The 115343-nt window shown below is 54.6% G+C and carries 97 protein-coding genes and 3 pseudogenes (1 of these 100 cut by a window edge); 23 read left to right on the forward strand and 77 right to left on the reverse strand.

The annotated features are described in order from the left end of the window. Nucleotides 1-145 precede the first annotated feature (145 nt). A complete protein-coding gene (locus ACFSW5_RS13080) occupies nt 146-1246 on the forward strand; it encodes a coiled-coil domain-containing protein (RefSeq protein ID WP_379273631.1) in 1101 nt (366 codons plus the stop codon). Nucleotides 1247-1372: 126 nt separating this feature from the next. Here ACFSW5_RS13080 and ACFSW5_RS13085 read toward each other — a convergent pair whose 3' ends face one another. Next, on the reverse strand, nt 1373-2716 hold the full coding sequence (locus tag ACFSW5_RS13085) for a PhoH family protein (protein ID WP_379273633.1): 1344 nt from the start codon (nt 2714-2716) through the stop codon (nt 1373-1375). A 106-nt stretch (nt 2717-2822) separates the two neighbouring features. On the opposite strand from ACFSW5_RS13085, the gene ACFSW5_RS13090 reads away from it, so the two are divergent. Next, on the forward strand, nt 2823-3386 hold the full coding sequence (locus tag ACFSW5_RS13090; protein ID WP_379273635.1) for a YhcN/YlaJ family sporulation lipoprotein: 564 nt from the start codon (nt 2823-2825) through the stop codon (nt 3384-3386). A 281-nt stretch (nt 3387-3667) separates the two neighbouring features. Here ACFSW5_RS13090 and ACFSW5_RS13095 read toward each other — a convergent pair whose 3' ends face one another. From ACFSW5_RS13095 to ACFSW5_RS13115, 5 genes are all read right to left on the reverse strand, one after another. Then, nucleotides 3668-4732, reverse strand: a complete 1065-nt coding sequence (locus ACFSW5_RS13095; protein WP_379273637.1) for an LCP family protein — start codon at nt 4730-4732, stop codon at nt 3668-3670. An 88-nt stretch (nt 4733-4820) separates the two neighbouring features. Then, a complete protein-coding gene (locus ACFSW5_RS13100) occupies nt 4821-5132 on the reverse strand; it encodes a YlaH-like family protein (protein ID WP_379273639.1) in 312 nt (103 codons plus the stop codon). A gap of 46 nt (nt 5133-5178) precedes the next feature. Beyond that, nucleotides 5179-7017 (reverse strand): translational GTPase TypA, encoded by a 1839-nt coding sequence (typA, locus tag ACFSW5_RS13105; RefSeq protein ID WP_379273641.1) that lies wholly within the window; start codon nt 7015-7017, stop codon nt 5179-5181. Between the two features lie 102 nt (nt 7018-7119). Further along, nucleotides 7120-7602, reverse strand: a complete 483-nt coding sequence (locus ACFSW5_RS13110) for a hypothetical protein (protein ID WP_379273643.1) — start codon at nt 7600-7602, stop codon at nt 7120-7122. Nucleotides 7603-7780: 178 nt separating this feature from the next. Next, nucleotides 7781-8458 (reverse strand): TerC family protein, encoded by a 678-nt coding sequence (locus tag ACFSW5_RS13115; protein WP_379273645.1) that lies wholly within the window; start codon nt 8456-8458, stop codon nt 7781-7783. A gap of 149 nt (nt 8459-8607) precedes the next feature. On the opposite strand from ACFSW5_RS13115, the gene ACFSW5_RS13120 reads away from it, so the two are divergent. Next, nucleotides 8608-9312, forward strand: coding sequence for a TerC family protein (locus ACFSW5_RS13120; RefSeq protein WP_379273647.1), 705 nt, complete (start codon nt 8608-8610; stop codon nt 9310-9312). A 188-nt stretch (nt 9313-9500) separates the two neighbouring features. On the opposite strand, the gene thiI is transcribed toward ACFSW5_RS13120, so the two are convergent. The 5 genes from thiI to ACFSW5_RS13145 all read right to left on the reverse strand — a co-directional run bounded on the left by thiI (nt 9501) and on the right by ACFSW5_RS13145 (nt 14404). Next, nucleotides 9501-10721, reverse strand: a complete 1221-nt coding sequence (gene thiI / locus ACFSW5_RS13125) for a tRNA uracil 4-sulfurtransferase ThiI (RefSeq protein WP_379273650.1) — start codon at nt 10719-10721, stop codon at nt 9501-9503. A 7-nt stretch (nt 10722-10728) separates the two neighbouring features. Further along, nucleotides 10729-11892 (reverse strand): cysteine desulfurase family protein, encoded by a 1164-nt coding sequence (locus tag ACFSW5_RS13130; protein WP_379273652.1) that lies wholly within the window; start codon nt 11890-11892, stop codon nt 10729-10731. 132 nt (nt 11893-12024) lie between these two features. Continuing rightward, nucleotides 12025-12735, reverse strand: coding sequence for a lytic transglycosylase domain-containing protein (locus ACFSW5_RS13135; protein ID WP_379273654.1), 711 nt, complete (start codon nt 12733-12735; stop codon nt 12025-12027). Nucleotides 12736-12968: 233 nt separating this feature from the next. Continuing rightward, nucleotides 12969-13565 carry a nitroreductase family protein gene (locus ACFSW5_RS13140; protein WP_379273656.1) on the reverse strand — a complete coding sequence of 199 codons (597 nt, stop codon included), beginning with the start codon at nt 13563-13565 and terminating at the stop codon, nt 12969-12971. Nucleotides 13566-13666: 101 nt separating this feature from the next. After that, a complete protein-coding gene (locus tag ACFSW5_RS13145) occupies nt 13667-14404 on the reverse strand; it encodes a YwaF family protein (RefSeq protein WP_379273658.1) in 738 nt (245 codons plus the stop codon). 567 nt (nt 14405-14971) lie between these two features. Here ACFSW5_RS13145 and ACFSW5_RS13150 point away from each other — a divergent pair. Continuing rightward, nucleotides 14972-15958 (forward strand): stalk domain-containing protein, encoded by a 987-nt coding sequence (locus ACFSW5_RS13150; protein ID WP_379273661.1) that lies wholly within the window; start codon nt 14972-14974, stop codon nt 15956-15958. 151 nt (nt 15959-16109) lie between these two features. Then, the gene (locus ACFSW5_RS13155; protein WP_379273663.1) at nt 16110-16841 is read left to right on the forward strand and encodes a polysaccharide deacetylase family protein; all 732 of its coding nucleotides are present in this window, start codon (nt 16110-16112) and stop codon (nt 16839-16841) included. Here the strand turns inward: ACFSW5_RS13155 and ACFSW5_RS13160 are convergent. After that, nucleotides 16838-17581, reverse strand: coding sequence for a GT-D fold domain-containing glycosyltransferase (locus ACFSW5_RS13160; protein WP_379273665.1), 744 nt, complete (start codon nt 17579-17581; stop codon nt 16838-16840). The two genes, ACFSW5_RS13155 and ACFSW5_RS13160, sit on opposite strands and share 4 nt — an antisense overlap. A gap of 167 nt (nt 17582-17748) precedes the next feature. Here ACFSW5_RS13160 and ACFSW5_RS13165 point away from each other — a divergent pair, with 167 nt between their 5' ends. After that, complete coding sequence (locus ACFSW5_RS13165) at nt 17749-19068, forward strand: nucleotide sugar dehydrogenase (RefSeq protein ID WP_379273667.1); 1320 nt, start codon at nt 17749-17751, stop codon at nt 19066-19068. A 101-nt stretch (nt 19069-19169) separates the two neighbouring features. Here the strand turns inward: ACFSW5_RS13165 and ACFSW5_RS13170 are convergent, their stop codons facing one another. The 4 genes from ACFSW5_RS13170 to ACFSW5_RS13185 form a co-directional block, all read right to left on the reverse strand. After that, complete coding sequence (locus ACFSW5_RS13170) at nt 19170-20219, reverse strand: Gfo/Idh/MocA family protein (RefSeq protein ID WP_379273670.1); 1050 nt, start codon at nt 20217-20219, stop codon at nt 19170-19172. A gap of 62 nt (nt 20220-20281) precedes the next feature. Beyond that, nucleotides 20282-21901, reverse strand: coding sequence for an extracellular solute-binding protein (locus ACFSW5_RS13175; RefSeq protein ID WP_379273672.1), 1620 nt, complete (start codon nt 21899-21901; stop codon nt 20282-20284). A gap of 56 nt (nt 21902-21957) precedes the next feature. Next, entirely contained in the window at nt 21958-22872 is a 915-nt protein-coding gene (locus tag ACFSW5_RS13180) for a carbohydrate ABC transporter permease (protein WP_379273675.1), read from the reverse strand. 22 nt (nt 22873-22894) lie between these two features. Then, on the reverse strand, nt 22895-23827 hold the full coding sequence (locus ACFSW5_RS13185; RefSeq protein WP_379273678.1) for an ABC transporter permease: 933 nt from the start codon (nt 23825-23827) through the stop codon (nt 22895-22897). A gap of 320 nt (nt 23828-24147) precedes the next feature. On the opposite strand from ACFSW5_RS13185, the gene ACFSW5_RS13190 reads away from it, so the two are divergent. Further along, nucleotides 24148-25896 (forward strand): sensor histidine kinase, encoded by a 1749-nt coding sequence (locus tag ACFSW5_RS13190; protein ID WP_379273680.1) that lies wholly within the window; start codon nt 24148-24150, stop codon nt 25894-25896. Then, nucleotides 25893-27503, forward strand: coding sequence for a response regulator transcription factor (locus ACFSW5_RS13195; protein ID WP_379273682.1), 1611 nt, complete (start codon nt 25893-25895; stop codon nt 27501-27503). Before ACFSW5_RS13190 ends, ACFSW5_RS13195 begins: the two co-directional genes overlap by 4 nt. Before the next feature lie 91 nt (nt 27504-27594). Here ACFSW5_RS13195 and ACFSW5_RS13200 read toward each other — a convergent pair whose 3' ends face one another. The 3 genes from ACFSW5_RS13200 to ACFSW5_RS13210 all read right to left on the reverse strand — a co-directional run bounded on the left by ACFSW5_RS13200 (nt 27595) and on the right by ACFSW5_RS13210 (nt 30012). After that, complete coding sequence (locus ACFSW5_RS13200; RefSeq protein ID WP_379273684.1) at nt 27595-27909, reverse strand: DUF3817 domain-containing protein; 315 nt, start codon at nt 27907-27909, stop codon at nt 27595-27597. A 55-nt stretch (nt 27910-27964) separates the two neighbouring features. Next, on the reverse strand, nt 27965-28834 hold the full coding sequence (locus ACFSW5_RS13205) for a UbiA-like polyprenyltransferase (RefSeq protein WP_379273686.1): 870 nt from the start codon (nt 28832-28834) through the stop codon (nt 27965-27967). A gap of 197 nt (nt 28835-29031) precedes the next feature. Then, complete coding sequence (locus ACFSW5_RS13210; protein ID WP_379273688.1) at nt 29032-30012, reverse strand: helix-turn-helix domain-containing protein; 981 nt, start codon at nt 30010-30012, stop codon at nt 29032-29034. Nucleotides 30013-30234: 222 nt separating this feature from the next. Here ACFSW5_RS13210 and ACFSW5_RS13215 point away from each other — a divergent pair, with 222 nt between their 5' ends. Both ACFSW5_RS13215 and ACFSW5_RS13220 read left to right on the forward strand, forming a co-directional pair. Beyond that, on the forward strand, nt 30235-31350 hold the full coding sequence (locus ACFSW5_RS13215) for a Gfo/Idh/MocA family protein (protein ID WP_379273690.1): 1116 nt from the start codon (nt 30235-30237) through the stop codon (nt 31348-31350). A gap of 14 nt (nt 31351-31364) precedes the next feature. Beyond that, nucleotides 31365-32147, forward strand: a complete 783-nt coding sequence (locus ACFSW5_RS13220) for a sugar phosphate isomerase/epimerase family protein (RefSeq protein ID WP_379273692.1) — start codon at nt 31365-31367, stop codon at nt 32145-32147. A gap of 289 nt (nt 32148-32436) precedes the next feature. On the opposite strand, the gene ACFSW5_RS13225 is transcribed toward ACFSW5_RS13220, so the two are convergent. Continuing rightward, complete coding sequence (locus ACFSW5_RS13225; protein WP_379273694.1) at nt 32437-32994, reverse strand: GbsR/MarR family transcriptional regulator; 558 nt, start codon at nt 32992-32994, stop codon at nt 32437-32439. Nucleotides 32995-33246: 252 nt separating this feature from the next. Between ACFSW5_RS13225 and ACFSW5_RS13230 the strand changes: the two genes are divergently transcribed. The 3 genes from ACFSW5_RS13230 to ACFSW5_RS13240 are packed head-to-tail and all read left to right on the forward strand — an operon-like array spanning nt 33247 to nt 36174. Continuing rightward, on the forward strand, nt 33247-34446 hold the full coding sequence (locus ACFSW5_RS13230) for a quaternary amine ABC transporter ATP-binding protein (RefSeq protein ID WP_379273696.1): 1200 nt from the start codon (nt 33247-33249) through the stop codon (nt 34444-34446). Then, nucleotides 34443-35273, forward strand: coding sequence for an ABC transporter permease (locus ACFSW5_RS13235; RefSeq protein ID WP_379273698.1), 831 nt, complete (start codon nt 34443-34445; stop codon nt 35271-35273). Before ACFSW5_RS13230 ends, ACFSW5_RS13235 begins: the two co-directional genes overlap by 4 nt. A gap of 19 nt (nt 35274-35292) precedes the next feature. Then, nucleotides 35293-36174, forward strand: a complete 882-nt coding sequence (locus tag ACFSW5_RS13240) for a glycine betaine ABC transporter substrate-binding protein (protein ID WP_379273700.1) — start codon at nt 35293-35295, stop codon at nt 36172-36174. A gap of 65 nt (nt 36175-36239) precedes the next feature. Here ACFSW5_RS13240 and ACFSW5_RS13245 read toward each other — a convergent pair whose 3' ends face one another. The 7 genes from ACFSW5_RS13245 to ACFSW5_RS13275 form a co-directional block, all read right to left on the reverse strand. Beyond that, nucleotides 36240-37322, reverse strand: coding sequence for a putative 2-aminoethylphosphonate ABC transporter substrate-binding protein (locus ACFSW5_RS13245; protein ID WP_379273702.1), 1083 nt, complete (start codon nt 37320-37322; stop codon nt 36240-36242). Nucleotides 37323-37518: 196 nt separating this feature from the next. After that, nucleotides 37519-38304 carry a DeoR/GlpR family DNA-binding transcription regulator gene (locus tag ACFSW5_RS13250; protein WP_379273704.1) on the reverse strand — a complete coding sequence of 262 codons (786 nt, stop codon included), beginning with the start codon at nt 38302-38304 and terminating at the stop codon, nt 37519-37521. Between the two features lie 61 nt (nt 38305-38365). After that, the gene (locus tag ACFSW5_RS13255) at nt 38366-39553 is read right to left on the reverse strand and encodes a saccharopine dehydrogenase family protein (protein ID WP_379273706.1); all 1188 of its coding nucleotides are present in this window, start codon (nt 39551-39553) and stop codon (nt 38366-38368) included. Nucleotides 39554-39576: 23 nt separating this feature from the next. Continuing rightward, nucleotides 39577-40698 (reverse strand): 2-aminoethylphosphonate--pyruvate transaminase, encoded by a 1122-nt coding sequence (gene phnW / locus ACFSW5_RS13260; protein ID WP_379273709.1) that lies wholly within the window; start codon nt 40696-40698, stop codon nt 39577-39579. Next, nucleotides 40698-41495: a phosphonoacetaldehyde hydrolase gene (gene phnX / locus ACFSW5_RS13265; RefSeq protein ID WP_379273711.1), complete on the reverse strand. Its 798-nt coding sequence runs from the start codon at nt 41493-41495 to the stop codon at nt 40698-40700. The genes phnW and phnX overlap by 1 nt, the downstream gene beginning before the upstream one ends. Nucleotides 41496-41521: 26 nt before the next feature. Then, entirely contained in the window at nt 41522-43276 is a 1755-nt protein-coding gene (locus tag ACFSW5_RS13270) for a putative 2-aminoethylphosphonate ABC transporter permease subunit (RefSeq protein ID WP_379273713.1), read from the reverse strand. A gap of 22 nt (nt 43277-43298) precedes the next feature. After that, the gene (locus tag ACFSW5_RS13275; protein WP_379273716.1) at nt 43299-44342 is read right to left on the reverse strand and encodes an ATP-binding cassette domain-containing protein; all 1044 of its coding nucleotides are present in this window, start codon (nt 44340-44342) and stop codon (nt 43299-43301) included. Nucleotides 44343-44678: 336 nt separating this feature from the next. Between ACFSW5_RS13275 and ACFSW5_RS13280 the strand changes: the two genes are divergently transcribed. The 3 genes from ACFSW5_RS13280 (at nt 44679) to cstA (ending at nt 49149) form a co-directional block, all read left to right on the forward strand. Continuing rightward, a complete protein-coding gene (locus tag ACFSW5_RS13280) occupies nt 44679-46445 on the forward strand; it encodes a LytS/YhcK type 5TM receptor domain-containing protein (protein ID WP_379273718.1) in 1767 nt (588 codons plus the stop codon). Then, nucleotides 46439-47176, forward strand: a complete 738-nt coding sequence (locus ACFSW5_RS13285; RefSeq protein ID WP_379273721.1) for a LytR/AlgR family response regulator transcription factor — start codon at nt 46439-46441, stop codon at nt 47174-47176. Before ACFSW5_RS13280 ends, ACFSW5_RS13285 begins: the two co-directional genes overlap by 7 nt. 179 nt (nt 47177-47355) lie before the next feature. Further along, entirely contained in the window at nt 47356-49149 is a 1794-nt protein-coding gene (gene cstA / locus ACFSW5_RS13290) for a carbon starvation protein CstA (RefSeq protein ID WP_379273723.1), read from the forward strand. 104 nt (nt 49150-49253) lie between these two features. On the opposite strand, the gene ACFSW5_RS13295 is transcribed toward cstA, so the two are convergent. The 3 genes from ACFSW5_RS13295 to ACFSW5_RS13305 are packed head-to-tail and all read right to left on the reverse strand — an operon-like array spanning nt 49254 to nt 50553. Continuing rightward, a complete protein-coding gene (locus ACFSW5_RS13295) occupies nt 49254-49685 on the reverse strand; it encodes an SRPBCC family protein (protein ID WP_379273725.1) in 432 nt (143 codons plus the stop codon). 17 nt (nt 49686-49702) lie between these two features. Then, on the reverse strand, nt 49703-50227 hold the full coding sequence (locus ACFSW5_RS13300) for an SRPBCC family protein (RefSeq protein ID WP_379273727.1): 525 nt from the start codon (nt 50225-50227) through the stop codon (nt 49703-49705). Beyond that, the gene (locus ACFSW5_RS13305; protein WP_379273729.1) at nt 50224-50553 is read right to left on the reverse strand and encodes an ArsR/SmtB family transcription factor; all 330 of its coding nucleotides are present in this window, start codon (nt 50551-50553) and stop codon (nt 50224-50226) included. Before ACFSW5_RS13305 ends, ACFSW5_RS13300 begins: the two co-directional genes overlap by 4 nt. A 167-nt stretch (nt 50554-50720) precedes the next feature. On the opposite strand from ACFSW5_RS13305, the gene ACFSW5_RS13310 reads away from it, so the two are divergent. Continuing rightward, a complete protein-coding gene (locus tag ACFSW5_RS13310) occupies nt 50721-51593 on the forward strand; it encodes an alpha/beta fold hydrolase (RefSeq protein ID WP_379273731.1) in 873 nt (290 codons plus the stop codon). A gap of 88 nt (nt 51594-51681) precedes the next feature. Here ACFSW5_RS13310 and ACFSW5_RS13315 read toward each other — a convergent pair whose 3' ends face one another. From ACFSW5_RS13315 to ACFSW5_RS13415, 21 genes and pseudogenes are all read right to left on the reverse strand, one after another. Beyond that, nucleotides 51682-52302, reverse strand: a complete 621-nt coding sequence (locus tag ACFSW5_RS13315; protein ID WP_379273902.1) for a C39 family peptidase — start codon at nt 52300-52302, stop codon at nt 51682-51684. A 48-nt stretch (nt 52303-52350) separates the two neighbouring features. Continuing rightward, nucleotides 52351-52476: pseudogene (locus tag ACFSW5_RS13320) on the reverse strand (peptidoglycan-binding domain-containing protein); the annotation flags it as partial. 106 nt (nt 52477-52582) lie between these two features. Further along, entirely contained in the window at nt 52583-54001 is a 1419-nt protein-coding gene (locus ACFSW5_RS13325) for a hypothetical protein (RefSeq protein ID WP_379273733.1), read from the reverse strand. 33 nt (nt 54002-54034) lie between these two features. After that, a complete protein-coding gene (locus ACFSW5_RS13330; RefSeq protein WP_379273735.1) occupies nt 54035-55840 on the reverse strand; it encodes a hypothetical protein in 1806 nt (601 codons plus the stop codon). Between the two features lie 50 nt (nt 55841-55890). Then, nucleotides 55891-57945, reverse strand: coding sequence for a phage tail protein (locus ACFSW5_RS13335; protein WP_379273737.1), 2055 nt, complete (start codon nt 57943-57945; stop codon nt 55891-55893). A gap of 1 nt (nt 57946) precedes the next feature. Next, entirely contained in the window at nt 57947-59902 is a 1956-nt protein-coding gene (locus tag ACFSW5_RS13340; RefSeq protein WP_379273739.1) for a putative baseplate assembly protein, read from the reverse strand. Between the two features lie 41 nt (nt 59903-59943). Then, a complete protein-coding gene (locus ACFSW5_RS13345) occupies nt 59944-63066 on the reverse strand; it encodes a putative baseplate assembly protein (protein ID WP_379273741.1) in 3123 nt (1040 codons plus the stop codon). Nucleotides 63067-63100: 34 nt separating this feature from the next. Beyond that, complete coding sequence (locus tag ACFSW5_RS13350) at nt 63101-63478, reverse strand: GPW/gp25 family protein (protein ID WP_379273743.1); 378 nt, start codon at nt 63476-63478, stop codon at nt 63101-63103. A gap of 15 nt (nt 63479-63493) precedes the next feature. Next, nucleotides 63494-63784 (reverse strand): PAAR domain-containing protein, encoded by a 291-nt coding sequence (locus ACFSW5_RS13355; RefSeq protein WP_379273745.1) that lies wholly within the window; start codon nt 63782-63784, stop codon nt 63494-63496. Nucleotides 63785-63822: 38 nt separating this feature from the next. Next, complete coding sequence (locus ACFSW5_RS13360) at nt 63823-64464, reverse strand: phage baseplate assembly protein V (RefSeq protein ID WP_379273748.1); 642 nt, start codon at nt 64462-64464, stop codon at nt 63823-63825. Continuing rightward, the gene (locus ACFSW5_RS13365; RefSeq protein ID WP_379273750.1) at nt 64461-65546 is read right to left on the reverse strand and encodes a phage late control D family protein; all 1086 of its coding nucleotides are present in this window, start codon (nt 65544-65546) and stop codon (nt 64461-64463) included. The genes ACFSW5_RS13360 and ACFSW5_RS13365 overlap by 4 nt, the downstream gene beginning before the upstream one ends. A 1-nt stretch (nt 65547) precedes the next feature. Next, nucleotides 65548-66186, reverse strand: coding sequence for a CIS tube protein (locus ACFSW5_RS13370; protein ID WP_379273752.1), 639 nt, complete (start codon nt 66184-66186; stop codon nt 65548-65550). Between the two features lie 89 nt (nt 66187-66275). Next, entirely contained in the window at nt 66276-67397 is a 1122-nt protein-coding gene (locus ACFSW5_RS13375; protein WP_379273754.1) for a hypothetical protein, read from the reverse strand. A 29-nt stretch (nt 67398-67426) separates the two neighbouring features. After that, a complete protein-coding gene (locus ACFSW5_RS13380) occupies nt 67427-67861 on the reverse strand; it encodes a phage tail protein (protein ID WP_379273756.1) in 435 nt (144 codons plus the stop codon). Between the two features lie 21 nt (nt 67862-67882). Next, nucleotides 67883-68047 carry a DUF6760 family protein gene (locus ACFSW5_RS13385; RefSeq protein ID WP_379273904.1) on the reverse strand — a complete coding sequence of 55 codons (165 nt, stop codon included), beginning with the start codon at nt 68045-68047 and terminating at the stop codon, nt 67883-67885. Between the two features lie 11 nt (nt 68048-68058). Continuing rightward, on the reverse strand, nt 68059-68427 hold the full coding sequence (locus ACFSW5_RS13390) for a phage tail assembly protein (protein ID WP_379273758.1): 369 nt from the start codon (nt 68425-68427) through the stop codon (nt 68059-68061). Nucleotides 68428-68483: 56 nt separating this feature from the next. Further along, entirely contained in the window at nt 68484-68921 is a 438-nt protein-coding gene (locus ACFSW5_RS13395; protein ID WP_379273760.1) for a phage tail protein, read from the reverse strand. Between the two features lie 37 nt (nt 68922-68958). Then, nucleotides 68959-70704 carry a phage tail sheath family protein gene (locus ACFSW5_RS13400; protein WP_379273762.1) on the reverse strand — a complete coding sequence of 582 codons (1746 nt, stop codon included), beginning with the start codon at nt 70702-70704 and terminating at the stop codon, nt 68959-68961. A gap of 32 nt (nt 70705-70736) precedes the next feature. Continuing rightward, on the reverse strand, nt 70737-71324 hold the full coding sequence (locus tag ACFSW5_RS13405; RefSeq protein WP_379273764.1) for a DUF4255 domain-containing protein: 588 nt from the start codon (nt 71322-71324) through the stop codon (nt 70737-70739). A 13-nt stretch (nt 71325-71337) separates the two neighbouring features. Next, nucleotides 71338-73587, reverse strand: coding sequence for an AAA family ATPase (locus ACFSW5_RS13410; protein WP_379273766.1), 2250 nt, complete (start codon nt 73585-73587; stop codon nt 71338-71340). A 186-nt stretch (nt 73588-73773) separates the two neighbouring features. After that, nucleotides 73774-74703 carry a GNAT family N-acetyltransferase gene (locus ACFSW5_RS13415; RefSeq protein ID WP_379273768.1) on the reverse strand — a complete coding sequence of 310 codons (930 nt, stop codon included), beginning with the start codon at nt 74701-74703 and terminating at the stop codon, nt 73774-73776. Nucleotides 74704-74833: 130 nt separating this feature from the next. Here ACFSW5_RS13415 and pdxR point away from each other — a divergent pair, with 130 nt between their 5' ends. Beyond that, a complete protein-coding gene (pdxR, locus tag ACFSW5_RS13420) occupies nt 74834-76282 on the forward strand; it encodes a MocR-like pyridoxine biosynthesis transcription factor PdxR (protein WP_379273770.1) in 1449 nt (482 codons plus the stop codon). Between the two features lie 115 nt (nt 76283-76397). On the opposite strand, the gene ACFSW5_RS13425 is transcribed toward pdxR, so the two are convergent. The 4 genes from ACFSW5_RS13425 to ACFSW5_RS13440 all read right to left on the reverse strand — a co-directional run bounded on the left by ACFSW5_RS13425 (nt 76398) and on the right by ACFSW5_RS13440 (nt 80408). Beyond that, the gene (locus ACFSW5_RS13425) at nt 76398-77030 is read right to left on the reverse strand and encodes a nitrite reductase (protein ID WP_379273772.1); all 633 of its coding nucleotides are present in this window, start codon (nt 77028-77030) and stop codon (nt 76398-76400) included. A gap of 21 nt (nt 77031-77051) precedes the next feature. After that, entirely contained in the window at nt 77052-79490 is a 2439-nt protein-coding gene (locus ACFSW5_RS13430; protein ID WP_379273774.1) for a heavy metal translocating P-type ATPase, read from the reverse strand. 56 nt (nt 79491-79546) lie between these two features. Continuing rightward, complete coding sequence (locus ACFSW5_RS13435; protein WP_379273776.1) at nt 79547-79747, reverse strand: cation transporter; 201 nt, start codon at nt 79745-79747, stop codon at nt 79547-79549. 193 nt (nt 79748-79940) lie between these two features. After that, nucleotides 79941-80408, reverse strand: a complete 468-nt coding sequence (locus ACFSW5_RS13440) for a PCYCGC motif-containing (lipo)protein (protein ID WP_379273778.1) — start codon at nt 80406-80408, stop codon at nt 79941-79943. 262 nt (nt 80409-80670) lie between these two features. Here ACFSW5_RS13440 and ACFSW5_RS13445 point away from each other — a divergent pair, with 262 nt between their 5' ends. From ACFSW5_RS13445 to ACFSW5_RS13455, 3 genes are read left to right on the forward strand one after another with little or no spacing between them, the layout of a single operon-like run. Continuing rightward, nucleotides 80671-83703, forward strand: coding sequence for a DNA polymerase III subunit alpha (locus tag ACFSW5_RS13445; RefSeq protein WP_379273780.1), 3033 nt, complete (start codon nt 80671-80673; stop codon nt 83701-83703). A 3-nt stretch (nt 83704-83706) separates the two neighbouring features. Then, on the forward strand, nt 83707-84492 hold the full coding sequence (locus tag ACFSW5_RS13450) for a DUF72 domain-containing protein (protein ID WP_379273782.1): 786 nt from the start codon (nt 83707-83709) through the stop codon (nt 84490-84492). Then, nucleotides 84489-85082 carry a uracil-DNA glycosylase gene (locus ACFSW5_RS13455; RefSeq protein WP_379273784.1) on the forward strand — a complete coding sequence of 198 codons (594 nt, stop codon included), beginning with the start codon at nt 84489-84491 and terminating at the stop codon, nt 85080-85082. Before ACFSW5_RS13450 ends, ACFSW5_RS13455 begins: the two co-directional genes overlap by 4 nt. 24 nt (nt 85083-85106) lie before the next feature. Here the strand turns inward: ACFSW5_RS13455 and ACFSW5_RS13460 are convergent, their stop codons facing one another. The 9 genes and pseudogenes from ACFSW5_RS13460 to ACFSW5_RS13500 all read right to left on the reverse strand — a co-directional run bounded on the left by ACFSW5_RS13460 (nt 85107) and on the right by ACFSW5_RS13500 (nt 94047). Continuing rightward, entirely contained in the window at nt 85107-86978 is a 1872-nt protein-coding gene (locus tag ACFSW5_RS13460) for an ABC transporter ATP-binding protein (RefSeq protein ID WP_379273787.1), read from the reverse strand. After that, nucleotides 86962-88715: pseudogene (locus ACFSW5_RS13465) on the reverse strand (ABC transporter ATP-binding protein). The gene ACFSW5_RS13460 and the pseudogene ACFSW5_RS13465 overlap by 17 nt, the downstream one beginning before the upstream one ends. Nucleotides 88716-88760: 45 nt before the next feature. Further along, nucleotides 88761-89132 carry a hypothetical protein gene (locus ACFSW5_RS13470; protein ID WP_379273790.1) on the reverse strand — a complete coding sequence of 124 codons (372 nt, stop codon included), beginning with the start codon at nt 89130-89132 and terminating at the stop codon, nt 88761-88763. A gap of 159 nt (nt 89133-89291) precedes the next feature. Then, complete coding sequence (locus ACFSW5_RS13475; protein ID WP_379273792.1) at nt 89292-89945, reverse strand: PspA/IM30 family protein; 654 nt, start codon at nt 89943-89945, stop codon at nt 89292-89294. Between the two features lie 319 nt (nt 89946-90264). Next, nucleotides 90265-90651, reverse strand: coding sequence for a hypothetical protein (locus ACFSW5_RS13480; RefSeq protein WP_379273794.1), 387 nt, complete (start codon nt 90649-90651; stop codon nt 90265-90267). A gap of 196 nt (nt 90652-90847) precedes the next feature. Beyond that, nucleotides 90848-91570, reverse strand: a complete 723-nt coding sequence (locus ACFSW5_RS13485) for an MOSC domain-containing protein (RefSeq protein ID WP_379273796.1) — start codon at nt 91568-91570, stop codon at nt 90848-90850. Between the two features lies 1 nt (nt 91571). Beyond that, a pseudogene (locus ACFSW5_RS13490) lies at nt 91572-92255 on the reverse strand (AAA family ATPase); the annotation flags it as partial. Between the two features lie 35 nt (nt 92256-92290). Then, nucleotides 92291-93358 carry a sensor histidine kinase gene (locus ACFSW5_RS13495; protein ID WP_379273798.1) on the reverse strand — a complete coding sequence of 356 codons (1068 nt, stop codon included), beginning with the start codon at nt 93356-93358 and terminating at the stop codon, nt 92291-92293. A gap of 2 nt (nt 93359-93360) precedes the next feature. Beyond that, nucleotides 93361-94047, reverse strand: coding sequence for a response regulator transcription factor (locus ACFSW5_RS13500; protein ID WP_379273800.1), 687 nt, complete (start codon nt 94045-94047; stop codon nt 93361-93363). Between the two features lie 171 nt (nt 94048-94218). On the opposite strand from ACFSW5_RS13500, the gene ACFSW5_RS13505 reads away from it, so the two are divergent. Together ACFSW5_RS13505 and ACFSW5_RS13510 are read left to right on the forward strand one after the other, a co-directional pair. Further along, complete coding sequence (locus ACFSW5_RS13505) at nt 94219-95253, forward strand: DJ-1/PfpI family protein (protein WP_379273803.1); 1035 nt, start codon at nt 94219-94221, stop codon at nt 95251-95253. Between the two features lie 20 nt (nt 95254-95273). Further along, entirely contained in the window at nt 95274-95909 is a 636-nt protein-coding gene (locus ACFSW5_RS13510) for a DUF2306 domain-containing protein (protein WP_379273805.1), read from the forward strand. A gap of 68 nt (nt 95910-95977) precedes the next feature. On the opposite strand, the gene ACFSW5_RS13515 is transcribed toward ACFSW5_RS13510, so the two are convergent. From ACFSW5_RS13515 to ACFSW5_RS13575, 13 genes are all read right to left on the reverse strand, one after another. Then, nucleotides 95978-97018, reverse strand: coding sequence for a glycoside hydrolase family 88/105 protein (locus tag ACFSW5_RS13515; RefSeq protein WP_379273807.1), 1041 nt, complete (start codon nt 97016-97018; stop codon nt 95978-95980). Nucleotides 97019-97085: 67 nt separating this feature from the next. Beyond that, nucleotides 97086-98738, reverse strand: coding sequence for an extracellular solute-binding protein (locus tag ACFSW5_RS13520; RefSeq protein WP_379273809.1), 1653 nt, complete (start codon nt 98736-98738; stop codon nt 97086-97088). 64 nt (nt 98739-98802) lie between these two features. Then, on the reverse strand, nt 98803-99702 hold the full coding sequence (locus tag ACFSW5_RS13525; protein WP_379273811.1) for a carbohydrate ABC transporter permease: 900 nt from the start codon (nt 99700-99702) through the stop codon (nt 98803-98805). A 110-nt stretch (nt 99703-99812) separates the two neighbouring features. Then, on the reverse strand, nt 99813-100772 hold the full coding sequence (locus tag ACFSW5_RS13530; RefSeq protein WP_379273813.1) for an ABC transporter permease: 960 nt from the start codon (nt 100770-100772) through the stop codon (nt 99813-99815). A 318-nt stretch (nt 100773-101090) separates the two neighbouring features. Then, on the reverse strand, nt 101091-103262 hold the full coding sequence (locus tag ACFSW5_RS13535; protein ID WP_379273815.1) for a helix-turn-helix domain-containing protein: 2172 nt from the start codon (nt 103260-103262) through the stop codon (nt 101091-101093). A gap of 466 nt (nt 103263-103728) precedes the next feature. Next, a complete protein-coding gene (locus tag ACFSW5_RS13540) occupies nt 103729-104664 on the reverse strand; it encodes a carbohydrate ABC transporter permease (protein ID WP_379273817.1) in 936 nt (311 codons plus the stop codon). A 55-nt stretch (nt 104665-104719) separates the two neighbouring features. Beyond that, on the reverse strand, nt 104720-105694 hold the full coding sequence (locus tag ACFSW5_RS13545) for an ABC transporter permease (RefSeq protein WP_379273819.1): 975 nt from the start codon (nt 105692-105694) through the stop codon (nt 104720-104722). A 146-nt stretch (nt 105695-105840) separates the two neighbouring features. Then, entirely contained in the window at nt 105841-107550 is a 1710-nt protein-coding gene (locus ACFSW5_RS13550; protein ID WP_379273821.1) for an ABC transporter substrate-binding protein, read from the reverse strand. 148 nt (nt 107551-107698) lie between these two features. Further along, entirely contained in the window at nt 107699-109456 is a 1758-nt protein-coding gene (locus tag ACFSW5_RS13555; RefSeq protein ID WP_379273823.1) for a cache domain-containing sensor histidine kinase, read from the reverse strand. A gap of 16 nt (nt 109457-109472) precedes the next feature. Continuing rightward, complete coding sequence (locus ACFSW5_RS13560; RefSeq protein ID WP_379273825.1) at nt 109473-111044, reverse strand: response regulator; 1572 nt, start codon at nt 111042-111044, stop codon at nt 109473-109475. 335 nt (nt 111045-111379) lie between these two features. Continuing rightward, nucleotides 111380-111769, reverse strand: a complete 390-nt coding sequence (gene blaI / locus ACFSW5_RS13565) for a penicillinase repressor BlaI (protein ID WP_379273827.1) — start codon at nt 111767-111769, stop codon at nt 111380-111382. A 17-nt stretch (nt 111770-111786) separates the two neighbouring features. Continuing rightward, nucleotides 111787-113559, reverse strand: a complete 1773-nt coding sequence (locus ACFSW5_RS13570) for a BlaR1 family beta-lactam sensor/signal transducer (RefSeq protein ID WP_379273829.1) — start codon at nt 113557-113559, stop codon at nt 111787-111789. 84 nt (nt 113560-113643) lie between these two features. Continuing rightward, a protein-coding gene (locus ACFSW5_RS13575; RefSeq protein WP_379273831.1) for a penicillin-binding transpeptidase domain-containing protein crosses the window boundary here: on the reverse strand, nt 113644-115343 show its 3' portion. It continues 322 nt past the right edge of the window; the window shows 1700 of its 2022 coding nt (coding positions 323-2022); its start codon lies beyond the right edge, outside the window — the gene reads right to left on this strand; its stop codon occupies nt 113644-113646.

Below are 115343 nucleotides of genomic sequence, written 5' to 3' on the forward strand. Positions count from 1 at the left end.
GCTGTTTACAGCGCCCGTATGCTTGCCGCCCGCATGTCCCGCAGGCGAGAAATAATAGGTTCCGCTTCCGCATACAATGATTGCGGAGACGGTGTACGGCTTATCCCCCGCAGCGGGAATAAGCCTCGCGGAAAGGAGGCATGACGTGACGTTACAAGCCGTCCGCAGCAAGGCGATTCCGTTCTTTATGGCGCTTGTTTTGCTCATGCAGTCGGCTGCAACGGCAACTGCCGTGCCCGAGCCCGAGTCCGCGCCCGGGGACGATATCCATCGTATGCTGGAGCAAAGCCTGTCCATTAAGGAAATCGATAAAGAAATCGAACGGATTCGCGAAGAAAAGAAGCAGCTCGCCTCCGAAATGGATGAGCAGGCCGCGCAATTGGACGTGCTGGAGGGGCAAATACGGGACAAGCGGGAAGACGTCGGGGAAGTGCTCCGCGCCTACTATATGGGCGAAAGAGAGGTACTGCTCGAAGCGCTGTTCTCCGCAAAATCGATCTCCGCACTGCTCGGCTTGCTCGATTATATCGGCATCATATTTGGGCAGGACAAACGGACGTTAAACGATTACAAAAAACAATATGCCGAGCTGCAGGAAGGCTATTTGATTCTGGAAGATCAACAAACCCGGCTCGACGGGATCGAATCGAGCCTCGCCCGGCAGCGGGAGCGCGTGCTGGCGATGGAAGCCGAGCTGAACGAACAGCTCGAAAGCCGTCCGGACGCGGATCGCATCCGGATGATGATCGAGGAGCTGAACTCCTTCTGGGAAACGGCGGGGTTGTATGAGGTGGAACAATACTTTAATGCGTTGTCCGACGCCATGGGCAAGCTGCCCGATTGGATTCAGGAGCACAAAGAGTTTTTGGCTGCCGAAGGTTTGACCTATACGCTCCGGATACCGGAGGATGATTTAAATGCCTTTCTAAGGGAGCAGAACGAGCTGTTCGACCGTTTTTCGTTCCGGTTCCATGACGGCAAAGTAACCGCGGAAGGCAGCCGGAACGGCATCGACGTACACCTAACCGGAAGCTATACGGTGGTCGAGCAACCGCAGAACGGATTGCGGTTTCACGTCGAGGAGCTGCGGTTTAACGGATACGCGCTCCCGGATACGACGCGCGAGGAGCTGGAGGAGCGGTTCGACCTCGCTTTTTACCCCGGACTGATCTTATCATTCGTCAAAGCGACAAGCGTAGAGGCCGAAGACGGCGAGCTTATCGTCGAGCTTGGCCTGAACTGGTGAGCATGTCGGCACACCCTTCTAAACCAACGACAAACAAGCAGCCCTTTCGTTCTGCAAGTACGCAGAAGACTAAAGGGCTGCTTGTTTGTTAGGCCGCAAACGGCCGATTTCGCTCCGGACGCGCCATCAAAGCAGATCGGCTGCGAGCTGCGCCAGCTTGGACCGCTCGCCTTTCTCGAGCGTCATATGCCCGCTGATCGATTCAAGCTTGAATCGCTCGATCGCGTGCGTTAACCCGTTGCTGACCGAATCGAGATAAGGATGGTCGATTTGCTCGGGATCGCCCATCAGGACGATTTTGCTCCCTTCCCCGACGCGGGAAATGATCGTCTTGACCTCGTGCCTCGTCAAGTTTTGGGCTTCGTCGATAATGATAAACTGCCCCGGTATGGAGCGGCCGCGAATATAGGTGAGCGCTTCGACCTGAATGCTTCCGAGTCCCATTAAAATTTTGTCGATGTCGCCGGCTTTTTTCGTATCGAACAAATATTCCAGATTATCGTAAATCGGCTGCATCCACGGACGAAGCTTTTCTTCCTTCTCGCCGGGCAAATACCCGATATCCTTGCCCATCGGGACGACGGGCCTCGCGATCAGCAGCTTCTTATATTTATGCTCGTCTTCGACCTTCATCAGCCCGGCGGCGAGCGCAAGCAGCGTCTTGCCCGTGCCGGCCTTGCCGTTCAAAGTGACGAGCGGTATGTCGTCGTTCAGCAGCAGCTCCAGCGCCATCCGCTGCTGCGCGTTTCTTGCCGTTATGCCCCACACGGGATCGTTGCTTAAGTAAAGCGGCTCAAGCCGCAACCCGTCCTGACTGACCCGGAGCAAGGCCGACTTGGAGGTGCCCATTTCGTCGCGCAGAATGACGAATTCATTCGGATTAAGCGCCGCCTTCGTCTGAAGCGTTTTGACGAGAAGGAAGCGGTAGGAATAAAACTCGTCGATAACGGCCGGATGGACATAAAGGGTGACGTAGCCGCTGTAGAGGTCGGAGGAGACGACCACTCTGTCGGACAAATAATCTTGCGCTTCGACGCCAAGCACGTCGGCTTTGATTCGGACCAATACGTCCTTGCTGACCAGAACGACATGCGAGCCCTCCCGGCCGCTTTGGATGAGCTCCTGCTGCTCCAAATGGTAATTAAGCGCGACAGCTAGCATGCGATTGTCGTTGGAAGCTTCGCCGAACATGTCCTGCAGCCGCAAAAAGCTTTTATGATTAAGCTCTACTTTGAGAATGCCGCCTCCCGGAAGCGGTATTCCTTCATGCAGATGTCCTTCCCCTCTCATTTTGTCCAGAAGCCTCGATATTGTCCTGGCATTGCGTCCAAGCTCGTCGGCCAGCCTTTTCTTCGAATCGATTTCTTCCAACACCACCGCAGGGATAATCACTTCGTTGTCATCGAAGGCGTATATCGCTTGCGGATCATGAAGCAACACATTCGTATCGAGCACGAATATTTTTTTCATAATAACCCTCCCGGCGTCGGAATTTCATAGAAAGGCATACATACCCGGTTTGGACTGCGGGTACACTATTGTCGGACAGACGAACATATTGGCGAGGTGATCTAACATGTTGAAACGGACAGCAGCAATTGTTGCAGCCTTGCTGATCCTGTCAGGATGCGGCACGGTGGCGCGCAACGAAACATCGCCCTCCCCTCGGCAAAACAATAATATCCGAACGCAGCAAACCGAACCAAGAGCGACCCATATCGCCGATCCGCGGGAAGTAGCCGCGCATTTGGAACAGCTTGCCGCATCCGTGCCCGGCGTCAATAGCGCCAACGCCGTCGTGCTGGGCAACACGGCCGTCGTCGGCATTAACGTGGATCCGAAGCTCGACCGCTCGCGCGTCGGAACGATTAAATATTCCGTCGCGGAAGCGTTCCACAAGGATCCGTACGGCATCGACGCTCTCGTCACGGCCGATATGGACTTGGCCGAGCGCATTCGCGAGCTGAGCGCCGACGTTCAGCAAGGAAGGCCGGCCACGGGCTTGGCTGAGGAGCTTGCGGACATCGTCGGACGGATTATTCCTCAAGCCCCAAGAGACGTCATGCCGAGAGACGAAGAGCAGAACGCGCAGCAGCAAATGCAGCAGCAGGCGCCAAACGACGCGCGTCAAAGCCGGTGAGCGCCATCGGCTTCAACAAGCACGAAAAGCCTGACGACCGCGAGGTCGCCAGGCTTTCCTATTTTCTTGCGCACACTTGTCCAAGAAGCGCAGGGAGCATAATTCATGATGTTGAAACATAACGTTCAAACGCCCGTCATGCACGCAGAGACGCGCCATCCTTGCTGCAGTCCATTGTCCGAATAATGGAGTCATAATCATTCGCATGTTCTCCTTCTAGAGAAAATGGGATGAAGCGTTCTTGCTTCCATTATAAACGGATTGAGACCGGCAGTCTACGGTCATTCAGCCATTTTTGCCTGAAGGGCCGCTCTTGCTTCCTCCAGCTTCGATTCGTCCAAATAGACGTACGGGCTGCGCCACGTGCCTTCCAGTTGGATTAACGAAACGTCGGAGCTTGAAATGCCGAAGTAAGTCGTCATCATGTTCTGCATCTCTTTGGTCGGCATGTCAATCGTGAAATTGTTGCCGACCGCTTCGATTACGTCACCCAGCTTCGTGACGCCGCTGAGCGACTTCATCTTGTCGGTGATAAGCGCAAGGACTTGGCTTTCCCGCTGATTGCGCTCAAAGTCGCTGGACATATTCGTGCCGTCGTTCGACTTGCGGTAACGGACGAAGTCAAGCGTCTGCTGGCCGTTTAACGTTTGCAGCCCTTTCTTCAGGTCGATGTTCGTTCCGTCGGCCGTATCCGTATATTTCATGTCCATGTCCACGTTTACTTTAAGTCCGCCAAGCGCATCTACGACATCGACAAAACCTTGGAAATTAATAATGGCCGTATACTTGATGTCGATGCCGAAATAGCGGGTCATCATGCGGCTCATAGCGTCCCGCGCCTCTTCTCTCGCCGCTTCCTTCGCCTCGTCGAGCTTCTTCGTCTCCAGCTGCTCCTGTAAAGCTTGCGTATAAAACGCCGCGTAATAGGCGTTCGCTTTGCGCTCCTTATAGCCGTCGAGCTGAATGAGGCTGTCGCGCGGAATCGAAACGACCGTCGTCGATTTCGTGTTCGGGTTAAACGCCGCCACCATCATCACGTCGGTATTCATCGTGCCGCCCTTCGGACGGGTGTCCATGCCGAGAAGAAGAATGCCGACCGGCTTGGACTTAACCGATTCGGTAACCGGCACGACTTCGGTATTGTTCGCCGTGCTGGAGTTATCCAGCAGATTGTTCGTTTTGTTTACGAGGTCGGCCAGAAATACCGCGACGACGACAAGAACGGCAACGATGAGAAAAAGAAAAACGCGGAGCACAGGACGTTTCTTCTTAGGACCTTTGCCGGCGCCTGCCGGCTTGCGGGACGAACGCCCCGCCGATCTTGGAGGCAATGCATTCTGTGTCATCGATATTCACCTACATGTCTTTAAATATGCGAAGAACTCCTGTCGGAGTTCTTCGAAGATTGCGGCCGCCCGGTTAACGGAGCCCGGCCTATTGGCCCGGCTCCGCTTCGTTTACGGCGCCGCGTTCCGCCTTTTTGCCTTTCCACTTGTCGTACAGCTGACGAGTGCGCAGCATCAGCATCATGACGACCGCGATACCCATACATTGAATGATCGGCAGCTTATCGACCTGCAAAATCATAAGCACGAAAGAGCCTATGGCCATCAGGACGTAAACGAGCACTTCTTTCAATAACGGCAGCTTCTGCTGCGCACGGAATACCGAATTGAAAATATAAATCGTAAATCCCAATATAATCAAATAGGAAACGACATGGTGCTCGCTAAACCATTGCTGCATTTGACGGCAGCCTCCCTCAATTTAAGGTTAACGGAGTTGAAAGGTTTTACGCGTTCGCTTGAGCCATTTTGCGGTGTTTCTCCGCACGCTCGCGCTCGCCTTTGTTCAATATTTTTTTGCGGAGACGTACCGATTTCGGCGTAATCTCGCAATATTCGTCGTCGTTCAAGTATTCAAGCGCCTGCTCCAGCGAGAAGATCCGCGGCGTCTTCAGCTTGACCGTATCGTCCTTCGTCGCGGAGCGCACGTTCGTCAACTGCTTCTCTTTGCAAATGTTAACGATGATGTCGTTATCGCGGGTATGCTCGCCGACGATCATGCCTTCGTAAATTTCGGTGCCCGGCTCCACGAACAGAATGCCGCGGTCTTCGACGCCCAGCATGCCGTAGAACGTGGAAGTGCCGGTCTCGCTGGACACGAGCACGCCTTGATGTCGGCCGCCGACGCCTGCCGCAAGCGGGCCGTAGCTGTCGAACGCATGGTTCATAATGCCGTAGCCGCGCGTCAGCGTCAAGAACTGCGTCCGGTAGCCGATCAAGCCGCGGGCCGGGATAATGAATTCAAGCCTTACCTGCCCGTTGCCGTTATTGATCATGTTGACCATCTCGGCTTTGCGCGTTCCGAGGCTTTCCATCACGGCGCCCATGCTTTCCTCCGGCACGTCGATGAGCAGCCGCTCGTACGGCTCGACTTTTTTGCCGTCGATCTCTTTCACGATTACTTCCGGCTTCGATACTTGCAGCTCGTACCCTTCGCGCCGCATGTTCTCGATCAGTATCCCCAGATGAAGCTCGCCGCGTCCCGACACGACAAACGCGTCCGGGCTGTCCGTCTCGTCCACGCGCAGCGCGACGTCGGTTTCAAGCTCCTTGAACAGGCGGTCGCGCAGCTTCCGGCTGGTGACCCACTTGCCCTCGCGCCCCGCGAACGGGCTGTTGTTGACGAGGAACGTCATTTGCAGCGTCGGCTCGTCGATCTTCAGCACCGGCAGCGCCTCCGGCTTATTCGGATCGGCAATCGTTTCGCCGATATTGATTTCGCGAATGCCGGCAACCGCGATAATATCGCCGGCGCCCGCTTCCTCGATCTCTACGCGCTTCAAGCCCTGGAAGCCGAACAGCTTCTCGATGCGGGCCTGCTTAACCGCGCCCTCGCGCGTCATAACCGCAACCGGCTGACCTTGGCGGATGATGCCGCGGTTTACCCGGCCGACGGCGATACGGCCCAAATATTCGTTATAATCAAGCAACGTGACGAGAAATTGAAGCGGCTCGTCGACCGTTTCCGTCGGATGCGGAATATGGCGCACGATCGTTTCGTACAACGCCTCCATATTATCGTCCTGCTTCTCCGGATCGAGGCTGCTCGTCCCCATAAGAGCCGAGGCGTAGACGACCGGAAAGTCCAGCTGCTCGTCGTTCGCGCCAAGCTCGATGAACAGATCCAGCACTTCGTCGATCACTTCGGCAGGGCGGGCCGCCGGACGGTCGATTTTGTTGACGACGACGATCGGCGTCAATTGATGCTCAAGCGCTTTGCGCAATACGAATTTCGTCTGCGGCATGCAGCCTTCGTATGCGTCGACGACAAGCAGAACGCCGTCGACCATCTTCATGATCCGCTCCACCTCGCCGCCGAAGTCGGCGTGTCCAGGCGTATCCACGATATTGATTAACGTATCTTTGTACGTGATTGCCGTATTTTTAGCCAAAATCGTAATACCGCGTTCCCGCTCCAACGCGTTGGAGTCCATTGCGCGCTCTTGCACCGCTTCATGCTCGCGGAACGTTCCCGATTGTTGAAGCAGTTTGTCGACCAATGTCGTCTTCCCGTGGTCGACGTGCGCGATAATCGCGATATTGCGAATGTTTTCTCTAGCTTGCATGACTTCTAATCCACTCCACATTTATATTTTTGCCTTAAAGGCGCACTGCATTTGTTCCTACATGCATCGTCCGTCCGTTTGCCTCTTGAGCGAGCGACCGTTTTACCAATAGGAACGCTTGGCGAACGTCATCCATCCTCCCGCGACGATCAGCAGGACCGCAATAACGTACAGGCCCCAGCTCCATACGAGCGATACCGCGAGCAGAACGACGGCGGCTCCGCCAAGCCATAACGATGCGGCGAGCGTTGTGCGGCTCCGGGAATTGCCGAACATATAATATTCGTAGAGACCTACGGCAATGCCGAGCAAAAAAACCGGCCACGCCTCTCTAATGATGTTCCAGCCGTAAATGTTGCACAAAATAAATAAAACGGTGTAAACAATGAGCATGCCGCCCGGCACAAGCACGACCGCCGGCAGCATCCTGCCGAAAAAAAGCACATGAAGAAGAACGCCGGGAATGAGTACGAGCAGCGGCCAGAACATGGCCCCCAAATAGGTGATAACTCCCCATTTGCCCAGCAATAACACGATACCAGCCAAAAGCAAAATCATTCCAGCGGAATATTTTTTGTTCGGCATCTTTCTTCCGCTCCTTACAACGTCTTAGCTCAACATGACGAAAGACGACAAATTTTATCTATACTAGTTTATAGGAACTCCGCTCAAAATACCAGTGCAAAGGTGTCCTCCAATGCAAAAAAATGCCGGGAACCGCATTCGGCTCCCGGCAACCGGTTACATCGGGGCGATTTGTTTGTTACAATTCCCGCTGCGATCGCCTGCGCAGCAAGATCCCGGCGATAATGACGAGCGGTACGCAAAACAGCGGTATCGCTTCCGCCGCCGTCGGCACATTCCGAAGCCAAATGTCCTGCATCCCGTTATCGTGTACGAACATCTCTCCAGCCGTATAACCGAGCAGGCCCGCCCCAACGTAAACCAGCACCGGAAACCGGTGAAGCATCGTGCCGATCAATTGGCTTCCCCAAATAATCATCGGTATGCTGAGCGCGATTCCGAGCAAAATAAGGACGGGTTCGCCTTCGGCTACCGCTGCGATCGCAAGCACGTTATCGAGGCTCATTATAAAATCGGCCGCGACGATCGTCCGGATGGCTTGGCCAAGCGATTTTGATTTCGGGCCCGCGCGATGCTTGTCCCCCGGGCTGCCTTCCGAATCCGTCAGGAGCTTAACGGCAATGTAGAGCAGAAGAACGGAGCCGGCCGCTTGCAAATAAGGCGTGTTCAGCAGCGACAACGCGGCGAATGTCAGAAGACAGCGCAAGCCGACCGCTGCCAGCGCCCCCCACCAGACCGCCCGCTTTCGCTGCACGGGAGGCAGATGCTGGCTGGCCATCGCGATCACGACCGCATTGTCGCCGCTTAACAGCACGTTGATAAGCACAATTTCCATAAACGTAATCAAGCTTTCCATCTGTCCCGTCGCCTCCTCTCTTTCGACTGTATGACCTGTCCAAAAGGATTATGTCCCAAAAAAAGTTGAATCCATCTTTCGTTTCTTGCGTAATTCATGTAGACTTCTAAAGGGTGAACTAGCTTCTCGGGAAAGGAGGGGACACGCGAATGGATATTTTCTCGGTTGATTTTTGGTCTTCTCTGATCGTTATCATTTTTATCGATTTGATGCTGGCCGGCGATAACGCCATCGTTATCGGCATGGCGGCGCGCAACTTGCCTAAAGACCAGCAGAAAAAAGCGGTCATTTACGGAACGGGCGGCGCCGTCGTCATTCGGATTATCGCCACTCTGGTCGTCGTCAAGCTGCTCGACATCCCGTGGCTGCATCTGGTCGGCGGCTTGCTTCTTGTGTGGATCGCCTATAAGCTGCTCGTTCAAGAGGAGCATCACGATGATAACATAAAAGCAGGCAATACGCTCGGACAGTCGATCCGGACCATCATTCTCGCCGATGCGGCGATGGGCATCGACAACGTCCTGGCCGTCGCTGGCGCGGCGCACGGAAGCCCGCTCCTCGTTATTTTAGGTTTATTGATCAGCATTCCGGTCGTCGTATGGGGCAGCACGATCTTCATCAAGCTCATTGACAGGTTCAGCTGGATCGCTTACATAGGCTCCGGCGTTCTGGCCTATACCGCTGCGAAGATGATTACCCACGAAAAAGCGTTCGGCGATTTCTTCACCGCAAACAACTTGACGTATTGGTCTTTTGTCGTCGTAGTCATTTTGCTCGTCATCGCCGCCGGACTTTTCACCAATTCGCGCAACAAAGCAAAGGCGCTTCAACAAAAAAGCAGAGAATCCCATTAAGGGATCTCTGCTTTTTTTGTTTTTTATGTCGTACAAGGTTAGAACAAAAGCTTTGGCCGCTAGGCCAAGCGGGGCGAGCGCGCCTGATTGTCGAAGACGGCCGCGCAGCAGGCACGCCCCTTGGGGTGTCCAGACGGTGCTAACCCTTGGGTCCCCCTCCTTTGGAGGGGGTGGGGGAGGCAAAAACATTAAAACCAGCTTTCTTCCCCGGTTTGCGGAATCGTCACCGGCTTATCCGGCGTCAGAACGATCGTTTCCGTCCCTTTAACGGCTGCCCGCAGCAGCTCGCCGTAGTCCTCCATGCCGGCCTCTACCTTCTCCACCACGGAGAGATTCGGGTTGGTGCTCGGAGATTTCGGCAAAAACAACGTGCAGCAGTCCTCGTAAGGCAAAATCGACGTCTCGTACGTCCCGATCTTCTCCGAAAAACGGATAATTTCGTTTTTATCCATCATAATAAGCGGCTTGATCAGCGGAAGCGACGTCGCTCTGCCGATTACGTTCATGCTGCCGAGCGTCTGGCTGGCGACCTGGCCGAGACTTTCCCCCGTAACGATGCCCCCGGCCTTGTATCTTTCCGCAAGGCGCTCCGTTATGCGCAGCATCGCCCGGCGCATCAACGTAATCATCAGATTATCCTGGTTCAATTGGGTCAATCTCGTCTGAAACTCGGTGAAAGGCACCATGTGCAGCTTAAACGGGGCTCCCGCATAATAAGAGAGTCGCTGCGCAAGCGCAATGACTTTGTCTTTCGCCTGCTGGCTGGTGAACGGATAGCTGTGGAAATGGACGGCTTCCAATTCCAACCCTTTGCGCATCCCCATCCAACCGGCAACCGGGCTGTCGATCCCTCCGGACAGCAGCAGAAGCGCTTTGCCGTTCGTTCCGAACGGAAAGCCTCCCGCTCCTTCCACCACTTCATTATATAAATAAGCGGCATCCTCTTGAATTTCAACCTTGAGCTGAATGTCCGGCTTCCGTACGTCCACCTTCAGGTGGGGAATCGCTTGTAGAACGGGCGATCCGACCAAATGGTTCATCTCCATCGAATCATGCGGAAACCCTTTCCACGAACGCCTTACGGAGACTTTAAAGGTGTACGGCCGGTCGGCGAGCTTGAGCATCAAACCGACCGCTTTCTCCTGAATGTCGGCAAGCTCCGGCCGGGCGGTTACGACCGGGCTGAACGATCCGATGCCGAACACGTCCTTAAGCCTGTCCGCCACCCGCTCGTACGGTTCGTGATGCAAATGGACATAAAGCCGCCCGTAAATTTTGGAAAAGGTCAAGCCTTCAAACGGCGCAAGCGCGCGTTTAATTTGATTTTCCATTTGCCGCTCGAAACGTCCGCGGTTTCTTCCTTTTACGGTCAAATCTCCGTACCGGACGATTATTTTATCGTAATTCACCTGTCTGTTAACTCCTTTCAAGCGGCTTAAGCCGCTTCACGACGGTGCGCAGGCCGTCAGCCAGCCTGTCGATGTCCCGCTCCGTATGCTCGTCGCCGAAGCTGATGCGGATGCCTCCGGAAGCATGCTTACGGTCCGCGCCCATGGCCAGCAGCACGCGGCTCGGCCGATCTTCCTTAGAGGAGCAGGCGGACTTCGTGGATACGACGATCCCTTCCTCCTCCAGCATATGAACGATCACTTCCGGCTTCATGCCGGGGTAAGACACATGCACGATATGGGGCGCCATCGGATACGACCCGGCTTCCTCCGGCAGCGAGCCGTTCAGCTTCAGCTCCGGTATGGAGCGAATATGCTCAAGCAAACGGCTTCTTAGCGAAGCCATTGCGGCATAACGCTTGCCGGCCGTTTCCATTGCCATACGGAACGCTTTGGCCGAAGCGACGATGCCGGGGACGTTCTGCGTCCCCGCACGCATCCCGTGCTCCTGCGAGCCGCCCGACTGGAGCGGTTGAATCCGCACATCCTCCCGGACATACAGAAAGCCGGTACCTTTAGGGCCGCGAAGCTTGTGAGCGGAGCCGGACAGCAGATCGATCCCCCACTCCCGGATTCGGATCGGCAGCTTGCCGATGCTTTGCACCGCGTCAACGTGGAACAACGTTTTCGGCCGATCCTTCAGCACATTGCCGATCGCTTCGATCGGCTGGACGGAACCGACCTCGTTGTTGACATGCATGACGCTGACGAGAATCGTATCGTCGGAGAGCGCCCGCCGAAGCTCTTCCGGTTCGACATGCCCGGTGGCATTGACCGGCAAATATGTGACGCGGAAACCTTCCTCCTCCAGCTGCCGGCATGCGTCGTAAACGGACGCATGCTCCACGCTTGTCGTTATAATATGATTGCCCCGGCTGCGGTTCGCCCTTGCCGCTCCTTTAAGCGCCAGATTATTGCTTTCGGTCCCGCCGGATGTAAACAGCCATTCCTCGGGCTTCGTGCCGAAGGCGCCTGCGAGCAGTTGTCTGGAGCGTTCGACGAGCTTGTCCGCGTCGGTTCCCGCACGGTGAATCGAGGAAGGATTCGCATAATGCGCCTTCATTACCTCCGCCAACGTCCGGATCACCTCGTCATGGGGCGGAGTCGACGCGCAATGATCAAAATATAGCATGCGTAAAAAACCTCCTTTCCAATGAACCTTGTCGGCCATGCATAAACGATCTTCTCGGTTCAAGTCTTAAAAACGAAAAAACTCCTCATTCGGAGCTTTCTCGTTCGCAAAACTTATAAGATTGCAGCGCGCTTATAACCCGCCAAGCACCTTGGCCACGTACTTGCGCGTCTCCTGCGGCAACAGCTCCTGCTTCTGACGAAGCTCTTCGTTCGTGCGGATGCCTAATCGGTCAATCGTTCCCGGTCCCGCATTGTAGGCGGCGACCGCGACTTGCTCGTTGCCGTCGTATTTGCGCATCAAATAGGAAAGATACCGGGTTCCCGCATCGATATTTTGCTCAGGATCAAACGAATCGGTAACGCCAAGGCTGCGCGCGGTGGCGTCCATCAGCTGCATTAGCCCTTTCGCGCCGGCGGAAGATTGAGCATCGGGCCGAAAGCCCGATTCGGCGCGTACGACGGACTCGATAAGAGCCGGATCCAGACCGTATTTGCGGGCAGCCGCTTCAATCAGACCGCTGTAATCGTTCGTTCCGTCGTAAGTCAAGCCGGAAACCCTGCTCGAAGAGACGGATACGGCAGACTGCTCGTCCAAGGATGCAGCCGTGTCCGAAAGCGGAAGCGGTAGAGCGGCGATCGCCGCGGAAGCGGACAGCGTGCGCGCCGAACCGGCGGCAGCCGAACTGCCGCTTTCCGACATATATTGCTGAAGCAGCATATCGAACAGCGAGCCGCCGTCCGTTCCGGTTACGCCCGCCCCGAAACCCGGCGAAGCGAAATCAAGGCTCGGCGCGAGCTGCAGCTTAATCAAGGCGCTTAGCGTGCGCGTATCGATACTCATGTTATTTCCTCCAGGATGTCCTTTTCATTCCCAGGCCTCAACTTTTCCCTAATATGAAATAGTTGCCGCCGAAATCTTGCAACAGGTCTATCCTTAGTATCGGTTTCTATTGTACATGTTTTTAGCCTTTTGAGCTAGTCCGCTCCCCGAGACGGCACGAGGCATTCCGCGGAACGCGACTTTGCGTCGTCCGCGGAATGCCTCGCATGGAATACTTTCGATCGGTTTTTTGTTTAACCGAATACCTTTACGCGCTCGTCAACCGGCTGGAATTGCTTCTCGCCAGGCTGAGCGACCGGCTTGCCGAACGGCATTTGAGCGATAAGCTTCCATGTGGAAGGAATGTTCCAAGCCGCTTTCACCTGATCGTCGATCAGCGGGTTATAGTGCTGCAGCGAAGCTCCGAGCCCTTCGCTTTCGAGAGCGGTCCATACGACAAGCTGAAGCATGCCGTTCGACTGATTCGACCAGATCGGGAAATTGTCCGCGTAAGACGGGAATTGCTTCTGCAGCCCTTCGACCACGGCGTTGTCCTCGAAGAACAGCACGGTGCCGTAACCGGCTTTAAAGCTGTTCATTTTATCGAGCGTCGCTTGAAATTGATCCGCAGGCACGATTTGGCGGAGCGTTTCCGTCGTAATATCCCACAGCTTATCGTGATTCGCGCCGAATAGCACGACAGCGCGGGCGCTTTGCGAGTTAAAAGAAGAAGGCGTATATAAAACCGCTTCTTTTACAAGACTTTCGATTTTTTCGTCCGGAATAGTCGATTCTTTGCTGATTCCGTAATAGCTGCGGCGTTCTTTGAGAGCTTCCATAAATGCTGGCATGTGTGTTCCTCCTGAGTGCAATTTTTACTTACTTTATGTAAGCTACATTATATTTGGATGATTGTCAAGTATTTTAAGCTTCGAGAATATAGTATTGGCCGTTACAGCCGATTTGATTCGGCAGCCGCGCTTTGCCGCCCGGACTTCCGCCGCCGGAATCGGCCTGCCCCAGTTTCGACCCCTCTAGCCAAGCCGTATAGCATCAGAATAAGGATTGCCGCAACCGCTTCAAGCTCCGGAATGTACCGCGGCCATGGGGACAAAGCGTCCAGAAGCGATGCCGTCGAAGGCTTGCGGGCGAGAAACATAAAGTTCGTCCCAAACGCACCGTTCGCCGCAGCGGCAATGAGCGCAACCCCCTGCAGCCAGCAGAAGGCGGACACGGCCGACCGTAAACGGGGACGGTATCGCCGTACGGCGAACAGGTAAACCGCTGTCGCCAAAATGCCGATATGAGCCAAGAAGAAATGAAAATACCGAAAATGCGGAAAGCCGAAATCGAGATTTGGAGTAATGAGCGCCTGCATCGCTCCCAAAGTGCCTAGAAAAAAGACGATGTCCTGCAAAACTCTAGAGCCCGGCATCAGAAGAGCGGCTGCCGAAGCAAGCAGCGTCATGCTGCACAGCTGAAGCGGAAGCGAATCCGCTCCCCACACGCCTCTAGCTATATACCAACCCTGCAGAGCAAGTTCGCTGCCGATGAGCATGCATGCCCCGATCAAACCAATCTTTCGGTCGGCGCTCCGAATTTTGCCGCGCTGCAAACAAACGGCCGCAAGGACGACCAAGCCGGCGAACAGCGCAGCCGCATGCTCCAAAGAGAACATTGTAAATTCCATTTTTTTTTGCACCCCCCTTTTTCATCTCATGCAACCTCGTTCCCTTCCTCGTTCCGCAAAAAAAGCCGCGCTCTCTTCGGCCGAAAGCCATAGAGTCGGGAGACGCGGGTTTGCCAAGCCGGCGGCATGCTCCGGACAATCGCTATCCTATCGGGCAGCGGGCAAAAGTTCACTAACCTTTCAAACCTTTAGCCGCAATCCCCCTTCAAACGGGCTTCTCCGTCTAGTATGATAGTATTCAAAGATTCCTTTAAGACGTTTGCAAGAAGCGGCATCAAGGCTAAGGAGGTATTACAGTGGAAATTGCTTCGATTGTGATTTTGTCGGCGTGCTTCATCGGGGGAATGGTCGCGCTTGTCGCCATGGGAACAAAAGGCATGAAATTCGACGACGAGCAGCAGCACTAACAGCAGCAGCGCTAATTGTAACAAAGCCATTCGGATTAATAAACCGTATGGCTTTTTATCTTTTATAAGACGTCTCTAAAATTTTTTTCGAAATCATGAAACTTTTTTCCAGCTTGTCTCGTCTTTATAAGAAATACATATGAAAAGGAGTCATTATGCTATGAAGTTATGGAAAAAACCCGTTACGATCGTCGCGGCGACCGCCGTCGTTGCATCAAGCGTTTTGTTGGCGAACACCTCGTTTGCCGCGGATGCAACCAAAAAGCTTTCTGCTGTTTACAGCAACATCGTCATCAAATATAACGGTTCACAGGTTTCGACCGATGCTTCCACCGAGCCGTTTATGGTAAACGGAACGACTTTTGTCCCTGTCCGTCTTATCGGCGAAGCTACCGGAAACCAGGTCCTCTGGGATCAGACAAACAAAACGATTAATATTACCGGAACGAGTAAAACGGCAGTCGACAACATGACCAAGCAGCTGGCCGAAGCGAATGCCCAAATCGCCATAAAAGACGCGGAAATCGCCAAATTAAAATCCCAGTTGAATGCGGCGATTGAAGATAAAGCCACCGATGACATCGACGATGTGGAATCGGATATTCAGGATGAATACGAAGACTACGAGGATACGGATGCGTCCATTACCGTTACGGGCGACGAGGACGACGTTTCCGTCACGATCAAAGTCGACGCGGATGGTTGGGACGATCTTAGCGACTCGAAGAAAAAATCCTACCTTCAAGATATCGTCGACGATATTTTGGACGCCTTTGAAGACGCCGACGTATCGGGAACGGTGAAGGACAAAGACAATTCTTCCAAGCTGGCTTCGTTCGAAACCGACAGCAACGGCAACGTTGATCTGGAGAATACAGCCTCCGATCTGAGCGACCTGGAAGATAACCTCAACGACGATTACGGCGATTACGAAGACATGAATTTTGAAATCGAGTTGTCGGGCGATGAAGACGACATTACGATCGAGGTCTATGTCTCGGAAGCCGAGTGGAACAACTTGAGCGCAAGCAAAAGGGAAGACCTGGAAGATGACCTGGTGTCCGACGTCGAAGACGAATTCCCGGATGCCGACATCAAAGGATACTTCTACAGCACGGACGACGACAGCCGTTTGGGAACGTTCTAAGCTTGCAAAAGCAAAAAAAGGCAGCTCTTTTACGAGCGGCCTTTTTTTGTTTATAGATTAGCGCAATTCAATCCGCTTCGATCCCCCTCTTCCCCATTCCATCCTCCCCTGCATAAAATATGGCGATCAGCAGAAAAGAGGAGCACGCGTTATGGCGAACCATTACGATAACAAAGTCATTGTATTGACTTACCATCATGTTGGAGCGGCCGGACCTTATTCGCTCCGCTCGGATTTGTTCAGAAGCCATTTGAACGCGATTAAGGAACAAGGCTACAACGTGATCGGCATCGACGCGTTTCTGCGTTTCTGCCGCCAAGGGAAGGTCGTGTCCGATGCGGTTCTGCTTACGTTCGACGACGGCTGGAGCGATTTTTACACGCATGCATATCCCGAACTGTCCGCTTCCCGCTGCCCGGCCGTAGGATTTGTCATCGTAAGCCGCATTATGAAGAGCAATCGGCTTACGTGGGACCAGATGCGCGAGATGGAGCGTAACGGCGGCATCGCTTTCTTCAGCCACAGCTACGACCAGCACCGGAAAATAAACGGGAAACCTGTTCTGCTAGGGCCGATCGAACGGAAGAAAGAAGCGCGAAAGGAAACGATGGCGGAATACCGGCAGCGGATGAAGCGCGACTTCCGTCTCGCGGGACAGTTGCTGTCGGAACAATTGGGCCGAAGACCTAACTTGTTATGCTTTCCTTACGGCGCTTACAACGGAACGGTGCTGAAAGCGGCCAAGGATGCCGGCGTCGAGCTTTGTTTTACGACAAAAAAAGGGATCAACGCGCGCGGCCAATACGAAATATACCGCTTGAATGCCGGGGTTCCGGACATGACGCCCCGAAAGCTTCTCAATCTATTGAAGGAATACGATTAAATTCCGTTTCCTCCCGCTTCTTGGGACAACGGCAATCGGGTCAGGCCCTTCCCGAAATCGATTCCGACCTTTCCTGCCGCTTCGGCGACTTGCTGCGCCAAGACAACCGCGTTGACGCCGCACGAGATGAGGGCGATATCGAATTTGTTGCGATTGGCCTTCAGCTCCTCGACGGTCTCCTCCAGCTCGTCGCAATGGCCGAAGGAGATCGTCCCGGCGATATGCTGGTTGTAAGGCCCGCCGCTCAGCAGTTTCGCTATCCCCTCCGGATTCCTTGTAACAATAAGGATTCGATAGCCGCGTATCAGCTCCCAGAACAACGGATCGTTTGCCGCATACCGGTTAAATAACGCGTTGCATGTATAGCGCGGCTTTAAGCCGTAATGGGCAAATATTTTATCGGTTAAAGGGCGCTTGTATTCCGGCCGGGCTTTTATAATGCTGTCGCCGTAATTCAATATGCCGACCACGGTTGCTTTGCGGATCGATTCCACCATCCTGTCCCGCATATCGAGATTGGGCAGCTTCAACCCTTTGCTGCTCCTGCTTTTGTTCGCAAGCCGGGCCCATTTCGTAGCAAGCACCCGATCGATCGTCCATACCGAATTTTGCGCCATAACGATATTTTCTCCGTCACCTACTCGTACTAACGAAAACGGTCTCCCCGTTCGAAGCGAATATTGGATCCGTTCCAACACTTCTGAAGACGGCAATCTCCTGCCACCGGAATAAGACGGCAAAATCCGGGCACTCTCCTCTCCTATACATTATGCTTCAGTATATGAACGCCAGACGGCATCTCCACTTCGGTAGAGCCCGATTTTTACGATTCGAAAAATCGTCCATACGATCCGACCGGAAATCTCATAATCTATTAAATCAATCGGCAAGAAAGGAGCATTACCAGATGGCGAGCAATAAAGCCCCGCTCGGCGCTGGCCGCCGGATAACGGCGGCCGTCGTCGGCCTCGGTTACGTCGGCCTTCCGCTATCCCTCCTTTTTTGCAGGAAAGGCTACAGCGTCATCGGCATCGATACCGATCCGGTCAAAATCGCAACGCTGAACCACGGAAAAAGCTATTTGCCCGACGTACAAAACACCGATGTGCAGTCCGCTTTGGCAAGCGGGAACTTCCGGGCGACCGGTCAATATGACGACATTCGGCAGGCGGACGCCATTCTGATTTGCGTACCGACCCCGCTCGACGGCTCCCGGGCCCCGGACCTTTCGCGCATCGAAGCGGCCGGGCGGGAGATCGGAAGACGCATCGTCAAAGGCCAGCTTGTCTCGCTGGAAAGCTCGACGTACCCGGGAACGACGTCCCGTATGCTGCGTCCGTTGCTGGAGGCGTCCGGACTGAAGGTCGGGACGGATATTTTTCTCGGACATTCGCCGGAGCGGTTGGATCCGTCGAATTACAGCTATCCGCTTGAACAAATCCCTAAAGTGATAAGCGGGATCACCGATGCATGCTTGCGTAGGATGAGTTCATTATACGGCAGCGCATTCGAACGGATCGTCCCCGTCTCCTCGACGGAAGCGGCCGAAATGGCCAAGCTGCTGGAAAATACGTACCGGCTGGTCAACGTTTCGTTTGCCAACGAGATCGCAATGCTATGCGATGCGCTGCAGGTGGACGTATGGGAAATTATCGACGCGGCTTCAACCAAGCCGTTCGGGTTTCATCCCTTCTATCCGGGGCCTTCTGCAGGGGGACACTGCATTCCTGTCGATCCGCTGTACCTGCAATGGGCGGCCAGACAGACGGGGCTGGAAAGCCGCTTCGTCGCCTTGGCCGACGAGATCAATCGCGGCATGCCGGCCTACATCGTTTCCCGGATCGCCTTGCTTATGACGCCGCAGAAGCCTTTGAAGGAAGCCCGAATTCTTCTGATTGGCGCCGCCTACAAGAAGGATACCGGCGACATCCGTGAATCGGGAGCCGTCGAGCTATTGAAGCTGCTGAAGCGAAGCGGCGCCGACATCCGTTACCATGATCCGTACGTGCCGATGCTGCAGCTGGAAGGAGAACGGATGGCTTCCGTCGATCTTACCGACGAGCTTCTAACTCAAGTCGACTGCGTTCTCATCGCCGCCGATCATGCCTCCGTGCCCTTCGACCAAGTCATGCGGCATGCACGTCTCGTATTCGATACCCGCAACGCAACGAGCGGATTGGAGGGCGCAGCCCGCGTATACCGGCTGGGCGGAGGAGCGATGCCGTAAAGGAGTCCGGATTGCACCGCTTAACCAACAAGAAGCAAGCTGCCTGGATAAGACCGGACAGCTTGCTTTCTTTGGTTTTGATACCGATGCAAGACTTGCGGCTAAAGCTCGATTGTCCTCTTCCCTTCGCTGGAACGAACGACGGCATCGAGCACCTCTTGATTGCGGTATCCATCCATGAATCCGGGAAATCCGTCGGGTACGGAACCTTCCAATAGCGCAACAAAATCATCGTATTGCTTCACTTTGCAGCGGCCGGGCACTTCGAGCGTCGTCTTCGCCAGCTGTCCGGGTTGTTCCTCGCGTACCCAGATCAGCCGGTCCGGATCAAGCGTCGAAGCGTAAATGGTGCCGGAATCCCCGTAGACAGACACCTCGTGCTGATTCCCCGATCCAACGGCGTTGCGCGTTGTCTGAAAGACGCCCGCGGCATTGTCGGTCATGCGAGCCTGAAAGCTTGCGAAATCGTCCACTTCGATTCTCGTCATATTTCCGCTTGCGGCATCTTTGCGCTCGGGTATAAACGTGTGCAATTGCGCAGAGAGCTCCTCGAATTCTCCGAAAAGAAAACGTGCCATGTCGATCATATGCGATCCTAGATCGCCAAGCGTTCCCGTACCGGTTATATCCTTGTTATATCGCCATGTATACGGAGCGTCGTATATCGCCGCCCCCCATCCCTGCAAATACTGGATGGAAAAGCTGCGAACCGTCCCTATCTTTCCTTCGCGCACAAGCTCCCGGGCATAACGGAAAGCCGGCGTATAGCGGTAGCTGAAGCCGATCATGGCCGGAACCGGCCGCCGTTCGTACAATTCGAGCAGCTTCACGGCCTCATCGAACGTTCGGGTGAACGGCTTCTCGGTCAAAAACGGTTTGTGCTCCTGCAAACAGACGCGGATAATGTCCGCGTGGACGTTATTCGGGGTGACGGATACGACCGCTTCGACATCCGAATCCCGGATTAACCGCTCAAATCCGGCATAACGCTTATCCTCGGCAATTCCGAGTCTATCGCCGAGCAGTTTCATGCTATCGGCGTTTACGTCGCTCACCGCCACGATCTCCAAACGGCCCGTTTCGTTCATCCAGCGAATATGCTCCCGCGCCATTCCTCCCAGGCCGATCAAACCGATGCGATATTTGTTCATTTTGCTGTCCTCCCGAATCCGTCGTTTAACGCGTGTAACGGTTTCCTTATGCCGCTTACGGCTTATTCCGCCTTCATGTAGCGGTTATAAGCATCCTCATAGATTTTGAGCAGCTTTTGCAGCCCCATATCGTTAAGCTGCTTCACGTACGCGTCCCAGTTTTCGTCGATGCCGCCTTGCGTTACCCATTGCGCGCGGGTGCTCAATATATAGCTGTTAATATCGGTAGTGAGAGTAGGCAATTCTTGATATTCTTCCGCCGTAAACATAACCTCCGGAAACGGCTCAGTGACATGCTCTTTGCCCAGCTTATCCAGCTCCATCTTCAGTCCGTCGCCGGTCGAAGTATCTAGCTTAATATTTTTCTCAAAGGCGGGGCTTGCGTATTTGGGGCCGAAATCCCGAAGCGAATTGTCCCAATACCATGCGTCCGCGCTAATGCCGTCGGGCGGAGCCATCAAGGAGTACGTGCCGTCGTCGCCTTTCTCGATAGCGGTGCCGATCGCTCCCCAGAAGTTCTGAATGCTTGCTTCCCCGGTATAGAACTGGTCGATCCAACGGGCCGTAACCTCCGGATGTTCGTTAAAGGACGTAATCAATACTTCGTTGCGTCTAAAGCTTAAACCGTTCGGATCGCCTTCCTGATAGCGCTTACCATCCGGTCCGGCAATGGGCGCAATCGTCTCGTATTGCCCGCTCCATTGGCCGAAAACGGCGTCGGGCGTCCACTGATAAGAAAATCCGATAAGCGGCGCGTCCGGATTTTGCCGCTTCGCGCTCAGCATCGTATTATCCTGCGTAAAAGTCTCCGGATCGATCAAACCTTCCGCGTATAATTGATGCACCCACTTTAAGCCTTCCTTATACTCCTCGGAAATAGGGAAATATTCCGGCTTGCCGTCCTTGATCATCATATTGTTTCCTCTTAAATTGGTAATGCCGAACGATGTGAGGAGCTGCATCTCGATATCCCCCGAATTGCTGAACGGTATCTCGTCCTTCTTGCCGTTCCCGTTCGGATCCTGTTCTTTAAAGGCTTTGAACACTTGATAAAGTTCATCGACGGTTTCAGGCGCCTTAAGACCCAATTTGTCCAGCCAAGCTTTGTTAATCACCGGCTGGTTTGCGGATACCGGGCGCGATGGGAGCCTGGCGGGCAAGGAGTATATTTTCCCGTCCGGGAACGTGCTGATTTTTCTCATTTCGGGCGTTTCTTCCATGGCGGCTTTCAGATTGGGCATATATTGGTCGATATACTCATCCAGCGGGCGGAAATAATTTAAGTTGTTGATAATGTCCGAATCGCCGAACGCAAGATTCCCGAAAATGACGTCCGGAAGCTCGCCGCTCGCCAGCATGACGGATTTCTGCTCGCCCCAGTCGTTCGAAGACATCACCTGCCAATTGATTTTGACGTTGCTGTTTTTCTCAAGCTCCTGCAGCCAGGCATTTTTCGTAAAGCTGTCACCCATGTTGCCCCAGCGAACCGTCAGCACATCCAACGTAACCGGTTCGTTCACGATGGGGAGACCTTCTTTATTGAAGCCCCCGGCCGTATCGGAACCTCCGTTCGTTCCGTTCTTTCCGTTATCGCCGCTATTGCCGCTGCAGCCTGCGACAAGAAGCGCGAGAATAGAAACCAGTGCAACCGTTTTAGTTGCGAATTTCGTCGCTTTAACCATACCGGATCCCTCCGTTATATTTTTCCATCCTGCTTCACTTTCCTAACGTCCTCCCTTTAATTTTTTACGGCTCCGATCATCACCCCCTGGTTGAAGTGCTTTTGCACAAACGGATAAATGCACATGATCGGTAACGTGGAAACGATAATGACGGAATAGCGCATCAAATTGGCAAGCCGCAAGGCGATTTGGGCGGCTTCGCCGGTCCCCATGCTCGACTGCATCTGATTGGTGATCAAAATATTTCGCAAAATGAGCTGCAGAGGATACAGATCATTATTCTTCAAATAAATCAGCGCATTAAAATAAGAGTTCCAATGGCCCACCGCAATCCATAGCGCCAGCACCGAAATAATCGCCTTTGACAGCGGCAGAACGACCAGCGCAAAATAGCGGAGGTTCCCGCAGCCGTCAATTTGCGCAGCCTCCCACAAATCGGGCGGAATGCTGTTCTGAAAAAAAGTCCGCGCCACAATAATGTCGAAAACGCCGACGGCAAACGGCAGAACCATAACCAAGAACGTATCGTACAAGCCGAAATCGCGAATCGTTAAAAAGGTAGGAATAAGACCGCCGTTAAAAAACATGGTAAAGATAAAAAACAGCGTAATCGTGTTGCGGCCGAACAGATCTTTCCGGGATAACGCATAAGCTGCCGATAAATTGACGGCCAAACCGATTGCGGTTCCGACCGCCGTATACAAGATCGTGTTCCGGTAGCCGATCCAAATGTTCGAGTGGTTTAACAGCTCCCTGTAGCCTTCCAGCGTAAACCCTCTTGGATATAACCATACCTGTCCGTTCCCGACCGCGGACGGATCGCTGACGGAGGCGATGACGATAAAATAGAGCGGATACAGCGTGACAAGCAGGACGGCCGCCGCCCAAACATACAACAGCGCATTCAACGCGTTGTCGGAAAAAGCGGTTCTAGCCGATTTCCGCAACGCCGGATTAGTCGCCGCATCCATGGCACCACTCCCTCCTTCCCGTTTACCAAAGACTATTTTCGCTGTATTTTTTCGAAATGCGGTTGACCATGATCAGCAAGATGAAGTTAATGACCGTGTTAAACAGGTTAATGGCTGCAGAGAAGCTGTATTGAGTGCTCAGCAGGCCGATCTTGTACACATAGGTTGAAATAACTTCGCTGCCGGAGATGTTTAAATTGTTTTGCATCAAGTAAGCCTTTTCAAAACCGACGCCCAAAAGACTGCCCACCCGGAGGATCAGCAGCGTCACCGCAGTCGGCATCAGCATGGGAAGATCGATGTACCAAATGTTCTGCAGGCGGCTGGCGCCGTCCACTTTGGACGCTTCATACAGACTCGGATCGATCGCCGACAGCGCGGCAAGAAAAATGATGCTGTTCCACCCCGTCTGCTGCCATACGTCCGACCATACGTATACGCTGCTGAACAGGCCGGGCGAGCCCATCAGATTAGGCGCCTCCGCTCCGAACAAGCGGTATAGGCTCCCGATCAAACCGCTGCTTGGGGAAAGCAAGATCAACATTAACCCGACAAGCACGACGGTGGAAATAAAGTGCGGCATGTAGGTGACCGTCTGAAAAAAACGCCGGAACCGATTTTGCCGCATCTGATTGACCAAGAGCGCAAAGACGATCGGAATCGGAAACGTGGCGAAGCTGTAAAGGCTGATAAGCAGCGTATTTCGAATCGTGACTTCAAATTGATAGGAGTTAAAGTACTTCTCAAAGTACTTGAAGCCGGCCCACGGGCTTCCCGTTATCCCCAAAGCGGGACTGTAATCTTTAAAAGCGATCATAACGCCATACATCGGTTTATAGGTGAAGCATAGAAGCAGCGCTACGGCAGGGAGCAATAACAAATATAAGCCCCAGTTCCTTCCGATCCTTCGAACCGTGCTTTGTATGCCGGCGCTCGGCAGACGTGCGGCGCGCAAAACCGTTCCCCTCCCTAAACGTTCGTCCTTAAGACTAGGACAACAAAAATGTTTGCTTTCACAAGTTTATTATAATGTCGTCTCTCGTTCCGATTCGGACTTCATGAGAGAAGGATTCGGACTTTTGCGAGTGCCGGCCGGCTTGTTAATCGCGGGAAAAAGGCAGCCGCATGACGTTATCCGGACTTTGCATGGCACTTTTCGGACATTCGGGCAAACCTGTCATTGTTCTTGTTGTTTTTCCGTCCAACGGATTTATAATAGTTACAAAAACAGAAGGCCAAATATCGAGCCAACCCAAAAGGAGTCGGCATAGGCAAATGATCCTAAGAGCGGAAAACAAGATGCAACCGATCAAGCATTATGTGAAAATGCTGCTCCTCGTTTCTTTCGCCGCCTTGATTCTGGACGTCATCATTAGCATGGCTTCCATCTCCCTTGTCCAGCAGCAGTCCGCGCAATACGTGCAAGATACGGCCGATCTGTATATCGACAAGATCAATCATAACTTTTCCTATTTGAATCATTTTGCGGGATGGACGCTTGCGAACGACGAGGATGTAGAGACCATGAGAGAGCACGGCACGGCCGAACCGGAATTTATAAAAGCGCGGAACAACCTCTATAAACGGTTTGCCGAGCTGCAAAAAAGCTACGGTAAAGAATATAACTTCTTTCTCTATTTAAGCGACAGGCGTTTTCTTTTAAATACCGCCCCAATGAGCTTGTCGTATCCCGAATATTTAACTTTGAAAAAACAAATGACAGATTACGCCGAGGACAAAAATATTTATGATAAATTTTATTCCCAATGGACGACGATAAGGCTCAACGATAACTACTACATTATCAATATTGTGCCCTATCATGAAAGCTATATGATCAGCCTGATTTCGACAGACGAGCTCATCCGTCCGTTGCGCGAAATCAAGCTGGGCGGAAACGGATACGTCTCCTTGGCGAATGCGGAAGGAACGACCGTAACCGATCCGGTCTCGGCTCGCGAACAATCGGTTCAACCTTTCGACAAGTCCATGCTCTTGAAGCTTTTGCAAATCCGGACGACCGTAATCAGAGAATTTTCCAACGCATCTTTCTACGTTGAACTGTCCGTCCAATTCGGAACCTTTGAAAAAATTATGATCGCCCAGCTGCTCGTCGTGCTTCTGGCCGTCATAATCGCCTGTTACTTCTGTTTTATGATGCTGTATTTTCAGAGAAAGGTGCTTGCGCCGATCAAAAATTTCTCCAATAACCTTGCCCTCTTAACGAGCAACGGAGAAGGGATCGACTTCGAAAGCAGTCAAATCGTGGAGCTGGAAAAAGTAAACCGGCAGTTTATCGAAATGGTGAAACAAATCAACAAGATTAAGATCGATCTTTACGAGCGGGAGCTGGAAAAGCAGAAGATTCAGCTGGACTACATGAAATTGCAAATTAAGCCCCATTTTTTTCTCAATTGCTTAACGACCATTTACAGTATGGCACAAATGCAAATGCATAAAGAAATAGAGCAGATGACGTTATCGATTTCGAAATATTTTCGCTATATCTTTCAAAACGACCGGCATTTCGTCAAGCTGGAGGATGAAATCGAGCATGCCCGGACTTATCTCGAAATTCAAAGGCAGCGTTATCCCCATGCGTTCCAATATCGCATCGAGCTTGAGGAGCATACGGCCGGCGTCAAAATCCCTCCGTTGGTGCTTCAAACTTTCATTGAAAATGCGATTAAACATGCCGTATCGCGGGAAAACGAGGTGCTCGTTCAACTCTCGGTGGAGCGCAGGGCCGATAAGGAAAAGGATGAGGATTGGACGGAGATCCGGGTATCCGACAACGGGCCCGGCTTTCCGAATGCCGTCTTGGAGAAGCTTGTGAACGGCATGCCGTTGGATCAATCCGAAGGTACGCACATCGGCATTATGAATACGCTTCAAAGATTGGAATATCTTTACGATCGTCAAGCGGAAGTCCGTTTCTCCAATAACGAAGGCGGCGGCGCTTGCGTCATCCTGTGTCTTCCGAATTTTCCGAAAGACGAACCCGAAGCGGAGGGAAGTACATGAATGCCTTGCTTGTCGATGACGACTATTTTGTCGTAACCGCACTGGAAAAGAAAATCGACTGGATTTCCTTGCAGATCGAAACGGTTTACACGGCGAACAACGTAGCTCAGGCGCGGGAAATCCTTAAAAGACACCCCGTTGAAATTTTAATTTCCGATATCGATATGCCGCAAGGAAGCGGACTGGAGCTGTTGGCGTGGATCCGGGAGGAGAAATACAACATTCAAACGATTTTTTTGACCAACTACGCTGATTTCAACTATGCGCAGAAGGCGATCGAATTGCAAAGCTTCGAGTACTTCCTAAAGCCGATCGAGTTCGATAAGCTGGTGCTTATTATCCAAAAAGCGGTTGCAAAAGCAAAAGAACAACAGAAAAACGAAAAAGCGATACAGGAAGGTTATTTCTGGCAAAAAAATCAAGCCAAAATACGGGAGCATTTTTGGCGGGAATTGGTTAACGGAAGCGTCTCCTTCCCGGTCAAACAAGATCGTATCGTCCATTCCATCGAGGAAAAAAACCTCCGCTATCGGATGACCGATACCTTTCAGCCTTTATTAATCAATGTCTTCCCTTACGACGGAAGCTTGGGCAAAACGGATAAAGGCCTGTTCGATTTTGCCCTTCTTAACGTTTTGTACGAATTGTTTCCGCATTCCTTCTTTTCGATCGAAACGATTCTGGAATATAAACCATACAACTGGATAGCCGTCTTGAAATGGAACGAAGCCCCCGACACGCAAACGGTCGAAGAGCTCTGTTCCGCGATTATTCCAAAGGCGAATCAATACTTAAAATCCGACGCTTGCTTCACGATCGCCTTGCCGGGCAAGCTGGAAAACATCGGACAAAGCATCAAAACGCTGCTCTATATGAACGATGAAACGGTAAAATGCCGCAATCAAACCTTTCGCGCCGAAAGCTATGGCCGCCGCAGCCAGTCCGATTATGTACCGCCTGATTTATTGCGTCTCGAAGAGCTGCTTGACCGAAATGAAGGCGCCGCGTTTCTTGAGGAAACCTCTCGGTATTTGAAGGACCGTCTCAATAACAATACGCTCGATATCTCGATCCTTAGCTTGTTCCGGCTGGATATCGTGCAGCTCATTTATTCCTTCCTCAAGACGAAAAGCATACAAGCGCATAAACTGTATACGGGCAGAACGAACGATCAGCTGCTGCTGAATTCTTTGAACTCCATAGAAGATATGGAAGAATACTTTCAATATTTGGTGAACACCGCTATGGATTGCCGGGACTTCGCCGAACAGCCGCAATCGGTGGTCGAACAAATTAAACTGTATATCCATACGCATTGCGGCGACGACTTATCAAGAAATCATTTGGCCGAACTCGTTTATTTGCATCCGGATTATTTGGCGCGGTTATTTAAGAAAGAAACCGGCGTTCCACTCGGAAGCTACGTCATTCAAGCCCGCATCGCGGCCGCCAAGCATTTACTAAAGACAACGCAGTTGTCCGTATTTGAAGTTGCAAAGAAAGTAGGATATGCCAACTACTCTTATTTCTCGAAATTGTTCAAGCATGAAGTCGGCCTTAGCCCGAACGATTATAAAAAAACCCCGATCGAAGCCATTCGAAGATGAGCGATAAACGGCCTTAGTCCGGTTCAAAACCGAACTAAGGCCGTTTATTCGGACGCCATTTTAAACTATGAAACAACGGAATCTTTTTACGTTAAGCCCCCAAGTAGGTTTTGCGGATTCGACGGTCCATGACGAACGGGCCAAACGGCAGCACCGAAGCGACGAATGCGCCGATATAATATTTGGCCGGCCATTTCCATACGACCGCCGCGACGACGGCCGCAATCAGATAAAGGGTAAACAACAAGCCGTGCGCGCTCCCCGCGATCGTAACCGCCAGCGGCATGTCCAAGCCGTACTTCAGAGGCATGGCGACAAGAAGCAGCAGCAAAAACGAAATGCCTTCCACGATGCCGATTACGCTGAACAGTCGCAATACGATAACGCTTGGTTTTCTTTGCTCCATATTCACGTTCCTCCCGCAAACAGGTAATAGGATGCTGCTTGTGTCCGATTTTTCGTTATACGATATTTACGATTACGTTGGCAAACGTAAAAATAAAAGCAACCATGGCGATATAGCTGTTGATCGTAAAAAACGCGGTATGGATTTTGGACAAGTCGTTCGGATTGACGAGACGATGCTCCATATAAAGCAGCACCGCGATCACCAACACGCCGATATAATAGATCCATCCCAATTCGATAAAGAGCGGCAAGCTCAGAAACAACGCGATCGTCAGCACGTGAAGCCATTTCGATATGGTGAGCGCCCGCTTGACCCCGAAGCGCGCCGGTATCGAATGGACGCCGTTCGCCTTGTCGAACTCTACGTCCTGGCAGCCGTAGATAATGTCAAACCCCGCGATCCAAGCCGTTACGATGCCGCCGAGTATCCATGCGGCCGCGTGGAAGCTGCCCGTGACCGCAATCCAGCCGCCGAGCACGGCCAGAGCGTCCGTCACGCCTAAGATGATATGGCAAGACCACGTGAACCGCTTCGCATACGAATAGCCGACCAAGAAGACAACCGCAATGGGAAGCAGCGCCAGACATAAGCCGTTCAGCATCGAAGCGGAGATCAGCAGCACGATAAACGAAATGACGGCGTACGCCGCCGCTTCTTTCACCGATACGACGCCCCGCGGTATTTCCCGTCCGGCCGTACGCGGATTTTTGGCGTCGATCTTCCGGTCGATCAGCCGGTTCAGCGTCATCGCCATGCTTCTTGCGCTGACCATCGCCACCGTTACCCAGAAGACGACGCGCCACGAAGGCAGCGTTCCGTACGCCTGAAAGCTTGCCAGAATCATGCCCAGGTAAGCATAAGGCAAAGCGAAAATCGAATGCTCGAACTTGACGAGCCTTCCAAACTTTAAAACTACGTTCACATCGTAATCCTCCTTGAGCGTAAATCCACATGTAAACTATTATAGCTCAACCTGCGCGGTTCACCTAGGATGAATTGTGAAAAATAACGCACATCAAGCGGAAACGGCCCATACCTGAGTCATAGCCGTCCTTGGGCGGCAAAGCTTATATATAGAAAAAAGACGTGTGCCCGCGACGGGCAAACGTCTCTGTAGTGTCAGCTCGTTCGGCCTCCGCTTGAGCGCAAGGCAGCGCCGCTTTGTCCGGCGCGGTAGGCAAGCGGCGTCACGCCTATTTTACGCTTGAACACCCGGTATAAATAATTGCTGTTCGCAAAACCGTGGCGCCCGGCGATCGCTTCGACCGTATCGGCCGTTGCCGTCAAATCCTCGCATATGCGCTGCAGACGGAAGTCCTCCAAGTAACTGCTGAACGACACGATGCCGTGTTTGACGAGCAAGCGCTGCAATTGGCGGCCGCTGATCTGGATCCGGTCCGCGACTTCCTGCAGCGTAATCGGATTCGCGTAATTATCGCGAATATATTGAAGCGCCATCCGCAGCCGATGGGCTTGAATGTCCCTCTCCGGCAGCGGCTGCTGGACGTCCGGGCCGCCCGCCGCTTTCGCCGCCCGAATCAGAATCTGAATAACGGATTGCCGAATGGTCGTATAAGCCCCGATGTCGCCGGAGCGGAACGCTTCGTAAGCCGCCAGGAAGCACGACATCGCGTCGTGACGGTCGAGGAACGGACGCAGCGGAAAATGCTTCAAAACGTGGACGCAGCTTTCGCTCTCCCTCACTTCCCAGTCCTCTCCCCATCCGCTGCCGGCCGGACCGTCCTCCAGGCGCTGAATGTCGATATGCAGGCATAACTCGTCCATCCCGGTTTTCGCTTCCGACGTTTGCCGATGAACGACGCCGGGGCCGGTCAAGTAAAACATCCCGCTTTCCAGCTTATAGGCGGTATCGATCAGGGTGACGGTTCCTTTGCCCCGCGGCACAAAATGAAACTCGAACTCCGAATGCTTATGGAAACGAATCACAAGACCCGGCTCAAACGTCGTCAAATGCCAGCGAAGCACGCGAAGCCCGTAACGGCCCCACTTGAACTGCAGCTCGAGCCTCTCCAGCGCGTCCGGCTTCTCTTTCATGACGGCATACGGATAAGGGTGATGGTTCATATCCGTTCGTATCATCTTCCTCATCGCTCCCGCGTTCCGTTTTTGGAGTGACTGCATAATTGCGACATATTTTAAAAATAACATGCCCCGTCTAAGTTGAATACTTAAATATTTAGACACGATTACTATACGATTGCGACATGAACCGAATAATTTAAACGGCGTTATTGACCCTTCGGACAGTCGATTCTATGATAGACTCGTAATCAATTTGAAGCATTTGGGAGGGCGAAGAGGTTGGAGAAACGATTGAAGGTCGCCATTGTCGGTTGCGGCGGAATCGCCAACGGCAAGCATATGCCGGCGCTCAGCCGGAACGGGCATGTCGAGCTGGTCGCATTTTGCGATATCGTGGAAGAGAAGGCCGTTAAAGCAAGCGAACAATACGGCGGCGAAGGCTCGAAGGTATATACCGATTATCGCGTCTTGCTGCAGGACGAAAGCATCGATGTCGTTCACGTATGCACGCCTAACGATTCTCACGCGCCGATTACGATTGCCGCGCTGGAAGCCGGGAAGCATGTCATGTGCGAGAAGCCGATGGCCAAGACCGCCGCGGAAGCGAGAGCGATGGTCGAAGCGGCCAAGCGGACCGGCAAAAAGCTTTCGATCGGGTACAACAACCGGTTTCGGCCGGACAGCCAGCATTTGAAGCAAATATGCGAATCCGGCGAGCTCGGCGAAATATATTACGCCAAGGCGCATGCCATCCGGCGCCGCGCCGTGCCGACATGGGGCGTCTTTCTCGACGAGGAGAAGCAAGGCGGCGGGCCTCTTATCGACATCGGCACCCATGCCCTCGATTTGACGTTATGGATGATGGACAACTACGAGCCGCTGTCCGTTACGGGCTCGGTATTCCATAAGCTCGGCTCGAGAGCAAACGCCGCCAATGCATGGGGACCGTGGGACCCCGCCAAATTTACGGTGGAAGATTCCGCGATGGCGTTCATCAAGATGGCAAACGGCGCGACGATCGTGCTGGAGTCCAGCTGGGCGCTGAACACGCTGGAAGTCGACGAAGCGAAATGCACGTTGTGCGGCACCGAGGGCGGCGCCGATATGAAGGGCGGGCTCCGCATTAACGGCGAGGAGAACAGCCGTCTGTTCGTCAAGGAAATCGACCTGAAAGCCGGAGGCGTCGCCTTCTACAGCGGAACCGAGCAGCGGGATATCGATCTCGAATGCGCGGTCTGGATCGACGCGGTCCTGAATGATAAAGAGCCGGTCGTCCGCCCCGAGCAGGCGCTTGTCGTTACGGAAATTCTCGAAGCCGTATACGAGTCTGCCCGCACGGGACAAACGGTCTATTTTGAACGGAACCGAAGCGGCGAAGGAATCGCCATATCCTGAAAGGAGCGATGCGAATGGCCAAACCGATCGTAGGCATCCAGCTGTATACGCTGCGCGACCAAACGGAAAAAGACTTTCTCGGAACGATCCGCAAAGCGGCGGAAATGGGCTACGAAGCCGTCGAATTCGCCGGTTATTACGATACTCCCGCATCCGAATTGAAAGCGCTTCTCGACGAGCTCAAGCTGCACGCTCCGTCGGCGCATGTCGGTCTTAAATTCAACGAGCCCGACCGATGGTCCGAAGATCTGGCGCAGCAGATCGATTACGCGAAGCAAATCGGCCTGCAATACATCATCGTCCCATGGGCCCCGCTCCCGGACGACCCGGCGGAGGAAGACGTCGCACGCCTTGCCGCCATGCTGGAGCAAGCCGGCAAGCAAGTGACGGCCGCCGGTTTGAAGTTCGGCTACCATAATCACGATTTCGAATTCAAGCTCGTGAACGGCAAGCCGGTCATCGACCGTCTGCTGGAGCTGGTCCCGGCCGAATATTTGATTGCGGAATTTGACTTGGGTTGGGTGCATGCGGCAGGCTGCAAGCCGGCCGAATACGTGCGGCGATACGCCGGCCGCGTACCCCTCGCCCATTTCAAGGACTTCGGCGAAGGAACGAGAGATACCGAGCTGGGCAGAGGAACGGTAGATTTAAAGAGCGTGCTTCGGATCGCGGAGGAATGCGGCATCCAATATTTCATCGTGGAACAGGAGGAGTTCGAATCCTCTTCCCTCGAAAGCGCCAAACTATGCCTGGATTTTTTCCGGGAGAACGGTTACGGTCCAGGAGCCGGCCAATAATCAAATCCCCTAAAAGGTGAGGCGATGCTCTGCAGCGGATTCCGTCCGCATTAAACGTTCGTTGGATCGGCGTCTAATCCAACCTATTAACGCGGCCACTCATCTTGAGTCACTTCAATGATGGATTAGACGTCCCTTTTTGGGGGACCCCCGTCCACCGGAAATGGCTTCGAAAAATTTCCTAAACCATATAAAAGACAGGAACCGCGCCGGAAACGGCCGATTCCTGTCTTTTGATTTTTTTTATGGATAAACGAATAAGCCAAATGATCGGAGCGCTGGGAGCGGCTTATCGTTCCTTCGGAATAAGCTCGAATATTTTGCCGCTTTCCATCGCTTCGATAAATTTGCTCAGCCATTTGTAGTAATGTAACGCTTCCGTAATTTTCCGTTCGTCGTGATCAAGCACGCGGACGACCTGCTCGTCATCCCCGTATAACGTTCTCATCTCCCCGATTTCGCCAAGCGCCTTGGCCAGAACGGCCATGTTGCTTTCAACCGCTTTTCGCCATTTGATAGAGAAATAATCGCAGAAATTTTGATGCCAGTCCGGCGCCGCTTCATATAAATCTTTGCGCGAGCCTTTCCCCCATACTTTGTCGATCATTTTCAAATCCATCAGCGTGCGGACGCCTGTGCTCATGGATGTTTTGCTCATGCCTGTCTTTTGACTCAGATCGTCCAGCGTCACAGGCTTCTCGCTGAAATACATATAGCCGTACAAATGGCCTACGGATAACGTGATCCCGTACAGATCCATGTTTTTGCCGATGGAATCGATGACGCGCTCACGGTTATGGTTGATTTTGTTCAGTACTTCCGGCGTAAGCCCATCAAGATCGTTCATGATTTCCCTCCTGAGGAATAAAGCCTCTTCTAAAGCGGCTATTCAGTATTGTAATCAAACTCTCGTTCAAAAGTAAAGATCCTGATCCAAAAGGAAACGGGAGAATAACGGAGTATTCCGTATGTATAGTTCGTAAAGTAAAAACTGTACGTACAATAAATAGAGTATTTGGGCTTTGACGGGCGTTTTCGATGACCGGTAGACTATGGTAAGGAAGTTTAGCTTGCGAAATTTTAACCAAAGGAGGTCACAATGCCTATTATCGAGGTCAAAAAATTAACGAAAATATTCGGAACCGATCCGAAAAAAGGACTTTCCTACTTGCAGCAAGGGTGGTCGAAGGAAAAGATTTTCCAAGAGACAAAAATGACGGTCGGCGTAAATCAAGCCGAATTTACGATTGAAGAAGGGGAAATCTTCGTCATCATGGGGCTTTCCGGGAGCGGGAAGTCGACGCTTGTACGCATGCTGAACCGGCTGATCGAGCCGACGAGCGGCCAGGTGCTGTTTAAAGGAACGGACATCGTTCAGATGAACGCCGAACAGCTTCGACGGTTTCGGCGAAAAAATATCGGCATGGTGTTTCAAAAATTCGCATTGTTTCCGCATCGCACCGTACTTCAGAACGCCGAATACGGGCTGGAAATCCAAGGCGTAAGCAAGGCCGAGCGAACGGAGCAGGCCCGCAAGGCGCTGAGGCTCGTCGGACTCGGCGATTGGGAGAACAGCCGGCCGGACCAGCTCAGCGGCGGGATGCAGCAGCGCGTCGGGCTCGCAAGAGCGCTTGCGAACGATCCCGATATTTTGCTGATGGATGAAGCTTTCAGCGCGCTTGATCCGCTCATTCGCAAAGACATGCAGCACGAGCTGCTGAGCCTCCAATCCAACATGAAAAAGACGATTATATTCATCACGCACGATCTGGACGAAGCGCTTCGCATCGGCGACCGGATCGCGCTTATGAAGGACGGCACGATCATGCAGATCGGCACGCCGGAGGAAATATTGACCCGGCCCGCCAACAAATATGTGGAGCGGTTTGTAGAAGACGTCGATCTCTCCAAAGTGCTGACGGCCTCCCATATTATGGCGCCGCCGGAGACGATCACGCCGGAGAGAGGGCCTCGCGTCGCCCTGCAGCTGATGCGGGAGAACGAAGTGTCCAGCTTGTACGCCGTGGACAAAAACCGCAAGCTGCTCGGCATCGTCACCGCCGATGAAGCGGCCCGGGCGCTCCGGGAAAATCTGCCTCTAGCCGACGTCGTCATCCGCGAAGTCCCTTCGGTCTCGCCGGATACGCTTATCAACGAGCTGTTCGAGACGATGGCGGATACGAGGCTGCCGGTCGCCGTTCTCGACGAGCAGGAGAAGCTGCTCGGCATCGTCATTAAAGGTGCGGTGCTGTCCGCCTTGGCGGGCAACGCAACGCCGGAAAGGGAGGCGGTCCGATGAATATTCCGAAATTGCCGCTCGGCAGCTGGGTCGAATGGCTGGAACAATTTATGACGCTGCATTTCGGCCCGGTGTTCGATTTCATTCATGCGGTCATCGGCGGAATGGTTAACGGCATCGAAGCCGTCCTTACCGTTGTTCCGGCGTTGGTACTGATCGTACTGATCGCCGCGTTAGCCTACTGGCTCGGCAAATGGAAGCTCGCCTTGTTCGCGTTTATCGGCCTTTATTTAATCGACAATTTAGGCTTATGGGAGCAGTCGATGCAATCGCTCGCGCTTGTCCTTGCCGCGTCGCTGCTGTCCATCGTCATCGGCATTCCGATCGGCATCTTGTGCGCGCGCAGCAACGCGGCGCGAAATATCGTGACGCCCGTGCTCGATTTCATGCAGACGATGCCGGCATTCGTTTACCTGCTGCCGGCCGTCTCGTTCTTCTCGCTTGGCGTCGTTCCGGGGGTCATCGCATCGGTTATATTCGCGATACCGCCGACGATCCGCTTGACGAACCTCGGGATCCGCCAAGTGCCGGAAGAGCTTGTAGAGGCGGCGGAAGCGTTCGGCTCCACGCCGATGCAGAAGCTCGTGAAGCTCCAGCTGCCGATCGCGATGCCGACCATCATGGCCGGCATCAATCAGACGATCATGCTGTCGCTTTCCATGGTCGTCATTTCGTCCATGATCGGCGCGCAAGGCGTCGGCGCTTACGTCTACAGAGCGGTTACGCAAGCGAAAATCGGCGACGGATTCGAAGCCGGCGTAGCCATCGTCATCATGGCGATTCTGCTGGACCGTTTGACCCAAAAGATATATAAAACCAAAAATTGAAGCGAAGGAGCGTTTTAATATGAAGAAATGGATGCTAACGTTACCCGTGGCTCTTCTCGCCGCCGTGCTCGCCGGCTGCTCGCAATCCTCCCCCGCCGCCGGAGGCGATAAATCGATCAAGCTGGCGTACGTCGCGTGGGACTCGGAAATCGCCAGCACGAACGTGGTGAAGGAAGTGCTGGAGTCGAAGCTGGGATACGAAGTGGAAATGCTGCAGGTGGACGCCGGCCCGATGTGGGCGGGCATCGCCGACGGAAGCGCCGACGCGATGGTCGCCGCATGGCTTCCGAGCACGCACGCTTCCTATCTGGACAGCTACGGCGACCGGATCGAGGATCTCGGCCCGAACTTGAACGGGACCAAGACCGGCCTGACCGTTCCGGCTTACATGGATATCGACTCCATCGAAGATTTGAAGAACGCCGATACGAAGTCCGCGCTGTCGGGCAGCATTATCGGCATCGAGCCGGGAGCCGGCATTATGATGCAAACGGAAGCCGCAATGGAAAGCTACGGCCTCTCCGATTACACGCTGGTGGAAAGCTCGTCGGCCGCCATGGTGCAGCAGCTGCAGAAGGCGTACGACAGCAAACAGCCGATTGTCGTAACGGGATGGACCCCGCATTGGATGTTCGGGAAGATGGACCTGAAATATTTGGAGGACCCGAAGGGCGCCTACGGCGGGGAAGAACAAATTCACACGATGGTTCGCCAAGGCTTGAAGGAAGATATGGCCGATGCCTACGCGTTCCTCGACGCTTTCGAATGGTCCGCGGAAGACATGGCCGAAGTGATGGTCGCCATTCAGGACGGCGAAGCGCCGGAGGAAGCGGCGAAGCAATGGGTGGAAAGCCATGCCGAGCAAGTTGATGCATGGCTTGCGGGAGCAGCTCAACAATAACGGACAACGTGAAGGGGCCGTCTCCGGTTGAATAACCGGCGGCCCCTTTCTCCGTTTTGTGAAGGTTAAGATTTCGGTTCGCTTTTGCCGTCGTAGCGTTTCGTCCACTCTTCAAGGACGGAATCGCGCTGCTTGGCAGCCTCTTGAAGATCGTATTCGATCAGCTGATCGATCGGGTTTTTCGTATATCCGGCCGGAATATCTCCCGATTGTCCCTTTACGGCGACAATCGGGTAGTTTTTCGCGTATTCCGTCATCGCTTCGTCCGTAATGGCCCAATCGAGAAAATCTTTCGCAGCTTGCTTGATTCCGTCCTTCTCGATCAACGCGTTCGCCTCGACGTCCCAGCCGGAGCCTTCCGCCGGGAACACCACTTCGACCGGCGATCCCGATTCCTTCTCCGTGATTCCGCGGTAACCGAACGAGATGCCGATCGGATACTCGCCGGTTCCGGCCATCTTGGCCGGCTTGGAGCCGGAATGCGTGTAGATCCCGATATTGTCATGCAGCTTGTCCAGGTAAGCCCAGGCCTTCTCCGCACCCATCAATTGCTGCAAGCCCGACACCGTCAGGAAGCCCGTTCCGGAAGAGGCCGGATTCGGCATCGTAATCAAGCCTTTATATTCCGGCTTCGTCAAATCTTCATAGGTCTGAGGGATAGCAAGACCTTTTTTCTCCAGCTCTACGGTGTTCACCACAAAAGCCGTTTCCCACGCGTCGATGCCGACCCAGTGCGCCGGCTCGTTCGAATCTTTGAATTCGGCTTGGATCCGGTCGATGCCTTCCGGCGAATACGGCTCCAGCATGCCGTTCTGATCCAACACCAGCAAGCTGGTCGCCGCTACGCCCCATACGACGTCCGCGACCGGATTATCCTTTTCGGCCAGCAGCTTTGCCGTTATAATGCCTGTCGAATCGCGTACGATATTTAATTTCACGTCGGGGAATTGCTGCTTAAACGATTTCAAGTATTCGTTGATTTGATCATCCTCCAGAGCCGTGAATACGGTGAGCTCCTTGCTTTCCGAACTTTGCGGCGAACCGCCTCCGGCAGCGCTGCTCGTCCCTGCTTCTGCATTGTTCCCGCATGCAGAAATTAACGCGGTCATAAGCAGCATGCCGATGGCTAGAAACCAGCTTTTTTTCATTACGTCCTCTCCCTTTTATGTTCTGTTTTTGCTTCCTTTACTATAAACTTGGTTGTTTAACTCACTGTAAATTCCAAGTTAATAATTTGTTTTGATTCCACATTCTCTTGGTTTTATGTGGTTTTTCATTTTCTTTTATGTTGTGCAACAAAAAAAACCGCTTAAGGCATTCCCTTAAACGGCTCCCGATCCGGTCTTATTGGGCTACAATCCAATGCACATCCTGCTCCTCCAGCTTGCTTTTCCACGCTTTCGGCGGCGAAACGTCGCTTACGATCATATCGATCTCTTTAAAATCGGCGAATTTATAAAAATGGTTCGTTCCGATCTTGGTATGGTCGGCAAGCACAATCGTCTGATTAGCCTGTTTCATGAAGGTGCGGGCCAGAATGCCCCTTTCGTCGTCGTAACTCGTCACGCCGTGATCGATTTGCAACCCGTCGGCAACCAGAAACGATTTATCGACGTGGAAGTTGGACATAAACTCCATGGCGAGCGAGCCCGACGTCCGGTAATGCTTCGTATTGACCCGTCCTCCGATGAACACGATTTCGCCGTCGAAAATGTTGCGGTTTTTGTAGCCGAGCAGCAAATTAAGCGTGTAAACCGATGAGACGAGTAAGGTCAAGTTTTTTTTCGTTACAAGCGAATCGATCATTTGCAGCGTTGTCGTACCGTCATCGACGGCAATCGTATCGTGGTCCTGCACGAGCGCTGCGGCCGCCCTTCCGATCAGCCGTTTCTCTTCGGCCTGCCGCACTTCGCGATTAACGTAAGCGGGCTCCTCGCGCTCCACGTTAATTTTGACGGCGCCACCGTATACGCGCTTTAATTTTTTTTCGTGCTCAAGCTCTTCCAAGTAACGCCGCACCGTCTCGGACGATACATCCAACTCCTGGACGAGCTCCGGCGTCCGTACCTTTCCGTTCAGCTGCAGCAGCTCGAGAATGATTTGTTTCCGTTCTTCTCCGGCAAGCGACATTCCGATTTCTCCTCTAGCGTTAAAGTGTAGTCAGCTTTGGGGCTCCTTTATGAATCGTATTTTAGCCGATCCCGGCGAGGGTCTCAATCTTCTCGTGCACCTCGATGCCGCGTTTCTTCAGTTCGCCGAATATCGTCTCCGGCGCAAACGTCTCCTCCGGCGTAACGATTCCGGGACGGGCCGTAGGCAGAATCTTGCCCGCCGCAATCATTTCGGCCGCAATAGCGAGCGGAATTCCGACATTTCGAGTATAAGCCCGAAGTCCTTCCCAGCCTTCGACGCTCCCGTCGGAAGCGGGATGCGTATGGGTGAGCGTATGCCGCACCGGCTCTCCGGTTTCGGCGGACAGACCGGTCACTTCAACGTGCAGCGCATAGCCGTACAGCTCGGTCCGATGCCCTTCGGGCGCTTCAAACAAATATTGGCCGACCGCATCCATAATGCCGATCTCCCGGCCGCCGATGCGGATTTTGTCGTTGCGCATAAAGCCGTATTCGTAAAGGGCGCGAACCAAACGCATGTTTTGCTGCGGCCAAGTGCCCCGCACTTCGATTAACCGGACCCCTTTGGAAGCGAGCGCCGCTGCCAGCGTCCTTGTCTCCGCGTGCGGGATAATATATTGGACGGCCTTGCCGTACGGCTCCGGAAGCTCGATCTCGCGCGGGCGGGCGAAAGGCTCGACTTGAATGAATTGTCCGTTCTCGTATACGACGCGTCCCGGAAGCCCCGGGTCGTATTCGTAAACGGTCGTTTCCGCAATGGACTTCGAGAAGGCGATCGGCCGGTACGAGCCGTGGCTAACCCGCACTTCGCGGACTTCCTTTAACCGGTTTGCGGCATGCATCGCCATCATCTGGGTAACGCCCGGCGTCATTCCAAAACCCGGCAAACATATTTTGCCGTGGCGCACAAACATGTCGCGGCTTTGGTTCTCGTCGCCGAAACCGTTCAGGTTGACGCCGTGGCAGCCCGCTTCCGCAATGCACGCCGTGGACCGTCCGTTAAGCCCGATAGTCGTTCCGTCCATCACAATATCGTAGCCGCGGAGCTGATTGACCGTCTTTTCATGTTCCAGCACGTTTATTTGAACGGCCTCAACGCGCTCGTCGTTTATGGATTCGGCAAGACGAACGGCCGCTTCCAAATCGTAATCCCCGATCGTAATTTTCTCAAACGCCGAATACTGTGCCAAATCGCGAACGGCTTCGCTGCATATGCGGCCCGCTCCTCCCAAGCACATCGCTTTCATGTCCGAATTCCTCCCCGAGATTGTTATTGAACGTTATACCTTGCCATTCCTCCGGATTGAATGATATCGACCAGTCTTAACATGTCATCCTCGTAAACGTCGCCGATGCTGCCGATCCGGAACGTCGGCTCGGAGGTAAGCTTGCCCGGATACAGAACGAAGCCGGCCTCCTTCAAACTTTTATAAAAAAGCGGAAACGAAAATGCCGAATTCGGATACCGAAAGGAAGTGATGATCGGCGACTGCCACTCCTTCGGCAGCAACGCCGGGAACCCCGCTTCTTCCATGCCGGCCGTCAACGTCCGTTGGTTTCGGCTGTAGCGGGCGTGACGGGCTGCAATCCCCCCTTCCGCCTCCAGCTCCTTCAGCGCCTGATCGAACGCTCTTACGGCATGGGTGGGCGAAGTATACCGCCATTTGCCGTTCTGCCGCTCCATCGTATCCCACTGGTCGTACAGATCGAGCGACAAGGATCGGGCATTGCCTCTGCAAGCCGCAATCGCGTCTTTCCGGGCGATGACGAATCCGAAGCCGGGAACGCCTTGAATGCACTTGTTGCTGCTGCTGATAAGAAAATCAATCCCTAGCTCGGCCATATCCAGAGGAATGCCTCCGAAGCTGCTCATCGCGTCCACGATAAACACTTTGCCTTGCCGTTTCACGACTTCCGCAAGCTCGGGCAGAGGGTTCAATATACCGGTCGTCGTTTCGCAATGAACGACGGCGGCGTGAGTAATGTCCGGATCCGCCATAAGCGCCTGCTCGAACAAGTGCGGATTTACAGCTTCCCGCTCGTCGAAACGGACAACGGTTGCCTGGATTCCGAGAACCTCCGCCATTAGCGCCATCCGTTCGCCGTATGCCCCGTTAACGGCGACGGCAAGCTTGCCGCCTTCGCGCGGCAGCGCGGTGCCGAGGGCGGCTTCAATGCTAAAGGAGCCGCTCCCCTGCATCAGCACGGCCGTGAAATCATTCGGCCGAATTGCGGATGCCAGAGCCGTCAGCCTATCGCGAATGGACGTTACGAGAAGGTTGTATTCCTCGTCCCACGTGCACCAGTCCTTCAGCATCGCTTCCTTGACCGATCGGGTCGTCGTAAGCGGGCCGGGCGTAAGCAGCAGATACGGGTTGTTCGCGCTCGCCATTACGGACGCTCCCCTCTTGCCAGCTTTTCGTTAATAAGCCCGATCGCCTGCGCCAGCTCTCCGATCTCGCGGATAATCAAATGCGCCCCCGCATCCCTCAGCCTCTCCGATACGGCTTTATATAAACGATCCTTCTCCTCTTGCGTCAATGCATCGGTTTCCTCCTTCGACAGGCCCAGCTCGTTGCCGCCGAATACGACGCCGACCGACCACACGCCGGCATTCCGGCCTTCGCGCATATCCGCTTCGGTATCGCCGCATTTGACAATGCCGCTCATCGGATAAACGCCAAGCGCTTCGGCGTTCCGGTATATCATCCACGGATGCGGACGGCCTTGAGCGGCTTCGTCCGGCGTAACCGTATAATCCGGCTCATAGCCGTGCTTCGCCGCAATGGGGGCAAGCACGTCCATCATCGGCCGGGTATAGCCGGTCGTGCTGCCGATCCGAATGCCCTGCCGCTTCAAATTCGCCGCCAGCTCCACGGCGCCCGGGACCGGAACCGCAAATTGGCCGAGTATCGAGAACAGCTTCGGTTCGAAAGCTTCGTACATTTCTTCGATATCACTTTCCGTCGGAAGACCGCCGTAACGGCCAGCCCATTGCGCCGAGACGCTCGCGTCCGCGCAAATATCGCGGAGATGATCCTTTTTCATCCGCCCCATCGGCCTGCGGATCGCCTCGTTCGACGCATCGATTCCTCTGTCCGCAAAAAGCCGTTTGAAGGCTTCGACCGGCGCGAAGCTGCCATAGTCGACCATCGTTCCGGCCCAATCCAAAATAACCGCTTTAATCATCGCAAATGACCTCCGGTGAATTGTAATTATGTTCGTTTTTGCCAAGCCGCCGTTTTGCGGCGAAGGTTCGAAGTGCCCGCTTCATACAACGCCCTGACGACGACGTTCAGAAGAGCGATTAAGACGGACATCGCCGCGGCGGGTGCCGTATCGCCCGCGTCGTCCATGTTGACGATCGCGACCGACGCAAGCTTTATATCCGCACCGTAAAGGAAGATGACGGCCGATACGGTCACCATCGCGTTGACGAAAAGATATACCGCCATTTCCAGAACGGCCGGCAAGCTGAGCGGAACCGTAATCCGGAAAAACGTGCGCAGCTTCGAGACATTCATCGATTCCGAAACATGGTCGAATTCTTTATCCATCATTTTGAGGGACGTTGTCGCCGTCATAAACGGCACCGAATAAAAGTGAACGATATTCGCGAGCACCAGAATCGCCATTGTCCCATACAAAAAATGCAGCGGATTGTCGGGATGGTTGAAAAAATATATATAGGACAATCCGATAACGAGGCCCGGCAAGGCCAGCGGCAGAACCGACAGAAAATAAGCCGTCTGGCGGACAAGCCGGAACCTCTTGACTTTCTCGATCCAATATGCGAACAAAAAGATGACGACGGTTCCGGCAACCGCGGTCCAAAGCGACATTTCCACGCTGTTCCGGAACGGACCGAAGCCGCCGGCGGCCGCGTTCGTGAAATCGAAGTTATTCCATGTGAACGACAGGTCGTACGGCCATTTTTTGACGACGGAAGCCAGCGCGACCGTACCCGTCAACAGCAGCACGGCGGCTGCGATCAAACCGGCGTAAACATAGGCTGCTGCGTTGCGAAGCCGGTTCGCCTTTATCGCGTACGGAACGGACTTCGCCGTTACATAGGACTGCTGCCTGCGGGCGATTAACCGGTCCGCCGCAAACGCGATCAGTGCAGGGACGGCAAGAACGATACCGACGACCGCCCCCATCGGCATGTTTTGCTGGCCGACGACCTGTTTGTAAATATCCGTCGCCAGCACGTTATATTGCCCTCCGACGACTTTCGGCGCTCCGAAATCGGTAAAACTGAGCGTAAAGCAAATAATGACGGCGCCAAGCAATGCATATTTGACCGCGGGGAGCGTAACCGTCCGGAACTTGCGAAACCGGCCGGCCCCCATAGACTCCGCGGCTTCGTAGAGGCGGTTGTCGGCAACGCCCAATCCCGCGCATAAAATAAGAAACGCTTGAGGGAACGTATAAATGACTTCCGATATAATGATGCCTGTCTTGCCGTACAGCGGAATTCTCCATTCAAACGGAAGAATCCCGAAAAAACCGGTCGAGAATAACCCTTGATGACCGAACAAATAAGTAAGCGCCAGGCCGTGCATCATCGTCGGGGCAAACAGCGGCAGGAGAGCAAGACCCTTAATGGCCGCTTTCCCCTTTATGTCCGTGCGGCAAATAACGTAAGCCAAGCCGAAAGCAAGCGGCACCGCAATCGCCGTTGTAGCGGTCGAGACGACCGCCGTGTTCATAAGCGATTGAACGAGCGAAGCCGCGCCGAAATATTCGGCAAAATTCCTTAAGCCTGCCCAGCCCCCCGTCTGATCGAGAAAAGCCTGCCGAAACAGAAAAAGCAGCGGCAGCACGAGAGCGGCCGTCAGTGCCGCCAGCATAAACAGAAGCGCCAGCTTTATCGGCCAGCCTCTGCCGGACGGAAGAATACCGGCCCTTCCGTTCTCTGTCAGCCCGGATGACAGCGGCAAGACGGCATCGGCCGTTTTACTCTCCATTCCAACACCTCCATTTCGTTCGTCATCCGGCTGCGTGGCCGTCTTCGTATCGCAGCAGCTTCTCTTCCGGGAGCCGCAGCTTTAGGAGCAAATGCCGAGATACGGCCAGCTTCTCGCCCGTTGCCGAATCCACGTCGACGGTTAACGCCGCGTCCGTTCTTTCGCCCTGCCGGTCATTTAGCTGAAGCGAAATTCGATAGAAGGATCCGCGGAATTCGACGTTTTTGACGAAGCCGCTAAGCACATTCTCTTCATCCATGGACGCGTCGAATGCGATTTCCACGTGCTCCGGCCGGATGGCGAGCCGTTGTCCCGATGCGGTTCCGCTAACGAACCGCGGCTCCAGGAAATTAACCGCTCCAATAAAATCGGCCACGAAAGGCGAGCCCGGCTTTGCGTACACTTCTTGAGGCATCCCGCATTGCATGACCCGGCCGTGATCCATGACGACGATCCGGTCTGCCATCGTCAGCGCCTCCTCTTGATCATGAGTAACCATAACCGTTGTAATACCGAGCCTTTCCTGCAGCTCGCGCAGCTGCTCGCGCAGCTTTTCTCTCACTTTGGCGTCCAGCGCCGACAACGGCTCGTCCAACAACAGCACCTCAGGCGACATCGCCAACGCGCGCGCAAGCGCTACGCGCTGCTGCTGCCCGCCCGACAGCTGGGACGGGTAACGGTCTCCGGCGTTTTCCAGGCCAACAAGCTCCAGCATATCTTTCACTTTCTCCGCCGCCTGCCTGCGCGGCAGCTTTCCTTTCAGGCCGTAACCGACGTTAGCCCGAACGGTCAAATTCGGAAACAATGCATACGACTGAAACACGATTCCGAAATTTCGCTTCGCGGAAGGAAGCGGCGTAATGTCGACGCCGTTCAACATCACCTGGCCGGAATCCGCCTCTTCAAGGCCGGATATAATTCGAAGCAGCGTCGTTTTTCCACAGCCGCTCGGCCCGAGCAGACAAGTAAACTTGCCTTTCGGAATATGAACGTTAACGTCTTGCAGCGCTTGAAATCCGTCAAATGTCTTGTGGATGCCTCTGATCGCCAATCCGTCCATGCTCATGCGCATTCTCCTTACCGCTTGTTTTTACGGAGGCCGTTGCCGGCAGGCGATTCGGCCTCCCGTTTAAAAGCTCATGTTTGCAGTGTAGGGTTGTATTGTTATCCGAGTATTAAACACAAGTAAAGTTTGTGTTTTTAATTGTTTTTAATCTACTTTTGGTTGTATTTCCGAGCTTTTTTATTTCGCAATTCACCTTGTATCTCTTAAGCGGTTTGGATAAAAGCGGTTGCATGCATATAATTAAATTGGTTCCTCTCTTTGTCTAAGGACGGTGTCGTCCCTTGGCGCGTTCTAACAAGAAGCTTCTATCATTCAAAAGGAGACGGTCGAATTCTTATGTTTTATTTGCTTCCTCTCATGTTGGAGAGGGTCGGCATTCTGGTCATTGTCGCTTTTCTGCTGTCCAGAATGAAATCGTTCCGGCAAATCGTCCGCAACGAACATCAATTGCCCGCCAAGCTGCTGCTGATCCTTACGTTCGGCGCGTTTGGCGTCATCAGCAATTATACCGGGGTCGAAATCCGGGGCAGCTCGATCGGCTCCGAAGTGTGGCAAACCGGCGTTCACGTCGACAGCGCCCTCGCGAATACGCGCATTATGGGCGTAGCGATCGGCGGGCTGCTTGGCGGTCCTCTCGTCGGGACCGGCGTCGGCCTGATCGCCGGTCTGCACCGGTTGACGCTCGGCGGCTATACGGCGGTCGCATGCGCCGTCTCCACCCTCTTGGCCGGCATCGTTACGGGCTGGATCGGCAGAAAGTTCCGTACATCCGACGGCAACGCTCCTTGGAAAGCCGTAGCCGTCGGCATTTTGATGGAATGCGTGCAGATGGGCGTCATTTTGCTGATCGCCCGCCCTGTTGACGCAGCCTTCGAGCTGGTGTCCATTATCGGGCTGCCGATGATCGTCATGAACGGCTTCGGCACGCTTCTGTTCATGCTTATGATTCAGTCGATCCTGCAGGAGGACGAGCGGGCCCGCGCGCATCAAACGAATCTGGCGCTTCATATCGCGGACAGTACCCTGCCGTTTTTCCGCCAAGGCTTGAATCCCGATTCCTGCCGTGAAGCGGCGGCCGTCATATTGTCGCGGACGGACGCCGACGCCATTTCGATTACCGACAGGGAGCGGGTGCTGGCCCATGTCGGGGCGGGCGACGATCATCACATTCCGTTGCACAGTCTGGCTACTAGGCTGACAAGAACAGTGCTTGAACAAGGAAAGATCGCGGTCGCCACCTCAAGAAAGGAAATTCAGTGCGCGGATGAAAATTGCAGCCTTCAAGCCGCCATCGTGCTGCCGCTCCAAGTGCGGGGCGAGACGGTCGGCACGCTCAAGCTGTATTATACGGATCCCGAACGGCTCAACGGCGTACAGAAGAAGCTTGCGGAAGGGCTTGGCAAGCTGTTCTCCACGCAGCTCGAGCTTGCCGACGCCGAGCTTCAAAGCAGGCTGCTGAGGGACGCCGAGATTAAGGCGCTGCAAGCGCAGGTCCATCCGCATTTTCTGTTTAATGCGATCAACACGATATCGGCGTTGTGCCGGACCGACGCGAGTAAAGCCAGAGAGCTGCTCGTACAGCTCGGCACTTTTTTCCGAAGCAATCTGCAAGGGGCCCGGCAGACGCTTATCCCTCTCCATCAGGAGCTCCGGCATGTCGAGGCGTACTTGTCGCTTGAACAAGCGCGCTTCCCGGACAAATACTGCCTGTCGATGGATATCGAGCCGGGGCTGGAAAACGTGGATATTCCTCCGTTTACCTTGCAGCCGTTAGTCGAAAATGCGGTCCGGCACGCTTTTCAAGGATTGGGCCTGCATCATAAAGGCGCTATCGCGATACGGGCTTACCGCAAGGACGATACGATGGTTATCGAGACGCGGGACAACGGCATAGGGATCGGCGGCGATCTTCTCGAAAGGCTTGGGGATCAGGCCGTGCGGTCGGCCGAAGGCACCGGCACGGCTTTGCACAATATTCGGAAACGCATTGAGGAAATTTACGGACGGGACGGCTTGTTTCAAATCGAAAGCGATGAACGGACAGGCACGAAGGTTATGATCAAGCTGCCGATTCAATCGGCACGGGAGGAAACGTTATGCTGAAAGCCTATATTGTAGACGACGAGCCGCTGGCGCGGGACGAGCTTGCTTATCTTTTGCAGCGGACGAAGCGGGTGGACATCGTTGGCGAGTCCGATTCGTTGGAGACCGCGATCAAAGAGATCGACGAGTTGGAGCCGCAGGTCGTATTTCTCGATATCCAGCTCGCGGAGCAAAGCGGCATGGAGCTTGCGCGCCGGCTGGCCGATACCGATTCGCCTCCGGATATCGTATTTGCGACCGCTTATGACGAATATGCGCTCAAAGCGTTTGAAGTTAACGCCGTGGATTATATATTGAAGCCTTTTGAAGAGCAGCGGATTAAACAGACTGTCGACAAGCTGATGAAGCTGCGTGCAGCAACCGGCCGCAGCCCGTCCTATCCCCTGCCCGGAACGGACAAAGCCGGCGGCAAGCTCCCGGTGACCGTCGAAGAGCGCATCCTGCTTCTCGATATCGATCGGATTCTTTATATCCAGTCGGAAGAAGGAAAATCGGTAATCGTGACCGAAGGCGGACGGTACAAGGTGAACGAATCGCTTGCCGCATTGGAGCGCAAGCTGGCCCGCACGCCGATCGTGCGCGTGCACCGCTCTTATCTCGCCAATTTGAATGCGGTCCTGGAGATCCAGCCTTGGTTCAACGCTGCGTCTATCTTGATCATGAAGGACGGCTCCAAAGTATCCGTAAGCAGAACCTGTATGAAAGATCTGAAGCAGCTGCTCGGTTTATAATAAACGATCGATACGCATAACGCTCTTCCGTTCATGCCTCCATTTTTGCCGTTCGGCCCTTCTTTTTGGCCTTTTAGCGTGAAAACCCGATGAAAAGGCTTACAAAAGTTAAACTATCGATAGTCAAACAAGAAGCCAAACTATGCGCAAAGGCACAAAAGAAAGGGGCGCATCGAGTCATGAATGCGGTTACAATCGTAATAGCTTCCATCTGTATTCTCATGATAGCTTACCGCCTTTACGGTACTTTTATGGCGGCGAAAGTGTTGAAGCTGAACAACGGCACGCCAACCCCCGCGCATGCGAACGCGGACGGCAAAGACTATGTTCCGACCAACAAATGGGTTACGTTCGGCCATCACTTCGCGGCGATCGCCGCCGCCGGCCCGCTCGTCGGTCCGATCTTAGCCGCCCAATTCGGTTATTTGCCCGGGCTGTTATGGCTGCTCATAGGCGCCGTAATCGGCGGAGCGGTCCATGACGCCGTCGTGCTGTACGCTTCCATGCGGAAGCAAGGCAAATCGCTTTCGGAGGTTGCCAAAGAAGAGCTTGGTCCTGTAGCCGGCTTCTGCACCGGCCTTGCCATGTTGTTCATCATCGTCATTACGATGGCGGGGTTGTCGATGGTTGTGCTCCATGCGCTGGAGAACAACCCGTGGGGCACGTTCGCTGTCGGCGTCACGATTCCGATCGCGATGGGCGTCGGTTTGTATTACAAGAAGACCGGCAATCTGAAGACGGCCACGACCGTCGGATTTATTTTGCTCATGGCCTGCGTATTTGCCGGCCCCTACATTCAAGACACGATCGTCGGCGAGTGGCTGACGTTCGATGCGAAGACGCTGGCGATCATTTTGCCCGTTTACGCCTTCTTCGCGGCGGCGCTGCCGGTGTGGCTGCTGCTCGCGCCTCGCGATTATTTGAGCAGCTTTATGAAGATCGGCGTGTTCGTCGCCCTGATTATCGGCGTCTTCATCATTAACCCGGCGATTCAATTCCCGGCCTTCACCGAGTTCATCGGCGGCGGCGGTCCGGTTATTGCCGGCCCGGTCTGGCCGTTTATCTCGATTACGATCGCCTGCGGCGCCATATCCGGTTTCCATGCTTTCGTAGGCTCGGGCACGACGCCGAAAATGATCAATCAGTGGACCGATATTAAAGTCGTCGGCTTCGGCGCCATGCTCGTCGAATGCGTAGTCGGCATCATGGCTCTCATCGCCGCCACGGCGCTTCATCCTGCGGATTATTTCGCCATTAACTCGACTCCGGCCGTCTTCGAGAAGCTTGGCATGAACGTGGTGAATCTGCCGCAGCTTAGCCAGGAGATCGGCATGGATCTGGAAGGAAGAACCGGCGGAGCCGTTACGCTTGCCGTCGGCATGTCGTATATTTTTACGAAAATCCCTTGGTTCAGCCATTTGGCCCCGTTCTTCTTCCAATTCGTCATTATGTTCGAAGCGGTATTCATCTTGACCGCCATCGATTCGGGAACGCGGGTTGCACGTTACTTGATTCAAGATTTCTTCGGGGAAATCTACAAGCCGCTTAAGCGGACGGATTGGCTGCCGGGCAATATTACCGCCAGCGCGCTGGCCTGCTTCATGTGGGGGTACCTGCTCTACTCGGGCGATATCAGCTCCGTCTGGGCGCTGTTCGGCGTATCCAATCAGCTGATGGCTTCGATCGGTCTCATCGTCGGGGCGACCGTTATTCTAAAAATCGCCGACAAACCGATCTATGCTTTGACCTGTATCGTACCGCTAGCCTATCTTTATGCAACCGTCAACTATGCCGGTTACTGGATGGTCCGTAACGTCTATCTGAACCCGGAAGCAAGCGGCTATAACGTCCTGAACGGCGTATTGTCCATCATAATGCTGATCCTCGGTGTTGTGATTCTCGTCACCGCGATCCGAAAATGGACGCAGCTCTTAAGCTCTCCTTCCTTAAAGCACGGAACCATTACGACTTAACGATTGGAATGAGTCTGGCAGAAAGGAGCTTCTCCATCCAAGTCTTAAGAACGAAAGCCGCGAAGACCCGTTTTACAGGTCGTCGCGGCTTTTTCCCTTGTCTACTACTCGTGCACCAGAGCAGCTCTCAATCGGTTGACGCCAAATTCCAAATAACCTTTTAAGCAGGTCAGCATATAAACCCAGCCTTCTTTGTTATCCAACAGGCCGCTTATGTCGTGTTCGTTAAAACCTTCTTCCGTCACTTCGACAATCGTGCCGGCGTTGTCCGGCTGCCGCAGCCTGATCGTGACGATATGTCCTTCCCCGTTATCGTAAACCCATTCGAATACGATTTTTTGATTTCGTTCGATTTCGATAATCTTTATATCGCCTTGCGCATCGTATTCATCATATCGCAAAGTAATCGTTTTGCCGCGCTCCCATCTTTCGGAGCTCGACGAAAACCAAAAGTTCCCGATTTTCTCAGGGTCGACAAAGGCTTCGAACACTTCGTCGGCGGTCTTCAAAATTTTGATTTTCGTAACGTTGTTCATAACGAATCCTCCTTCCCCTACTCCGGCAGCTCGATTCCCAGCTTCTCCGCATACTGCTCGTATAATTCCCGCCAGCCGTGGTTATATGCGTTATGACCGACCATCGAAGGCATCCTCTTGCCGGCAAGCGTGCCGACAAGGCCGTCGAAACAGAGATGCCAACCGGCTGCGTAAGAAGGAGCTTGCTTGCGGTCCGCAAAACGGTGGCGAAGAACGAGTATCGTCTTCTCTCCGTCGCCGTTTAGTTCCCAACGCAGGATGTCGGTTCCCCATCGGTATACGACCAGATTCGGGGCTTGTACTTCCAGAACATAACCTTCCGTATCGTCCGCCTCGGGCATGTCGATGTGCGCCAGCCGCACGGCTCCGATCGAAGTCAGGTCCCTGTCCGGCTTGAACGGCCCCCAACTCGGAATTTGCCCGGCTTCCGTCAGTGCAGCCCATACGTCCTCGCACGGATGCTCCAGCGTCCGTTCAAGGACAAGCGTCCAGTCTCCGTCGTCTTGGGTGAGACGGACATTTTCCAATTCAGGCGTATTCATTCCGTAGATTCCTCCCGTAAACTTTTTTTCCGGTCAAGATGTACGGCCAATGCGTCGACATGCCGGCTCCACTTTTTCCGGTAGGCGCTTAACCACTCGTCGACATCCGCAAGCGGTTCGGCGTTCAAGGAATAAATGCGGCGCTGGGCTTCGACCTTGACTTCCACGAGCCCGCTTTCCCGAAGCGTTCGTAAATGTTTGGATATTAACGGCTGTGAAAGCCCAAGCTCGTTAACCAGCTCCGTAACGCTGGAGTCGGATTGCAGCAGCCGGTCCAGAATGCGTCGGCGGGAAGGCTCCGCAATGACGGCGTACGTATCAAGCATGGCTTATCGCCCTCCTTAAGCATATATTATAAACCATTAGTTATATAACTACAAATTCATATAACGGACGAAATGAAGCGCTGTCGAGCCGGAGCAAATAATGTATGAAACGAACAGCATACACCCATCCTAATCTCAAGAAAGCGAGAATAAGGAGGGATTTCCATATGCCGGTTGCAGCCGTAAACGGGACAAGCCTGCATTATCGGGTCGGCGGAGAGGGCGTTCCGATCGTCTTTATTCATCCTCCGCTGCTCACCAGCGCGGTTTTCGCCTACCAGATGGCCCAGCTGTCCGCAGACATGAAGGTCATCACGTTCGATATCCGGGGACACGGCCGAAGCCCTTATTCGCCGGCTCCCGTCACATTCGAGCTGATCGCCGAGGATATAAAGCAGCTGCTCGATTATTTGGAAATTGAAAAAGCGTTTATTTGCGGTTATTCAACGGGCGGGGAAATTGCAATGGAAGCCATGCTTGCTTATCCGGACCGGTTTCTGGGAGGCATTCTGATCAGCGCGCAATCCGAGGCGAGCGACGTGCTGCTCCGCGGCGTAATTCGCCTCATGAGCGGAATGTCCGGATGGCGCCTTTCTTTCCCGCTGCTCAAATTCGCGATCTCGCAAGGCAATGCCGACAGCAAAGAAACGCAACGTAACCTTTGGCGCGATGCCAAAGGCGGCGATATACGCAATATCCACCAGTATTTCAAATACAGCTTGAACTATACCTGCACCAAACGGCTGTCCCGGCTCCAAACGCCCGTGCTTCTGCTTTACGGGGATAAGGATCGGGCGTTCAAGCGATATTCGGCTCTGCTGCTGCGGGAGCTCCCTCATGTCGAACTGGTCATGATAAGCAAAAAGAAGCATCAACTGCCGACGCCGACGAAAGCGCCGGATTCCATCAACGAAACGATACGCCGCTGGGTCGGTACCGTATTGCCGGCCGGCAAAGAAGCGGTCGATAGGGAGGAAGAGCGCTTGCCCGGAATCTATCCGGGCGATCATGCCGATTATGCGGAGCAGCCGCGTTTGTAAACAACGGAAGGGCAACAAATTCGGCTCCGGCTTGCCCGCCGTCGTTAAACGTTAAAAGCCCGCAGCAAATGCGGGCTTCACAATGGTATTAGCGGGAGAAAATCCAATATTGACGGGCTTCCCTAAGGAACAGCGACTCCTTCGCCTTTACCTTGCCGTCGTCCTTGACGCCTTCGTCTACAAGGTCGTCCTTCCCGTAGCGCGTATTGTCCGCGTTCGGATCCAAAACGTCGATCCAGCGGCCGCCGTCCGATTCCGTCATGTTCCATAGGACGATATAGTGTCCCCCGCTCGTAAAATGCCCGGTCGCCATCGACGCGATCGCCATTCTGCCGCCTTGCAGCAAAGCCTCCTTCGTTTCCTCCCAGCTTCCCGTCTGCTTGCACTTTAATCCGTAAGACGCTGCAATTTTGCCGAAAAACGTCCATGCCGTACCGTTATCCTTCGTCCGAAAGCCGTTGTTAACCGCGTATTCCGCTGCGGCGTGCGGCAGCACGGCTTCCTCCGTCATGGAGCTAATGACCATCGCCATGCAGGTTGGACCGCAGCCGGAGGTGCCGATCGTCTGGGTTTTGTTTCGATGGTTGGAGTAGACGAGATTTCGCCAGCGGGCATCCTCCTGACTGTAATAAACCGGATTCTTTCGCGAAGCGCCGGCAATGACCGGCGTATTGCCGTTTGCCGGCACCGCGCTTGCCGAAAACAACACGCTCCACGACTGTTTGCCGACTTTGCCTTCCGACGCGCCCGTATTGCCAAGCTTATTGCGCGTTTTGAACTGCGTGACGGCATGCAGCGTATTGGCGCCGAACTTCCCGTCGGCGGCCAGCGCTTTGCCGCCCGCTCCCGTGTAACCCAGCTCTGAGAGGCGCTGCTGCATAAGCTTGACGCTGCTATTGCAAACATCGGGAGCAAAAGCCCAGTATTTCGTTCAGTTCCGTATACGGCGGTTTTGCTGTCATTTCGTTCCCCTTTCCCGACGGCTATTGCTATTCCAATGGCTCGCCGCGTTCTTGTTTTCTCTTTGCCTGTCTATAAACCTCTCTCCAATAAACGCCGTTAACCTCTGCGCCTACGAGGAACGTTTCCTCGAGCAGCGGCTCGACGACCGCTTTTAACGCTCTTACGTTCCGGTAGCCTTCGCGCAGCAGTCTGGCATAGAGCCGTAAATTCGATTGCATCTGCAAAATTTCGTTTGGCTTTAATTCACCGTAGTTAACCAATTGGCCCTGAAAAGTATGGATAAACCGCTCCAGCTCCTCTGACGCCTCGGCAGCCTCGAGCGCTTGCGTCTCCATTTCGAGAGCCGCGTCCAGGTTCGCAAGCACGGTTCTCAGCTTCGCTTCATGAGCTGAAATTCGCGCCTGAATCGTTTCCAGATCGAATAGCCGGTTTTCCAAGTTTTGCTCGCCGGAAATAACCGAAAACATGTCAAGAGTAGCGTCCGAGAGAACCGCTCCGTTTTGTTCGACCAGCATGCGTCCGAAGCCCGGCAAATTTTTGTGGAACAAGTCCAGCACGTTAAAAGCCTTCGACGAATTCGGATCGATAAAATAGCGGGAGGCAAGCCGGCGGTCGGCCTTCGGCATCGGCATATTGTTTAGCTCTTTCCTCATGTAATCTTTAAACTTGTCGTTGAACAGATTTTGCGCGCCGCCAAGCACGGTGTCCAGCACGGCGCCCTTCGCGGCCGTCCCCGCGTCTCCGAAATCGCCGTCGTAAAGGGACGATTCCCATGGAGAGGGAAGCATTCGAGGCCTCTTTTCCATTAGGCTCTCCGGTTCGGGCCGCGTTACCGTTATTTTTTTTCGAAGCGCCGCGGGCTCTAAATTTTCGATTGCGGCTCCCTTGCCGGTCAGCGCCGAACCGAGAGTCACCCCGTTTCCGAGTTCGGTCGTCACGCGCAGGGCGGTTCGTTTGTTTTTAATGGCGGTCAGCACTTTTTCCTTTAAAGCCGGATCGATATGAGGAAGCCCTTCGATTTGCTGCCGAACCTTGTTCATATCCAAATTTTTCGTTAACGCCGGCGCATCGTGGATATGGGTCGCTTTGGTCGCTTTATTATCGATAAGCAGCAGAATATCCTTGCCGGGGTCGTATACGATCAAGTCGACTCCGCCCTGGTTCACCCACTCCTTCGGGGCAATAATGACGTTTTCGATTCCGTATTTGCGCCCGAGCGCGTGGGCCGCGTTAATTTCGCCCAATAAGCCTTTGGCATGCTTATAAGGACCGTAGAAATCGCCTTCGAAGCCTTGTATCTCGACGATACCCGGCTTTGGGCTTTGCTGCGGCGCCAGCCCGCCCGACTTAGACTGCGTGCCGGTCCTGCTGCGCTTTGTTTTCGGTTTCTCGGTCGTAGTCCGGCCTCCCGATGCGCCTGTCTTCGTTTGGACCGATTTGCCCATACGCGTTCAACTCCCGTCAATTCGCATTTGGCGCTAGTTCATAATCGTTCCGCTTCCGACTTCCCCCAAATCGGTCGTTGCCGGAATGAGATAGTAGCGCACTCGCCAGGTCAGCCGTTGTCCCTCTTTGATATGGCGCGAATAAATGATCATATAGTTGGTACCGGGCTTAAAATCCGCCCATGCCTGGAAGCCGGAAAAATCGTTAGCCGTTACAACCCCGTCGCCCGCCTCGAAATAAAAGACGATCGCCTTTCCTTTCGCGTCGACATTGATCGGATAAGATTTATAAATTACATTCGTTCCCAAATTTTCAAAAAGGACGCTGCCGGTTATGACCTCGTGTTTCGGAATGTTCACATACGCGCTGCCCTCCGCGTCCTTCACCTCGACGCCGTCGATAAAGATCGCGTTGGCCTGCATGCCAAAGCTGCTCCCGTCCTCTTTTCTGCCCCAAACGGAAATTTTCTGCGGTTCCTTTAAGACGCCCGGCATGCCGGTTACGTTTATGGGATCGGAGCCGCCGGCCTGATGGGAAGCGGCATGCGGACCGCCGCCGCTGCCTCCGCCCGAAGCGGCGATATTGACGTTCACATGATCGTCTCCCGCTTGTTCAACGGTTACGCCGCTGCCGGAGAAGCTGAATCTTTTCGCCTTCACGTAGTTGTCTCCGTCGGTATAGACCATCACTTTCTGCGGATCCGCCAATTCGCCCGGGAGATTGTCGACGTTAATCGGATCGGACCCCCCGTGTTGATGGGAGACCGCGTGCCCCGGCAGCTTGCCGTGGAGGGAACCGCCTAAAGCCGTAAGCCGTCCGAGCAGCCGGTTATTGTACACGTAGCTGCGCGAGCTTTCGTCGATATTCGTAATAAGCCCTTCTCCGTCGATCGTTATAGCGGCGATGATTACGCGCCCGTTCTCCTCTTCGCTTGCGCCGCTTTCGTCTAACCGGCCGAAGGCAAGCTCGACGATTTTGCGCTGAAGCTCTTCGTCGCCGATGATCTCGACGGTGCTGCCCGCAGCGTCGATCACGGTACGCGACCCATTGTCGTAAACGCTCAGTTGTCCCGCTATGACGCCGCTGCCCGTCTGTCCGCCGGCTCTAATCGTATAGGTTTTTTTCCAGACGGTCCCTGCGGCCGCCGCACCGGGGAAAAATTGAAGCATTTCATGCTTCAGATACGAAAACAGTTCCGGCACCGTATCGTGCAGCTGAAGCTCAAACGATTCGGTCGAAGCAATGGGCTGCAGGGCCGTCAGCCTCACGGTAACCTCAAACGAATCCTGCGGGCTGACGAAGCGGGGAACGATCCGCTCCAGCTTTAGCTTCGTTCCTTGATAGAGAACGGTCGACTCGTCCAGAAGGTCGTGCAAATCCGGCTCAGCCGCAGGCGGCGTCGGCGTCAGCTCCGCCTTGAACGTTTCGACGATCCGATTGGCTTCGCATATTTCTTGGCAGCCGGACGTATTCGCCAATGCCGGGATCGGCTCGCGCGTACACTCCTCGTAGCGCAAAGCCAAATAAACCGTCTTATTGCCTTCCCCCTCTAACGGATAACCGGCGAGCTCCTTGATGTCGGACTGCACGACCTCCCGGCTGACGACGATTTCGGCTCCGTTGCCGTCGATGGCGACGCCGGGCGTTATCCGAATGCCCCGTCCTCCGACTTTATCGACCTGAAGCCCGCTGACGACGCCGGACCCGATTACGAGCCGGTTAATAAGCCGCTGCTTCGCGACGCCGTATTGCTGCTCCAATTGAAAGTCGCGAACGGTAAGCAATTTTCCGTAATAATAGTTGTTTTTCTCAAAAGAAAGCAAAGGCGCTTTCGACATTAACGTCATCTCCTTAGTTCAAATCTTTATGTGCTTTCCGAAGCTTTGTATTACGCCAAGACGGTATCCGCGCCGACTCTCGATTTGCCCCGGACATAGCCGGGGAAGTCGCGGTCGTCCAGCGCCGAATCGCGTTCGATGACCGCTTCGCCAAGACGAGGGTTCGGCTTGGTGAAGGCGGAATTGATTTCCAGATAGCTGTGGTGGTCCAATACGATCCAAGGCTGAAGCGCGACCAGGCCGGCAGCCGTATGGGCCGGTTTCTCGGCTTCGATGATCCGCTTGACGGCGGCGTAGCCGGAGGCGTCCTCAGGCGGAGACTTCAGCACCACGCAGAACCCGTACGGGTCGCTTCCGAACAGCTTGTAAAGAAGCTGCTTGACTTCTGCGTCTTCCGCGGCTTCCAGTTGAAACCGTTCTACGATATAGGGCTTATCGCCCGTGAACAGCTCGATCATCGATTCGATGCCCGCCCTCGTCCCCCGCTTGCGATACAGCTCGGGGATACGGCGCAGCAGAAGACGCAGCTTCTCTTCCGTCCAGTTTTCGTCGTACGCGACGGCAAGCCAGCCTGCCAGCCATCGCAAATATTCCCCCGTTACGGCGTCAGGGTCAAACCATCTGGCGATCTGACCGATCGAGAGCTCCGACTCCGCAAAAAAATGCTCGAACAAAGATAAATATCGCTCGAGAAAAGAACGGCTTGCATCGTCCTCCTGATAAACGCCGGGCATATAACGCAAATAAGAATCTTTCGGGAAAACGGCCGAAACCGCCCGTACGGTCGGCGTAACCCGGTCGCTTCCGATCAGCCGGATGCGCAGCCATAAATATTTGCCGGAGATCCCCTGCAAATAGGCATCCTTCGGATTTAACATCGGCTCCGACCATGGCAATCCGTCCAAAGCGTCCGTTTTTACGCCGGGGGGGACCGCAGCATCCGATAAGTACGCGTCCAAGTCCCGCTCCGCGCCTTTCAGGTAAAACGTCTTCCGGTCGGATGCCAGGCATGAGACTTCCAGCTGCGTGCTCTCCGGAACGTCCGCATCGACCGACAGCTCCTGCCAAGGCGTGGCGAAAGATGCGCTGTCCAGCGCTTTGGCGTAATAGACGCCGGACGCGAGCGGAGCTCCGTCCCGCTTGCGCAGCGCCTGCTCCCGAACGAGAACCGACAGCGTGCGGGCCGCCCGGCTGAGCACGTACATCGTATCGTCATGGCCGAACAATATGTTCCCCGACGATCCCCGAAACGCGGACACGACCCCTGCTTTGCCCCCGTCCGGACGGAAGACGTGGATGAACCGCTCGTCTTCGGACGCCCCTTCGCCTTCGCTCTCCCCGATATAAACGAGCCCTTCCTGGTCAATGCCGATGCAGGAGGGCGATACCGGCCCTTCGACGGGAAATTCCTGCGTCTTGACCAGGCCGGAGTAGACCGCAATCTTCCGGCCGGGGGCGTCAAGCACGTAAACGAAGCCTTCGCGCGAGACGGCGATCGCCGCGCGCCCCTCCGCAAGCGGCTCGGTAACGGGAATTACGCCGGCGATTCGCCCGCCCGAATCGATTCGAACGATGCGGCGTTGTCCGGCGTCAAGCGCGTACAACGAGCCGTCCGGACCGGCTGCCAGATCCGTGATGTTCAGCGGATCCAGCCCTGCCGGATATCGGCCGGCCGCGTCTATTCCGGGGCCGACACTCCAAATCCGCTGCCCGTTTACTTCCGCGAAACGGATGACGGAGCTTTCGGCGCGGTCCAGAACCGATATGCCGCGGTGAGTATAAGCGATACTGCCGGGCCGTTGCAGTAAGGACGAGGGGCCTTCCAGCCGCTCGGCGCGGCCCGACTCCGCATCGTACGAAACGACCGAATTCGCATTCGAATCGGTTAAGTAAAGAAGGCTGCACGGCCCTGCTGCAGCGCCGGCCAATTCGAAGCCTGCGGCGATCCCGTCCAGCGGAACCGTCCGCTGAAGCCGGTACCGGTAAGCGCTTAGGAGCGCGAGTCCTTCCTCTCCCGCCGCCAATTCGTGCAAAAAGCCTTCCTCCCAGCGCTTCCGGTGGTTAATCGTAAGAAAGGGCCTTTGTTCCGTTGCGTAAGTGGCCATGTCAACCTCCTTGGACGGTGCAGACCGCCGATTCTGCAGCCGCTTCGATTCGATGCGATTCGGAGTAAACCAAGCTAAGCGGGGAAAGAAGCAGGTTGCCGTCCCCGTCCTCGTTTAAGCCGGGTCCCGTTCCGGTAACCCGAAGCGAGCTGATGCAGCCTACGCCTTCGACTTTGCCGATCGCTTCAAACAGCTCCGAGCGGTAGACGGCTCTGCCGAACGGCCACCCCGCTCCGTCCGCTCCGCCGGTTAGCGGATGCAGGAAGGCAAGGAGCATTTGTTCCGTTTTCGCGACGGTCGTCGGCGCGTGGTAGCCGGGTTTCACCTGAATAACGGCGCCGACCGTTATATGGACGTAAACCGGCGGTTCGACGCGAAGACGCGTCCCGATTAAGCGGCGGCCGTCCAGATGCCGGCAGACCTTCCGGAGAAAGCCGTCGCTTGGCACCGGATTCGGATGCTCGCCGTACGGAACGACGACGACGGCAACCGTTCCTTCCTTAGGCGAACCGTCCTTTCCGACGAGCGGCACCGCCTTCGCCCTGGCCACCCGCAGCCCGGGAGTAGACAGCGCGAGCCGCTCGTAATCCTCGGAGGTTACGGCCCGGTCTACGGCGTAAAGCTCCCTTCTGGCCCGCAGCTTGCATTCGTCAAGCGTCTCGGCCCGCCGGCCTCCCGCGGCCGCCAGCCGATTGGCGGCGGCGAGCTTTGTCCCGCCGCCGATCCCGTCTATAATCGTCCATCGGGACGCGGAAGGAACGTTTCCTTTATCGCCGGCCGTCGTTTTGTAAACGACAGCCCGTATATGATCCTCCGGGCGTTCATCCGCCGATTGCGGGATCGCCCCGTTTCGTCCGTCCCCGAAACGGACCGTTCCCGTCTCGGCATCTAGAACGTAATGCTTGTCGTTTGGGCGCGATGCGTCGAAGTCGTCCACCCGGATCCAATCCGCCCACTCCGCTCCGGATGCGCTTTGTTCCTTCACTTGAAGCACGAGGCTATCCGGTATGACGGGATAGCGGGATAACGCAAACGTTTGGCCGGGCAGCCCGTTCGAGCGTCCGATCGATTCGCCCGCCGTCTCGGTTTGCTCGGCAGCCGCGGTATTGATCAATATCCGGTCGACGCGCGGAGCCAGCTCGTAGCCCGATTGCACGACCGTGACCCGAATCCAATAATGCGGAGAATCTACGGCCGGAGACAGCGTTCTGGCTTTCGCGTCCCCCGGCCAAACGAATGTCGTTCTGCCGCTTATCGTTAGGTCCGCCGTGCCGTCCTTGTCAGGGACGAGAGGCTTCCAGCCGCCTTCTTCCGCCCCGGCGTAATACTCCCATAGAAGTTTCGAGGACGGCGGCGGTTCATTCGTTTCGTCCGCGCCGCCAGCCCGAGGCACCGGATAATCGTCAAACAGATGAAAGGTCACGGCAAGCTTGACGCCCGAGGCTATCGGCTTATCGAAGCCGAGGTACAGGCGGCTGTCCGGTTCGGCGCCGCTTCCGAAAGGATAAAACCGGATGCCTCCTCTTTCGTTGGCGTCGGACTGATCGATAAAGCCGTATTTGCTCTGGCTGACGACCTTGGCAAGAGCCGCGTCGACGACGGCAAGCGGCTCCGTAGTTTCGAAGACGAGCTCCCCTGTCGCAACCCGCGTGCCGGCTGGAATCTCTATCGTTCCGGAGCCCGGCGGCGCGGTGAACGTAAGGTCGACGGCAGCAGGCTTAACGGGAAGCGGCTTAACGCCAAGCAGCTTTAAAAATTTCCGCTCGCCCTCCTCCCTGACTTGGTCGAGGAAATAGTGCTGCATTTCGGTCAGCCAGGCGAACAGCTCGATCATCGTAATGCCGGGGTCGTGAATATGATGGTCCGTCCAGCCCGGTGCATAGCGGGGAATCCACTTTTTGGCGTCCTCGACCAGCTGATCGAACGTTTTGTCATCCAATTGTGGCATTGGTAGCATGGAAAGCTCCTCCGATTCCGATCTTGCTTATTCCGATAAAGTCAAGTTACAATGGCTGCGGTTACGGCGAGATTATGCTTGCCGCTGTACGGCAGCATATACGGAAGCGCGATAACGCCGGTCTCTTCGTCGGGCGTCAAGTCAATCGATCTGCCGCTGCGCGGATCCCGGACGGTCATGACGAGGCTTCCGACATGATCGACGCCCGGAACTTGTTCGAGAATCCGGTAAAAATCCGCAAGGCAAGGCAGTGCGCCGAATTCCCATCCTCTCCCCTCCGAACCGCCCGTAAGAGGATGCAAATAAGCTTTGATCCGGCTTGCCGCCTCCAGCTCGACGGCAGCGGCCAGCTCGATCTTCGCAGCGGTGATCGAGGCCGTTACCGATATTTCCGCATAGGCCGGCTCAATCGCCTTAATATGGCGCGGAGCGGATAGAAGATTGGATGCGCGCTCCCGCAAATAAGCTTCTACTTGCCGTCTCAGCTCCGCGGACGGCAGCGGCTGTGGCTCGCTGCTTTGCGGTACGATGACGATCGAAACCCATCCGCTTTCGGTCAGCCCCGCATCGTTTCGGTTAGGCAGGCATTTGACGCGCGCAATGCCTTGGGCGGCCTCCAGCGCGATTTGCTCGTAATCTTCGGCCGTAACCGCCCGGTTTCGGTGCCGGATCAGCGAAGGTCCCCGCAAGGCCGCCTGCTCGATGCTTTCGGTGTCGAAGCCTCCCGACGCCGGCTCCGGGTTGTCGGCCCGGTCGACGAAGGCGATAGAGGTGCGAAGCAAAGAGACGGCGGAAGCGCCGACGTTCCCTCTCGCCCCTCCTCCCGTCCGATAGGAGACGATAACGTTGTCCGTTCCGGCCGGCAGCATCGCGCCGCGCAGTCCGTCTCCGAATCGGACGGTTCCGGCGGTGCGGTCGATTTCGTAATGCCTGTCGGCAGGTCCCGAATCGTCGAGCCGGTCCGAAGGCTTCCATTTGACCCAAAACGCCGTGACGGCGCCCGTATCGTCCGTCTCTTCCCGATAATCGTAAAGACCGTTCGCTTTAAGCGCTTGGCGCTCGTATTCGGATAGAGCGTTAAACTCGTTCACGAAGACGGATTCGTCGAATACGGGCGATTTGGCCAACGTGAACGATTCCGAAGCGGTTCCCCGCCCGGAGCCGAGAGTCTCTTCCTTCACGCTCTCCGACTGAACGGCCATCGTCGTATTCATGTACACGGCTCTCAGCTTCGGCGCTCTTGCGGTTCCGTCCGGGACGGCCGTGGTCTCGAACAGAGCTACCCGATTTCCGCATGGGGAAGGCGCACAGCCGCAGCCGCAGCCGCAATCGCCGCCCCCCGGTCCCGGGGAGAGCAGAATTTCTCCGCTTTCGGCCGAGCGGAAAGCGCCGGTAGAGCCCTCCGGCTGAAACTTATCGGCGACATCGACGCCGCGGATCCAATACAACCTTTTGCCGAACCGCCCGGCCGCGGACAAATCGTCCGGACCGATAAACGACAGGCAGCCGCTTTGCGTCAAATGCCGGGTATCGTCCCGGACATCGAGCTTGATCCATTCCCCTTCCCCGCTCCGGCCGTTTGCCGGCCGGAAATATTCCCAGGACACGTAAGGCAGGTTATCCTCCAAGTAATCCTGTTCGCTAAGCGAGAAATAGAGGCTGACCGGACCGTTTTTGGGCGGGGCGTCGAACCCCAGATAAAGGGCCCGATGCTCGTCGGCCATCGGCTCGAACGGTACGGCGGGTTTGCGCTCCCGAATCGCCGCCGTTATATCCCGGTACTCCAAATTGTTAAAAGCCAGTATGCTGCCGGGAACGGCGGTTTCGGTCCCGTCGTCGTAAGATAACGTAATTTCCCGAATGACGGGCAAACCGTATTTGCCGATCAGCTGCGATTTTTCCGGATCCCACTGCTGGCGCCCATAGCCGCCGCCGATTATCCGGGCTCGAATCCAATAGCCCTTCTGACCGGCCGTCGTTGTCTCGGCAATGTCTTCCGGAACGAGGAAGCTCAGCTCGACGGCTCGCTCCGGCAGCCGGAGGTCGTCGAATTTGCCGTTCAGCTTCAGCCAGCCGCTGCCGTTCCAATACTCCCAAGACAGTTCGGCGTTAATCTCCTCGGGCCGCAAATTGTCCGGATTATCGTGAGCGAGCTTAAACGCGACGACCGCCTTGGCGCCTTTTTTCGAGAAAACCTGCCGGCTCGCCATGTAAAAGGCGTCGTAAAGCCGCGGCATTCTTCCAAACGGGTAAAAGCCGCCTTGTGCGCCCGGATCAAGCGGAACATCATTCACAAACGCGTAATCAGGCCGTGTCGTATTATTCGTTATGCGAACACCAACGTCGTAAATCGTCACGTTCTGAAAATCATTGACCGCTGTCGGCGGAATCGTACCGCGGATCCAGCGCCCCGTTACGCCGTTCACCGGATGCTCCAGCAAGCCGCCGCGCTCTTTTTTGCGAAGCCGAATGACGTCCGACGTTTCCGCTTCCAGCGGAAGCCACTCCCCGCTCTCCGCGAGGTACGTCCAGTTCATGCGCGCAAGAAGCGCGGCGCGGTTCGCTTCAAACGCCGAATTGCCGGTAACGGTCAGCTCGAACGCCACTTCGCCGGTTATGTCAAACCGGACTCCGTCCCCGATATAAATCGAATGGGATTGGCTATCCGTGCCGCTGAACAGCGCGAACGGGGAGCCCTTCGGCATGCCGCCCGCGGTTATTTCGCCGGGTGCCTCAAAAATCGAATCCGCATGCGGATCGACCGCGAAGACGCCCGTTATTCGAGCAGGCACGGCAAGCATGCTCCGTTCCGTCTCGAAGCCGATAGGCGGACCGCCGTCCTGCGGCGCGGCAAGCTGCGTAGCCGCGGGGATTAAGACGGCCCCGGGCGCGCCGGCGCTCAAATGAAACGTCACCGGAACGGCGGCCGGGCGCGCCGCAATTAACCGGACGCCAAGCATGTTCAAAAAAGCGATAAAGTGTTTATCCGGCGCCCGGTTCAGCCTCTGCAATATCCCCGCGTACAGATGCGCGAATATGCGCATGACCGCGCCGGCCGCGTCTCCTTCCTCCGCCCGCCACTCGGGCGTATAATAGGGGATTCGTTCCCGAAGCTGCCGCAGCACGTCCTCCAGGCTTCGTTTATCGATTAAAGGCGTTTTCATCTTCTCCTCCCTTACAATGGCTTCCCAACACCCCTCATGAAACGGGGTAAACGGCGGTGTACCGCTCGCCCGTGGAGCGGATGCGGTAGCGGAGCGTGATCGTCAGCCGGCCGGACCCCGACCTGTCTGATTGCGCATCAACCGCTTCGACCTCGATTCTGGGCTCCCATTTTACAAGCGCGTCGCGCACGGCCGACTCCATTAAACCGAGGGTTGAGGTGTTCGTTTCTTCAAAGACGAAAGTGTGAATCCCGCAGCCGAAGTCCGGCCGCATCACGCGTTCCCCTTTCGCGGTAAACAAAATAATGTGAATGGCCTGCGCGACGTCCTGCTCGTAAGTCGTCATCGGCAAAGACCCGCCGGCCTTGTCGACGACGACCGGAAACGGCCACCCCGATCCGGATTGTTCCATTGCCATCATTGCCTCCTAACCGATGAGAACGGTGGCTTCTCCCATTGCAATCGTATTGGGAGGGCCGGCCTCCGTTACGAAATCGCCTTGCCGGACCGCCGGCAAGCCGTTAATGAATACCGTTCCGCTGCCCATCGCCACGACGCCCCCGCCGTGCGGGTTAGGCGTTGCGAGCGAACAGGCATGCATATCCGAACCCGCCCTCCATGCCGGCTTGCCTCCGATCAGTACGTTGGGACTGCCCGGTCCCGGACCGAGGGGCGTGCCGTGAGAGGTCGGGTCGCCGACTCTTGCCGCAGGCGGCATGGTCTCTCCCCCTTAACTTGCCGACATATGCAATGTTTTTAATTGATTTGCACGACGGCCCCTTTTATCGTTAGCGCGGCTCCCGCCTTCAGCGTCAATTGCGATTCGGCTTCGATGGCGATCGCCTTCGACTTCAAGGTGAGCTGGACGGGGCTTTCCAGCGTCATTTCGTTGCTTCCGGCGTCCATCGTTATTTTGAGAGAACCCGATTCGATCGCAATCCGCCCGCCGGATTCGTCGTCCAGCACGAGCCGGTTGCCCGCCTTCGTTTGCAGCGTTATTTTTCCTTTACCTTCTTCGTCGTCGAACACGAGCTCATGCCCGCCGCGCGTTTTGATTTTGCGGATATGGTTGCCGCCGTCCGCATTCGTTTCGGGCGGTTTATCCTCCCCGTTCCACAGCGCGCCGATGACGTACGGATGCTGAAGATTTCCCATCTCGAAAGCGACGAGCACTTCGTCCCCGACCTCGGGAAGGAAGTAGCCGCCCCGCTCTTTGCCGGCCATGAACGCGGCGACCCGGGCCCAATGGCTTTCGTCGCCTGCGCTTCGCCAAGGGAACGTTACTTTGACCCTGCCCATTCTTTCCGGATCCTTGTTGTTGGTTACAAGTCCAACCGCGACGCCGCGAACGGCGCCCTGGTCCGCTTCTCCGTTCTGCAGCAATTCGTACAAGCTCATATCATGCTCTCCTTGACGTGAAAAGTAGTATGGTAGCCCGAAGCGCTTACCGCGTGCACGCTTTTCTCGACATAATACGGCTTGCTGAATCTGGCTCCGAGCCCTTCGAGCCGGATCGTCCGGCCCGGCCGGATATCGGGCAGCCCGATCGTCTCGCCTCCGCCCCGCACCAGCCCTTCGGCGTGCTTGTTCAGAATCGAACGGGCGAGTTGCTCCGCCTCCTGCTGCGAAAACACGGGATGTCTAACGTTCAGCTTGACCGGCTCCCGAAGCAGCTCGCGCACGAGCTCGCCGCCGGTTTTGCGGCCCGGGCCGGGGCGCTGCCCCGCTTCGTCGCCGGTCCGCGCGACGCCGACGATTTCCTTTTTCGTTTTCGGGTTCCATCCCCGCACTTCGACTTCCGTCACCTGCTCGGCGAAGTTGACTTCCGGCTGGAACGAGAGGAGCTGCTTCCTCCACTCCAGCGCGAACAAGGGCTCTCCGTCGCGCGGCGGCTTGCGGAAGTAAAGCGTATCTCCGGACACGAAGCATTCGTAGTAATTCTCGTCGGCAAGCTGCTGCAAAAAATGAAAATCGCTTTTGCCGGCCGCCTTCATCACTTTCGGATAAACGACGTCCGTCGGATCGAATTGGCATCGAAGCCCGTATTCGGCCGCAACAATGGCGGCAATGTCGCTATGTCTCGCGTTATCCCAAGAGCGGGGCTTCATGCCCCGCATCATCGGATACGAAAGATCGTACCCGCTGACGGTGCAGCGGGGACTTCCTGTGCCGTCGAAGCCGGTCGCGATCGAGGCGACGACGCCGGTCAATACCGGCTCCAGCGTGCCGGCGTAGCCGAGCCGGATTTCCACCTTTTTGCCGGCGGGCAGAAAAAGATCGAAGCCGTTGCCGTTATCCCCGGATTCGCCGTATAGATTGTTCACGGTAAAGCTGAAGTGGTCGGCCGCCCGCAAAGCTTGATCGACGGTGACGCCGGCGATCTCCAGACCAAGCCCGCGGAGCTCCTTGCCGTCGACGCGGATTTCGAAAGCCGGAGCGTAAAAACCGCCGTATTTTTTTTCGAGCTGCGCGAAATCCATATTATCCTCCTAAGCGAGGCACCTTGAGCTTCGCGCCTGCGCGAAGTTTTAAAGGGTTGGCGATCCCGTTCGCTTTTGCGATATCCCGCCATTTGGCCGGATCGCCGTAAGCCTCTTCCGCCAGCGCCCATAAAGCGTCGCCGGCTTTGGCCGTCAGCTCCTTCGCTTCGTCCGCGAGTTCCGGCTTTTTTTCCTGCAGCTGCTCCGTGATCGTCTTGTATTCCTTGAACGTAACGTTCAAGGTCGCGCGAACCGGAATGCCGGAGCCGAGAAACATCGTGAACCGCTGCGTCGCCCTTTCCAATACGGCTTTGAACTCAAGCTTACCCCATATAAATTTGCAAACCGGAGGGGCGTTTCGCCCGCTGCCGATGTCCAGAAGCGAGGTGACTTTTCCGGTATGCACGCGGACGTCTTCCTTCTGCTCGTAAGAGTCGAACAGTAAATCCATCGTAAGCGTCCGGGCGTTGCCGCTCACGAACTGCGTGGCCGGGACGGATAGCCCGGGTATCGCCGTCGTCTGAAACTGATTGCTTTGCTCGATCGAATATTCCGACGGGTTAAACAGCACGCTGACCGCGGGTCCGTCGGGATTCCCTTTCGAATCGAGCCGTTGAATCATCGCTTTTTCAAGCGCCAATGGGCATGGCCTCCTTTCGACCGCATGGCGCGGAAGCTTCGTTGCGCGTGATCGATGTCGTTAAACGAGCCTTCTATCTTTGCCGCCGCTTATAAGCCCAAACGCTGCTTCTCGATCTTTAGCCTCCGTTCGAGCTCCCGGTAGATCCGATCCGACAGCCGTTCGATTTCGGCCTGCGGCAGCGATGCCGGCGTCTGAACGGTCTGTTCCTCCGGGGGAGCGGCCGGCCCCCGCTTTCTCACGGCGGGCGGGTTAGTGCCGCTTGACCGTTCGGACGGCCCGCTCTGCGGCTCGTCGGCCTCCGCCGCCTTCGGCTGCGCGACGACCAGCTCGGGCGCCGCCGCGCCGGTCCGGCTCCAATTCCGGCCTGTTTGTATCCGAAGCGGCGCTGGACGGCGCCGCATTGCGGTTGCGTCTTCCGCCGTGAAACGTTCCGGGACCGGCGGACCCGTTCCTTTCGCCGCGTTGGCGATAAGCGGCGCACCGATCCCGCTCGGGAGCCAAGCTCCCGGCAGCGCGCCTGGCCCCAATCCGCCCGCAACATCCGAGATGCCGGCTTTCCCGAGAAGGAAAACGTCTTTCCGGGAGGTTCCGGGCGCCGTGCCGGACCTTTTCGTTGCTCGGGCGGCGAAATCCGCGGCAGCCGATAAGCCGGCGAGCGGACCGGCGGATACGGGAATTAGGCGGTGCCGGTCAATCGGGCGCTCGTCGGCGGCGACCGGCACCGTCCGCAGTCGCACGGAAGTCCCAAGTCCGGTCGTCCCGGCGGGCGGCTTGGTCAGCCCCATAGCCGCGCCGGGCCAAACCGAAGCGTCGGATTGCTCCTGTGCGCCGGTCCTCCGGACGTTTAACGGGAAGCCGTTCTTCTCCGCCGGCCGTTCATGGAACGAACGGCGATGAGCAATCGCGGCGTTCGGCGGATATCCGATTAGAGCGCCGGAGCTTTCCGTCCGTTTGCCGCGGAGCGATCCTTCCGGCGCCCCGTCCGCCGTCAGGAACCGGTAAATAAACGTTCTTGCGTCTTGATTCACGACGATCGGGACGTTATGCGAATCGCCGCCGTCCGCGGCGCGGCCGAATGCGGCAAGCCATACGAGCGGAGGCAGCGGAATAACGGTTCGGCCGTTCCCCGCAGCCCCGTACTTCATGCGGATCCGGTTCGCGAACCGGACATGCGGTCCTTCGGCCGAAAAACGGCTGAAATCGTTCAAAAGTCCATCTCCTCCTGCCGCGGCCGACGTTAATCCTTGGCGAATCCGTTATGCGCCAGCTCCACCGATTCGAACGCGACGGCGCTAGCGTCCGCTTTCAAATCCGGCCCGTTCCACTTGACCGGGTAAGCCTGGACGAAATTCCATCGCCACGCTTCGTTCCCCGAGCCGTCCTGCAAAATAACGGAGCCGTTTTTTCTTTTTACGTCGCCGGAGGAAGCGTCGCGGTACCAGGTCCACAGCGCATCGGAATAGGTCAGTCCTCTTTTGAGCACCAAATTCGGAAACCGCTGCGCGCCCGGAAGCTTATGCCTGTAATCGTTTAGCCCGCCTTCCCGGAATTCCTCCGTTTCGGTTTCGGCCGAAAGGCCCGAAGCTTCGGCGAATCCGCCGACGACAAGCCCGTCGAGCTCGACTAGAAACCGATAACCCGCCAGCGGGTCGTTTCTGTCCCCGGCCGCCATTTGTTCTCCTTTCGGGAGCCGCTACAGTCTAAAGGAACGGTCCGGCTCCTGGTTCATTTTGCGGTTGATTTTCGATATTTCCTCGCACCACTTTGCGCGTTCCCGGTGCTCCATGTTCATAACCTCGTCGTGCGGCCAATGGAAATAATAGGAAATGAAGGCTACCTCCTCGTAGATCCGTTCGATCGGATAGCCGCTTAGACTTCCCCCTGGGCCGGCACCTCAACGACAAACGAATGGTCGCATTGCGGGCATTCCGCCTGTATGCCGGCCGAGCCTGTTTCGTTAATATTCCGGTACAGCTGCTGCAAGTAAGCCAGGTCCGAGGAAAACAGGCCTTCGACGACGCCGGGGTTGATCGACTGAAGATCGCCCAGCCTCGTAATGACGCGGGACAGCAAAATTACGGTCAAATAAGCCGGATTTTGCTGCACGCGAGGATCCTTCAATGGAAGAATCTCGTCGGCGGCGGTGGCGAGTCTCATCGTTCCTTCGCGGTGAAGGGTGCCGTGCTTGTCGACATAGCCCTTTGGCAGCGTAAATTCAAATTCCGTCATAAATGCCATGGCGTATTCGTTCTCCTTCCGTTTCTCCTACTGCGTTGCCTCGGCTTCGCGCCTGTCTAGCTCACGCGGGACATGCCCTCGTGCACGAGCTCAAGCGATTCGATCGCGATATCGTTGCCTTTGGCGCTAAAGTCGGGCGCGTCGTATTTGCTTGGCCATGCCTGGACGAAATCCCATCTGGCTTTGTCGTTCCCGGCTTCGTCGATCACGATGATCGAAACGTTTTTGCGCTGGATGTTCCCCGCGGCCGCTTCCTTGTGCCAGTTGTACAAGTCCATGGAATCGGTAATACCCCATTTCAAGCTGACGTTCCCGTATTTCGTCAAACCCGGAAGCTTGCGGACGGTCGTCGCTTCGTTCCCTTCCCTGTATTCGATTACGTCGATCGACGAGTCGAAGCCGGACACGTCGGTAAAGCCGGCCTGCTGGATGCCGTCGATTTCCACCCGGAACCGAAAGTTGCGGAACGGGTCTTTTCTTTGCGCAGTCGCCATTGATTATCTCCTCCTCGATTTTCCTTGCCGTCCCCGATTAGCCGTTGGCGCCGCCGGACGTCTGCGCGATCCGGAATACGACGAACTCCGCCGGCTTCACCGGAGCGACCCCGACCAGCACGATCAAGCGGCCGTTGTCGATATCGTTCTGGGTCATAGTCGTCCGGTCGCATTTGACGAAAAACGCCTCTTCCGGCTTCGTGCCCATTAGCGCGCCGTCGCGCCACACCCGCGTCAAAAATTCCGTTACGGTGCGCCGGACGCGTCCCCACAGCTTCTCGTCGTTCGGCTCGAATACGACCCATTGCGTTCCTTCGTCAATCGACTCCTCAAGGAAGTTGAACAGCCGCCGGACGTTCACGTATTTCCACGCCGGGTCGCTCGACAGCGTGCGCGCGCCCCAGACGCGGATGCCCCGGCCCGGAAACGCCCGAATGACGTTAACGCCCCGCGGATTCAAGATGTCCTGCTCGCCCTTCGTAATTTGGAATTCGAGATCGATCGCGCCGCGCACCACCTCGTTGGCAGGCGCTTTATGAACGCCTCTTTCGGCGTCCGTTCTTGCAAAGATGCCCGCCACATGACCGCCGGGCGGCACCGTCCGAAGAAGCCCGCTTGCGGGTTCCGTCACTTTAATCCACGGATAATAGAAGGCGGCGTATTTCGTGTCGTTGCTTCGCGGGTCCAGCGTGCCGGCATCCGAATTTTGCGCCGCGTCCACGATGGCGAAACGGTCCTTCAGCTTCTCGCAATGGGCGATCAGCTCCTCCGTCAAGCCGCTGACGGCATCCGGGTTCGGCGCGTAGACGATCGAGATTTCGTCGATTTCCTCGAAGCCCGCCAAGCCTTTGCGGCTGCCTGCGGCCGAATCGGTTCTTTTGTAATCGCCGACCGTAACCCCGGACCGCGTAATCCGGTATTTGGCGCCCGCGGCCGGCGCTTTGCCTTCCGCCCAAGCCGCGTTAAGCGTAGCGATCTTGGTCGCAGCGTATTCCGTGACGGTGCGGGATTGGCCTTTGGCGTCGCCGTCCAAAATGTGAATCGTCATGCCGACGTAGGCGTTTTTGTCGGCGGACGCGCCGTCGCTCAGCTTGATTTGATTGGCTGCCGGAACGGCCGAGACTTGACCGGCGTTTTCGGAGGAATCGAGACCTCCCGCCAAGTAAGCGATTTTGGCTTCATCCGGCTGTTCCCCGGAATCTCCCGCTTTTTTCGCCACTCTGATCAATTGGGATACGCCGTTAATCCGTTTTTCGTAATAGTCCGGCGACTTCGCGTCGACCGACAAATTGTCGAACGTTTCGGATACGGACGGGCGCGGCGCGTCTTTCGCCGCAATCTCCGGATCGGAAAGCGGAACCGCATCCTTCCAGTAGTAGACGTTCAGGCGGAAGCCGCTTAACGTTCCTTTGGCAACCTTGACGGCAACGCGGTTGCCCCATTCGCCTTCGCCGACCGCTTGGACGGTCAAGGCGCCGGCCGATCCTTTCTTCAGGCCGATCTCCGCCCCCGTCGCCCCCGCCTGGACGATTCGCCCGATGTAGCATCGCTGGCCGCCGTTGTTAAAAAATCCTTCGACCGCATAAGGGAGGTAACTCCCTTCGCCGGCCAAACCGCCATATACCCGCTGGTAATCGAGCCAGCTTGTAATCAGCTTCGGTGTCGTCGGGCCGCGCTCGGCTTCCCCCAGGAAACCGGCCGTGCTCGTCGATACGCCCTCCACCGGCTTGCTGCCGATTTCGGTTTCTTCAATATAAACTCCGGGAGATAAGTATTCCGGCATAAATGCTGCCTCCTTTAAAAGGTTGTCATTGCCTAATTTTCTTTCTCAAGCGATACGAATCGTACTTCTTTCGCCGTGACTTGGCCCGGCTCGATGATGGACGTCGTATCGATTTCGACCGGCGAAACGGCGTAACATACGGTCGGCTTGTAGCGGCTGTCCGGGAACGTGTTCCAAATGTCGGACGTTTCCTGAACGGACGCGGGCTGGTACGTGATGCTCAGCCTCGCGCCGCTTCCGGCCAAGCCGCCTTGCAGCAATTCCCCCGCCAGCACCGCATGGTCGTGGAAGACGCGCATCGCTCTTCCGAGCAGACGATGCTCCTCCAGCGAACGTTCCGTGAAATCCGGCAGGTACGAATAAGCCGACAGCATGTAATACAAATCAAGCGTGAGCGGCGGAAGCCGGGTATAGCCGTAAGCCGGGTCGGCGGCTTGATTTTTCAAGTAAGGGTTTTCGGCCAATCGGAACAGAAAAAGCGTCAGACGGACCGACTGGCCGGTCACGTCGGCCGGCGACTGCAGCGCAATCGACCCGGGCGGGACCATGTCGCCCATTTGCTCCCGAAGCAGCTTGATTAACGTTTCGCCGACGTCGGCGATGGCGGAATCCGCACTCAACTTCTCACCCCCTTTACGGATTTAAAAACCGGGCGTAATCGCCAAAGTCCTCCTTGCGCCAAAGCTTGCCGATTTTCTCCAGCTCCCTCCGCGCCGCCCGGACGAAATGCTCCATGCCGATCGGCCGGTTGTCGGCGGCGGCCAGAAACGCGGCCGACAAGACGATATTTTTGATGCTGCCCCCTGCCAGTTTAAGCGCCGAAGCCAGATACGGCAGATCGACGTCCTCTCCCATGGGCGCTTCCTTCGGAATCATGCCCTGCCAGATCAGAAGTCTCAGCCTTTCGTCCGGCAGCGGGAACTCGATGCTGAAGCGCATCCGCCGGATAAACGCCTCGTCGAGATTGCCGAGCAGATTCGTCGCGAGCATCGTTACGCCGTCGTAGTCCTCCATCTGCTGCAGCAAATAAGCGATCTCCGTATTGGCATGCCGGTCGTTCGAATCCTTTACCTCGGTCCGCTTGCCGAATAAGGCGTCGGCTTCGTCGAACAGCAATACGGCGTTGCTGTTTCGCGCTTCTTGAAATACTTGCTGCAAATTTTTTTCGGTTTCGCCGATATATTTGCTCACGATTTGCGACAAGTCGATCCGGTATAGCTCGAGGCGCACCTCTGCCGCCAGCGCTTCGGCCGCGGACGTTTTGCCGGTGCCCGGCGGACCGTGAAGCAGCACGGTTAACCCTCTCCCTCTGGAAAACTTGCGGCCGAATCCCCAATCCTGATAAACAAGGCCCCGGTATTTCGCTTGCTGGACGACTTCCTTGAGCTTTTGCCTTTGTTCATCCGTAAAAACGAGATCGTCCAATCCGCCGGAAGGGATGAGCCGGTCGGCAAGCAAATGCAGGCGGTGATGAAGATGGCCGCTGCAGGCCGCCTCCAGCTCCTCCAAGCCGATCCGTCCGCTTGCGGGGGAACGCCACTTCGCCAGCCTCGACGCCTCGGCGAGAACGTCGCGGATTTGCCCGGCGGTAAACCGGTATTTGTCCGCCAGCTCTTCCAGCAGCGATTCGTCCTTTACGGCGTGGCGCCGCGCTTCGCTTTTCCAGACGGCCGCCCGTTCCTGCCGGCTTAAGGCCGGCATTTCGAGCCGAAGCAGATGAGGAAGGCGGAGGCTCTCCGGCGGGCTCCAAGGCTGGCTGCCCAACAGGAAGGCAGGCCTTGGGAACCGGCGCAAATGCGTGGCAAGCCGGTTTAACGCCCTGCCGCTCCGCTCATCCCGGGCAAACAGAGCGTCCGCGTGCTCCAGACAGACGGCGGCCTGCTGCAGAGCCGCTTCCCGGAACAGCAGAAACAGCAATTTCTCCTGCGAATGGAAGGACTCCGTTTCCCGCATCGCGGCCATGTCCGCCACGAGGAGCGGCATGCCGAGTTCGCCGCAGACGGCTTCGGCGAGCGCTCTTTTGCCGGAGCCGTACGGACCGTGCAAATAAAAAGCCGCGGGCTCGAAGGAAGCCGCAGCGCGGCGAACATACTCTTTCGCTCTGGCTGCCGTTTCCCGGTACGATGCGCTTCCGGATTCCTCCTCGCCGGTCCTCCTCGGGCTCGCTAACGACACATACGGATCCAAACGAGCATCCGGCTGCCGCGAACCGAGAAGGAAGGAAACGATTCGCGGGTCTGCCCGGAGCGGGCTGGTCAACCGGCCTTCGGCCACGCCATCCTCCTCCGCGAATGCGACCAATCCGTGCTTGACCAGGCCGCTGTCCGGGTCGAACATTCGCCTGGCGGCCGCCAGATCGTCCAAGCCGTCGCCAAGCAATTTGGCAATCAGATCGACGGTCGGGCTTCTGCGCGTCGGGTCATCCAGCAAAAGGGCATACAGCCGTCCGTATTTAGAATCGATTTCGCAGGCCGCGCAAATGACGAGCGCCGTCTCCTCCGCCGCCGACAGCCGGAACATGCGCGTCAACGCCGGAAGGGCCAATGGAATGCCCGCCTGCAAGCTTGCCGTTATACGCCCGGAGATTTTGTCCTCAAGCTCGCCCTCCCCGTCGGGTTCGTCCGGGAATCTTTCCTCTTCCGCTTCCGAGCGGGAAAGATCCGCCTTGTCTAGCGCGGTCGGCTGCTCCCCCGTTCCTGCGGATTGATCGCCCCGGCCAATCGGATTCGGGGAATAAGCCTGCCGATGGACATGCTCCTGCCGAAGCCGAACGCTCAGCAGCCAATCAAGCCGCCTCAGTTCGTCATGGAGATGCTCGATCGAATCTTGGTAAGGAGCGGACGAGTTTTCTTTCCTCTGTATTCCCATAGTATTAGTGGACATAATAACCGCCAAAACTCCTTCTCCCGCGAACTTCGCGTCAAAGCGCGAGACGACAGGTCATGTTGTCAACCGCCGGACGCTCCGCTTCGTTTTCGCTATGCCTAGTATGGCTGACCTTCCGGCCGTTGGGGAGGATGAATTTTTTTCACCCCCTTCGCCGATCGGGGGTCTAAGCCGAACTTCCTGTCAGTTTAACGTTTTGGCGTAGAGCGCGATTTGAAACGCAGGACGCATCCCGGCCTTTGCGTATAGGAAATTGGCGCCCGTAAGACTATCCGAATCCACGTTTAACATGACCGACGTCTGTCCGCGCTTCCGGCCGATTTCAAACGCGCGCTGCAGAAGCGCAAGTCCGATACCTCTCCCTCTCCACTCGCGTTTTACGCCAAGCAGCTCGATGAACAACCCGTCCTCCTGGATGTTGCCGAGCAGAAATGCCGCCGGCTTCTCCGCCGCCCAAACAATGAACCAAAGGGCCGGATCGTACCGTTCTCCTTTACGCTCCCTTATCCATTCGTCATATTCCGCGGGGCAGTATCCCCAGCAATCCCGAAACGAATCGGTATACGTCTCGTATAACGCCCGCTCGTCCCGGTCCGGAACAAAACTGCGAAGGATAAGCCCGGCGGGCAGGGAAGCCACTTCTCCGGGCAGGTCGTTCAGATCGGCGACCATCCGTTCATACAGCCGTACGAACGTATACCCTCCCGATTCAAGCCGCCGTCTTGCCTTTTGGTTCGCGTAAGCGACCTGCTGGATGAACCGCATGCCGGCGTTTGACTCGGCATAATGCGCCGCTCTCGCTTCCGCAAGTGACAGCAGTTGTGTACCGACTTCCGCATCCGCATACTCCGGATGTTCAAAGACGCAGCCGTCGATCCGGTCCGCTCCCCGCTTTTCCACAAAAGCGTAACCGGCAATCTTCCCGTTAGAGGCGATCGCGACCCAGGCATCGGTTTCATAATTGATGAAGCTCCATGCCTCAAGTAAATCCTCCAACGTGATGTCCGGCACACCGTAGTCCTCCACATCGCATAAAGCGATCATGTCCGTTATTTCCCTGGCGTCTTCCAAGCGGGGATGCCGGACGGTCCAGCCTTTCTCTACGCTTTCCACGATCATACCTCTCCTTTATTTCAATGGATTCGCTTCCCATCTTACAGGACGGAGCGGCACGGGAAACCATCCAATTCAATTGTTATTCGACCAACCATTTCATATAATGGGATGGAGGTGATAGACTTACATGGAGTGGAAGCCCGATAAAGCCGGCGAAACGCCCCTCTATTTGCAAATAAAAGACTATATTAAAAACAAAATCGAGACGGGACAATGGACGGTCGGCATGAAAATTCCGTCGCAGCGAAAGCTTGCCGAACGGTTCGAAGTGAATCGAAGCACGGTAGTCACGGCATTCGACGAGTTGATCGCCGAAGGGCTTCTCGAAAGGAAAAGCGGCAAGGGCACGCGGGTTAAAAACAATACGTGGTCGCTGTTTTCCGAACAGCCGCCTCCCGATTGGAGCAGCTATGTCAAAAAAAGCATACATATTCCGAATTTGCCCACCGTTCAGGACATCCATAAGGCGGAGCCGCTTCCCCATATCATTCGGCTGGGGACGGGCGAGCCTTCGCCGGAGCTGTTTCCCCGGGAAATGATGGCCCGCGTTTTGAAGCGGCTCCCTTCTCGCATCCGATCGCTCGGCTACGAGGAAGAAAAAGGGTTATATCCGTTAAGGGAGCAGCTAAGCGCTTATATGAAAACGTTAGGGATCTCGGTATCGCCGTCCTCCATCCTGATCGTGTCCGGCGCGCTTCAGGCGCTTCAGCTTATATCCGTCGGCTTGCTCCGAAGAGGTTCGACGGTATTGCTCGAGAAACCGTCCTACTTGAGCTCCCTCAACGTGTTCCCGTCGTCCGGCATCCGGTTGTTCGGCCTTCCAATGGATGCAACCGGCTTGCAGCTTCTTGCTTTAAGAAAGCATAGGAAACGGCAAAACGCCTCGCTCCTTTACACGAATCCAACGTTCCATAATCCGACGGGGACCGTAATGCCCGTCGAGAAAAGAAAGCTGCTGTTAAAGATCTGCGAAGAAGAGCAGCTCCCGGTCGTCGAGGATGACGTATACCGGGAGCTGTGGCTGGATTCGCCTCCTCCGAAACCTCTGAAGGCGATGGACAACAACGGAAGCGTTCTCTATATCGGCAGTTTCTCCAAAGCGTTAAGCCCGGGGCTGCGCATCGGATGGATTGCGGGTTCCGAAACGGTTATCGACCGTTTGGCGGACATTAAAATGCAGACCGATTACGGCTCCAGCTCGCTGTCGCAATGGGCGGCAGCAGAATGGCTATCCAGCGGACTGTACGCCGAGCATCTCGGCCAAATGCGTTCGTCCTTGCGAGACCGGAGGGATTTGGCGGAAGAGCTGCTAAGAACCGAGTTCGAAGGAATAGCGGAATGGGTTAAACCGGCGGGAGGCTTTTATGTTTGGCTCCGTCTGCCTCAGGGTCTTTCGCTCCGCGAGTTGTTCGAGGATGCCTTGAAGGCCGGGATTCTATTGAACCCCGGCCATCTGTACGACGGAGACGATGACTGCCATCTCCGGTTGTCCTACGCCTATGCGTCGGTATCCGATATGAGGAAAGGGATGGCGAAGCTGGCGGGCTTGATCCGCGGCCTTGCCTCGCGCCGGTGACCGGACCGCCGGGCTGTATGACCAAGCCAATAGTCGTCGGTTGCTTTTTTCTTCTTCTTCACAAGTTCTATACATCTGTTTGCTACGCTGACTATATCGCGACGATTCAGGCAAGTTATCGGATCGTTCGGCTCACAATAAGAAACAGCCGCTCGATCGACACCCGGTTCACAAACTTGCTGAATTTCTCTTTTCCCTTCGCGTATTCCTTATAATAATCGATCAGTTTAAGGACGGCGGGAACAAGATCTTGCTCCGTCAATCCCGTTAGCACAAGCCGGGCAAAAGACGGTTTAATTCCTTTTGGGTCTCCCCCGGCATATAGATCAAACGTATTCCGCATTTTGACGATACCGATATCTTTAAGCAGCGGTTCGCTCGTACCAAGCGCGCAGCCGGCATATCCGACTTTCAGGGGAGCCGGCGTCGGAATGCCCGCAACGGCTGCGTCGATCTGCCGCGCAATGTCCAGTCCCGCCTCCTCCGCCCCTTTGCAAAAGTTGCATGCGATAAGGCTTTTCGTCGTAAAGCCGGAAGGGTTCACTTCCAGTCCGGCCTCTCGAAGCCGTTCGGCAATCTCGCGCTCTCGATGAGCCGGTATTTCCGCATACAGCTGTCTGAATGGAGTAATTTCGATTTTGCCCTCCGGCCCGATCAGCGTTCCGATCGCAACCAATTGTTCCGGCGACATTATATTGCCGCCTACTTGCACGGGAGAAGACACCGCAATTTTGATCCGTTCATCCATTCGTTACCCTCCTATTCGCGTTTAAGTGTTGCGAATCTTGACGCGCTGCAGCCGCAGGGCATTGAGTACGACGGATACGGAGCTTAGAGCCATAGCCGCCCCCGCCACCCACGGAGCGAGCAAGCCGATTGCGGCAATCGGAATCCCCAGCGAGTTATAGCCGAGCGCCCAGAACAAGTTTTGCTTAATGTTCGCCATCGTCTTCCGGCTCATATAGATGGCGTCCGGAATGCTGGACAGATCGCCGCGCATCAGGGTGACATCCGCAGCTTCCATGGCGACGTCCGTCCCCGTGCCGACGGCCATGCCGATATCGGCGGTCGCAAGGGCGGGAGCGTCGTTGATGCCGTCTCCGACCATGGCGACTATTTTGCCTTCACGCTGAAGCTTCTTGACTTCCTCCGCTTTTCCTTCCGGAAGCACTTCCGCACGGACGTGTTCGATTCCCACTTGCTCCGCGATCGCCTTGGCCGTCCGTTCGTTATCGCCCGTAATCATAATGACTTGAATGCCCATTTCCTTTAAACGGCTGACCGCCGATTTCGATGTTTCTTTCACGGTGTCGGCCACGGCCACGATCCCCGCATACTGTTTATCGATCGCGACGAGCATGGCGGTCTTTCCGTCTTCTTCGAGACGCGCCATCGCTTCATAAGCGGCTTGCGCGTCAATACGATGCGTTTCGAGCAAGCGGCGGGTTCCTACAACAATCTCTTTGTTCTCGACGGTCGCTCTAATGCCGAATCCCGGAATCGCTTCGAACGACTCGATATCCGGCAATGATATGTCCTTGGCCTTGACGCCTTGAACAATGGCTTCCGCAAGCGGGTGCTCCGAATTTTTTTCCGCTGCTCCTACGAGACGAAGAAATTCGGACTCGTCTTTATCCGTAATGACATCGGTCAGCTCCGGCTTGCCTTTCGTTACGGTTCCCGTCTTGTCGAGGATAATCGTATCGATCTTGTGCGTTTGTTCCAAATGCTCGCCGCCCTTAAACAAGATGCCGAGTTCCGCCGCCCGGCCGGAGCCGGCCATAATCGAGGTCGGAGTCGCCAGACCAAGCGCACACGGGCAAGCAATAACCAATATCGCAATCGCCTTCTCGAGAGCTTCCGCAAAATCGCCCGGCGCGACAAAGAAAAACCAGACCAAAAAGGCAGCGATCGCAATCCCGACGACTATGGGCACGAAAATACCGGAAATGATGTCGGCCACGCGCTGGATCGGCGCCTTTGAGCCTTGCGCCTCCTCCACGACTTTGATGATTTGAGATAGCGCCGTTTCTTTCCCGACTTTGGTCGCTTTAACTTTCAGCATCCCGTTTTTGTTGACGGTTGCCCCGATAACGGGGTCGCCGGCTTTTTTCTCGACGGGAATGCTTTCGCCTGTCAGCATGGACTCGTCGATCGAGGAGCTTCCTTCGATTACCTCGCCGTCAACGGGTACTTTTTCGCCGGGGCGCACGATGACAATATCTCCGGCCAACACTTCTTCAACCGGAATCGCAAGCTCCTCCCCTTCGCGGATGACGCGGGCGGTTTTGGCTTGCAATCCCATTAACGACTTGATCGCTTCGGACGTGCGCCCTTTCGCGAGCGATTCGAACAGCTTGCCCATAATGACCAGCGTGATGAGAATCGCGCTTGTTTCATAATACAAGGAAGGTCCATGGTGAATCGATGCGCCGGCCATATACCAGTCGACGGTTAAATACAGGCTGTAGAAATAAGCTGCGGATGTCCCCAAAGCGATCAAAACGTCCATATTGGCGCTTCCGTTGCGAAGCGCTTTATAAGCCCCGGCATAAAACTGACGTCCGATATAAAACTGCACGGGCGTCGCAAGAACTAGCTGAAACCACGGATTCATCAGAATGTCGGGCGCATAAATCCAGGACGTAAACGAGAAGTGGGAAACCATGCTCCATAGCAGCGGCAAAGAAAGCACGGCCGAAATGATCAGTTTATATTTTTGCGAACGGATCTCTTTTTCGCGATGATCGGGCTGTCCTTCCGTTTCTTTTTCCGTAACGGCTTTATAGCCCAGCTGCTCGACTTTCCGCTGCATATCTTGAACCGAAACTTCCCCGGGTGAATATTCGACAAACGCGGTTTCCATCGCAAAATTGACGGTTGCCTTGCTTACCCCCGGCAATCGGTTTAATCCCTTCTCAATGCGGTTGGCGCAAGCGGCGCAGGTCATGCCTTCCAACCGGAATTCCACCGTTTCTTTTGCGGTGCCGTACCCCAGCTGTTGAATTTTTTCCTCGAAATCATGCACCTTTGCTTTCTCCGGATCATATACAATGCTAGCTTTCTCAAGGGCAAAGTTCACGTTTGCCGAAGTAACGCCTTCGATTTTGCTTAAGCCCTTTTCAATCCGATTCGCGCAAGCGGCGCAAGTCATGCCCGTTATTTGCAACGTCGTCTGTTTCTCGTCGTGAAGCTCCGTCTCCTGCATGTGCATTCATCTCCCAATAATAATGGTCTGAAATCGTATCATGAGAACAATCGCGATCAGACGACGTCATAACCTTGTTCTTCAATCGTTTCTTTTATCGTTTGAAGCGTCACTTTGCCTTCGTCATAACGAACGTCGACGGTGCCGCCCGATAAATGAACTTTTCCTTCCGCCCCGATTTGCTTTAATGCGCCTTCTATAGAATTTACGCAATGCTGGCAGCTCATTCCGTTTACTTCCAAAGTTACTGTTTTCATAAAATAACACTCCTTGTGTTGAGGTTTGTTTTTAGTATACCCCCCTAGGGTATGTATGTCAATCATTTTTTACTATACCCTTGTAGGGTATTTTATAAACGATCAATGGAGCTTGGTTTGGCTATCTTCTTAACGCCAAAAAACAAACAGGCCGCCAAGCAATTGGCAGCCTGAAATGACAAATTTACCGGCTTTAGACCGGCATCGGGGTCTTCGTTGGCGCAGCGTAGCCTTCTTTGTACGCCGCATCGATCAGCGTCCGAATTTCTTTTACGGACTTGCCTTCTTCTTTCATCTTTGCCGCTTGAATTGCAATTTCCATGCATACGCCGCAGCGGGTCCCATGATCGTCCCATACGACCGAACCGTCGTCATGTACAGCTTTGATAAAACAATTTTTGTTGCTTAAATGTCCCGCGCTTTCCCCGCAGCCGCAATAGCAAGGAATCCAATCGAGCAGCTCGGCGTTTTGACCCGCTATGGCATAGACTTTGCCGATATTGTCATGAAGTCCGTCCAGAAATGTCGGCAATACCTCTATGGATGCCGTCGTTTCTTGGATATCGCCCGTTGCATGGGAATGGTTCTCATACGCCTTCTGTTGTTCGCCGCAGCCGGTCATTAATAAGGAAATCATCGCGATGGCTAGCCAAGCTCTCATATCCCGTTCACCTCTGGCAAGTTCATTATGACAAATATAACATAGTTTGGACAAACTTGTTACCCATCTGCTAATGCGCCGGACTGAACAAAAAGAGCCCCTACGCTTCGCTTCATGTTCTCTATTTCCCAATGCTGCTGAACTTCCGTTTCGCTGCTGGCCGTCATGCTGTTTATCGGTACAGGAAACAACCTCCAATAGACAACGCCCTCTCTCCCCCGATAAGATAGAAACAAACGTTCCCGTTCGGAGGAGAGCTGAGATGGATAACACCGGGACAAGCTTCGTGCATCTGCACGTTCATACGGAATATAGTCTGCTGGAAGCGTCATGCCGCCTGGAGGAACTGGTGCGGCAGGCTGCCGCTTGGGGAATGCAAGCGCTGGCGATAACCGATAAGAAGGTCGTGAACGGAATCGTTCCGTTCTGCCGGCTTGCCCGGGAGCAAGGCATACGCCCGATCGTCGGGTGCGAAATGCCGATCGAAGCCGGCGAATCGCCGGATTCGCTTATTATGCTCGCCGCCAGCGAACGGGGCTACGAGCTGATCGTCGAGCAATTGAACCGCGGCGCGTTCCGGCCGCCGGCCGCGCATGGCGACATTATTGCGCTCTGCGGCGGCAGAACCGGAAGAATCCACCGCCTGCTTCGAAGCGGCCGGACGGATCTGGCCCGGCATCAAGCCATGCAATTTGCCGAATGGTTCGGCAAGGACAATTTTTTTCTGGAGGTTCAGCACCACGGCTTGCCGGGCGACGACGACTTGATCAAGCGAATCGTTGAATTGTCCGAAGAGTTAAATATCCCGCTTGCGGCCACCCACGACGTGCATTATCTCGTCTCCGAAGACGCGCCGCTGCTTCATCTGCTCGAGACAAAAAGAAGCGGCTCCCAAGCTTCCCCGCTGTCGGCAGGACCGTTCTACCTCCCCTCTCCGCATGAAATGGAAGCTAAATTCCGCCATCTTCCCGAGGCCTTGGCCAATACGATCCGGATCGCCGTGCGCTGCCGGTTCGAGCCGAAACAGGAAGCTTACCGCATTCCCCGTTTTCCGGCTGCAGGACCTGCTGCATCAAACGGATGTGCGGATGAACAACTGCGCCGTTTATGCCTGGAAGGCTTGCGGCGGCGATTCGATTCAAGCCGCCATGCGGCGGAAGAGCGAATGAACCGGGAACTGGAAGTTATCGAGAATCGCGGCTTGTCCGATTATTTCCTCATTGTATGGGATATTGTCGCTTACGCCCGCAGCCGGAACATTCCGGTCGGACCCGGCAGAGGCTCCGCCGCCGGAAGCCTGGTCGCTCATCTGCTTGGCATCACGGAGATTAACCCGCTTCTGCACGGCCTCGCCTTCGAGCGGTTTTTAAGCCCGGACCGCGCCGATCTGCCCGATATCGATATCGACGTTTGTCAGAGAAGGCGGCACGAGCTGCTGCAATACGTCAAAAGCAAATACGGAGCGGACCGAATCGCCCACCTCGGGGTACTGAACACATTCGGGGCCAGAGGGGCGGTTCGGGAAGCGGGAGCTTACCTCAACCTTTCGAATCGACAAATCGGCGTGCTGGCGAAGCTCCTTCCCCCTTTCTCCGGCCAAGGCGGTATCCGCCACTGCCTGCGGACCTTGCCGGAATTGCAGCGGCTTCCTCTCCGCCAAGAACCGTACCGATCGCTGTTCCGCCTGGCGGAGAGGCTTGAAGGGCTTCCCCGCTCTCACTCCGCCCATCCTTCGGGGATTATCGTCGGGGACGACCGCTTGGGGCGCACGATCCCTCTGCAGCGGAGGGCGAACGGCGAGATCATGACGACATTCAATAAAGAAGACATTAAGGCGCTTGGTTTGCTTAAAATCGATTTGCTTGGCCTGCGTAACCTTACCGTCATCTCCGATACGCTGGCGTCGATTCATGAACGGACGGGCATAAGCCTCGAAGCGGGCGCTATCCCGCTCGACGATCCGAATACGTTCCGCGCGATCGGCATAGGCGAAACGCTTGGCTGCTTTCAACTGGAAAGCATGGGAATCCGCCGGCTGATGAGAAGGCTTCGGCCGCAAAGCGTCTCCGACCTGGCCGATCTGCTCGCTTTATACCGGCCCGGCGCGTGGAACGAAGGAATTGTGGAAACCTATTTAAAGCGGCGCCTGGGCGAGGAACCATATAACGTGATGCCGGAGCTTCGCTCGATTCTTTCGCCGACATACGGCTTGATTCTGTATCAGGAGCAGGTTATGGCCGTCGCTCACGCGGTTTCCGGCTGCTCCATGGGCGAAGCGGATTCGCTCCGGCGGGCGCTGGCGGCCAAATCGGTCGAAGCGCTTCGCCGCCATCGCGAACGGTTCGTTCGGGGAGCGGAGCAACGAGGCGTTGCGGCAAACGCCGCCATCGAAGTGTTCGATTTTTTGGCCCGGTTTGCCGGCTACAGCTTTAATAAAGCCCATAGCGTATCCTATGCTTATTTGGCTTATTGGACCGTTTATTTGAAAACGCATTTCCCGAAAGATTATATGGCCGCTTTGTTGAGCGGCGAAGGCGGCTATTACGACAAAACCGTCTACTTGCGGGAAGTTTCCAGATTGGGGCTTACCTTGCTCGGTCCCGACATTAACCGCAGCGGGTTCGGATTCCAGGCCGAAGCTGAAGGAGTCCGCATCGGCCTTGACGCCGTCCGGGGCGCCGGACACGAATCCGTGGGAGCTTTGCTGCGCTGCCGAATTCAGAACGGCGAATTTCGCACTTTTCGGGAATGGATGGACCGGATGAAAGCAAGCCGGATCAAGAAGCCCGTACTCGAAGCATGGATCGCCTCGGGGGCCTGCGACCGAATGGGACGAAGCCGGCGGGAGATGATCGCGTCTTTGAACGGAATCCATCCGGCAGCGGCAGAGAGCGAAGCGGCCAACGAATTTACCGACGCGGAAAAAAGAAAAATGGAAAAAGAGCTGCTCGGATATACGCTGGAGCGGCTGCCGACCCGAAAGTGGGAGCAATTCTCGAGCCGCTACAGCGTCGTGCCGATTGAGGCTTTGGCCCATGCCGCCGATCATTCGCGCGTGCGCATTTGCGGCACCGTCATTCATAGCAGGCGCTATCCGACGGGCTCGGGACGATATATGCTGACGCTTGTTTTGCAGGACCATACCGAAATGATCGAAGCCGTCGTTTATCCCGAAACGTACGAAAATTTCTTATACGAACTAAATCCGAAGGGCATATTACTGGAGGGCGTCGTTCGGATGCGGAACGGACAATATCATGTCGTTGCGGAGAAAATCAAGGCGCTTGGAGGTTAAACCATGCTTCTGATCGGCACGGCGGGCTACAGCTATGAAGACTGGAAGGGCGTTTTTTACCCGGAAGGCTTGGATAAAAAGGAAAGGCTGTCCTATTACGCCAAGGAATTTGCGTTTACGGAGGTCAACTCGTCGTTTTACGCGATGCCGAACCGTTTCATGCTGTATCATATGCGGGAGAAAACACCCGAGCATTTTCAGTTCGTCATTAAAGCCTATCGGGGAATGACCCATAAGCGGGAGGACAACGAGCAGCATTTCCGCGATTTCAAGGAAGCGCTGAAACCGCTGACGGAGGCGGAACGGCTCGGCTGCGTGCTGGCCCAGTTTCCGACCAGCTTCCGCAACCGGGACGAGAACCGCGACTACTTGAAGGAGTTCAAGGAGCTGATGGGAGACATCCCGGTCGTTATCGAATTCCGCCACGAGGAATGGATCGACGAGCGAATTTTCGACTTGCTCGAGGATGAAGGGCTCGGATACGTCTGCGTCGACGAGCCGCAGTTTAAAACGCTGGTTCCGCCGGTCATCCGGGCGACAAGCCAAATCGGCTACATCCGGTTTCACGGCCGAAATTATAAGAAATGGTGGCATCACGATGAACCGCATGAGCGGTACAACTATCTTTACAGCGAGAACGAGCTGGCGGACTGGGTTCCCAATATCCGCAAGCTGGCCGATCGAACGGAGAAAACGTTCGTCAGCATGAACAACCATTACCGGGCGCAAGCCGTCATCAACGGCAGAATGCTGAGGGAAATGCTGCAGAAAGAGGAGGTGCCGACATGACCGTCGCCGCTCCGGATCTATCCGCCGAGCTGGAGAAGATCGGCACACTGGAACAATTGCAGGCTTTATGCCGGGAACTGTTTATTCCGGAACCGGGCGAGCTGCTCGTATTCGGCGAAGGGCCGGAGCGCTCCCGCCTGCTGCTGATCGGCGAAGCTCCGGGGGAGAAAGAAGCCGAAAGCGGACGGCCGTTCGTCGGCAATGCGGGAAGGCTGCTGGACAAATATTTGCAGAAGGCGGGCATTCGGAGAGAAGAAGCTTATTTGACCAATGTGTTGAAAACGAGACCGCCGGGCAACCGGACGCCGCGGGCGTCGGAGGTGCAAGAAGCGCTCCCCGTCCTGCTCCGCCAAATCGAGCTGATCCGCCCGGCGATCATCGTCTGTCTCGGAAGCATCGCTTTGCACGCAACGGTGGACCGCAAAGCGAAAATTACGGAGAAACGCGGCGTATGGCTGGAAAAGGACGGAATGCGGATCATGCCTGCGTTCCATCCGTCCGCCGTCTTCCGCGACGAGCAAAAAAGAGAGCTGCTGAAGCAGGATCTTGCCGCAGCAGCAGCCGCTTTACGGGAGCAAGGGGATGGATGAGCATCCCTTTGCCCCAATCTCGCTTTAAACAACATTCTCTTTAAACGGCATCGAAGCATTTTTTCGCTGCATCCGCACTTCCTCTTCCTTCGCCTCGCCTTGCGAATGACGGTACAATTGTTCATAAAAGCCTTTCCTTTCGAGCAGCTCCCGATGCGTCCCCTCTTCGACGATTTCCCCATGACGCAAGACGATAATCCGGTCGGCCTGCATGACAGTCGAAAGACGATGCGCAATGGCGATCGTCGTACGGCCTTCGGATACGACCTGAAGCGCCCGCTGGATCAGCTGCTCCGTCTGCGAATCCAGATTGGCGGTAGCTTCGTCCAGAACGAGCACCTTCGGGCGGAAGACGATGATGCGCGCGAACGACAACAGCTGCCTCTCACCTGCCGACAATCCGCTGCCGCGCTCGGACAGCTTCGTGTCGTAGCCGTCCTTCATCCGCCTTATCAGCCGATCGGCTCCGACGAATTCGCATGCGCGAACGACCGCATCTCGGGAGATCGTCTCGTCGAACATCCGGACATTGTCAATGATGCTCCCCGCATAAAGAAACGGCTCTTGCTGGACCAAACCGACGATGCGGTGCAGACGTGCCTGTGGCAAGTCTCGAATATCATGGCCGTCGATAAGGATGCTCCCCTCCTGCACATCGTAAAACCGGCATAACAAGCTGATAAGCGAGCTTTTGCCCGCGCCGGTCGTCCCGACGATGCCGATCGTTTCGCCTGCACGAATATGAAGGTCGAGTCCGCGAAAAACCGGCGATTCGCTTCCATACCCAAACGTAATCCGGTTGAAATCGATTCGCCCCTCAACCGACTCCCAATGGATTTGAACCGGCTGCGGACGGTCCTCGATATCCGGCCGGGTATCGAGCACGCTCCAGATCCGGTTTACGGCGACCGTAGCCGACTGCAGCGTATTCCACTGCTGCGTAATCGCGTTAATCGGCTGGAAAAATTGGCGGATGTATGTAATAAACGCGTACAACACGCCGAATTCGAGCGTTTGGCCCAGCACCGCCTTGCCGCCGATCCACGTCACGAACGCGATCGTCAGGTTGCTCAGCAAGTCGAAGGACCGGTTAAACAGAACCATCGTCCGGATTTCGCGAATATTCGCCTTGTAATAGGCTTCATTCCGCTCTTTGAATTGCTCGGCCTGCGCCTTTTGCTGATGGAACGCCTGGATCAGGTGCATGCCCGAAAGATTTTCGGCCACGAACGATACTAGCCGGGACAAGCGCGTACGCGCCATCTGATACGTATTGCGCATAAACGAACGGAATGCGACCGAGATGACGGCGATAACCGGAAGCAACACTAAACAATAAAGGCCGAGAACCGGGTCCAGATGAAACATCATGCCAAGGATCGCAAGCAGCGTCAGCCCGTCTCGAAGCAGCGTCAGAAGCACTTGGTTGAAAAATTGGTTGACGGCTTCGGTGTCGCTCGAAACATGGGTAATGAGGCTGCCGCTCGGCGTTTTATCGAAATAGGACATGGAAAGCTTCGTAATATGCTCGAACAGCTGCTTCCGTATGCCAGCTACAATGCTTTGTCCGGCGTACTGGAGCAAATTGTTCTGAAGGTATGTGAACAGCAGCCCCGTCAACGACAATCCGAAGTAGATGAAGCAGATTGCGAGAAGACCGCCGTAATCTTGGCTGCCTCCCATCAGATTGTCATCGATGGCGACCTTGACCAGGTACGGCTGAAACAGCTCCGCGCCTATCGCGATCACCGTACAGACGATGACTAAAGCAAAAGCGAGCCGGTGCGGCCGCACATAGGAGCCGAGAATCCGAAAGGCCGACCGGTATTGAGGCTTCGGCTTTTTGCCGGGATCCGCATTCCTGTCCGATTGCCAATTGTTAATGTCCTGCCGCATGCCGGCTTCCCTCCTCTTGAATCGCATGAAGCTCGGCGTACGGCCCCGGCTCCGCAAGCAGCTCCTCGTGCCTTCCTCGCTGGACGATTGCTCCGCCGTCCATACTACGATGAGATCCGCGTGCTTCAAGGCGCTGATCCGATGCGCGATAATAACGGTCGTTCTGCCGCTGCGCTCTTCCCGAATCGCGCGCATAATCTCGGTTTCGGTAACCGCATCGACGGCGCTGACGCTGTCGTCCAGAATCATAAGCGGGGCATGCTTGAGGAGAGCGCGAGCGAGGCTCGTTCGCTGACGTTGTCCGCCGGACAACGTGACGCCCCGCTCTCCCAGCTTCGTCTCGAAGCGATCGGGAAACTCGATAATATTGTCGTAGATCCGCGCTTGCTTGGCCGCCGTTTCGATTTCGTCTTGTCCGGCATCCCGCTTGGCAAAAGCGATATTGTCGCGAATCGTCGCGCTGAACAGAAAGCCGTCCTGCGGCACGTAAGCGATCTGGCTGCGCAAGCTCTCCAGCGTAATTCCGCGAATGTCGGTCCCGCCGATCCGAATCGTCCCGGCCGGAGGGTCGTACATTCGCAGCAGCAGCTTGACGAGCGTCGTTTTGCCGCTGCCGGTCCTGCCGACGATGCCGACCGTCATGCCGGGCTCGATGACAAGGTCGATGTCCCGCAAAGCCGGCCGGGACGCTTCCGGATAGGAAAACGTCAAGCCTTGAATGGACAGGGCGCTTTGTCCGAGCTCAACCGGCACGGCATCTTCCGCTTCGACGATATCGGGCCGAACCTCGACCAGCTCATCCAGCCGCTGTAACGACGCGCGCGATCGCTGCACCGTGTTCAGGACGTTGCCGATCATCTGCAACGGGTTCATCAGCATGCGGACGTACAGCGTCAGTGCGACGAACTGCCCGAGCGTAATTTTATCAGTCACGGTTAAGTAACCGCCGTACGCCAAAGCGATCATCAACGACATCGACCCGAGAAACGGGACAAGCGCCTGGAAAAGCGAGGACATCCGAACGAGCGACAGCTGATTGTCGCGGATGCGGTCGACATAAGAGGCGAACCGCTTAATCATAATCGGCTCGGCCGCGAATTTTTTCGTGACCCGTATGCCGCCGAACTGCTCTTCGGCCGATTCGGTCATCGCGCCAAGCGCCTCCTGCACTTTTAACGACCGTTGCCGGATGGCCGGACCGAAACGGGTCACGATCCAGGGAATAAGAAACAGCGGACCGACGGAGGCAGCGATCAGGTAAAGCGGGATACCGCTCAAAATCATGGCCCCCATGCAGGAAAATAACAGCATGCCCGCCATCGCCGTCTGGTTGATTCCCATGGAGATCGACTCCCTGACGCCGGTGACGTCGTTCATAAAGTAGCTCAGCAGCTTGCCGACGCCGTTTTTCGAATAATAGCGCTCGCTTAGCCCGGACAAATGCGAGAATAGGCGGCGGCGGGTCGTATATTCGAACAATCGGCCGACATACATGACGAGATATTGGCCGTACCCCCCGATAAGCGCATGTCCCGCGCCGATTGCGAGCAATAACAGACTGTATCGCGCGACCTCGTCCTGAACCAGATTGCCGGCCTCCAGCCGATCCGTAAAGTCGCCTAGCACCTTCGGAAAATAAGCGTATACGACGCTGGCGATCGCATGAAGCGCAATCGAAGAAAGGTAGATGCGCCATGTCTCCCTGAAATAGGGTTTCAATATACCGTCCGGCTTCAAATTCTATCCCTTCCTCCTTTGTCGGCCGTTATCGGAATCCGAAGCTTAGCCATTGTTTTCGTCCGTCGGGTTTTCCCCTTCGGGATTCGCGTCATCCGCTACATTGGCGTCAGGGGATATTTCATGAAGCTGAAACATATGGATAAACTCTTCGATAATCGTTTCGGTCGCTTTTAATTCGCCGCTAATGACCGATTTGATCGATTCAAATTGCGGATCGTTCAGCTGCCGCTGCAAAGTCGAACGGTTCACCATCAGCTTATCCAGAAATGCGATCGCCCTGCCGCGCCGAAACGTTTGGGCGCTTTTGGAATGATGCTCCGCAAATTCCCGCATCCCGTGCTTATGCCCGTGACCCCGGTGTTCCCGGTGCTCCCGATGACCGTGCTTGCCTTTATGTCCGTGTCCTTCCCTCATCCTGATTCCTCCTTTTGAATTGTATACATTTGTATACGACTTTCTCTTGTATACAAATGTATACGAGTTCAAGTTGAACTGTCAAGCTTTATTACGGTTTTCTTGTCCAATAGGAAAAACCGCCGTCCCTTAAGGGACAGCGGTTCCGATGGGGTTCACTTATCTGCCGCGCGCGGCCTTCAAGCTTTCAAGCTCGGCGCGCACTTCGTCCGACTGCTCGATCCGCTTCAGCGAATCAAACGAGGAGGAGACGAAGCGGGACGCATCCGCCCCGGCTTCCATGCGCCATACCTTCGCTTCGATACGGCTTACGTTGCGCTGAATCTCGTCCGTTCTGAAGCAGCCGGTTGCCGAGGCAGCGGCCTCAATGACTTGAGCCGTACGGGCGCGGATCATAAGCGCATCCAGCTTCATCGTCAGCTCTTGATGCAGCGCCGCCATTCGATCCAATTCCTCCCGGAGCACCGCCATGCGGTCTCGGGTTGCCGCCAGCTGCTCTTCGTAGCCGGCAAGCAGCTTCGAATGCTGCAGCTTCTCCTGGATCGCAAGCTCGGCGATCGCGTCCTCCTTTCTGTCGACGGCAAGCTCCGCTTGGCGGGTGCGGCGGACTACGATATCCTGCGTGTTCGCGATCAGGATGCGGTAATGCTTCTCCGAAGCGAGCAAGCCCGCAAGCGCATCATGCGCCTTGTCGATTTGTTCCTCGAGCTCGCGGATATATTGCTTCAGCATGTTGATCGGATCCTCGAAGCGATCCAGCAAGCCGTGGATATCGGCTGCGGCGATTTGTTTGACTCTCGAAAAAATTCCCATTATTATTTCCTCCTAAAAGTTTTGTGAGCGCTACTTCTTGAGATACTTCGAACAAAACTTGCTTCGGAAGCATTCCTAGTTTTGTGAGCGCTACTTCTTGAGATACTTCGAACAAAACTCGCTTCGGAAGCATTTGCCTAGTTTTGTGAGCGCTACTTCTTGAGATACTTCGAACAAAACTCGCTTCGGAAGCATTTGCCTAGTTTTGTGAGCGCTACTTCTTGAGATACTTCGAACAAAACTTGCTTCGGAAGCATTTGCCTAGTTTTGTGAGCGCTGCTTCTTGAGATACTTCGAACAAAACTTGCTTCGGAAGCATTTACTTATGTTGGTTTTTCTCCCATTCGTCCAGCATTGCGCCGGTATGATAAGTCCGTCTAGGGATAAACGGCACGGAATGGTTGAAGTCGCTTGTCCGCGATTTAAGGAAACGGCTTACGACGTATACGACCGCCGCAACGAAGGCGGCGACAAGGACAAGCTTCAAAATAAACAGAAATGCGATTCCTAGAGATGCCAACCATACGACGCCCGAGACCTCATGAATGACAGGACCGCCGTAAAATCTTCCCTCGCGATGTATGTTGTGAAAACCGGGTCCTCCTGCAACTCTCTCGTCAGGAGTGAAACCGTGCCATAGTACAACAAACAATACAAACAGCGCCGCTCCTGCAATCATCCATCCTAACCATCGGCTGCGTTTCATTCCAATCACCTCCTTCCGGCTGCCGCTTGTCTACATCCCAAAGTCTAAAGTCCTATACTTAAGCCATCCTTAACCGAAGCTCAAAAGAAGTTAAATGTTTCCTTAAAGCAGGCTGAAAAAAGTCGGCGGCAAAACAAAAGCGGAGCCGCTCCGTTTGGGGGCTCCGCTGATTATGGCTGTTGCGGATTGATATGGATCAATCCAGGAGATATACCTTGTCGTCCACACGAATTTCACCCGTTTTGATTACGGACGCATAAACGCCGAAGCGATTGTTTCTTTCTTTTACGATCGTTTTAAGCAGTGGGGCATTTATTTCGGCATTATCGGGATTAACCGTAACAATCATGCATCTTTCGCAATGTCTGATGATTTCGAATTCGACATCGCGTCCGATTTTGATCCGCTTTCCAAACCAGGTTTCTTCAATAAACGGGGTTTTCTCAGCGAGTGAAATGAATAAGTTCGGACGGAAACGTCTGTCATCCGCTTCTTGCCCCCATATTTCTTTTAATTTTTTCATGGAAGCATCGGTGACGAGCTGGATATGCTCCTCTTCAATTGCTCCTGGAGGAACAAGAGAGGGAGCATATTTCCGCAACGAAACCTTCCGTTTCGATTTATTCTCGATTTCGCGAAGCAGGTCATCGCCCCAGGCCGTCGTTTTCCCTTCAGGCGTCGTGATCTCTACGTATGGATATTCATCCATCGATTCTTCTCCTACGAATCTCGCTTTATAACGAACCATTCCGGGAAATTGCGTAATCGTTAAAAATTTGCCGGGTCTTGTCTCATCCAAAAAAACGTGGCTCCGGTCCCCATACAAACCGTATTCCATTACATTGGTTTTGGGCACGCTCTCGCCGCCAAACGATTTCACGGGGTGACGTATAATTTTTTTAATATGACCGATCAGCATTTTATTCCTCCCGTTCCTCATACGTTTCCTCAAATAACCGCTTAATCATGTTATCCGTGTTGTTAAGAAACTGCTTCATGATCATATAATGGTCCGTTTCCTCTAACCGCGTCACTTCAAACCCATTCGAAGTTAAGTGATAAATAATAGAATCCGGATAGGCCATTAAAATCGGAGAATGGGTTGAAATAATAAATTGCGACCTTTGTTGAACCAACTGATGAATTCTTGCGAGCATTGCCATTTGGCGGGAAGGCGACAGTGCCGCCTCGGGTTCGTCCAGAATATATAAGCCGCGGCCTCCGAAACGATCAATGAACGTCGAAAAAAACGATTCGCCATGCGACTGCTCATGCAGCGATTTCCCGCCGTAAGAATCCTTAATGGGCCGACCAAACGATAATTGGCTATCCAATTCGTCTATATTTGTCGCCAGGTTATAGCAGCTTTCGGCCCGAAAGAAGAAGCCGTCCTTCGGCCGATGAACACCTCGTATCAGTTGAACGTATTTATGCAAATCCGAATGCGTAGACCGGGTTGAAAACGAGAAATTTATAGTGCCTCCTTCGGGGTTAAATCCCCACGCCACGGCAATCGCTTCCATTAGAGTCGATTTTCCCGCCCCGTTTTCGCCTACGATATAGGTTACTTTAGGATGGAAATCAAGCTTATGCAGCTCTTTGACAACATACTCGGGTCCTCCTTAATTTTCAAGGAAAATTAATCCGTTACGGGCAGCCATCCGGTAAGCAGCGCTCCTCCCTCCGAATGGTTGCGTGCGGCAAGCCCGCCGCCGTGCCGCCGGACAATTCGCTGCGAAATGGTCAAGCCTAAGCCGCTGCCTCCGGTGGAGCGGTTTCGGGATGCTTCCCCTCGATAGAGCGGTTCGAATACCCGCTCAAGCTCTTCTGAAGAAAATCCCGGCCCGGTATCGCGTATCGAAAACTTTACTTTGTGCTCGTCTTTATAGCATTGAACGACAATTTCGCCATCGGAGGGCGTATGTCTGACGGCATTATCCAGCAAATTGGTCATCGCGCGCTCCAATAAGTGGGCTTCGCCGCGAACGATGCAATCGTCCGCCGAGCGACTCGAGATGGATATATGTTTTTGCATGGCTAACGGCCTGAGGCTGTCAACGGCGTTTTGAAGGATCATTTTAAAATCAATCGTCTCCTCGTTTAATTTCGTCTCCAAATACTCCATCTTTGTAAACGTGAAAAGGTCCTCAACAAGACGGTCCAACTGCTCCGATTTTTCCTTGCATACCGCCAAGTACTTCGCCATTTTCTCCGGGGACTGCGCAATCCCTTGTTCCAATCCGTCCAAATAACCCCGCAAGGCGAATAAAGGGGTGCGCAAATCGTGAGCCACGGCGGCAATGACGAATCGGCGTTCTTCTTCCAGCTCCGCTTGTTTCCGGTAGGAGCTTTGCAGCCCTTTCACCATCACTTCAAACCCGTCGCGCACCTCGGCGATTTCTGCGATTCTGAACATGGGCAATTCCACCTCCCAATCCCCCGCCGCAACTTCCCTCGATACGAGACTCATCCGCTCGAGCGGTTTCAGAAGAAACCTTCGCATGGCGGCCCCGACGATCAAAAATGCGAGCAAAACTCCGACAAACGCCGAGACGATGGGGACCGTATGCAGTTCCTCATTTGGCGTTTGCCCGATGTTTAACGATTTAGTCTCGATGAAATGAGCGGTAACGAAGAAAACCCACGGCATAAGCATGATAAAGAAAAAGCAAAGCAAAGTGAACGAACGAATGCGTACCGGTCCCATTTTTATCCTCCTTCGAAACGATAGCCTACTCCCCATACGTTGATCAAGTATTGCGGCCGGTTCGGATCGGATTCGATTTTGTCGCGAAGCCGGCCGAGATGGACTCGAACGGTATGCTTATCGCCGATCCCTTCCCAAAATTTCTCCAGCAATTGTTCATAGGTAAAAACATGTCTCGGGTGTTCGGCAAATAATCGCAACAGCTCGTATTCCTTTGGGGTAAGCGCTACGTTGTGACCTGCAACGGTCACTTCTCTCGCAGACAGGTTTAACTTGATGCGGCCATAATCCAAAATCCTTTCATCCCATTGCCGCCGGGAGCCGGTACGTCTCAATACGGCTTTCACTCTGGCGACAATCTCCCCCGGCGAAGCGGTCTTGACGATATAGTCGTCGCCGCCGAGCGTCAATCCCCGGATCTTATCCACATCGTCGCTGCGGGCGCTCAAAAAAAGAATCGGAACGTCGCTTTCCTCTCGAATCCGGCGACATAACTCAAAGCCGTTCAGTCCCGGCATCATGATGTCAAGGACGATGCAATGAACGGTATTCCGCTCGAACAAGGCCAATGCTTCCGCGGAGTCGCAAGCGGTTATGACGCGAAAGTTTTCGTTCTCAAGAAAGTCCCTTAACAGTTCGACGATACTTGGGTCATCGTCTACGACCAGTATCGTATGGAATGAACGCATAAATATCCCACCTTTGCAAATTAGTTTATCATTTTTTTGCGAGAACCGGCGTCTCCTTAAGTTTTGTGACGAATTGTTTATCGTTTTGTGACCTTTTTGCCGCTTCGTTTGAGATATTGATCGGTTATCATTCTATTGCAACCACAGACTTTGGAAAAGGAGTACGGTTCAATGATCCATATACAAATCGTGCTATATGACGGCTTCGACCTTCTGGATGCCATTGCGCCTTACGAGGTTTTTTGCGCCGCGGCGATGAACGCCGAAAACACGTTAAGCGTACAATTCGTCACCGCCGAAGGAGCAAGACCGGTAGCCAGCGGAATCAACGGGTTAACAATCGAAGCGAGCGGACGGCTGAACCCGGAGCTGGCGGGCATCATTCTCGTGCCGGGCGCGTCCGGCGCCCTCGAGGGAGAGGAACCCGATTCGATTCCCGCCATTCTGGCCCGGGCCATGAATACGGAATTGACCGGTCTGATTGGGCGGGCCCTCCATCATGAAGAAATCGCAGTCGCCACGGTATGCGGCGGTTCTCTGCTGCTGGCCATGGGAGGGCTCTTGGAAGGCAGACCTGCGGTAACGAATCGTCTCGGAATGGACCTGCTTGGGGCTGCGGGAGCCGTTCCCGTCCCCGCACGGATAGTGGACGACGGCAACCTGGTGACCGGCGGGGGCGTAACCTCCGGTCTCGATGTTGCTTTATATTTGGTGGAACGCGAGCTTGGACCGCGTATCGCACACGCGGTCGAGCAGCTGTTCGAATTTGAACGGAGAGGAACGGTTTGGCGGGAAGAAGGCATTGCGCCCGGCAGTTCTATGATAGCGCCTGACAAAGAGCCGCATAACGCGGGGAACGAAGCGGCGAAGCCTAGCGGCTCCTTGCATGAATCTATTACACAAGCTTCTGCCTTCGCCGGCGAATGGGATACGATCCTCGCAACGCCGGTCGGGAAGCTGAAGGTCAGGCTCTCGATTTCCACCAGCGGCGGAACGATCCGCGGCAAAGCCATTCAAGAGGATGAGACAGTCGAATTTATAGACCCCGAACTTCGGGACAACAAGCTTATCTGGTCGCTCCGAATCACGAAACCGATGCGGTTAAACTTGAAATTCGAGGTTGCCGTCGACGGAGATCATATAACCGGGTTCGCCAAGGCCGGTTTGTTGCCGGCATCCAAATTAACGGGCAAGCGGGTTCCGTGAATGCAATAGGAGAGGATCATATGAAGAAATGGAAATCAGGATACGGACTTTTGGCTTGCGTCACCATTTTATTGATCGTGTACGCCTTGGCCGACAATTATATTATCGATCCCGGAGCCGAAAGTTTTTTAAGCCATAAAACCGGGCTTAAGCGCGAGCTTAATCTCCCCGTCTGGTTAAACGTCATGTACGTTCATGTCGCGTTCGCCTGCGTCGCCATGGCGGCGGGGCTGCTCAACTTCTCGAACCGAATCTTTGCCAAAAGCCGCAAGTTCCACCGGATGAACGGCTACGTTTATGTCGCATCCGTCCTTCTTGTCGTGCTGACATCCGGATACATGGCGCCTCACGCTACCGGAGGAAAAATAACAAGCATGGGATTCAACGCGCTAAATCTGATTTGGCCGTTTATAACGGTGATGGCGCTTGTCCAGATCAAAAAGAGACGGATAACCCGGCACCGGAACTGGATGATCCGAAGCTACGCCTTTTGTTTTACGAATCTGTCCATCCATCTCCTCACCGCCCTTTTTCATCAAGGATTCGGTTTCGTCTATGCGGACAGCTACACCATCGGCGTATACGGCTCCATTGCGCTGCTGCTGATTATTCCCGAGATCGTGATCAGAGCGTCCGGCCAGCTCAAGGAAAGCTAAGGCAAACCGGCGGAGTTGGCGCCGCAACGCAAAAAAGCTGAAGCCATACCGGGGCTTCAGCTTTTTCGTTATCGGTTGATGCGCTCTTGTTCATTTTCGATGACAGCCGCCAGCAGCGCGAGCGCCAGTCCTTGACCCCAGCCCTGGGCCCATTTCCTGTCGACGCCAAGATAACCGTCGATGTCTTTCATGACAGCCGTTCCGCCGGAAACGTTAAGCACCCTGCCGTTATCGGCGATATTCGCAAGCGTGCCGTCCAGCGCCCTTTGCGCATATTTCGCGTGCAGCGGATTGTTCTGCGTCACCATCGCCGCCGCGATGCCCGCCGTCGCCGATACTTCGCCGTATGATTCCGGAAGGTCGAGAACGGTTCCCCAGAGGCCGTCCTCTCTCTGCAAACCTTTAAGCGCGGCGAGCTGGTCGCGCAGCGAACTGCCGACATGCATAAAAGGGGGGTACAGGTAGCCTTCCGGCAAAACCTTTCTTACCCTTGACATCGTATAGGCCGCCCATGCGTTGCCGCGCCCCCAATAGATGCCGGACATGTGATCCTTCGCGATATGATTGTAGCCGTGGTACCATAACCCGGTGTTCTCATCCTGCAAATAATTGATATGCCAATAAAATTGATGCAGCGCATCCTCGATAAGCGGCTTCTCCCCCTGCATCACGCCGACGCGCAGCATAAAATACGCGGCCATGAACAACGTGTCGGCCCAGCACTGTTCCGGGAAATCGTTTCTGGCCGATACCGTGTGCTGAAGCACCCGATCGCCGAAACGCAGCGCCTTGTTCTGCAGATAGTCGACCTTGCTTAAGATAAGGTCGAGATACTTCTGATCCTTCGTTTGCTCATAAAGAGTGAGCAGCATATGCCCCATGGCGCAAGTGTTGACCGTCCATGACGGAAGCCCCGCTTCGATATACTCGTCGCACCATTCGGCCATCCGCTCCACATACGTCTTGTCTCCGGTCACTTCGAACGCGCGGCTTACGCCGTAATAAGCGACGCCGCAAGGCCAATCCCAAGTCAAATCCATGCCAAGCGTGTAATCCGCTACGCGTTGGACGGCCTGTTTCAATTCGGACGGATCTGCATTTAATTTCAACGGACGCGCACCTCCAAGCCAGAGCCCCGGCGGAAAGCCGCGGCTCTAGGCAATCGTTTGTTCAACCTTACCGATATTTGCCCTCATCGATCGCCTTCTGCTTCTCATCCAAAATTTCTTGGTAGCCCGCTTCCAGGTAGGTTTTTTTAGCCTCCTCGTACGTGGCGTCGAATTCGCTTTCCGGCGCGATGACGCATTTCACGTACAGCTCCTGGAAGAGAGAGTTCAGATCGGCCTTGTATTCGTTCACTTTCTCGAGCACAACGCTGAACAGCGCGTCCGGCGTGCGATATTCCGCGTACTTGTCATAGTTGGCCAAAGATTGTTCGGCCAAATATTCGTATCCCGGAGGCGACATGCTGCGGAGATAAGCCACGCGCATCTTTTCGGGATCGTCGTACTTCACGGTTTCGATGACCAGGCACCAGTAGTCTTTGTTGTTATTTTGAGAAAGGGCCGATTCGCCTTTAAAATCCGCGTTTTTCACGGCGATCCCGTCGGCATCGAGCGTATAGTTCTGGCCTTCGACGCCGTTCTGCAGGAAAAACAGATTTTCCGGCTGGCTCATCCATTCCAGGTACATCCAGACCGCGGCGCGTTCCATGTCGGACGTTTCGTAGTTAATGCCCATAATCATGCCGAAAGGCCAATAAGCGCGTCCTTGCGGCACATTGCCTTCGGGAACGACGGCCTCGGGATTCAACACGGCGAATTCGGCTTCAGGATTGTTCTTCAGCGTTGCGGTGATCACATCGGTATTGCTGCTGAGATAGAAACCGTAGGTTCCGGTTTTCCCTGCAACGAACTCGGCTTTAATTTTGTTGTCGTCGTCCCGCAAATAAAATTCCTTGTCGATCAATCCGTTGTTGAACTGATAGTTCAGATTGCGCAAATATTTTTCGGTCGCTTCGGTCGTCATATCCGCTACGGAAAGATCGGAATAAAGGGCGCGCTCCTTCTCGTCGATCGGCCAATTGCGGAATGCATAGTTGTACGTATAGTTATTTTTCTTCAAGCTTTCGCCGCCGACTCCAAGCCCGGCTTCCTTCCACTTCGTCAGCATCTCGTTATATTTTTCGAGAGAGGTCAGATCCTCCACCTTCATGCCGACCTTCTCGACCCAGTCTTTGCGGATCAGAGTCGTGAAGCTGTCCAAGCTCGGACGCTCGCCGAAGAAAAATACGTTCTCTCCGTCAACGGTGCCGTACTGCTTAATCGTCTCGCTCATGTTGTTCCAATACGTAGGGGCATAGTGGGCGATCTCGTCCCAGTTCAAAGTCTGCATGACATCCTCGCCATAGTAGGCAAGCGCCTGCGGCATATCGTAGTGGAAAATGATGTCCGGAGCTTTATGGGATGCCAGCAGCTGCTCATAATCCGTAACCTCGCTCGTGCGCGTGATCGGCACGAACTTGACGGTCACGTTGTACTTGTCGCCAAATTCCTTCTGAATCCAGCGGGTGTAGTAGTTGTCGGTCACATTCCATCCTTCGAATGCACGTTCATAGACCGGAATTTCAAGGGTTACCCTCTCGGGGAAGCCTGCCGAGTAATCGGGAAAGCTTCCGGCATCGCTGCTTGCGCCGGCGGACGGAGCGGGGTCGGAGGAGCCGCCGGCGCTTGGATTCGGATTATTGTTCGTATTGCCCGTACAGCCCGCCAATATCCCGATTGCCGTCATGAGAGCCAAGCACAACGAAATGATTCTTTTTTTTGCCATCGTTTTTTCCCCCAATAGGTTTTTAGTTCGTAAACGGCCGGATGACATGCGAAAGCGGAATGGACTATTCCTTGACGCTTCCGAGCATGACGCCCTGGACAAAATACTTCTGGATAAACGGATAGACGCAAAGAATCGGAAGGGTCGCGAATACGACGCACGACGCCTTAAGCACTTCGGGATTGCTCAGCGACACCTGCATGGCTTCAAGCTGGAAGCTTTCGCTCGCCTGAATGACCAGATAATACAGCTTGAGCTGCAGCGGCCGAAGATCCACTTGCTGCTTGATATAAAACAACGCGTCCTGGTAAGCGTTCCAGCGGCCAACCGCGTAAAACAGGGACAACGTCGCGATGATCGGCTTGGACAGCGGAAGGACGATGCTCCATAGGATGCGGAAGTGGCTTGCGCCGTCGATACGCGCCGATTCCTCCAGACTGTCGGGAATACCGCTCGTGATCGAGGTTTTCATAATGAGCAGGTTAAAAGCGCTGAACGACAGCGGCAAAATGAGCGACCACAACGTATCCATCATGCCGAGATTGTTGATCAGCATATATTCGGGAATGATGCCGCCGCTAAAATACATGGTGAACATAAAGATGACCGTCAGCGCCGTCCGGCCCTTAAGCTGCTTGCGGGAAAGCGGGTAGGCCGCGCAGATGGTGATGATCATGCCCAGGACGGTAAACAGTACCGTCACGATGACCGACACATACAAGGAGCGCAAAATGCTTTCGTCGGCGAAAATTTTCGCGTACGCCCCGGCCGTAAAGCCCTCCGGCCAAAGAAACACTTTGTTCGCGATCACGTAAGCGTCGTCGCTGAACGACTTCGCCACGACATGAAGAAACGGCAGCAGGCAAGCCAGCGAGGCGAGAGCCACGAACAGGTGGATCAGCACATCCCAAATGTCAAAGCGCCTTCGGCGGGGCACGGCCAAAGCGATATCGGGTGCTTTCATCGTTCACCTCCTGAAAAGTTTTGCGAGCGCCGCAACAGCTTCGTTTTGCGAGCGTCGCTTCCTGAATTGCGTTCGAGCAAAAACTTGCTTCGGGAGCAGTGGTTATTCGCCTAGATCAAACCGTCTTCGCCGAGCTTCTTGGCGATCCGGTCGGCCAGCAGCACAAGCGCAAGGCCGATGACGGCCTGGAACAATCCTAGAGCGGTCGCGCGGCTGAAGTTCCCGCTCTCGATCCCCCATCGGTAAACCAATACCGGAATGGTGGTCGTAAACTCCGTCGTCGCTTTGTTCTGCAGGGCAAAAATACGCTCGAACGAGCCTTCCATCACCTTGCCCAGATTCAGGATCAGCAAGGTGACGATGGTGACGCGGATCGAGGGCAGCGTGACGTTCCACATTTTGCGCCAACGCCCGGCTCCGTCAACGACGGCAGCTTCGTACAGCTCCGGATTGATGCCGCTGATCGAAGCGAGATAGATGATCGTCCCCCAGCCCATGCTTTGCCACACGCCGATCGCCAAGTAGGTGATGAGCCAATGATTGTCCTCCTGCAGAAACGGAATGCGGCTGCCCCCCATCAATTCGATGAGATTGTTGATCACGCCGTTGTTCACGCTGAGCAGCTGGTAGGCGATTGCTCCGATAATAATCCAGGACAGGAAGTGCGGAAGATACAGAACCGTCTGGTTCACGCGCTTGAATTTGACGTTTTTGATTTCGTTCAGAAGAAGCGCAAGCACGATAGGCATCGTGAAACTGAACACAAGGTCGAGGCTGTTGAGCAGCAGCGTGTTTCGGACGGCGCGAATAAAATCGTGTTTGGAGAAAATGTCGGCAAACACCTGAAACCCGACCCAATCGCTTCCCCAAAATCCTCTGGCGATTTTGTAATCCTTAAACGCCAACACAAGCCCGGACATCGGCGCGTATTTGAACACGAGCACGAACGCCATTGGGATGAGTAGAAGCAAATAAAGCTGGAGGTCCCGCCTCAGATAATAAAACACCCCCCGCCTATCCGTTCTAAGACCGGTTAAAGCGGTTTCATTTTTTCGAAGCGCTTTCAACATTTACAGGTTCACCTCCTCTTTGTGCGGCCGCTGCCCGGTTGTTCCTATTAGACAGGGGCGAAGTTGTGTCTCATCATACCTTTTCCCGCTCCGCTCGGTAAATCATGAGTTTTGATACTCCCTGTCATTTTTGATTCAATCCCCCGATTTGGCGCAAGCCGTACCGCCAAATAATCATTATTCAACAACAGAAGCAAAAATGGAGCGGTCTCGAACGGTCCTGAATGACCCGGAAGACGGCTCCATGCCGGAAATGCGTTCGTACATAGACGGAAGGCCGAGGGCATAGGCTTACTCCTTGCCGCCTATCGGCTCGTCTTACGAAGTGCGGGACTTCGCAGCCTTATAATTGCTCGGGGGCATGCCTTCGTATTTGCGAAAAAAACGGTTGAAGCTTTGAACGTTGTTATAGCCGACCTCCGATGCGATCTGCGTCATGGTCAGCTTGGATTCGAGAAGCAGCTGCTTGGCCTTCCGTATTCGCAGCAGATTAATGTATTCGATCAGGCTTTTGCCGGTTAGCTCGTACACGATTTTGCGCATATAGGAATAGCTGATGCCGATTTCCTTCGCCATATCTTCGAATACGATATCCTCGCAATAATGCTCTTCCAGGTGGCGGATGATCCGCTCTCCGTAACCCGCCTCGCCCGAGCTGCGCGCTAGATATTGAATAATTTCGCCGAAGAACCCGCGCAAATATTCCTCGATCTCGTCCAGCGTATCTTGAGCGGCAAGCGCCGAATAGATGTTGCCACGCCCCGCGAATATGCGCTCGGTGCTAATATTGTTCTCCCGGAGGTGTTTAATCGTGACGCCTACCAGCTGGTTGTAGATGAACAGTATATTATCGTATGAAATGTATTCCGATGAGACGATCTCGCTTCGAATGTTCGACAACTCGTTCAAAATTTGATCGAAATCTCCGATATCGAGAAAATTCAGGATACGCCTTTCGCTGTTGGCGGGGTACAAATATTTGTTGCTGCCCCCGGCGTCCTCTCTCCAGAACGTGATGCCCCCGCTTCCTCCGATCATGCGGTGCTTAATGACCTCCATCGCTTCCGCTACCCGGTCCGGCAGCAGCGAGCTTAACTCCGTCCGGCCGCTTACGCCGATGGTCACGGAATGGCCGCATAGCTCCGCCGCGTTGTCCCGAATCGAGACAAGGGCGCTTGTTATCCGATCGCCGCTTGGTTCCAGCCCGTCTTCGCCGTAATTGATGACGATGACGAAGCAGCCCTCGCCCTGATAGACGCATCGCGCGTAAATCCCTTCCGGAAACAGGCTTTCGCATTTCGAGACGAGTATGTACCGGTGATAACTGCGCGTCTCCGGGTTGGTATGGCTAACGTACCGCCTGTATCGGTCGATTGATACGACGGCGACGACGTAATAACGCTCCGGAAACATTTCCTCGATCGGCTTAGCAACCTCGCCTCGCAGCAATTGATGGATCGCAAGGCTGCGCGTATCCTGCTCGCGCTCTTGCAGCAGCTTGTAAAGCCCCTCCTCTTCCTCCTGCATTCGCTTGAACGCCGCGTCAAGGAATGCAAGCTCGTTTTTGTCCGATACGTCCAGATTGCCGCGCGCCCGCACGGTCCGGACCAGCCTTCGCACCGGCCTGGACAGCCATGTCGCCAGAAAAACGGTCAGGACGGTCCCTGCAAAAATAATAACGGCGGTAAGCAAAATGATACTGCGCTGCAACGAACGGGTTTTCGTCATCAGATTGTCCATCGAATAAACGCTTGCGTTCCACCATCCGAACCGCTCCGAGCGGGACCATGCGTACAGCAAACGCTCTCCTTCAACCTCATGGAACGCATATCCTTCCGGCCTGGCCTGCTCCAAAATCTGTTTCAAAATCGGCTGTTCGCGGCCGTTCGTTAGCAGCAAAGCCTTGTCGTTATGCGAAATGATCGTTCCGTTCGAGTCCATAAGCAAATAACCGCGCCCGCCCGGCTCCGACGAGTTCAAATAATCGCCGATTTGACTTTCTCGCATATTGACGACAATCGTTCCGCGAGTCGTTGTCGATAGCCGGTTTAAAGGCAGAACATACGATACGACGTTTACTCCCGAGGCCATTTTGCGCGGGACCCATACGCCCCCGATCCCCCTGCGCCCGCGAAGCGCCTCCTCCATCCAGCCGGTCGGCTCGTATCGGTCCAGCGGCGTAATGCCTTTGTCGGTTGACACCACATAGTTCGCCCCTGTGAGGAAGAAATAGGAGGAATAGACGCCGTTCACCCTGTGATTCAAGTTCGTCAATTCCTTCAGCACCGTCATAGCGTTGCTCACATTGCCGTAATTTGCGTTAAGCTCGGCGAGGGTCTCGTAATTGCGGATACGGTCGAAAATATTCGTTGCCGCAAGGCGTACGGCATCCTGAGCCAGGTTATTGAGCGCGTTCTCGTTCAGCTCGCGGTTCGCGTTCAATCCCGCAAGCGAGGATTCCGCGATGGCGCTTTCCGAATTCCGCAGCATTTAGGTACCGCTGTACCAGGTTAAAATGGCCGTCGGAATCGCCATCACGCAAAATAAAATCAGTGACAACTGCAGCATCATCGGAATTCGTTTCATTGTGCCCCTCTTTCCGAATGGATTGGCCTTTGGAGCTGCACTTTCGTCAAGTAAGCAGCCGCCGGTTTATGAAAGCGCTTTAGTAAATGCCCGTAAACGATAACCTGCTTCGAAAGCAAGTCCGGTACGGGGTCTAAGGATAAGCTTGAACTAATGATCCGATACTATTTTTGGTATATTATACATGAAAATGATACGATCTTCCTAATCATTTTAAGACGGCTTTATAAGTTTTCGGCTCCGAAAAACAAAAATGCAGCCGTCCTCCTTAAAGGAGTTGGCTGCATTTTTGTTTTACTCCATTGAGCGCGGCTTGGCGTCTTCTACCGGTTCCAAGCTCTAACAAGCACGGGGTTTCTGCCGCTGCCGTTTAACCTTTTACGCCGCCGACCGTCAAGCCTTTAACGAAATACTTCTGCAGGAACGGATAGACGATAATCATCGGGACGGAAGCTACGATCGTCATCGTCGCGCGGATCGAAAGCGGCGTTACGGTGATCGACGAACCGCTGTTCGAATTTGCCAACGCGCTTTCTACGGAATTGGTCGTATTCGAATTTTGCAATATTTTCTGCAGTTCATATTGCAAGGTGCTTAGATCCACATTGGAAGAATTGTACAAAAACACGTCAAACCAGGAGTTCCATTGGGATACGGCCGTAAACAGCGCTACGGTCGCAAGAACGGGAAGACAAAGCGGAAGTACGATGTTAACGAACGTTCTGAATTCTCCCGCACCGTCGATTCGGGCCGACTCAATCACGCTTTCCGGCAATTGCTCGATAAAGGAACGAATGACGATCAAGTTAAATACGCCGATAATGCCCGGCCATATATAAACCCAAAAGTTATTGATCAGTCCCAAATCCCGGATGAGCAAGTAATTCGGAATCAGTCCGCCGTTAATGTACATCGTGACGATAAATGCGATCGTGACGAATTTCCGCAGCACATACTCCTGTCTGCTAATCGTGTAGGCGACCATTGCGGAGCAGAAAACGGTAATGACCGTACCGATGACGGTGCGAAAAACCGAGATCAGCGTCGCATTTAAAATCGTCGCTTCCTTGAACACAAACTTATAGTTCTCCATGGAGAACTCCCGCGGCCAAAGGTAAATGCCTCCCTTGATCGAATCGCTTGCCGCGTTGAGCGAAACCGCGAGCGTATTAATAAAAGGGTACAAGGTCACGATCATCAAACAGGTCAAAAACGTGTAGTTCAAAATATCGAATATTTTATCGCCAAGCGTCGAGTCTCGGCTTGAGAACTTGCTTGTTTTGGATACGGACGCCGAATTCGCCATGTTGAAGCCTCCTTACATGAGGACCTTTGAGCGAAGCTCAAAGCCGCTCGTTATTTTAGAACAATCTGTCTTGTCCCATACGCTTGGCGATACTGTTCGCCGCGAAAATAAGAATAAAGCTGACCACCGTTTTAAACATGCCTGCCGCAGTAGCGAGCGGGAAGTTAAATTGCTGAATCCCGTACTTCAGGACAAATATGTCAATGTTCTCGGAATAATCGACGTTCATGCCGTTACCCAGCAAATATTGCGGTTCGAATCCCGATTCCAGCAAATATCCGATATTCATAATGAGCAATACGATAACGACCGGCCTGATTCCGGGCAGCGTAATATGCCACATCCGTCTTAGGCGTCCGGCTCCGTCCATTTCCGCCGCTTCATATTGCGCGGGATCGATGGACGTAATGGCGGCCAAATAAACGATCGTATTCCATCCTACATCTTTCCATACCGAGCCTGCGCCAAAAATTCCCCAGAACCATTCCGCTTTGCCGAGAAATAAAATTTCCTGACCTTTCTCAATGACGCCAAACCCTATTAACAAATCGTTAATAATGCCGTCCGGAGCGAGCGTTGTTTGGATAATGCCCGCAGCGACAACCCACGAAATAAAGTGGGGCATATAACTGACCGTTTGAACGACGCGTTTGAACGCCATTTTTCGAACTTCGTTAAGAAGAAGCGCCAGCGTAATAGCCGTAACGAAGCCAAGCACCAGGTTTATTCCGCTCATCGCCAGCGTATTTCGCAGCACGAGCAGGAACCGGTCGTCTTCGAACAAAAACCGGAAATGCTGAAACCCGACCCATTCCTGCTCGCCGAATTTTAATCCCGGCTGATAGTCTTGAAAAGCGATCGTCCAGCCCCAAATCGGCAAATACTTAAAAATAAACAGCCAAACAAGAAAAGGAACGGACATCAGCACCAGCACGCGTTGTTGAACGAGTCTTTTGAAAAACAGCTTCAGCCCCGTCGGTTTTTGTTCCAACGCCAAAGACGGCGCTGCAAGTGTGGTTTTATTCTCCAAACTTCTCTCTCCTTCCGTCGGGCACAAAAAAATGAATGCTTTATCGGATTAAACTTTCCTTGCTCGGCAGAAAAGGAAAGGCCGGACTACGACGCGGAACAGCACGTTAAGCCGGCCTTTCGCTTTCATCTATAGGTTCTTGCCGATTATTTCGACACTTCCATAATTTTCTTGATTTGTTCCGTGGTCCACTTCTCGTAGCCGGCCGTATCCAGCTTGCCGAATTCTTGGAGGTACTCTGCCCAAATGCCTTCGAATTCGGACGGTTTGGCAAGGACGAGTTTCGGGAAATATTTTTTCGCAAGCTCGTCTTTTTTCGTTTCCCAAATTTTTTCCGGCGAGTTTTGCTCTTTCGGAATGCTCCATGCCGGGAACCAAGGACGTTCATCCGGTTTGTCGAACAAGTCGGCATACGTTTGCACGCCGTATTTCTCAAGAATCGTTTTGTCTTCGTTCGTTAAGCTCATTTGGAACACTTCAGGCTGGAAGCCCGGCGAGAGCGCATTGCCGTCCGACAGCGTCGAGTTCGAACCGTATTGCGGCCAATCCCAATCATAGTATTTGAAGCCGAATGTTTCATTGAAAGCTTCGTCGATTTTGGCGATTTGTTCCGGCGTACGGTAGAAGCGGCCCTTATCGTCGACTTCGTACGTCTCGCCTTTAATGCCCCAGCTTTTTAGAATTTGGTTTTCTTCCTTCAGCAAGTTATCGAAATATTGAATGATGCGGGCCGGATCCTTCGCGCTCTTCGTGATGCCGATCCCGCGGTTTGCGGTATAGCCCGGAGGATCGAGATACTGGTCGTGAGTTCCGTCGTACGTAATCGGCAGCGGGAAGTATACGAAATCGTCTTGCGCCGGATCTTTTCTCGCCGCGTCTCTCAGGACGTTGCGCCCGTTGCCCGTTTGCCATCCATAGTCGAAGAAGCCCACAACCTTCTTGGAGGACAGCTTCGCGATATACTGATCGTAGTTGTCTACGAAGGAGGATTTATCGAACAAGCCTTTCGCATTCAGCTCGTTCAATTTTTGCAGCCAGCGCTTCGTATCGTCGGATGCGGCATAGGTTGTGGCTTCAAGCGTATTCATGTCGACGATGACGTTGCCGTCGTTCGGGTAGCCTGCCAGGTGCATCGGCGGGTTGGAAATGGCGAAAAATCTCCAGTCGTGCGTCAGCGCCAGGAATCCTGTCAAATCTTCGTCTTTGTGCTTGGCCACGAAATCTTCGATCAGCTTGAAGTACTCGTCCAGCGTTTTGATTTGCGGATAACCCGCTTCTTTCAACACGCGGCGTTGTACCCAGAAAGCGCCTTGGTTGATGTTCGGATCCGGCGTATATTCTCCGACCTGGGTGGAGAACGGCAGGAAGTAGATTTTGCCGCCGTAATCCGCTCTCATCCGGTCGAAATACGGGCCGTATACCCGTTTGATGTTCGGGCCGTATTGTTCGATCAGGTCGTCCAGCGGAATGAATGCGCCCGCTTTCAGAACCGCATCGATCGCAGCGTCCGGAACCAGAACGTCCGGATATTCGTTGGACGCGATCATCGTGCCGATTTTCGTATTCAAATCGCCGACCAGATGCTCGATTTTGAAATTGACGCCGGTTTGATCCTCGAGAATTTTCCCGATCGTCGTCTCGTTGGTGTTGATGTCCTTCGCCTCGGCAACGCCTTTGAAGAGCGTAAACGTCACTTTATCCTGCGTCGCATCCGGCGAAGCGGAACTTGACGCGGACGGGTTGCTGCTTGGCGCCGGGCTGTTGCTGCCGCCGGTGCTGTTTCCTTGGGAGGAACAAGCGGCCGCGGTAAACGCCATGACGGCGGCCAAGCAAGCGACTATAAGCTTTCTTGCCATCTTTTTAGTGTCCCCTTTCGTTCTCGACTATGTTTTGTAAGCACTTTCATTATATAAACTCGAAGGGGCTTTGTTTACCCAATAAACTATAGTCCGTACTTCGAAAAGCATAGTTGCTTTGCGTTTCGCGACTATTGCCGCTTCCGCGTCACTCGATGGGAATCCGCAGGATGATGGAAGTTCCTTCTCCGGGAGCGCTTTCGACCCGAAGACCGAACCGGTCGCCGAATATGAGCTTAAGCCGATAGATGACGTTCTGAACGCCGACCCTGTCCCCGATCGCTTCTTTGCCTTCCATGTAGCCGTAGAAACGCTTTATCTTCTCCTCGTCCATGCCGACGCCGTTATCCCGGATTTCGCACACGAGCTCGTCCCGCTCCCGCTCGATGCGCACGTCGATTCGTCCGTTCCCTCTCATCTTTTCGATGCCGTGAATGCTGGCGTTCTCGACAAGCGGCTGAAGCGTCATCTTCGGAAGGGTCAAGCCCAGAACCGAGTCGTCCGCTTCGATCCGGAAATCCAGCTTGTCCCCGAAGCGGTATTTCTGAATCTCAAGGAACGTGGCCGCCAAATCCAATTCGTCCTTGACCGTCACCCAATCCTTGCCCCATTCCAGCGATTTGCGGAATATTTTCGCCATATTGTGAATGATTTTGGCGGTCTCTTCTTCTTTCTTCATCAGGCTGCGCATCCGAATCGCCTCAAGCGAGTTGAACAGAAAATGAGGGTTGATCTGGCTTTGCAAAGCGTGAAGCTGCGACTGATTGCGCTTCAGCTCCAGCTCTTTCTTCTGAATGTCCGCCATGTACACGTCATGGATGAGGCTTTTGATTTGCAGCGTCATCCGGTTGAATTCGGCCGTCAGCTGTCCGATTTCGTCTTTGGATTCCTGCTGTTCGATCGTTTCGAACGACTGGTTTTTAACCCGCTTCATATGTTTCAATATGCGGATCAGCCGCGCGTTTAGCGACCGGACGAACCAGATGATGATGAGCGTAGGCATGATAACGTTCGGTATGGCCAAATACAGCACGAAGTTCCGCGATTTGTACACCTCTTCGAGCACGTCCGCTTCCTTGAAATGCCCGACGATCCGCCAGCTGCTCAAATAGGAAACGTTCGGAAACGCTTCCTCCATCACGATCGTGCCTTTCGGCGTCGGCAGCGAAGAATATTCGGCCGTTCCCAAACGTTCGAAGTCCGGATTCGTTGTGAATTGCACTTGGTCGCCATCCAGCAGATAGAGATCGCCCTGAAGCGTAATATTGCGGAAAAGCGCTTGAACCGATTCCGGCGACATGTCGATCTTCATCGCTTTGTCCCAGCGCGCGGAGCTGCCGACGGTAATCTTGCGGACGACGCTCAGCACCCACCCGGAAGTTCCGGGATAATCGGAGTCCGTAAGCAATACGACCGGATTCGATTGACCGGAAGCGGATAGGCTCCGATACCAGGGCAGGTCGCGGACTTGCCCGGTAATCGGTCTGACCTGCCCGCCGTAGATGATCGTATCGTTGTTCGTGTAGACGGAAATTTGCTGAATGGTCTGGTAAACGGGGCTATACTTGCCGAGCATATCCTTGATGTAGGATTGATAATTAAGGACATAATCGGACTGCACTTCATAGTGCGTCTCCAAATACTCGTTTAAGATCGCATCGTTGTATATAACGGACGATATTCCGACCGCCGCGTCGATCTGGGCCTTAAAGTCGTTCCGGATTTGCTCCATGGCGAGCGAGATGTCCCTTAGTTTCTGCTTCTTGACGTTATTGGTCGTAATGTTGTAGAAAATGACATTAGTCAGCACGACCGGGATTAAAACGGACAAAAAATAAACGATCAGCATCTTGTTCCGCAGCCTCACATTGTTTAAGCTGACCGCTTCCCGAAAATTCGCTCGCATCGCTTCCCTCCGCCGCTTAGTTCTTTGCCAGCAAAGAATTTTTGTACTCCGTCGGCGTCTTCCCCTCGACCTTCTCGAATTGGGTCGCGAAGTAGTCGGCGTTGCTGAAGCCTACGTACGAGGCGATCTCGTACACCCTCAGATCCGTTTTGCGAAGCAGCTTCTTCGCTTCCTGGACGCGGATGTTAAGCAGGAAATCGTTAAAATAGACGCCATACGTTTTTTTGAACAGCTGCCCCAAATAAACGGGGTTCATGTAGAACTTTTTGGCTATGCTCTTCAGACTTAAGTTCTCCCTGTAATTCGCTTCGATGTACGACTTGATTTTGCAGATGTCGCCTTTGGCTTTCTCCTTCCGGAGCTCGGCAATATACGCCAGGCTTTCGGTAAGAAACGTATGGAACAACCTCTTGAGCCCGTCGGGCGTATGCGGCTCCTCGTGCCAATCCAGGACCGGCTTGAGCGAGCTCAGCTCTTGCTCGGCCCCCTCCATCTCCCGGACGATGGAAATGACGCCGAGCACGCACCTTGCAATTGCGGAACGTACGGACTCGGGAGCGAACCGTTCCCGGCAGAAGGTCTCGAACATGCGGTCGACAAGATGGGCGCACGACCCTGCATCCGATTCCTCGACACTCTCCACGAGCCGGGCATGCAGCTTGGCGTCCAGCTCTACATAGTTCAATTCCGCCTCTAGCGTCTGTTCGTATCCGATAAATCGGCTATCGGCAAAAGCAAATTTGTAGCGGACCGCTTTCTTGGCCGTCCGATAGGACTCGGCAACGGCATGAAGCCCTTTCGCCGGCTTACCGGCGTATATCCGCACTTCTGCTCGCTCTTCTTCCGGAATGGCGCGAACGAGCGCCTCGCCTAAGGCTTGCCACGACTTTCCAAGTCCGGTCAGCGAATCGGAAGGAACGATTAGGCCGAACGTCGAAACGCCTTGTTCGCACACCGTAACCTTTAAGCTCTGCCCGAACGTTTCGGCGGCGGCCCGCTTCCAGCCGCTCAACCGCTGCTGCGCTTCCGCTTCGGAAGCGGAGCCGAACGGCGTATTGTTCCGTTCGACGAGGAAATAGCAGAAGTCTTGATCCGCCCGGAAGCCCAGAAGGTTCGCCGTTTCCCGCGCATAGCCCGGATCCGATTCCCCCGCAAGCAATCGTTCGAGGCGCAGGTTCAACGATTGCCGGCTGTCATGCCGCGAGACTTCGCGATCCAATACCCCTTTGATTCGGATCAGCGTCTGCGCGAGCTCCTCTTCGTCGATCGGCTTGAGCAGGAAGTCCTGAACGCCGAACCGAACCGCTTGCTGAGCATATTTGAAATCGCCGTAGCCGCTTATGATCACAAACTTCGGGGAAGCGATTCCGCGATCGCGAATTTCGCCGATCAAACTTAACCCGTCCATAACCGGCATTCGGATATCCGATATAACGAGGTCCGGTCGAAGCTCCTCGATGAGCTGGATCGCTTCTTCGCCGTCGTTCGCTTCGCCGGCGATTTCGAAGCCGTAATCGTTCCACGAGATTAAACCAAGCAGTCCTTTGCGCGCGAAAATCTCATCATCGACCAGAATGATTTTTTTCATGCGGTCACCCCATTTTTAGTAAACGCTTTCATTTTATTTTAGCTTATGGACTTCACTTTCGCAGCATGAAGCTCATAATAAGCTTTCAAATGGTTCCCGTGAACAGGCGAATCGAACGCGGCAGCTTCCGAATGTATCCGTTTTCACAATCAGAACTATTTTAACAGTTCAAGTATTGGATCAAAAAGGCCCATCGTTTGGGAATTCTACCAACATTTTTGGATTTTCGGAAATGAAGATTGAGCACTTTCTTTCCATTGAACGAAAAAAAGACCGCGGAATCGTTCTCCGCAGGTCTGTCTTGTCCAAGCGGCTTCGCTTTCTCCCCATCCCGCTCATTCGTTATCCTTGCCGGCCTTCTCGCGCAAAAGGGCGCGAAGCTCCTTCATCTCCTCTTCCGTTATCGATTCTTCTTCAAAAAACTGAACGAGCATCGATTTCATCGTCCCGCCGTAAATTCGGTTCAGAAAAGACTTCGCCTCCGCGTGCTGACATTCGGTTTGCGTATAGAGCGGAATAAACGTGTACACTTTTTGATCCTGGTTGACCCCGACGACCTTCTTTTTCACCAGCCGGTCCAAAAGCGTGCGAATCGTTTTGGGCTTCCAATCGGTCGTGGCTTGCAAGGCTTGAATGACTTCGCTGGCCGTTCTCGGCGCTTTGTCCCACAGCACGTTCATGACTTCCCATTCCGATTCCGAAATTCTCGGCACTTGATTCGTCATACCCAACACTTCCTATGTCAATAAATTCCCTTTTCCTTTAAAATTTTTAATGTAATGGCTGCCGCCGCGCTCCCGTTCGAGCCGTCTTCGCTTTGAATGTGCGTTGCAAAAAAGTAGACGTTCCCGTTTTTCTCCACATAGCCGACGAACCAGCCGCTCGTATTACGATGATTGACGGTGCCTGTTCCCGTCTTGCCGGAAAGAAGCGCTCCGTTCCTCTCTTCCAATCGGATCGCTTCTTTTACGGTCCGGATATGTTTGTCCTCGAATCCGAATTCGTTCGTATACAACGCCTTCAGCAATTGCACCTGCTCGACCGGAGATATTTTCAGCGAAGATTCCAGCCAATACGGCTCCGGCCCGCCGGAAATATCGGCATTCCCGTAATGAATCCGTTGGACGTAGGCCTGTAAAACGCTGCGGTCCAGCTTGCTCTCCAGCGCCTGAAAATACCAATTAACCGAACTTTTCATCGCCGTAAACAAATTGTGATCCTTATTCCATACGTCGTACGGATACGTTTCCCCGTTCCATTCGATTGTTGAATGTTCGTCCGATATGACGCTTGCTTCCAAACCGATCAAAGCGCTGTAGATTTTATACGTGGAATCCGGCGATACCCTCCATGTGCTTTTCCGCTCGTTATAAATCCGATACTGGTCCGCTTGCATGTCATATAAAACAAAAGCGCCTTCATACCCGGAAAAATACCGGCTTAAATCCTCGTAGACGGCATGCTCCCCTCCGAAGGAGAAGCGCTGATCGTCGCGCCCCATCGCGGAAACGACCGGAATCTGGCTTAAAATCAAGACGCCTGCAAGGATAACGACGGCGGCGCTTTTGATTTTTTGCCTCTTGGATTCGATCCGATAGCTTGCAATCGTTTCGATCCGTTTACGAAGCTGGCCAGCCGGGCCGGCAAGCCCGCTCGCCAAAGCGATATGGAGCGGCCGCGAAGCTCTCTCCGCGAAATGGATAATCGTATTGCCGTATTCGACGCGGCTGCTGCCGTCCAAAGCTTGCAGCACCGCAATGTCGCAGGCGATTTCGCGGTCCAATCTCATTCTCCGAAACGCGATCCAAATAAGCGGATTGAACCAATAGATCAGTTGAAGCGCCACGACCGCGTAATTTGTGATGTTATCCTTGTTTTTCAAGTGATTCAATTCGTGCAGAAAAATATATTTGATTTCGTTCAATGAAAGCCATTCCGCAAACCGGTCGGGAAACACGAGATACGTCTTGAACAAACCGGCAAGCATCGGAGATTTTACGAGCGGCGATTCGAGGACAACTACATCCTTTTCGATATGAAGCCGCCTCTTGCACTGCTCCAGCAAGTCCAGTACTTCTTTATTCGTCACGCGTCGGGAGCTTTTTTTCGTTTTTGCGATTTTGACCCAAGAATAGGCCGTCAAAACCGCGAAAGCGAGCATTCCGCCCAACCACAACGAGGCCGTAATAATCTGAAGAAAAGGAGGCGCTGTGCGATTGACGGAAACGGTAAAGTCCTGCAGCCAGTTCGCATTTGCGGCTTCTTGACTGGACCCGCCGATGACGGAAAAGGCCGGATCATGGCGCAAACTCCCGCCGATGCCGTCCCATACCGTGCCGAAAGGCAATAAATGACTCGGGACGAGAGGAATCGTTAATGCAGCCATCAATAAAAACCATATATAATAATGCCATTTTGCGGTAAGCTGTTTGCGAAAAACGGCTTTAATCAGCATAATTCCCGCGGCGGAAATTATAGAAACGATGAAACACGCCACGAACGTCGTGAAAAACATGCTGCCGGTCCCCTCCTTCAACCTTTGCAGAGGTCGTACTTAATATCGCATTTCTTTACCGTTTTTTCAAGCGAAACGCTCCTCCTACCGGTCCTGCGTAAACTCCCGGAGAACAGGGGCCGTTTGACGCACGACATAAGCGCTCCCGCCGCGGCTTTGAACATCTTCGATCATGACGGCCACGAGCAGCCCGGCCCGTTCCGTTTCGTAAGCGACGAACCAGCCGTTCTCCTGGCCTTTTTCGTCTTTGCTTCTTTTTAACTCCGCAGTGCCGGTTTTCCCGGCCATTTTGCGGCCCTTTATATATGCCCCGTGCCCGGTGCCCTTCGGGTTCTCGACAACCTCGAGCAGCATGCGGTTGACCGCTGCGGCCGTTTCCGGCGCCAGAACCGGGTCGCCCCACGCTTCGCCCCGCGGCTCCTCGCCGTCCGTAAGCTCCAACACGGGCTTTATCAGTTTTCCTTCATTTATAAAGGGGGTGTAGGAAAGGGCCAAGTGCAGCGGGCTCATCACGACTTCCCCTTGTCCGTAGGACGAATCGGCCAACAGGATTTCATTCGAAATGCCGTCGTTCGATAGACGGGCTTGGGGAAACGGATAGGCGATCGGCAACGATTTGCCAAACCCGAACTTCTCCGCCTCCCGGCTGAAATTGTCCGCCCCCATCTCGATAGCCTCTTGAGCCAAATAAATATTGTCCGAATTTACAATCGCATCCGCGAGGCTTTCGACCGGAACATCCCTCACCCGCTTCACGTAGTAGTTGCCCCAGCTTTCGTCCTTGGCCCACCTTAATCCTTCGATCGTTTTGATCTCATCGACCGAGCTTACCCCAAGCTGCAGTCCGATGGAGGCGGTTATCGGCTTAAAAACGGAGCCCGGCGCATACAGCTTCGTAAACCGGTTTAATAACGGTTTCTTAGGGTCATTGTTCCATGAACCCCATTGTTCTTCAGTCAATCCTTGTATAAACAGGTTCGGATCGTACGCCGGACTGCTGACTAACGCCAAAATCTCGCCGGTCCGAGGTTGTATGGCCGCTCCGGTCCCGGCGTCTCCTTCCAGCGATCGATACATCGATTGCTGAAGCTCCGCGTCGATCGTCACCCGGATGTCCTCCCCGTCGACCGGATCGGCCTTCGCCAACGTTTCTTTTATTTCCCCGTCCGCTTTAACGATCGCAATTTGGACGCCGTCCCGCCCCCTTAGCCGATCGTCGTAGATTAGCTCCATCCCGGCTTTGCCGATGAAGTCGTCCGCAGCCAGCCGCTTCTCGGGGTACTTCTCCATATCTTCGGCAGTCACTTGCCGAATATATCCGGTTAAATGAGCGGCCGATTCTCCGTACGGATACAACCTTGCGCTTTTGGTTCTTTTCGCGACTCCCTCCAAATCGCCGAAATCAAGATGAACCCGGTCCCCCGTCACATTGACAATAGGCACGAAAACATCGTCCTTGACCCAAGGCGCGGCCAGTTTTTCCCGAATGAACGATTCCGGAACCGCAAGCCTCTCCGCGAGCTTGGCGATCGTTTCGTCCCCGGCCGGCCCCAGCTTGCCGGGAACGATCCCTACTTCTTCAATGCTTCCGTTCATGGCAAGCTCCCGGCCGAACCGGTCATAGAGGTCCCCCCTCTCCGCCTTCAACGTACGGACGTTTACCTTGTCCCCTTCATCCATCGACGGAAACAGCAAAGAGGGCTTCCATTCGATTTTCCATTGACGCTTTGTTTCTTTGCTCCTTACGAGCTGCATGGCGCCTTGCACGGCGACCGGTCCCGCCG

This window comes from Paenibacillus thailandensis, assembly GCF_042685365.1.
GTDB lineage: Bacteria > Bacillota > Bacilli > Paenibacillales > Paenibacillaceae > Paenibacillus_AP > Paenibacillus_AP thailandensis.

Bases quoted from the DNA above. Each gene is read 5' to 3' on its own strand.
- ACFSW5_RS13280 (WP_379273718.1), top strand. From the start codon at position 44,679: ATGTTTTATTTGCTTCCTCTCATGTTGGAGAGGGTCGGCATTCTGGTC.
- ACFSW5_RS13445 (WP_379273780.1), top strand. From the start codon at position 80,671: ATGGATAACACCGGGACAAGCTTCGTGCATCTGCACGTTCATACGGAA.
- pdxR (WP_379273770.1), top strand. From the start codon at position 74,834: ATGGAGTGGAAGCCCGATAAAGCCGGCGAAACGCCCCTCTATTTGCAA.
- ACFSW5_RS13210 (WP_379273688.1), bottom strand. From the start codon at position 30,012: ATGATACGAACGGATATGAACCATCACCCTTATCCGTATGCCGTCATG.
- ACFSW5_RS13390 (WP_379273758.1), bottom strand. From the start codon at position 68,427: ATGGCATTTATGACGGAATTTGAATTTACGCTGCCAAAGGGCTATGTC.
- ACFSW5_RS13175 (WP_379273672.1), bottom strand. From the start codon at position 21,901: ATGGTTAAAGCGACGAAATTCGCAACTAAAACGGTTGCACTGGTTTCT.
- ACFSW5_RS13510 (WP_379273805.1), top strand. From the start codon at position 95,274: ATGAAGAAATGGAAATCAGGATACGGACTTTTGGCTTGCGTCACCATT.
- ACFSW5_RS13100 (WP_379273639.1), bottom strand. From the start codon at position 5,132: ATGCAGCAATGGTTTAGCGAGCACCATGTCGTTTCCTATTTGATTATA.
- ACFSW5_RS13570 (WP_379273829.1), bottom strand. From the start codon at position 113,559: ATGTTTTTCACGACGTTCGTGGCGTGTTTCATCGTTTCTATAATTTCC.
- ACFSW5_RS13530 (WP_379273813.1), bottom strand. From the start codon at position 100,772: ATGTTGAAAGCGCTTCGAAAAAATGAAACCGCTTTAACCGGTCTTAGA.
- ACFSW5_RS13180 (WP_379273675.1), bottom strand. From the start codon at position 22,872: ATGGATGCGGCGACTAATCCGGCGTTGCGGAAATCGGCTAGAACCGCT.
- ACFSW5_RS13525 (WP_379273811.1), bottom strand. From the start codon at position 99,702: ATGAAAGCACCCGATATCGCTTTGGCCGTGCCCCGCCGAAGGCGCTTT.
- ACFSW5_RS13345 (WP_379273741.1), bottom strand. From the start codon at position 63,066: ATGAAAACGCCTTTAATCGATAAACGAAGCCTGGAGGACGTGCTGCGG.
- ACFSW5_RS13245 (WP_379273702.1), bottom strand. From the start codon at position 37,322: ATGAAAAAAAGCTGGTTTCTAGCCATCGGCATGCTGCTTATGACCGCG.
- ACFSW5_RS13470 (WP_379273790.1), bottom strand. From the start codon at position 89,132: ATGAGGGAAGGACACGGACATAAAGGCAAGCACGGTCATCGGGAGCAC.
- phnW (WP_379273709.1), bottom strand. From the start codon at position 40,698: ATGGCGAGCGCGAACAACCCGTATCTGCTGCTTACGCCCGGCCCGCTT.
- ACFSW5_RS13550 (WP_379273821.1), bottom strand. From the start codon at position 107,550: ATGGCAAGAAAGCTTATAGTCGCTTGCTTGGCCGCCGTCATGGCGTTT.
- ACFSW5_RS13310 (WP_379273731.1), top strand. From the start codon at position 50,721: ATGCCGGTTGCAGCCGTAAACGGGACAAGCCTGCATTATCGGGTCGGC.
- ACFSW5_RS13325 (WP_379273733.1), bottom strand. From the start codon at position 54,001: ATGGGCAAATCGGTCCAAACGAAGACAGGCGCATCGGGAGGCCGGACT.
- ACFSW5_RS13360 (WP_379273748.1), bottom strand. From the start codon at position 64,464: ATGAGCTTGTACGAATTGCTGCAGAACGGAGAAGCGGACCAGGGCGCC.
- ACFSW5_RS13365 (WP_379273750.1), bottom strand. From the start codon at position 65,546: ATGGATTTCGCGCAGCTCGAAAAAAAATACGGCGGTTTTTACGCTCCG.
- ACFSW5_RS13460 (WP_379273787.1), bottom strand. From the start codon at position 86,978: ATGCGGCAGGACATTAACAATTGGCAATCGGACAGGAATGCGGATCCC.
- ACFSW5_RS13275 (WP_379273716.1), bottom strand. From the start codon at position 44,342: ATGAGCATGGACGGATTGGCGATCAGAGGCATCCACAAGACATTTGAC.
- ACFSW5_RS13190 (WP_379273680.1), top strand. From the start codon at position 24,148: ATGATCCTAAGAGCGGAAAACAAGATGCAACCGATCAAGCATTATGTG.
- ACFSW5_RS13090 (WP_379273635.1), top strand. From the start codon at position 2,823: ATGTTGAAACGGACAGCAGCAATTGTTGCAGCCTTGCTGATCCTGTCA.
- ACFSW5_RS13145 (WP_379273658.1), bottom strand. From the start codon at position 14,404: ATGGAATTTACAATGTTCTCTTTGGAGCATGCGGCTGCGCTGTTCGCC.
- ACFSW5_RS13110 (WP_379273643.1), bottom strand. From the start codon at position 7,602: ATGCCGAACAAAAAATATTCCGCTGGAATGATTTTGCTTTTGGCTGGT.
- ACFSW5_RS13350 (WP_379273743.1), bottom strand. From the start codon at position 63,478: ATGGAACAATCCGGATCGGGGTGGCCGTTTCCGGTCGTCGTCGACAAG.
- ACFSW5_RS13085 (WP_379273633.1), bottom strand. From the start codon at position 2,716: ATGAAAAAAATATTCGTGCTCGATACGAATGTGTTGCTTCATGATCCG.
- ACFSW5_RS13480 (WP_379273794.1), bottom strand. From the start codon at position 90,651: ATGAAACGCAGCCGATGGTTAGGATGGATGATTGCAGGAGCGGCGCTG.
- phnX (WP_379273711.1), bottom strand. From the start codon at position 41,495: ATGATTAAAGCGGTTATTTTGGATTGGGCCGGAACGATGGTCGACTAT.
- ACFSW5_RS13380 (WP_379273756.1), bottom strand. From the start codon at position 67,861: ATGGCGGCCGGGGACAGAAACGACCCGCTGGCGGGTTATCGGTTTCTA.
- ACFSW5_RS13330 (WP_379273735.1), bottom strand. From the start codon at position 55,840: ATGTCGAAAGCGCCTTTGCTTTCTTTTGAGAAAAACAACTATTATTAC.
- ACFSW5_RS13095 (WP_379273637.1), bottom strand. From the start codon at position 4,732: ATGACACAGAATGCATTGCCTCCAAGATCGGCGGGGCGTTCGTCCCGC.
- ACFSW5_RS13395 (WP_379273760.1), bottom strand. From the start codon at position 68,921: ATGGCGACTGCGCAAAGAAAAGACCCGTTCCGCAACTTTCGGTTCCGG.
- ACFSW5_RS13305 (WP_379273729.1), bottom strand. From the start codon at position 50,553: ATGCTTGATACGTACGCCGTCATTGCGGAGCCTTCCCGCCGACGCATT.
- ACFSW5_RS13450 (WP_379273782.1), top strand. From the start codon at position 83,707: ATGCTTCTGATCGGCACGGCGGGCTACAGCTATGAAGACTGGAAGGGC.
- ACFSW5_RS13340 (WP_379273739.1), bottom strand. From the start codon at position 59,902: ATGCTACCAATGCCACAATTGGATGACAAAACGTTCGATCAGCTGGTC.
- ACFSW5_RS13235 (WP_379273698.1), top strand. From the start codon at position 34,443: ATGAATATTCCGAAATTGCCGCTCGGCAGCTGGGTCGAATGGCTGGAA.
- ACFSW5_RS13165 (WP_379273667.1), top strand. From the start codon at position 17,749: ATGGCGAGCAATAAAGCCCCGCTCGGCGCTGGCCGCCGGATAACGGCG.
- ACFSW5_RS13430 (WP_379273774.1), bottom strand. From the start codon at position 79,490: ATGCAGGAGACGGAGCTTCACGACGAGAAACAGACGACGTTGCAAATA.
- ACFSW5_RS13130 (WP_379273652.1), bottom strand. From the start codon at position 11,892: ATGCTATATTTTGATCATTGCGCGTCGACTCCGCCCCATGACGAGGTG.
- ACFSW5_RS13285 (WP_379273721.1), top strand. From the start codon at position 46,439: ATGCTGAAAGCCTATATTGTAGACGACGAGCCGCTGGCGCGGGACGAG.
- typA (WP_379273641.1), bottom strand. From the start codon at position 7,017: ATGCAAGCTAGAGAAAACATTCGCAATATCGCGATTATCGCGCACGTC.
- ACFSW5_RS13140 (WP_379273656.1), bottom strand. From the start codon at position 13,565: ATGCCAGCATTTATGGAAGCTCTCAAAGAACGCCGCAGCTATTACGGA.
- ACFSW5_RS13560 (WP_379273825.1), bottom strand. From the start codon at position 111,044: ATGAAAAAAATCATTCTGGTCGATGATGAGATTTTCGCGCGCAAAGGA.
- ACFSW5_RS13155 (WP_379273663.1), top strand. From the start codon at position 16,110: ATGGCGAACCATTACGATAACAAAGTCATTGTATTGACTTACCATCAT.
- ACFSW5_RS13255 (WP_379273706.1), bottom strand. From the start codon at position 39,553: ATGAAAGCGATGTGCTTGGGAGGAGCGGGCCGCATATGCAGCGAAGCC.
- ACFSW5_RS13440 (WP_379273778.1), bottom strand. From the start codon at position 80,408: ATGAGAGCTTGGCTAGCCATCGCGATGATTTCCTTATTAATGACCGGC.
- blaI (WP_379273827.1), bottom strand. From the start codon at position 111,769: ATGACGAATCAAGTGCCGAGAATTTCGGAATCGGAATGGGAAGTCATG.
- ACFSW5_RS13335 (WP_379273737.1), bottom strand. From the start codon at position 57,945: ATGGCCACTTACGCAACGGAACAAAGGCCCTTTCTTACGATTAACCAC.
- ACFSW5_RS13230 (WP_379273696.1), top strand. From the start codon at position 33,247: ATGCCTATTATCGAGGTCAAAAAATTAACGAAAATATTCGGAACCGAT.
- ACFSW5_RS13250 (WP_379273704.1), bottom strand. From the start codon at position 38,304: ATGTCGCTTGCCGGAGAAGAACGGAAACAAATCATTCTCGAGCTGCTG.
- ACFSW5_RS13240 (WP_379273700.1), top strand. From the start codon at position 35,293: ATGAAGAAATGGATGCTAACGTTACCCGTGGCTCTTCTCGCCGCCGTG.
- ACFSW5_RS13135 (WP_379273654.1), bottom strand. From the start codon at position 12,735: ATGAGTATCGATACGCGCACGCTAAGCGCCTTGATTAAGCTGCAGCTC.
- ACFSW5_RS13455 (WP_379273784.1), top strand. From the start codon at position 84,489: ATGACCGTCGCCGCTCCGGATCTATCCGCCGAGCTGGAGAAGATCGGC.
- ACFSW5_RS13475 (WP_379273792.1), bottom strand. From the start codon at position 89,945: ATGGGAATTTTTTCGAGAGTCAAACAAATCGCCGCAGCCGATATCCAC.
- ACFSW5_RS13520 (WP_379273809.1), bottom strand. From the start codon at position 98,738: ATGGCAAAAAAAAGAATCATTTCGTTGTGCTTGGCTCTCATGACGGCA.
- ACFSW5_RS13540 (WP_379273817.1), bottom strand. From the start codon at position 104,664: ATGGCGAATTCGGCGTCCGTATCCAAAACAAGCAAGTTCTCAAGCCGA.
- ACFSW5_RS13150 (WP_379273661.1), top strand. From the start codon at position 14,972: ATGAAGTTATGGAAAAAACCCGTTACGATCGTCGCGGCGACCGCCGTC.
- ACFSW5_RS13295 (WP_379273725.1), bottom strand. From the start codon at position 49,685: ATGAACAACGTTACGAAAATCAAAATTTTGAAGACCGCCGACGAAGTG.
- ACFSW5_RS13195 (WP_379273682.1), top strand. From the start codon at position 25,893: ATGAATGCCTTGCTTGTCGATGACGACTATTTTGTCGTAACCGCACTG.
- ACFSW5_RS13220 (WP_379273692.1), top strand. From the start codon at position 31,365: ATGGCCAAACCGATCGTAGGCATCCAGCTGTATACGCTGCGCGACCAA.
- ACFSW5_RS13115 (WP_379273645.1), bottom strand. From the start codon at position 8,458: ATGGAAAGCTTGATTACGTTTATGGAAATTGTGCTTATCAACGTGCTG.
- ACFSW5_RS13485 (WP_379273796.1), bottom strand. From the start codon at position 91,570: ATGCTGATCGGTCATATTAAAAAAATTATACGTCACCCCGTGAAATCG.
- ACFSW5_RS13400 (WP_379273762.1), bottom strand. From the start codon at position 70,704: ATGCCGGAATACTTATCTCCCGGAGTTTATATTGAAGAAACCGAAATC.
- ACFSW5_RS13500 (WP_379273800.1), bottom strand. From the start codon at position 94,047: ATGCGTTCATTCCATACGATACTGGTCGTAGACGATGACCCAAGTATC.
- ACFSW5_RS13555 (WP_379273823.1), bottom strand. From the start codon at position 109,456: ATGCGAGCGAATTTTCGGGAAGCGGTCAGCTTAAACAATGTGAGGCTG.
- ACFSW5_RS13200 (WP_379273684.1), bottom strand. From the start codon at position 27,909: ATGGAGCAAAGAAAACCAAGCGTTATCGTATTGCGACTGTTCAGCGTA.
- ACFSW5_RS13225 (WP_379273694.1), bottom strand. From the start codon at position 32,994: ATGAACGATCTTGATGGGCTTACGCCGGAAGTACTGAACAAAATCAAC.
- cstA (WP_379273723.1), top strand. From the start codon at position 47,356: ATGAATGCGGTTACAATCGTAATAGCTTCCATCTGTATTCTCATGATA.
- ACFSW5_RS13410 (WP_379273766.1), bottom strand. From the start codon at position 73,587: ATGTCCACTAATACTATGGGAATACAGAGGAAAGAAAACTCGTCCGCT.
- ACFSW5_RS13170 (WP_379273670.1), bottom strand. From the start codon at position 20,219: ATGAACAAATATCGCATCGGTTTGATCGGCCTGGGAGGAATGGCGCGG.
- ACFSW5_RS13425 (WP_379273772.1), bottom strand. From the start codon at position 77,030: ATGGATGAACGGATCAAAATTGCGGTGTCTTCTCCCGTGCAAGTAGGC.
- ACFSW5_RS13120 (WP_379273647.1), top strand. From the start codon at position 8,608: ATGGATATTTTCTCGGTTGATTTTTGGTCTTCTCTGATCGTTATCATT.
- ACFSW5_RS13505 (WP_379273803.1), top strand. From the start codon at position 94,219: ATGATCCATATACAAATCGTGCTATATGACGGCTTCGACCTTCTGGAT.
- ACFSW5_RS13435 (WP_379273776.1), bottom strand. From the start codon at position 79,747: ATGAAAACAGTAACTTTGGAAGTAAACGGAATGAGCTGCCAGCATTGC.
- ACFSW5_RS13270 (WP_379273713.1), bottom strand. From the start codon at position 43,276: ATGGAGAGTAAAACGGCCGATGCCGTCTTGCCGCTGTCATCCGGGCTG.
- ACFSW5_RS13535 (WP_379273815.1), bottom strand. From the start codon at position 103,262: ATGCTGCGGAATTCGGAAAGCGCCATCGCGGAATCCTCGCTTGCGGGA.
- ACFSW5_RS13300 (WP_379273727.1), bottom strand. From the start codon at position 50,227: ATGAATACGCCTGAATTGGAAAATGTCCGTCTCACCCAAGACGACGGA.
- ACFSW5_RS13355 (WP_379273745.1), bottom strand. From the start codon at position 63,784: ATGCCGCCTGCGGCAAGAGTCGGCGACCCGACCTCTCACGGCACGCCC.
- ACFSW5_RS13495 (WP_379273798.1), bottom strand. From the start codon at position 93,358: ATGGGACCGGTACGCATTCGTTCGTTCACTTTGCTTTGCTTTTTCTTT.